This window comes from Taishania pollutisoli, from assembly GCF_014518315.1.
Classification (GTDB): domain Bacteria; phylum Bacteroidota; class Bacteroidia; order Flavobacteriales_D; family Crocinitomicaceae; genus Taishania; species Taishania pollutisoli.
In genome coordinates this window covers 1-85,924 of sequence record NZ_JACVEL010000012.1, presented here as the reverse complement: position 1 = coordinate 85,924, position 85,924 = coordinate 1, and the positions used below count along the sequence as shown (strand labels likewise).

Below are 85,924 nucleotides of genomic sequence, written 5' to 3'. Positions count from 1 at the left end.
GCCTGCCTGCGCTGATGGTACTGCCCTTTTGAGGGTGGGAGAGTAAGTCGATGCCACTTTTTAAAAGCCCATACATTTAGTTGTGTGGGCTTTTTTGTTTATACTGGTTTTATATACCCTCAAAAGGAGCCCTTTAGTACGCCAGAATTACGGCGCAAGATCGCCCATTCTTCCTCTTCACAAACTGAGTTATCCCTTGAACGAATGATGAAATAGTTGAAAGTACTGCTTATGTTTAAGCCGAATCACCAGTATTTTCAGCTGAACTTCTTGTTTGAAAATCACCGCATACGGAAATGTACTGCCGGATTTACAGTAATACCGAAATGAATGACAGTTCCCGAAAGAAAATGAATGGAGAAATGCTTTTAAAGTACAGAGAAAACTACTTTTTTTGAAAACATACAAGCGATTAAAGGCCGTGAAAGAATCTCAGTTATAACTTGCTGTTAATGTTGAGTTGTTCGTAGTTTTTTAGGTAATTTCTCTTTGAAACGATAACCTGTTTGAACCTTAAAGTAAAAAAACGTTTGGTTGTATTTGAAATTACTAAAATGAATGGATTTGTTATCTATTTCAAGGTGCATCATCGCAAAAAAGCGTGGAACATTGTATCCGATAATTGCTTTGAAATCATAACGGGCAACGATACCGGCTTTCCCCGTGTCATTTCCATCCAGTTTGTAAGATTTTGCCTGAATGCGGGGGCCAGCGGCTACCATTATTCCAAATTGTATTCTTTTAATGCGGTTGACGTATCCAAATCCCGGGATTACACCAAATTCAATCGCTGAAAGTGCTGTAGAAGCAGTCTTGGTACTTGTTGAATCGTATAATGCACCCGGGATCAATGATCGACTTTTGTTATTGATTCCATACGCATCCAATCTTCCTGCCAGATACCAGGTCATGACTTGTTTATTATACACCCCTCTGTTACCGGTGAAGGGATCCATCCGAAAGTGCCTGTTGTGCAGGTACCACATCTTAGCACTGATGTTATAGACATTGATGTCTTGATTTTTGTCATTAGGCTGTGACAATGAATAGGTAGAATCCCATAAAAAAGCATTGCGTAGAACATACCCGGTATAATTCCGAATATCAATTTCAGCATAGACACGTTTGATCGAAAATTGCGTACCAATATCAATGTAATTTGCTTTTCCGAATTTCGACACAGGTCGTGAGTTACCGATTAATGCCGCACCAACACGAAAGGCGATCCACCGGTATGAAAAGCCGATTCCCAACATCATTTTGTTGTTGTGTCGAAACTGAATTTTTGAAATCTGATCGTTAAACGGATATTTAATATTTGCCGGAGCCGTACTGAATCCAATATCAGTAAAAACAATCGGGTGAAACCGATAGGAAGTATACGGCAGTACAGTGGAGTCTTTTTGACTAAATCCCCAACTGAGACAAAAAAAACAGAGAATTACTATGTTAATGAATGTTCTCAAGAGATAAGATAAAAGCAAATGATTTTGCTATTTCATAACGCTCAGTACTCCTTCCTGAACCACCACCATGACCGGCATCCATATTGCAATCAAGCAACAATAAATTTTTATTCGTTCTGTATTCCCGGATTTTAGCAATCCATTTTAACGGCTCCCAATATTGCACCTGAGAATCGTGATAGCCGGTGGTAATAAATAAATTCGGATAATCCATTCGTTTGACATTATCATAAGGAGAATAACTCAACATATAGTAATAATATTCTTCGTCATTCGGATTTCCCCATTCTTCATACTCTCCTACAGTAAGTGGAATTGTTTCATCGAGCATTGTCGATACCACATCAACAAAAGGTACGTCGGCAATAACACCTTTAAATAAATAAGGCGCTGCATTAACAACGGCTCCCATTAACAATCCACCTGCACTTCCTCCGTTGATGTATAGTTTTTCAGGATTACAATAACCTTGCATTCCCAGGTACTCTGCAGCATTGATGAAATCGGTAAATGTATTTCGTTTTGCCAGAAATTTCCCTTCCTGGTACCACTGCTCACCCATGTATTTTTCTCCACGGATATGTGCTTGCGCATATACAAATCCCCTGTTGAGAAGGCTTAACCGTGTTGCACTGAATACATCAGGAAGCGTATAACCATACGAACCATAGCCATATAGTAAACAAGGTGCTTCTGACAGCTTGGTTCCTTTTTTATAAACCAGTGAGATCGGAATTTTTGTTCCGTCATTCGCCGTTGCCCAGATTCGCTTGGATTCATAGTCTGCAGAATGAAATGTCTTGTCCAGCAACTCATATTGAAAGATAAGCTCCTTTTTTCCTGTCGTTAAATCCTGCTTGAAAACAGAAGTCGGAGTTGTCATCGAATTGTAGCGGTACTCAATGGTGTTGGCCAGGTAGTTGTCTGTTTCCCATAAGCCAATGGTATATGTTTCTTCGTCTATTTTAATATATTCCGATTGACGCGTCTTCAAATTCAGCAACCTGATCTGCTCCAATCCATTGCTTCGTTCTTCTACAAATAAATGGGAATGAATCGCTTCAACGGATTCCAAAAGCCGGTCTTTACTGTGCGGAATAATCACTTCACATGCTTCAATCGAAGCGGGAATTGTTTGGGAGAAAACGACCTTCTTGTTTTCTGCATCTTTATTGGTCAAGATATAAAAACCGTCAGTGTGTGCATGAACACTGTATTCATGGCCTTGTTCCCGTTTCAGGAATACCTGGTAAGGAAGTGAAGTATTATCGGCATCTAATAATAATACTTCGGTGGTAGTTGATGAGCTGATAAAAATAAACAGGTATTTATTGTTGATGGATTTACCAACCGCTACTTCGAATCGTTCATCCGTTTCTTCATAAATTAATGCATCTTCTGATTGATTGGTTCCTAACACATGGCGATAAACCTGGAAAGAACGGAGCGTTTGCGGGTCTTTTTTCAGGTAGTATACCGTTTTATTATCATTTGCCCATTCAATTGTTCCATCCGTACCTTCCAGTTGATCTGCTAAAAAGGTGTTTTCTGAATAGTTGCGAAAACGGATGGTGTAATTCCTTCTTCCGATAAAGTCTTCACAAAATGCAACCAGTTGGTTATTGGGAGAAGGCATCCAATTTCCCAGCGCATAATACGAATGACCTTTCGCGCGTACATTTTCATCGATAAACAATTTCTTTTTCCCGTTTTCCAGGATGTATGTTTTCATGTAATCATCTCCTTCCGCATAGGTTTCCTGGTAACGAACACCGTTTGTTTCATAAGGAGGATAAATTTCATTCGGATTGATTCGCTTGTCAAACTCTTTGACAAGGCCATTGATCAATTTTTTATGTTGATCAAAAAAAGAAGCACTTACTTTATTTTCTTCCCCGATATAATCCAATACATCTTTTGAATCGCGTTCATTCATCCAAAAGTAATTGTCGATACGCGTGTGCTGGTGTGTGGTCAATTCTTTTTGAATCTTTTTCGCTTTCGGTTCAACCGATTGTTGCGCATTCGCCATAAACGGAAAAATTAGTATACTGAAATAAATGAAACGCATAAGTCATGTCTAAAAAACAGTCCCAAATGTACTATTTTTAGAAGTAATAATCGATACATTCTACCGGAATACACAGAAAGTCATTCACCCGGTTTATTTATTATTTCGTACCTTTGCACAGCTTCGGCAATTGACACATAGAATAAAATGGCATCAGATAACTTTGTAGATTACGTAAAAATTCATTGTACTTCCGGGAATGGAGGTGGTGGATCAACCCATTACAGAAGAGAAAAATACATTCCGAAAGGAGGACCGGATGGTGGTGACGGAGGTCGTGGGGGGCACGTAATTATCAGAGGAAACAAGCAATTGTGGACATTGCTGCATTTGAAGTACCAGAAACATATAAAAGCCGGACATGGTGCACATGGATCCGGGAATCTGAAAACCGGTGCGCAGGGGAAAGATATCTATATTGAAGTTCCGTTGGGAACACTGGCAAAAGATGAAGATACCGGAGAAGTATTGTTTGAAATAACCGAAGACGGTGAAGAACGTATTTTGCAACGCGGTGGCCGGGGCGGATTGGGTAACAATCATTTTAAATCCGCTACGAACCAAACACCCCGTTATGCACAGCCAGGAGAAGAAGGAGAAGAAGGTTGGAAAATACTGGAACTGAAGGTGCTGGCAGATGTCGGCTTGGTTGGATTTCCGAATGCAGGAAAGAGTACCTTACTTTCTGTTGTTTCAGCTGCTAAGCCGGAAATTGCCAATTACCCTTTTACAACCTTGCGTCCGAATCTGGGAATTGTTTCGTACAGAGACCACCGGTCATTCATCATGGCCGATATACCGGGGATTATCGAAGGAGCACACACAGGAAAAGGATTAGGCCTGCGTTTTCTCCGGCACATTGAGCGGAACTCATTGTTATTATTCATGGTTCCAATCGATAGTGAAGATATCAAAAAAGAATACGGTGTTCTGTTGAATGAATTGAAATTATACAACCCGGAATTATTGCACAAAGACCGTTTGCTGGCGATTACAAAATCGGATATGCTGGATGATGAATTGATCGAGCAGGTAAGAAAAGAGCTGCCAGAGGTTCCACACGTGTTCATTTCTTCCGTTTCAGGAAAAGGAATTGTAGACCTGAAAGACTTAATCTGGAAACATTTATCGAATGATTGATTGGCTGGAATCCATTGATCAACAACTTGTTTTAGCCATTAACGGGTGGAATTCTCCCTTTTTAGATGAATTCATGTGGATAATTTCAGGGAAAATCACCTGGATTCCGCTGTACCTGATTTTGATTTGCCTTGGATTTGTCAGATTAGGATGGAAGAAAGCTCTCCTTTATATTGGCTGCGTATTACTGGCAGTTGGCGTAACTGATTTTATTTGCTCCGGAATCATCAAAGAGTTGGTTCAACGATACCGTCCTTCTCACAATTTAGAACTGATTCACCAACTTCATTTTTATCGTACAGAAACGGGAACCTTATACCAGGGAGGTCAGTATGGTTTTGTGTCTTCTCATGCGGGAAATTTCTTTGCGCTTTCCTGGATGGTAGGATGGGTTCTCAAACCATATTTCAGATGGTTACTTCCCGTATTATTGATCCTGACGGTTATTATTTGTTATAGCAGAATGTACCTGGGAGTTCATTATTTGTCCGATATTCTCGGCGGAGCACTCATCGGGACGGGAGTTGCTCTATTGGTATACAGAATGGTTTACCTGAAAGTAAATCAATATATTTCCTGATAAAATCGGATGATCCCGGATAATACAGAAGTGCTGGATTAATCGAGTTTTCTTCTTTTCTTTTCCTTGATAATCAAACTTAATTCACGTCCGGTCTGTCCGGCTACAGAGGTGTTTTCATCCGCTCTTCGAAGCAGGTACGGCATGACTTCTTTAATGGGGCCGTACGGGACATACTTTGCGACATTGAATCCGTGTTTGGACAAGTTGTAGGAAATGTGGTCGCTCATTCCTAATAATTGTGCAAAATAAATGCGTGAATCGGAAGGGACGATACTGTGCTTTTCCATAAGTTCTGTCAATAACAACGAACTGTTTTCGTTGTGTGAACCGGCGCATAACGCTATTGTATCAATTTCTGAAACGAGGAACTCAAGCGCCCGGTTGTAATCAGCATCACATGTTGTTTTGTCCGGCTGAATGGGGGAAGGATACCCTTTTTGCTGTGCACGCGCGCGTTCCTTTTCCATGTAGGCACCGCGTACCAGTTTAACCCCGTATTTAATTCCGTCTTTTTTTGCTGCTTCAATTTCCTTTTTCAAATAAGCCAATCGGTCGTGACGATACATTTGAACGGTATTGTAGATGATTGCCGTTTCTTTGTTGTATTTCAACATCATTTCGTATGCAATACGGTCAATGGTATCCTGAATCCAAGTTTCTTCCGCATCAATGAAAACCGGAACTTGTTTTTCAAAACCTGCTTTACAAATCCGGTCTACCCGCTCCAGCAACTGTTCGTATTCGCTTTTTTCAGTATCTGTCAGACTATTGATGTGATTGTTCGCGTTTTCCAATAACTCAAAACGGGCAATTCCCGTAACCTTAAACACTGCAAACGGAATGTAATCATTTCCATCACCTTTCAGAATCGTTGCGATGATTTCATTGGTGGTATGTTCAAAATCTTCATCGGATGTTTTTCCTTCGACAGAATAGTCCAGAATAGTTCCGATTCCGAATTTCCCTAATTTATTAATGGTTGCATCACATTCATCAATTGTTTCCCCACCACAGAATTGTGCAAAAATGGTTTTCCGGATGATTCCTTTAATTGGTAAACCAATGCTCAATGCAAAGTTGGTGAATGGTTTTCCAATCTTTACCAGACTTCTGTTTCCAATTAATTTAAACAGGCGGTAAGCTCTGTTCAGATCTTTATCTGATTTGCTCTCAAAAGCAATCTGTGTATTGTCGAATGTAATCATGCCGCAAATGTAGAAAAAAATGGAAAACAGAAAGGGGAAGGAAAACGAAATATCATCAACGATGTACGGATGTGTGTGATAGCCATATTGCGATCAGGCAATTTGACCGGAGGTGAATAAAACCAGCTATTTTTGTGTACCATAATTATTGAATCATTACTTTCGTAAAAAAATTTCATATGTATATTCTAACGAGTTCTGGGTATCAGATCGAAATAGGATCATTGGAAACTTCTGGTTTTTCTGACTTTATTCAGCAGCGATACAGTGATTCAAAAATTGTCATTATGGTTGATGAGAACACCAATGACAATTGTTTGGAATACCTGATTACCACATTTGATTTCCTAGCGGAAGCAGAAGTGATGCTGTTGCCTTCCGGTGAAGAAAATAAAGTGATGGAGGTTTGTTTCCAGGTCTGGGAAGCACTTTCGGACTATGGAATCGGACGACGAGATCTGGTGATCAACCTGGGAGGAGGCGTTGTGACAGATATGGGAGGGTTTATTGCCTCCGTATATAAGCGTGGGGTTGATTTTATTCACATTCCTACAACGTTATTAGCGATGATTGATGCATCGATAGGAGGGAAGACGGGAATAGACCTGGGAGTGTATAAAAATCAATTGGGCGTTTTTATGAACCCCAAAGCAATTTTTACAGACAAAATTTTCCTGGAGACACTGGAGCCCAAAGAAATGGTCAATGGCTTCGCAGAAGCGTTGAAACATGCATTAATCAGAGATGCTGCACTTTGGAATGAATTATCTTCACTTGAAAATTTATCGGAATTGTCTTCCGATGAAATGCTGATGAGAATCAGCTCCATTAAAGTGGAAATTGTGAACAGCGATCCGTATGAAAAAGGAGTGCGGAAAATATTGAATTTCGGACATACGGTCGGCCATGCAATTGAAGGTTATTTCTTGTTCAGAGAACCTGTCGACCACGGACATGGCGTCGCACTGGGAATGATTGCGGAAAGTTACATTTCTTACCGGAAGGGAATTCTGGCGAAAACGACATTTGAAGAAATTGAAAAAGTACTGTTAGACTGGTTTCCGGTTCCCCAGATTTCTATGCCGGACATACAAGGCATTGTCGAATTGCTGTACAACGACAAGAAAAATCATTCCGGGAAAATACAGTGCTGCTTGTTGGAGAATATCGGCACATGTGTTTATGACCAACCGGTTGAAGAAGCTGTTTTTGCAGATGCATTGGTTTACCTGATGAGTAAATCCGTTTCATTGAATTAGATCATTCTATAACGAAAAAAGAGAACCCGGAATGGATTCTCTTTCGTGCCCACGACCAGATTCGAACTGGTACACCTACTGGCACCACCCCCTCAAGATGGCGTGTCTACCAATTTCACCACGTGGGCGGTTCTGTGCCGCAAATATACGATTTTCATCAATAAAACAGAGCTGTCGGTAAATAATTCCTGAAAAAATGAATGAGCTACTGAAAATCAGCCTTCAAACTCATGTCTAAACTTTTGAAGGAATGCGTCAATGCGCCTACGGAAATATAATCGACACCCGTTTCGGCATACTCACGGATATTGTCCAATGTAATTCCACCGGAGGCTTCTACTTCAAATTGCTTTGGAATCGATGGCAATACTTCTTTTATTTGAGACGGGGAGAAGTTGTCGAGCATAATCCGATCGACATTTCCCACGTTGAGTACCTGCTGTAATTCTTCCGGGTTTCGGACTTCCACTTCGATTTTAAGCGACTTATTGTTTTCCTTTAAATAGGCATTGGTACGGGTAATTGCCTGCTCGATTCCCCCGGCGTAGTCAATGTGGTTGTCTTTCAACATGATCATATCGTACAAAGCAAACCGGTGATTATGTCCTCCTCCGATTCGAACAGCCCATTTTTCGAGCAAACGAATTCCCGGGGTTGTTTTTCGTGTATCCAGTAATTTGGTCTGCAATCCCGCGATCTTTTGCGTGATCTGATGTGTTTGGGTTGCAATTCCGCTCATCCGTTGCATAAAATTCAATACCAATCGTTCTGTTGCCAGAATAGAGCGGGAACTTCCCGTTACTTCAAAGGCAACTTCTCCCGGATGAACAAGAGTTCCGTCAGGAATGAAGACTGTTATATGAAGTTGCGGATCGTACGTGTGAAAAATACGTTGTGCCAGTTCTACACCGGCTAAAATACCACTGTCTTTGATAATCAGTCGTGCTTTTCCGGTTCCTGTTTCTGGTACACAGGCCATGCTGGAATGGTCTCCTTCACCAATATCTTCTTTAAATGCGTTGTGTATAATCAGGTCTAATGTGTCAATTTGTTCTGGTGTAAAGTCCATATCAATCCTTTTCGATGGTGATGCTTTCTATTTTAAAGCCGTCACCGGCATTTTTAAAATGTAATGTAATTCTGTATTTTGCTCCTCCGCTGACGTAACTTCCGATTGCAAAAGTCCCGGTAGAAGATTCATTTCCTTTGAAGGTAAAATTAAAACTTCCACCTGACTTTCCGTTAAAAAAATCTTTTAATACGAGAACAGCCTGCGATTTGGAATAGGCACCTTCTTTTCCTAATACATTCAGTAATACTTTGTCTTTCGCACATGATACAATCGCATCTGCATTGTTCTGATCAAATGCAACGTCCAGTTTTGAATAAGGAACTCCCTGTTGCTGGGGAATCAGCAAAACAATGGATGTGATGAATGCATAAATCAAGTTCATAATTGTTTTTGTTTTCTAGTAGCAAGCAAAAAATGTGCCGTTAAATTTTTGTTAAAATAAAATTGAACAGAATCGTACTAAGTTCCAGGTTGTTTAGTTACCGTGGTAACAATAAACCGTTAAAATCTTCAGGACAAAAGTAATTTTATATAGCAAAAGAGAAACTATTTCGCGAATTTAATTTATATTTAGAGTCGAAAATTCTTTTTATTTCATGCTTATGAAAACTCTTTACTTGTCCCTGATAGGGATTGTTGCGCATGCTGCATTATTAGGTCAGCAGGATGTTGTTAAAGCTCCGGGAAACGGAGGAGAAAATCTACTGTATTGCGGGCAACCGGGGTTGCTGCAACAAATGCAGGCTGAAGACCCCCAACGATACAACAGTTACATTGCGGGAACCTCAATGGAGAATGAATCCGTTGCCGGAGAACGGTCCAATACCATCTACACCATACCGGTTGTATTTCATATTCTACACAACAACGGCGCTTCTAATATTTCGGATGCCCAGATTCAGAGTGCACTGGATATTTTAAACAGGGATTACAGAAAATTAAACAGCGATGTTAACAATGTGCATTCTTCTTTCCTTTCCATCACGGCAGATGCATACATTCAATTTGAATTCGCTAAAATAGCACCGAATGGCGCTTGTTTTGAGGGGATTACAAGAACCATTTCTTCCCAGACAAGTAGTTCAAACGGACAAGCACAGGTGAATGCGGTTATCAGTGGTAACAATGTATATCAGGGAATCTGGCCACACAATAAATACCTGAACATTTATGTCTGTAGTGGGTTAGGAGGTGCTGCAGGATATACATTTGCTCCGAATAATGAGGGGTTTGGATCCCCGGGAGCGACTATCAGTGCGACAAACATGTATTACAACGGGGTGTTTATTCTGCATGACTATACAGGAGCGATCGGGACAAGTAGTGTGACAACCAGCAGGGCGTTGACACATGAAGTTGGTCACTGGTTAAACCTGGAGCATACATGGGGAAATACGAATAATCCGGGAGTTGCCTGTGGAAATGACGGTGTAGCTGATACGCCTGTGACAAGAGGGTTTACATCATGCCCCAATCCATCCGCAGCACAAAATTGTACATCAGGCGTTGTAGAAAATTATGAAAACTACATGGATTATTCGTACTGTTCAAAAATGTTTACACAGGGGCAGGTAACGCGTATGCGTGCTGCGATTGTGAGCGCCATGGGAGGAAGAAGCAATATCTGGACAACTGCTAACCTGCAATCAGTAGGAGTAGGAACGTCTTCGTCGCTTTGTTCTGCTGATTTTGAAGCAACACAAACAGGCCTGTGTGCCGGAACCAGTACAACATTCTCCATCATTAATACATCCACAGCGATTACTTCTTATTCGTGGACGTTTACAGGAGGATCGCCTGCAACATCAACAGCAGCATCTCCTACAGTGACCTATAATACTCCGGGGACGTACCAGGCAGCTGTTACCATTACAACCGCATCCGGAAACCGTACCATTACCAAAGCTGCTTATATAACAGTTGCAGCAGCGCCTGTACAAGTCGCGTTACCAATTATCGAAGGATTTGTCAACACAACTTTCCCGCCAACAAACTGGTCGATCACAAACGGAGGAGGAACCAATACATGGGTGCGAAACGGATCGATTGGTACAGCCCCGACGGCCGGAAATTCGGTTCGGATTGATTATTACAATACCAACGCTGTAGGTGAGGTAGATGATCTGAATACACCGGGATTTAGTTTGTCAGGACTCTCTTCGGCTTCATTGACATTTGACGTAGCTCACCGCCCGTATACCGGTCAATCCGATAAATTGGAAGTACTGGTTTCTCCGGGATGCGGAATGCCTTACGAGGTGATTTATTCCAAATCAGGGACAACACTGCAAACAGAAACGGGGAATACAGCTGCGTACATAGCGCCTTCTACATGGAGGAATGAAACAGTGAATCTGACACCTTACATCGGGAACAGTCAGGTAAGTATTAAATTCAGAGGAACGAATGGATATAGTAATTATATCTACCTGGATAACATCAATATCTCAGGAGTAACAGGTAGCGGTGCAAATGCAAACTTTTCATCCTCAGCATCCACTTCATGTGTTGGGCAAACGGTAACATTTACAAATAGCTCATCCGGAGCAACTTCCTGGAACTGGAATTTTGGAGCAGGAGCATCTCCTGCAACAGCTACCGGAGCAGGCCCTCATACGGTTACTTATTCAACTTCCGGTTCGAAAAGTGTCGTATTAACAATCAACGGAGGTGCTTCTACTTCCAATCAGACCGTGACAGTGAATGCAGTTCCTGCAGCGCCGACTGTTTCTGTAACAGACAATTGCGGAAGTTCAACAATAACTGCTACCGGTTCCGGATTACAATGGTCTACCGGATCGACGGCACCTACAATTACTGTAACGAATTCAAATCAGGTAACTGTAACACAAAGTAGCCAGGGATGTGTGAGTCCCGCAGCTACCGCGACACCGAATCCTAAAACGATTCCTACCGTTACAATGGGAACATTGGCAGCCGTTTGTGTAAACGATTCGCCGGTGACATTGACACAAGGAAGCCCAGCGGGCGGAACTTATAGCGGTTCCGGTGTAAGCGGAAATCAATTTTCACCATCAACAGCAGGAACGGGAACAAAAACAATTACGTATTCTTACACTGCTGCAAACGGTTGTTCCAATACTGCAACAACACAGATTGTCGTAGATGCATGTTTAAGCCTGGAAACGGCAGGTGGTAATTTATTCGCAGTCTACCCGAATCCGACATCCGGAAATGTAACGATTGTAAGTTCTACAGCAATTGACCGGGTATTTGTCTTGGACAATGTCGGTAGAATTGCAGCCGTTATAGATGGCGGGCAGGCGACAGAAGTGAAAATGGATTTAAATCACTTGTCGGCTGGAAGCTACCACATTCAGACAACAATCGGTTCCGTTACAAAAATGGAAAAACTGATCATCCAATAAATTGAAATAATATATTTGAAAAATCCCCGGGTGATTTCATCCGGGGATTTTTTATTTGAAACTCCTTTAATAATGGATAAAAACAGCATGCATTCGATTGAAATGTCAGGTGTTTAAGACGAGGGTAATTCTCAAAAACTGATTGCAGAAAACAGCAATGAAAAGAAAAACCGGAAATATACAGTTATTGAATGGATCAGGGAAGAGGCAGGTTTAACAGACTACTTCTTTTGCATGTTTTCCCGGATCTCTTTCATAAAGTTAGAAGCGTAAACAAAATCAATGATTTCCTGGTTATCTGTTGTCAAAATAGACTTTCTGTCGCCTTCCCACCACTTTTTTCCCTGGTGAATGAACAAGACACGATCTCCGATCTCAATTACTGAATTCATATCGTGTGTAATGACAATGGTGGTCATGTTGTACTCGTAGGTAATTTCTTTGATCAGACCATCGATCACGATCGATGTTTTCGGATCTAACCCAGAATTGGGCTCGTCACAAAAAAGATATTTTGGCTGCATGGCAATTGCACGAGCGATTGCAATCCGCTTTTGCATCCCCCCGCTACATTCTGCCGGATACAATTTGTTTTTTCCTGTCAGATTGACCCGCTCCAGACAAAAATTTGCCCTGTCAAGCATTTCTTTCGATGTTTTGTTGGTAAACATCTTCAGTGGGAACATGACATTTTCTTCAACGGTCATCGAATCAAACAGGGCAGACCCCTGAAACAGCATCCCGATCTCTTTTCGCACTTCCGTTTTTTCGACACGCGTCATGTTGAGAAAATTTCTGCCGTCGAATAAGATTTCACCGGTCTCAGGTACGTGCAATCCTACGATAGATTTCGCGAGAACGGATTTACCACTACCGGACTGACCAATAATCAAGTTGACTTTTCCTTGTTCGAATGTCGCATTGATATCAAACAAAATCTGGTTTCCTCCAAAGGATTTATTTACGTTTCTTACTTCGATCATCAGAGTAACATCACTTGCGTTAGTATTAAGTTAACGATCAATACCGTAATACTGTTGACAACTACAGCTTGTGTGGATGCTTTACCAACTTCCAGTGCTCCGCCTTTTGTGTAATATCCGTAAAAAGCAGCGATCGAAACAATTATAAATGCAAAAAACAAGGTTTTAACCAGGGCGTAAACAACTTCGTATGAACGGAAAAAAGCGCGGATTCCATAAATGTAATCTTCTGTAGAGCCCATACCGGAAGATACCAGGGCAAACCATCCTCCGACAAGGCTTAATGCCATGGAGAAAATAACCAATACCGGGAAAAAAGAGACGGCAGCGATGATTTTAGGAAGCACCAGGTAATTCAATGAGTTAACCCCCATGATTTCCAATGCATCAATCTGTTCTGTAATTTTCATGGTCCCGATTTCAGATGAAATATTGGAACCGACCTTTCCTGCCAGAATTAAAGAAATGATTGTCGGAGAAAATTCAAGAATGGTGGTCGATCGTGTAATGTAGCCGACCGTATAGCTGGGCAACAGCGGATTGTCCATATTGGAAGCAATCTGCAGGGAAATTACAGCCCCGATAAATACCGACATGATTGCCACAATGGAAATGGAATTAATCCCGATGATTTCAATTTCATCAAACACGCGTTTGCGGAAGACACTCCACTTTTCAGGTTTGGAAAATACAATCCAAATCATCTGAAAATAACGCCCTATATTTTCTAACAGTTTTTTTAACACGGAACGCTAAATTAATGTTATATTTCCTTTCATTTGCATAAAAAACAGAAAAAATCTTACCTGTAGTTTGGAAAAAGCCACAAAGATAGCAAATGTATTGAGTAAATACCTCCCGGAAGGAACGGAAGATTATGTCACGTCACTGTTTTTGTCCTATCCCGTATCGTTTAAGATTGTCCGTCCCCGGAAAACCAAACAAGGTGATTTCAGAACCCCGCTTCCCGGTTCCAAGCCGCAAATAACCATTAACGGAAATCTGAATGTATTTGCGTTCCTGATTACAACCATTCATGAATTTGCTCACCTGAAAACATGGATGGAATACAATAACAGGGTTAAACCGCATGGAGCGGAATGGAAAAATAACTTCATTCGATTGATGCATCCCGTGATCCAACTGGCCATTTTACCCCGGGACATCGAACAGGCATTGCTCAACTCATTTATGAACATGAAAGCATCCTCCTGCACCGATATCCAACTCCAACGGGTTCTGAAAAAATACGATGTTTTTTCTTCCGGTGAAATTTTGCTGGAAAAACTTCCGAAATATGCTACATTTGCCCTGGATACAAAAGTATTTATGAAAGGTGAATTGCGCAGAACCCGCTTTTTATGCACCGAAGTAGGTACCGGAAAACAGTATCTGATTTATAAACTGGCAACCGTAGAACACATTACAGAATGACAAATAACAATTATGCAGTAATCATGGCAGGAGGAGTAGGAAGCCGCTTCTGGCCTTTATCTACCCCTGAACGTCCGAAACAATTCATTGATGTATTGGGAATCGGTAAAACATTGATTCAAATGACCTATGAACGATTGTTAAACATCGTACCTGCACAAAATATTTACATTCTGACCAATGAGAAATACGTTGAATTGGTGCGCACTCAACTACCGGACATAGACCGGGGTAGTATCCTTACGGAGCCGCAACGTAAAAATACAGCACCATGCATCGCGTATGCTGCAGCAAAAATCACAGCAATCGATAAAGACGCATGCATGATCGTATGTCCGTCCGATCACTTGATTTTGAAAGAAGAACTGTTCAAAAATATTGTTGAAACAGCGGTTAAAAACGCATCGGAAAACGATAAAATTGTAACGCTTGGAATTAAACCGACCAGACCTGATACAGGCTACGGATACATTGAGTTTTCAAAAGAACAACATGCACAGGCAGGTGATGTGACGAAGGTACTGCAATTCAGAGAAAAACCTAATCTGGAAACAGCTGAAGTATTTATCAAATCGGGGAATTTTTACTGGAATTCAGGAATTTTTGTGTGGAAATCGGCTGTTGTCATCGATGCGTTGGAAAAATACCAGAAAGATTTGTTTGATCTGTTTTGTGCAGACACATCCAACTACAATACCGATCGCGAACAGGAATTCGTGAACAAAGCATTTGAAGCATGTCAGGATATTTCCATTGATTATGCCGTAATGGAAAAAGCGGACAACGTAGATGTCGTACTTGCTACGTTTGACTGGAGTGATCTCGGAACCTGGAAGAGCTTGAACGAGCATTTAGAAAAGGATACGTTTAATAACTCTATCATCGGAGGGAAAGTGTATACATTCAACGTGAAAAACTGTCTGGTAAACGTTCCGGAAGATAAGGTCGTATTGATCGATGGTTTGTCCGATCACATCATTGTAGAATCGGATAATGTACTGATGATTCTGAAAACATCCCACGAGCAGGAGTTGAAAAATTACCTGAAAGCAATCGAAGAGAAATCCTGATAATGAATAAATTTTATTATTCCCTATTCACTATTGCAATATTACTTTCCCTTAATGGGTATGGACAAAATAGTGCTGATACATTATTTTTAAATGAATACAATAAACAAACTTCTGTAAAAGATTCAATTCATTATTATCAGATTATTGATGAAATCAAAAACGGAGTATATTTTGTGAAAAGATATACTACATCGGATGTGCTTATTATGACTGGAGGATATACTTCCTTTGACCCGGAAGTAATAAAAGAGGGTGAGTTTGTGTATTATTATGAAAGTGGATCCGTAAAAGCAAATGAGCATTACAAAAACAATCAGCAAGAAGGTAAGGAATATAATTATTATGAGTCAGGTAAGCTAAAATTAGAAGCAAATTATGTGGATGGGGAATACCATGGTTTGTTTAAAACATACTATGAAAACGGAAACGTAAAACGAGAAGATAAGTATACCAACGGGAAGCTAAAAAAGGGAAAATGTTATTCTGATGAGGGGAAAAAAATTAACTACTATAGTTATTATATTGAGGCAGAATACCCGGGAGGAATGGATGAGATGATGGATTACTTAGCACAAGAGACTAAATACCCGTTAAAAATGGTTGAAATAGGTTCACAGACAAGATTTTCAATCTCTTTTTGCGTAGATATAGATGGAAGTACAACTGGAATAAAATTGAAAAAAAATCAAGGCGAAATACATCCTTTGTTTGTCGAGGAAGCAGTAAGAGTAATTCAAAACATGCCTAAATGGAAACCCGGATTGATTGATGGAGAACCGGTGAAGTCCTATTTTAATCTTCCATTCACATTTAAACTAAAATAAAATCAACGCAACAAGTTGACGTGTCCGACGCGCTCGTACTTTTTGTCGCGCAAGTCTTTGTAGGATAATTTCCACGTATAGGTACCGTCCTGGCATAGATTCCCGTCATAAGTACCATCCCAGCCGATTGCCATGTCATTGGAAGTGAAGATCAGCTGCCCCCAGCGATTGAAAATGTTCAGTTCAAATTCGCGGATGTTTCCTCCCCGTACTTTAAATACATTATTGAACTCGTCTCCGTCGGGAGTAAAGGTGTTTGGAACAAAAATCAGGGGTTCAAAGAAAATCCATACATCATCGGAATCCTTGCAGCCGTTTTCATCCACAATGGTCACAACATATTGATAATTAGACGGAGGAGAGGCAACCGTTTGTGTACACATTACACACGATAAGTATTCTGAAGGAGTCCAGTAGATAGTACCCGTTGATGAAGTGGTACCGGAAATGGTCGCTACATCCCCTTCGAGCAGATACTGGTCTGCACTTGCGAGAATGTAAGGTTGCGGGTGCAATTCAACGAAAACACTGTCCGTCATGAAACAGCCGTATGCATCGGTCCCTGTTACATAATAAAGTGTCGAGATGGCCGGTGATGCCGTTACGGAAGACGCAGTGGTCGTATTGAGTCCTGCAGCTGGAAACCAGTTGTAGGACTCAGCTCCGGTAGCCATCAGCTGGGTTGATTCTCCCGGACACAGGATGGTATCATTGAATGCTTCTACATGTGGAATGATTGCCACAACAGGTACATCATCCAGAATGGAACCGCATACATTGGTGAATGTAACGGTATATGTGATCGTCTCATGCACCGTTGCGGTGACAGTTGATCCGGTTGTTGTGTTCAGATATGTTCCGGGTGACCAGCTGTATGTTTCCGCTCCTCCAACGGTGATTGTTTTTGGGGTGTCATAACAGGCAAATACCGTATCGGGAACAACAGGTACAGGTAAATAAAGCAGATCAACGATGACCTCTTCGTTCATCGTACAACCGGCACCATATGTTGCAGTCACCGTATATGTTGTCGGAACTGCAGGGGTCGCGACCGGGTTTGCGGTTGTCGCTCCTGTCAATGTAGCAGCAGGTGACCAGGAATAACTGGTTGCTCCGGATGCGCTCAGCGTAGCTGAGGTTCCGAGGCAAACACTTGTGTCGGGGCTGGTAACCAGGTTGGGAACGGTATAAAACGTCACCAGTACAGAATCTCGGTTTTCACATCCGTTGGTATCAATTCCATTGACATAATAATACTGTGGTTGAGCAGGAGTTACTGTTGCCGTACCGTTTGCATGTGCTTGTAAGGTAGGGTGTGTTTCCCAGGCCGGCTGCATGTTTCCGTCCGGAATCAGTAGGGCAGAAGTCCCCCTGCAAATCAGGGTGTCATCGGCGAGAATAATTTCAGGAAGTGGATGAACGGTTACATAAATACTGTCCGTTCGTTCAAAACATTGATTTCCGACCGTCACATAATAGTACATGCTTTCAGTAGGAGAAACAGTAACCGTTGCTGTATTGGTGGCAGAAATATTTACGTTCGGAGCCCAACTGTACGTCAATCCTCCTGATGCTGTTATGGTAACGGATTCGTTCAAACAAATAGTTTCAGTACTTGCCAGGTTGATAACCGGTTCGTTGATCACTTCAACAATAATGGAGTCAATGATAGCACACCCTTCATTGAAATCCATACTGACATAGTAGACAGTCGTTTCTGTCGGCGAGGCAATCGGATTCGGAATATTCGGGTTGTTTAATGAAGCTGCCGGCGACCAGGAATAATGAACTCCACCTGTCGCGTTGAGTTGAACATTTTGTCCGTTGCAAACAGTCGAGTTCGCACTTAATGAATAGGGCATTCCCAATTGAAATTTGAATGCTGCCAGGTTACAGTTGGGGCTGTTGTTTGTTGTAGACCATGCTCCGGGAGTTGATACAAATCCATTCAGATTCCCTGCACACGAAGCACAAACAGCGTGGTAAACAGCACCCGATTTATCAAAGCGGCTTGTTCCGCCGTCTACATGGTTGTAACTGCTTGAAAAACCTCCCATGAATGTTCCGTACACGAGGTTGGTAGCATCCTGGCTTAAGATTCCCAGGTAAAAATTAGATCCGCTGGTAGTACTTTGGTACGCATCTGATGTGACCGGAAAACCATTACTTGTACTTCCGGTTGCCTGACTGCCATTTACATTTACGTTTCCTCCCCATCCCGAAATAAAGATGTCATAACAATCCGAAATCAGGAATGCGGTGGGGGAAATCTCAGGAACTCCTGTGCCTGCACCGATCATTGTCGTCCATTCGATGGACTGTAAATCACTTGTATATTTTCGAATAAATTGACCCGAATTAGCATTTCCGTATTTTCCTGCTGAAATCGGCCAGGAAGAGTGGCTTTGACCAAATACATACACCTTGTTATCAATATCGGTGCGCACAAAATAGCACTGGTCGTATTCATTGTATCCCAGGTAAGTTCCGTTGATGATGGCCCCGGTGCCTGAATTTAACCGGACAATGTAGCCGTCCCGGTCTCCGTTAAAGCTAGGATCATCGCCTGTCAATGTGAAATTGGAAGAAGACGTTCCACCTGCAATGTATACATCACCCGTTGTGGAAAGTGCGAGTGAATTTCCTGTTTCGTCTCCTGTGCCTCCGTGATAGGAAGACCAGATCATCTGACTCAGGTTGTTATTCATCTTGAATGCAACCATATCCTGAAGTCCTTTGAGTGTAGATCCGTTCGTGACAGGGAAATTGGTAGAGCGCGAATGCGAGGCGATTACAACATCGTCTCCCTGCAGAATGAGTTCTCCGCGGTATTGATCTCCGTAATTGAAGCTCAGGTTCGAAATATTCAAACCATCCAGATCCGTCCCCCCGACATAAGTGGAAGCAAGGAGTTGAGTACCCTGTTCATTCAGTTTCAGAACAAAAATATCCGATCCGACAAAACGCAGTGAGTTGTGTGTAGCAGTTGGCCCGCCCCTGAATGTATTCTGAAAAGGTGTTCCGCTGAGCGGGAAATTGGACGAAGCCGTAATTCCCAACACATACAATTCTCCGTGAGCTGTTGTAATCATACTCTCCGGCAGCTCATTCGCAGCACCGCCGATGAAAGTTGAATACAATAACTGACTCCCGTTGTCACTGAATTTGGAAATGGAAACATCAAACCCGGAAATGTTATTATTGGGAGTCCCCCCGTTAAATGATGAGTCAAACGCACCGGAGGTAATCGGATACCCGGCACCAAATGAAATTCCTCCGGCCAGCATTTCACCATTTGGCCCCGGAGTAGCTGTCATTCCCCAATTATCAGAGGTGGCTCCTGTGTACGTAGAAAAAACCAGGTATGGATCGATCACCAGTGTGTCTCCTGTTGTATAACCGTTCGGAAAGTAAAAACTCAATTGCTGTTTGTTTTTCTTGAATCCGACTTCCACAGGTTTTTTTTGACCGTTTTTAATTGTCCATGCAATTGGTTTGGACTCTTTGATGGTACCCAATGTCGTTTCTACAATGAGGTTTCCGTCGTTGTCAATTTGAATGGATTCAGCTCCTTCGACATCCCATTTAATGAGTTGTGGAGAAGCGGTAGGTGCTACAATGAATGAATATTTTAACTGCCCGTCAGATCCGTTCATCTGCAAATCAATTCCCGGGTAGAAGTTATTCATCGTCACCAATCCGTAACTGTGGAGGCCCGAAACCCAGTTGTCAGCCGTCGGACTTAAAAAATAATTTCTGTAAAATCCGGAAGTGTTTGTTGTTGTTACTTCTTTCTGCCAGCTGCTCCCGATAAAACGACTTCTGACAACATGTTGTTTCCACTGTTCATCTGCGTCATGGTCATGTGAAGCACTTTTTTCGTGTGTGTGGTCGTGATCTTTTTTCGGATTTTCATAGAAATGATAGGTAAAACCTTCTTTTTCAATATACATTTTTCCGGCAGCAAGGTCAACCTGATACTCAATATTCGGATGCCATTGTCCTTTATTCGGATGAAGCCACACAATATCTCCCTGGGCAGAAGCCCCGAAAACGCAGAGGAAGGTGAATATTATGTGTGCGACAAATCTCATTCAGTCTTTGATGTGCTAAAATACTGATTTTTATCCGAATAAATTTAAAAAATGTTTATTTAACCATAAGACTTTAATTTGAGGTGTTTGGTTGCTTTTTTGTTTGTTAAAAACATGAATTAAAATAGGAACTATTTTTATTTCTTAGAAAAGAACAAAATCCATTAGAAATCAAGGGATGAGATCCATCGTTTTTTCTGTATTAAATTTACTTTTATTACTACCTTTTTCCGGTTTTCACAATCGTTGATCAACGCATTTTCATTTGACAATCGATTGTGGGGAAATACGGATCAATCAGGCAATGAAATCATTCCACCGAAATATACAAAGCCGACAGAGGTCAGTTTAAATGGAAACGCATATATGTATGAGCCTGCCCAACGGAAACTCAAATTAATCAATAGGAATGGTTCCGAAATTCAGACAGGATACCCGCATTTTGAAGCGGTTGATTTTATGGGATAGATACAAAGCAATTTCCACAAAGGGGCGCACAGGTGAAAAAGATACGTTCCGGGTGATTGTAGCTACAGCAGGAGATGAGTTGATCAAGCCGGAAAATTCCGTCGATTGAATGACTTTTCGGAAGTGAAATGACAGGTTATTCAGGAGAATCTGTCAATGCTTTCATAAAGCTGACAAGATCTTTCTTTTCCTGGTCTGTCAATTTTAATTTACTACCCGGTAAGGTTTGGGACTCAAGCGTGATTCCATGTCCGATTCCACCCCCTTTTTCATAAAATTCCACGACTTCCTCCAGGGTTTGAAAGACCCCGTTGTGCATATATGGTGCTGTTAATTCTACATTTCGAATCGAAACGGTTTTGAATGAATACTTATGTAGTTCAAGTTTTGTTGTCGCATATTTTCCCGGATCCTTATCAAGAACCGATGGTATTGACGCATGTGCCGGAACCCCCAGTATTTCCGATTCATTGTCTTTGTAATGAGGAGGGAGTAATCCGTTGAACATCGGAGCAAAATGACAGGTCGCGCATTTTCCTTTTCCTGCAAAAATATTGAATCCGTTTTTTTCGTTCGCGGTCAGTACTTCACGCTCCTCCCGGATATAACGATCAAAACGGGAATTGAAACTTGTTAAGGAGCGTAAATAACTTGCAATCGCATTTGCTGTTGTGGATTTATTGATCGTTCCGTTGTACGCTGCATTGAACAAGGCCGCGTATTCCGGGTTTTGGGCGAGTTGTCCGGCAATTACAGCTACATCACCTCCCATTTCCAGAGGATTGTGAATCACATCAAGTACCTGCATTTCCAATCGTTTAACTTTACTATCGTAGAAAAACGTTGTCTGGTACGCGACATTCCACAAGCTGGGTGTATTCCGTTCCAGAAGTTGTCTTCCATCCAGTGACTGATTTTTCACAAGACCGTCGGCAAGACCTTTGTCAGAGCGATGACATGTTGCGCAACTCCGGGTGCCGTCAGCTGAAAAAACAGGATCGTTGAACAACTTTTTTCCCAGTACGATTTTTTCCGGACTCAGGTCCGGTGCAAAAAACGCAGGGTTGAAAATCAATGAGTCAAACAGGTAAGTAGCTTCATTGTTCAGCGGACGAACATTCACAGGATAAGTATATCCCAGTTTATTGATGCATTCATTGACCCATTTAGAAAGCGGATGAAGGTAATTTGTTATAAAAGAAAGCCGGTCGAATGTATTGAAATCCTGTTGCAGATCCAGAAATGTGATCGCGGCATTAAACTGTGCAATTCCGGCATCATAACGGGATTTCAATTTTGCCTTTCGGAATACCGGCTCATAGCATCCAACGACGTGTTTCAATGCGTGTAGTGCTGCTTTTGTTTCCGGAATACTATTTTGTGATTCCGGCACATCAAACCCGGTAATTCCCATGGATTCAATTCGAAACAATTCCAGGCGAACGGCATCCCAGATTGTTGTATTATAATCGCTCGCATGGATGATGAATTCGGTTTTATTCCGTTCAATGGTAAGCGCAATGAGTTCCCTCAGCAGTTTAATTTCTTTTTGTAGTTCTTCCCGTGTCCCTTCCCCCGGATTAAAAATTAAATCTTCCATTACCTGTAGTCCATGAGGTGGCTTTTCTTCCATCGGGGTCATGTGATGGTAATGATTTGTGGTAATGTTAGCCCCGTTGATGCGCCTTGCTTCATCACTCTCCAGGTAAACGAGTAAAAATTCACATGACTTGAATGCTTCCCGTGCGCGTAGAAACGGTTGTTTCAAGGTTTCTTCATCTATATTGTGACGGATGCAGCTGTCAAGAAAAACAATGGAGGTATAAAATTGATTCAGTTGCTCCTGGTAAAACAGGTTCACTTTTAATGCAGTTCCTGTCTCATGGTCTGTTTTTTCTTTTTGAGTATAACTTCCGGTTAACACAAGCAGAAATGCTCCCGGCAGAAGTAGAAAATACTTGATCATATTCTTTTATTTCTATGAATACAAAGGAAAGAAGCAAATCCTGCAGGTAGATTAATTCTTTGTTATCTGTGCGCAACTCTTTTGTTAAATAACGACATGTAAATTTCATTTACTGATAAATTCCACTTAATCGGTTTTGTAGCTATAAGGTATAGTTTTGCCTCAAAATAAACCGTATGAAACACACATTACTCACATTACTATTCTTATCTGTATCAGGTCTGTATGTAACCAATAGTTTTTCACAAACAGTTGTTCGGGGACCTTATTTACAAAGCAACACACATGAAGGAATCATTGTGATGTGGCGAACAAATAACGCAACAAGCTCCAAAGTCTGGTACGGAACAGATCCGTCCAACCTGGCGCAGACAGTCGAAATCAACGACAATGTTACCAACCACATTGTGCCTGTTACCGGTTTACAACCGTATACAACCTATTATTATGCAATAGGCGATCTGAACAATCAGTTGGCATCAGATGTCACTGTTCAGTATTTTAAAACACATCCCCTTCCCGGCACTCCGGTTTCAACAAGAATTTGGGCAACAGGGGATTTTGGCCGTGGAAATGCAGGGCAAATTGAGACAAAGCAGGCGTTTATGGACTATACGGGAGAACGAGGAACAGATGTCTGGATTTGGTTAGGAGATAATGCTTACCAGGATGGAACCGACAATGAATACCAAACCAAAGTGTTTGCATTACAGGGATTCAGCGACATATTTACTTATACACCATTTTGGCCTTCCCCGGGAAATCACGATTACAATACCGTATGGTCGCAAAGTACCTTATTGGGAATTCCGTATACGAATATTCCGCTGGAAAATCACCAGGGGCCCTATTTTGACCTGGTTGAGGTTCCCCGTTTTGCAGAGGCCGGAGGTTTTCCCTCACAGTTAGAAGTGTTTTACTCGTTTGACTATGGAGATGTACATTTTCTGTCGCTCAATTCAGAAGTGTTTGATTACACGTTTTCTTATGACGGAATTAACCGGATGAAGCAATGGATCGAAAACGATTTGCAACAAAATACGCGCAAATTTACCATTGCCTATTTTCATCAACCTCCTTATTCCAAAGGATCACATGATTCAGACGATGTTTACGAAATTGTTATGAAAGCAATGCGGGAGAAAGTTATTCCGCTGTTGGAGCAATACGATGTGGATCTGGTCGTGTGCGGACATAGCCACGTTTTTGAGAGAAGCTACTTGCTGAAAGGACACTTCGGAAATACATCCAGTTTTAATCCATCCATGAAAATGCAGAACGGTGTCAACGGAAATTTTGATGAAGGAACGCCGTATGTGAAAGACAACTCCCAGTCAACATCTGAAGGTACTGTGTATGTCGTTTGTGGAAATTCGGGAAGTTCGGAGAGCAGCCCTTCATTGGATCATCCCGCGATGCTCTACAACGATGGTGCATCGGATGCAATGGGGTCATTCATCATTGATGTGAACAGAAACCGGTTGGATGGAAAATACCTGAAGAAATCAGGAGAAATAGCAGACCAGTTTACGATTTTAAAGAAGGATGTGGTGTTGGCAGATTTGCCCGATCTGACCATCTGTGAAGGAGAGACAATCAATGTAGCAGCATTGTTCTCAGGCGGATCACTGGATATGACGTATGCCTGGACAAATACAACAGCTACCGATTCTGTGGTTTCCCTTTCTCCCTTGACAACGACGCAGTATACCTTAACGGTAACAGATCATCTGACTGGACAAATCGAATCGACCAATTTCACAATCAACGTGCTTCCATTTCCTCAGCCTGTAATTACAGAGCCGCTTCAGGGGACACTCGCGGCACCTTCGGGGGTGGGCTACACGTACCAGTGGTACATCAATGGTAATGCTATTTCAGGTGCTGTAAATCAGTACTATCAACCACTGTTTGACGGTACATATACCGTGATGGTCACGAATACAACAACCGGTTGCAGTGCATTGTCTGTTCAATATGCGTATCCGGCTAACCTGGGAATAACAAGTATCACAGATGCGGGATTCTCATTGTATCCAAACCCGGCAGATGATTACCTTACAATTTCACTTCCGGAAGAGTTGAAAGACAATCATTACAAAATTATAGATGTAGCAGGGAGGGAAGTTGCAACCGGAGAGTTAAAAGGAGCAACAATGACCATTAATGTAAAAGAACTGAATCCGGGGGGCTATTACATCGTCGTGAAAGGAAAAACAGGAGAGCTAAAGCGCTCATTTTCCAAAAAATAATTCATCAATACAGTAACTTGATATGAAAACAAACAAATACAAAGCAACAATTATAATACTGATTGCTTCTTTCGCAAGCATGGCGCAAACACAGCAATTTACAACTGCTGGCGTCCACACATTTACAGCTCCTGAAGGAGTACTTTCCGTAAAAGCAGAAGCAATTGGTGCCGGCGGTGGCGGCGGACGTGTAAGAGGCTCTTCTGCCAGAGAATCCGGTGGCGGAGGTGGTGGTGCCTACGCCAAAGGAATTGTAAATGTTGTAGCAGGAAATACATACACAATTGGTGTCGGTGCAGCGGGAGTACAAAATGACAATACGGCACAACATGGTGGGAATTCTTATTTCGGAAGCGCATCATCTTCGGATGCCTCACTTGCTGTTCGCGCAGAAGGAGGAAAGACCCTGATTCTTTCAGACGGTAGCAATGGAACAGGTGCTCCGGGAGGAAAAGCGGCCAATTCCGTGGGAAACCGGGCAACGTATGACGGTGGAAACGGAGGAAACACCAGCAGCAATGATTACGGTGGCGGTGGCGGTGGAGCTGCAGGAAGCAATGGTGCCGGAGGGAATGGCGGACAGGGTACTGCAGGTATGGGAACTGCCAGCTTTGGTGGAAATGGCGGAGCCGGAGGTGTGTCAGGAGGAGATGATGACGGAGTTGAAGGATACAACTATGGTGGAGGCGGCGGTGGAGCCCGAAAAAGCTTCAGCGGAACCACAGTTAACCGATTCGGAGCGTCAGGAGCCATCGGAATGGTTATTGTTTCGTGGTCAACAATCAGCGGATTTACTCCGGCAGCGGTATGCGCCGGGTCAGGAGAAGTGATTACAGTTACCGGAACAAACTTCACATTGATTGATTCCGTAACGATTAACGGAACAAGCGTACCTTTTACTGCAATTGATGATACGCAGTTTTCTTTTGTGGTTCCTGCAGGAGTAACATCCGGAGCAATCATTGCATACACTGAGAATGGTAGTTCTGTCGCGTTAAATGCATTGGAAGTATACGATTACACTGTTGCTGTTACTTTGTCAGGAGCTACGTTAACGGCAAATTATACAGGAGGAAACGGAGCAACATACCAATGGAAAAATTGCGTTACCGGAACAACAATTAATGGTGCTGTCGGTGCAATTTACACACCTGTTCAGAATGGATTGTATGCAATTGAGGTGACGGAGAACGGATGCATCGCTGCATCAGAATGTATTACAGTAGCATCGTTGGACATTGCATCACTGACCGAAAATGCATTGACTGTTTATCCGAATCCTGCTTCAGCAACATGTACGATCCAAACACATGGTATTATTGCTCGTGAGGTACTATTGACAGATGTAAACGGAAAAGAAATGAACCGGGTGATTCCTGCCGGTGTGGTATCGGAAGTTAGCCTGGAGAACGTAAACGCGGGAATTTATTTTATTCAAATCAATACCGGAGATGGGACGTACATCAAACGCTTGTCTGTCATCAAGTAACTTTTATAGGAAAAGCAATGTATAGAAAACTACTTTTATTAATGAACGGTGCAGTACTGAGCTTCACTTCTCTTTTTTCTCAATGTGATACGACTTATCTGACAGGTAATCAGACCATCACTTTCAGCGATTTTATGTCCGGCGTGTACTACATCGACGGGAATTTTAAAATTGATCAGGGCGTAACGGTGTATGTGAAACCTTTTACTTCAGGAGGATGTGGTAAATTGGAAATTCATGCCGATAACATCACAATTAAAGGTGGAATAAACGGTGACTACGCGGGATTTCCCGGAGGAATCCCGGGAAACGGAGCTTCTCTTGCGAGTAGTTTGACAGGTCATGCAGCTGCACTGACCGGGTGTAACAGTAAAGATGATGCAGGTGTTGTATCCGTTGAAGGAGGAAAAGCCGGAGCAGCAGGAATGGGATCAGGTTCAGGTATGGCCGGGACGGATGGAAGTGCGGGTTCGGGACCGAAACAGCGCTGCGGAAATTCAAACGATACATACGGAATGATTCCCGGATCTGGTGGTGCCGGTGGAGGTGGTGGTGCCAGTTACGGAGGTACAGGAACACCCGGAATTGCCGGAGGAAACGGATCGGGAACACATGTAGGGAATAATTCAACGGTTTCACCTGAATATGCTGTACTTGTCGGAAACGGAGGGGCAGGAGGAACAACGGGAGCCGTATACGGAACGGAATCAGGTGATGATATTGAACCGGGGTCAGGCGGAGCCGGGGCTGGTGGTGGCGGACGTTCGTACGATGCCGGACTTGCGGGTGCAAGAGGTGGAAATGGCGGTGGATTGGTCATCCTGGAAGCAGTTCATGAACTGACCATTGAAGGGATGATTTCCGTGAATGGAGAAAACGGTTCCGTGGGAGGGCATGCAGGAAGCGGTGGAGCAACTGAAAAATGCTGTTCTGACGGTTGTGATGATTGCGGAGAAGCAAACATGTCCGCAGGAGCAGGAGGAGGTTCAGGAGCTGGTGCCGGTTCAGGAGGAGGGATTTTACTTCGCTCCGAAACAGCATCTATTTCAGGAACATTGAATGCAGCAGGCGGAACGGGAGGAAATGGCGGAAACGCAGGTGTTGGTATTACGTGTAACTATGGCGGAAATATATTTTGTTCTTCCGGAAGTATTACAACCGGTAACGGTCAGGCAGGAGGAAAAGGTGGCGATGGAGGAGGAGGCCGGATTAAAATTTTTACAGGACTTTGCTCCCCCGGACAGGTCAACCCGGTTACTTCTGTTCTTGGTGGCGGAAATGCAGCTCAAGGGACGTATGTACATGTGTGTGCAGCCTCTGTTGGACTTGAAACTGTAGAGGAACTGCGTTTTTCAATTTATCCGAATCCGGCAGGTTCATTTGTAACCGTTGATTTGCTGAATGTAACCGGGACTGAAAACAAACTGGTACTGACAGATATAAAAGGTGCCGTTCTGTTAACAGAAACGACAACAGATACAACTGTTGCATGGTCACTCGAAGGATTGAACAGCGGGATGTACTTTCTGACCATTCAGTCAAACGGACAGACCGTTGCAACTAAAATAATTAAACAATAAAACAGGATGAAAGCACTGATTTTAGCAGGGGGGGTGATACTGCTTTGCCTGCGTGTATTTTCCCAATCCGATTTATTAGAAACCAGAAGCGTTGTTCCGGAACCGTGCATGGATCCGTTTTATCATGGAGTTGCTTCCGGAGATCCGATGAAAGACAGGGTAATTATCTGGACGCGTGTTACACCGGCGGATGAAAACCAAAATCCGGTAGTGGTGGGATGGAAAGTAGCAACCGATACCGCCATGTCCGATATTGTTCAGTCAGGAAGTCTCATCACTACCTATGAACGTGATTATACGGTAAAAATCGATGTGACAGGATTACAGCCGGACCAATGGTATTATTATGAGTTTTACGCCTACGGGAAACGAAGTATTCAGGGAAGAACACGCACAACTCCGCTGGAGGACACCTACAAAGATAGCTTGCGGTTTGCTGTTGTTTCGTGTGCCAACTTTGAAGCTGGGTTTTTCAATGTGTATGCGTCGCTGGCGGATCGCAAAGATATAGACGCCGTACTTTGCCTGGGAGATTACTATTACGAATATGCAACAGGAGGATATTCTCCGAATCCCGCAGCAGGAAGAGTCGTGGAACCGTTGCATGAAATTGTTACACTGGACGACTACCGGATGCGCCATTCAATTTACCGGTTGGATAAAGACTTGCGACGCCTGCATCAGTTGTTTCCCTGGTTTTGTATCTGGGACGATCACGAATCTGCCAATGATGCATGGATGGGAGGAGCTGAAAATCACAACAGCGGAGAAGGTGACTGGATTGCCCGAAAAGAAGCTTCCAAAAAAGCTTACTTTGAGTGGCTTCCGATCCGGGACAATGACCAGGAAGGGCAATATGAAATTTACCGGACTGCTTCGTATGGTGTGCTAGTAGATATCATGTTACTGGACACCCGCCTCACAGGACGGAGTGAGCAGGTTTCCTGGGGAAGCTCTCAATTGAATAACGCCAACCGGTCCATGTTGGGAACAGCTCAGAAGAACTGGTTTCTCAATGAATTGTCGACAAGTACAGCCATTTACAAACTGGTAGCACAACAGGTAATGATGGCACCGTTGACAGCCTTCGGCATTCCTGTAAATATGGACCAATGGGACGGATACCCGACAGAGCGGTCACAGATTCTGAATCACGTCTTTTACAATGGAATCCAGAATTTTGTGGTACTGACAGGAGATATTCATACGGCATGGACGATGGAAATTCCCATCGGAGCGAGTAGGGCAGGTGTTGAATTTGTAACGCCGAGTGTTACATCCCCGGGAATGGATCTCGGCTCAGGTGTTGGTGAAAGCGTGATCATGGCAGCAAACAGTCACATCAAATGGTGTAATCTGAACAGAAAAGGGTACATGATTGTAGATGTCAATCAGAACAGAGTCCAGTCAGACTGGTATTTTGTCAACACGATTGATGCAGCGGATGCGGCTGCTGTGTGGGCGACTTCGTATTATGCCAATCAGGGATCAACACAATTGCATGCCACCAATTCAATTGCTTTTGCCCGCCCGGATATTTTTTCCGATGTCCCACAGCATTGTCCGAGAATAGTGGTGGAAGAAGAAGAGCCGGAACCGGAGGAGCCGGGACTGGCAGTACAAGAAGTACAAAAAGACATCATTGTGATTGGTATGTATCCCAACCCCGTGTCAACGATTCTGAACATTCACTTCTCCAACCTGGAAACCGACGAAATGACGATGGAAATCCTGGACGAAACAGGGCGAAATGTGTTCAAAGAAACATTTATCTGCCAACAAGGATCATGGATCAAGCAAATCAACACAACTGATTTTGCACCAGGAAAATATACATTATTCATTCACGATGAAGGCAATCCCGTATTGAAAAGAAATTTTGTGAAGTACTAACGACTACTTGTTAATGGGAGAAAGGCGGAGTTATTTCTCTGCCTTTTTAGTTTCTGTGAGTTAGGATGGGACGACGAGAGGGGAGAATGTTTAATAGTCATTGTTCGCCATAAAAACAATACTTCAAGCGTATGGTAGACGCAACTTCTCCGTTTTCATAGGCTGTCTTTTTTTCTATCAATAACTTTTTATTAAATTGATTATTGGAGAAGACTTTATATGTGTAATGAATGACATATTTCAATACATCATCGTGATAAATGAATTCTGTTTCCGATTGTTCATTTTCTATGATACGAACAGAAGTTGTTTGGTTCGGAATATGTTCTTTTGAATAGATCCCGTCAATGACTCGCGGCATAGGTTTGTGAACTTTTATTACAGACAAGCTATATTGATCATCATAAATGTATTCATTCATATAATAATCATAGCGACTACTTTTATCAATAGTCGTTATAAAAGTATAGGGTTCGTTTACAAATCCGTACAGATTTTCACTCCCTATAAAGTCATATTTCAATGCCGAAATAAAGCCAAAAGAATCCAATGTTAATACATATTCAGGAAATGAAAATGGTTCATTTCCCATAGATATTGTTTTCGATTGCTCAATTTCTTTTACATTCAATAACGAATAAGAATAAGTTTCCTTTTCAATTAAAAAATCTTCCGGTAAAGCAATGGATTGTCCACTTGCAAGTATAGCCGAAAACAAAAGAATGAATGAAGTCAGTACTGTTTTTTTTATAATCGGGGGATGGTTTATTTTATTAACCTTTCTTGTGAAGTTTCGTTACCTTCTGTTTTCTAAAAGTATTATTTTTGGACATATTTTGCACAACGCATGCTTTCAAAAGAAGAACAAAGAGAAAAAAACACCTTGTTTTGGGGAGAGTTTAAAAACCGGATGAAAAAGCACATGTCCGGTTCGGGTCGTCGAATCAACTGGTTAACGTATCCTACGGAAGCAAAAGAATTATACCTGCGGCTGCATGCAGATGGCAAATCCTGCTCACTGAACTTTGATATTCAATGCAAAGATGATGGGGTACGGGAAGTAATCTGGGAACAAATGGGAGAGTTGAAGGTGGTGCTTACTGCTGAAATGTCAGACGAGGGAGACTGGATTGAAAACTTTACGACACCAGAAGGAAAAACGATTTCCAGGATTCGGTGGGAACAGGCCAACCTGAATTACTTCAATGAAGAAGACACCCTGAAAATGTATGACTTTCTGAAAGAAAAAATCATTGCGTTCGACCGGTTTTATCAGGAATACAAAGACATCCTGATACATTTATTGGATTGATAGAACGAAATAGCAAAACAAAACGTATTTTTGACACATGAAACATTTTATTTATACAGCAGCAATTATTCTCAGTTCAGGATTCGGAAACCAGTGTTTAGCACAAACAACAATTCTGGAAGAAAATTTTGATGCCGGAATTCCCTCCGGCTATATGTTGTATAACCAGGATGGATACACTCCGAATGCCGCTGTTGCAGAATATACAGACGCATGGATTGCAAAACAGGATCCGGCAGATCCAGCCAATACGGTTGCTTCGTCCACCTCTTATTTTGATCAGCCGGGAATGGCCGACAGATGGATGATAACGCCTTCGATCACATTGGGGCCATTCGGAAATATTCTGACCTGGAAAGGGAAATCACACGATGCATCTTTTGCGGAAAGTTACTTGGTACTGCTTTCTACAACCGGTACTGCTGTTGCTGATTTCACGGATACATTAAAAGCAGTTGTTAACGAAGATGTCTACTGGACAAGTCATTCCGTTAATTTGTCAGAATTGGGATACAACGCACAAAACGTACACGTCGCGTTTGTCTTGCGAACACTGGACGGATTTAAATTTTACATGGATTCACTGAAAGTTGTGGAACAAGATCCCGTAGGAGTTGACAACAAAGAAACGATTGCATTTCAACTGTATCCGAATCCTGCAACAGAAACAATTACATTCCGAACAGAAGCAGCTGTGCAACGCGCAATTATTCGAGACATCAATGGTGCCATTGTTATACGTTCAACCGAACAGGAAATTGATGTGCGTAATCTGGCAAACGGGATGTATTTTCTTGAACTGGTCCATTCCAACGGAACGACATCGAGGCGTTTTATCAAACAATAATTTATTCTTCAATAAACGATCAGTGCAATTCCAACGGACGAAGTTCGCTGTTATGTGTTACTAGATCGCTTCCACACAGCACCGAATGGCTCTATATGAACAATGTGGTTCGATATACTGTTAGAACTTTCAACCATTTTCAAGGCGTATTTGCGTTGAAAAAATGAATTCAAAAATTATCCAGCAAATCTTCTGTTTCACTATTCTTGTCTCCTGTCACCGGAACCCGTATTTTGGCAATCATGGCAATTAAAATAAGTAAAGATGCGATGCAGTGCAGGTAAAAACCGATTCCTTGTTCGGGTTTACAGTAAAAGCATAACGAGGTGGTAAAGAAATAAAACGGAAGCGCAGGAAAGATCAGAGAAATTGCCAGCAGCAGACACGCCCAACGGGTAAAGTTCGAGTGGCGTATGACAGTAAAAATAATCAACAGGATAAGCGGAATCAAACTGAACAAAGGAGCGATGTGTTCAATTCCCGATTCATACTTTTTATCAATGGTAGCCATTGTAGCGGGATCATAAGACATTTCAATCCGGTATGGCAGAAATAACCCGATGAGATAAATCCCGAATCCGATCCAGAAAAGAAGAGTGACTTTTTTCATGTAGTTAAAGATTGTCGATGAGGTCAGTGGACTTGTCATTTTTATTTGTCGCTGGATTACCAACAGGTATCCGTCGCTTAACAATTGCTGCGAGAAGAAAGAGCGTGGAAGAAACTGAAAGTACTTTTTGTCCGATTTCCTCTTTTTCCGTACAGTCGGCCAGTAAACTGGTTGGGAACCAGGAAAGAAATAGAAATGGAAGCATGATCAGCAAGAATGATAAGCCGATGGAAAGCCAATTGGTAAGAAGGGTATGCTTTATAAATGCCAGTGCGATTAATGGCACAATCAACGCAAGACCAGATAATGCAAGCATGTTTTCCGCTCCGGTATATAACTGGTCGCTGACTCCGACACATTGGATTGTTGTATAGGGAAGAAACAATCCGATGATGTATAAAACAAGTGCGGATAAAAACAAAAAATAATAGAGTCTGTAGTAAGTTATCATCAAGTAAAGTATTCGTTGCTTACAAAGTTATCCGAAAATTGCTTTATTGCAAATCTATCTTTACCTTTGTGTGGCATTTCGAAAAACGGTGTTTTTTGAAGCATTGATATTGAAAAAAATAAATAAAGATATGAGCTTGGTAGAAGGGAAAGTAAGTTCTCAGGAACTGATCGGTCTGGAAGATAAATACGGTGCGCATAATTACCACCCGCTTCCGGTTGTTTTGTCAAAAGGAGAAGGTGTGTATGTGTGGGATGTGGAAGGAAAACGGTATTATGACTTTCTTTCCGCATACTCTGCTGTCAACCAGGGACACTGTCATCCGAAAATTGTAAAGGCATTGGTTGACCAGGCACAAACACTTGCATTGACATCGAGAGCATTTTACAACGATGTATTAGGACACTACGAAAAATACATTACTTCTTACTTCGGATTTGATAAAGTATTGCCGATGAATACAGGTGCTGAAGCTGTTGAAACGGCTTTGAAGTTATGTAGAAAGTGGGCGTATGAGAAAAAAGGAATTGCCGAGAATGAAGCAGTAATCGTTGTGTGTGACGGAAATTTCCATGGACGTACAACAACTGTCATCTCTTTTTCCAATGATCCGGATGCCCGCAAGAATTACGGACCCTATACACCGGGATTTGTATCCATTCCATACAGCGATTTGAACGCGTTGGAAGAAGTGTTGAAAAATAAAAATGTAGCCGGATTCCTCGTAGAACCGATTCAGGGAGAAGCAGGAGTTGATGTGCCGGAAGAAGGATACCTGGCAAAAGCAAAAGCACTGTGTGAAGCGAATAATGTATTGTTCATTGCCGATGAGGTACAGACGGGAATCGCTCGTACAGGGAAATTGCTGGCTGTACAACACGAAAATGTACAACCGGATATCCTGATTCTGGGCAAAGCAGTTTCCGGAGGAATGTACCCGGTATCTGCTGTGTTGGCCAACGATGAAATCATGTTGGTGATCAAACCCGGGCAACACGGTTCAACGTTTGGAGGAAATCCATTGGCTGCGAAAGTGGCAATGGCGGCACTGGAAGTTGTTCAGGAAGAAAAACTGGCAGAAAATGCACAGCGGTTGGGGGAGATTTTCCGCCGTGAAATGAACCGTATCATTGAAAAAACTGAACTGGTTGTGAACGTCCGCGGGAAAGGATTGTTGAATGCGATCATTGTCAACGATACACCGGAAAGTTCAACAGCATGGGATTTATGTATGAAGCTGGCAGATAACGGACTACTGGCAAAGCCGACACATGGAAACATTATTCGCTTCGCACCACCATTGGTGATGACAGAAGAGCAATTGATGGAATGTGTTGCCATTATTGAAGAAACCATAATGAATTTTAAGAAATAATCATTTTAAAAACGATTGATTTTGGCTACAAAAATTAAATTCGGAACAGACGGATGGCGCGCAATTATTGCCGATGAGTACACCGTTGAAAATGTTGCCCGCGTTTCGTATGCAACAGCTGAATGGGTAAAGAAAAACTTTGACAATCCCCGTATTGTAATCGGACACGACTGCCGGTTCCAGGGAGAATTGTTTGTAGAAACAGCAGTCAAAGTCTTTGTCTCTCAGGGCATCGAAGTGAAGATGGCAAAAGGATTCGTTTCCACACCGATGGTTTCACTGGCAGCAGTGAAAAAGAACTGTTCGGTAGGTGTTGTCATCACTGCGAGCCACAACCCGCCTTCCTATAACGGATTTAAGCTGAAATCTCACCTGGGAGGACCGCTTTCCCCTGAGAAAGTACAGGAGATCGAAGACATCATCAAGGAGGAAATTCCGAACGACTGGAAAAGTGTTTCATTAGCGAATACATTGGTTGAAATTGTAGACCTGGAGACGGAATATGTCAACCATGTAAAAGCGAATTTTGATATTGCCGCAATCGCCAATTCCGGATTGAATCTCGTATACGATGCAATGTTCGGTGCCGGACAAAATGTATTGAAACGCATTTTGCCTGATATCCAGTTTTTACACGCGGAACACAATCCGTCCTTCAAAGGAGTGGCGCCCGAACCGATCGCAAAGAATTTACAGGAACTGGAGCAGTACATCAAAGAAAAAGGAAACATCGACTGTGCCCTTGCAACAGATGGTGATGCCGATCGAATCGGGTTGTACAACGGAAAAGGAGAATTTGTTGATTCGCATCACATTATTCTGTTATTGATCCACTACCTGGCAAAATACAAAGGACTTTCCGGGAAAATTGCAACAGCATTCAGTACGACGCCACGGGTTGGAAAAATGGCCGCACATTATGGTTTTCCTTCGGAAGTTGTTAAAATCGGATTCAAGTACATTGCAGGAATCATGGTCAACGAGGATGTCCTGGTTGGTGGAGAAGAATCAGGGGGAATCGCTGTAAAAGGACACATTCCTGAGCGCGATGGAATCTGGATGGGATTGATCATCTGGGAATTTATGGCAAAATCAGGGAAAACATTGGATGAACTGATCGAAGAAGTCTATGAAATTGTCGGAAGCTTTAAGTTTGAACGAAGCGATTTGCACATCACAGAAGCACTCAAACAATCCATTATCAGCAACTGTCAATCAAACAACTACACAGCATTCGGTAAGTACGCGATCAAAGAAGTACAGACAATCGACGGGTACAAATACTTCTTCGATGATCAACGTTGGGTAATGATTCGTCCTTCCGGAACAGAGCCGGTACTGCGGGTTTACGCAGAAGCACCGACTTTGGAAGAGGCACGTGTCATCTTATCGGAAACAGAAAAAACGATTTGTAACTAAATGACTGTTGACTCCTGAAACCTTTCAGGAAATAGAACAAATTTTTTATTAATGTATAATCTCAAAAAAGCATCATAATATGAAGCCTGTAATTGTTTTTATCTCATCGGTACTTGGACTGGTGGTAATTTTGTTTTTATTGGTATTCCAAACATGGCCAATGCTGGTGGCAATCTGCCTCTTTCTGACAATTGTCGGAATTTACGACGTCACACAAAAAAAGCGGACCATTCTCCGCAATTTCCCGATCATCGGTCACCTGCGGTTTTTACTGGAAGGAATCGGACCGGAAATCCGTCAGTATTTCATTGAATCGGATACAGAAGGGAAACCATTAAACCGGACACAACGAACCTATATTTATTCACGTGCAAAGTTGCAGAATGACAAGCACCCGTTTGGAACGGAACTGGACTTATCAATCGAAGGAAACGAGTGGATTCAACACTCGATTTATCCTTCTCCGCACATCAAAACGGCTCCGAAAGTGCGTTTTGGAGGAGATAAATGTACACAACCATACGATGCGGCGTTGTTCAATATTTCAGCCATGTCCTACGGTTCGTTGAGTAAAAATGCGATCATGGCTCTGAACAAGGGGGCATTGGCAGGAGGTTTTTACCACAATACAGGAGAAGGAAGTATTTCTCCGTACCACCGCATGGGGGGCGACCTGGTGTACCAAATCGGTACGGGATATTTTGGGTGTCGTGCAGCAGACGGGAACTTTGACCCTGAAAAGTTTAAGGTGACGGCGAATTACCCGGAAGTAAAAATGATTGAGCTGAAATTGTCACAGGGAGCAAAACCCGGACATGGAGGAATTTTGCCTGCGGCTAAAAACAACCTTGAAATTGCTGCGATTCGTGGAGTGGAACCGTTTACGGAAGTGGATTCTCCTCCGGGACACCGAAAATTTTCGAACTCTGAAGGACTCCTGATGTTCATTGATGAGATGCGCGAACTGGCAAACGGAAAACCGGTTGGATTTAAAATTTGTATCGGTAACACCAAAGAATTTGAAGAAATCTGCCAGGTGATGGTGAGAACAGGTAGAAAACCGGATTTTATTACCGTTGACGGAGCAGAAGGAGGTACGGGAGCAGCACCGATCGTTTTCTCTGATCACGTGGGAATGCCGTTAGAAAATGCATTGACCTTTGTGGTGGATACGCTGATCAAATACGATCTGAAAAAAGACATTCGCATCATTGCATCTGCCAAAATAGTTGACGGATTTGATATTTTCAAAGCATTGTCAATGGGAGCGGATATCTGTAACTCTGCACGGGGAATGATGCTTTCTCTGGGATGTATTCAGGCATTGGCATGTCATAAAAACACATGTCCTGCGGGAGTAGCAACCAATAAGCCGTCCAAAGTGAAGGGATTGGTGGTCGAGGAAAAATGGAAACGTGTAAAAAATTACCAACACGAAACCGTCAAAGACTTCCTGGGACTTTTCTCGGCAGCAGGGTGTGAGTCATTGACTGATTTAAAACGTTCGTTGATCAACAAACAAATTGGGGGAAAACCGGTCAATTTTGCCGATATTTACCCGTATCCGGAAGTGAATTAACGATTATTAATAAACAGAAGAGGGCGTTGAGTGATCAATGCCCTTTTTTATTGCTCCCAATTATTATATTTACACCATGAACAGTAGAGACTTATTAGATAATTTTCAGCGGGAAACAAGCGACCTGAATGAATTGCAGTTCCCGTTGGATTTTGAATTCAAGATTACAACGATCTATAATGATTTTGTTGTGAAAGACGGACGAAATAACGTTCGTGCATACGTCCGTCAGAAACTATTTCGCTTCAAAGAGAGTGTAGTTGTGTTCAGTGATGAATCCAAAAAGAAAGAATTGTACCATTTAAAAGCGGATCGATGGATTGATTTCAATGCACATTATTCCTTTACCGAAGCCAATTCAGATACGTTGATCGGAAGTATGGGGCGCAAAGGAATGAAGTCGCTCTGGAAGGCAAGTTATACTATTTTTAATAGGGAAAAACAGGCGATGTATGAAATCAAGGAAGAAAACCCGTGGGCAAAAGTCGGCGATTCAATGGTGGGTGAAATTCCGATTGTTTCGTTTTTTACAGGGTATTTATTCCATCCGAAGTATGGTATCAAAGACCAGCAGGGGAGGTTGGTAGCCCGTTTGTCAAAAGTGCATTCGTTTTTCGGCCGAAAATTTAAGCTGGAGCAGCTGGATGACATTTCCCCGGAAGATAAAACAAACATCATGCTTTCTGTAATGATGATGGTATTGCTGGAGCGTCAGAGAGGGTAGTTTTTTAGAGAAAAGTAATTGGCACTTATTTTGTTGCTGATTATGAGTTATCTAAAAAACCGTACTATGAAAAAACTATACATCGTTGTTTTCAGCTTCCTTCCCTGTATGTTGTTGTCACAGGTTGATCGCAGAGTCCAGTTTGGAATTCACGGATTGGCCGACATACCGATTCATTCACAGATGCCCCGAATGAGCACAAATTACGGCGGAGGTATGTTCTTGTCGGTAAAGCCACACCGACGTGTACCATTGTTTCTCGAATTAAGAGGATCAATCGGGCAATATAGTTCTAAAACATCCACGGAAACATTTATTTTTGATGACGGCTCGACAACCGTAACCGATGTAACGTTCAGAAGTCTGATGAACAAGGTACAGTTCGGAACGAAAATCTACTTTACATCATCGTATCAACAGGTAAAACCCTATGTAATGCCGCTGATCGGGTACAATTTTATGCGGTCCCGAATCCGGATTGCCGATCCGATGGATGAAGACGATTGTAAACCGTTGGTTGATAGGATTTCTCACGGTACTTCGGGATTGACCTACGGACTGGAAACAGGAGTAGAGTTGGATCTTGTGGGCACCATCAAAGGAGATGAAAGTCAGGGGAGGTTGTATGTTTCTGTTTCCTACCTAAGCAGTGCGCGAAAAACGGATTACATCAATATTAAGTACATGAGCGATCACGAGCACGGTGTTCACGAAGGGGGACACGGAGAAACTTCTCAGGCAGACGGACGACCACTAACAACCGATTTTGTCAATGTTTCTTCCAATGACCTGCATTCCCATAAAATTGCGGAGATTTATAATACGTATCTGCGCTTCATCAATGTGAATATCGGGTATGTGTGGTACTTCTAAAATTCGTACGCACCAATGTCGGGAGGATTACTGCGTAGTTTTCCTCTGATATCTTTATCAACAAGAGGAGTTGTTGCGATACCTTTATCGATCAGTGAAGAAGTGGACCAGATGTCGTAGTCAAATTCCAGCGGGTTTTTAAATGCCGGATTCTGATTCCAGATAATGTTGGTGTAAAAACTTTCAGTGCCCGGCGTATTCATTTTGATGACACAATGATCAATTTCAAAGGTATTGGTACCGACATTGTCCAGGTTGAAGGCAATTTCTCCATCCATATTTCCATACACCACACAATTTTTAACGGTTCCGGTTACATTCGCTACCAGTATATTGTCGCCATCGTCGTAAAAATCGCTGATCCCCATGGCTGGTAATTGCCCGTCACCTGTCGCATAACCGGCAATGGTACAATGATTGAAATTAAACCCGCCTCCCGCAAGGTTGATGAAGGCATGAAATCCGTTGTTCGTGATAACGCAATTTTCTGCATCGACTTTTCCTCCTGCGAAATTCATGATCCCATACCGGGCGTGATTTTGAATAATGGTATTTTTCAATCTGACTGTCGGATTGGCTCCGTTTCCACCATCTTTTTCAATGTGTACACCGGTTGTTCCGTTTTTAATGATAGCGTACTCAATCGTCGATGTCTTTGCTTCATTGAAATATACCCCGTAATACTGACCTGTTACTTTCGCATAGTCACTTTCCAGGCGATCTCCCTGGATGATCACTTCATTTTCGTAAGTTCCCAGGATGTTTAAAGTTCCTTTATAGACGTATAAAAACGAATTTTTATGCAGATAGATTTTCGTCCCCGCAGGAATGGTCAGTTGCTTGTTTTCATCTACGAATGCAGCCCCGTAAATCAAGTGTGGTTTATCATTGGGCCAGATTCCTTCATTCAGATCCCATCCGCTTGACGGACCGCTGAGATTGGAGTAATGGTAGTAGATGTCCTGTCCCCAGGCAGCGAGAATAACGTATTGGTCTTTTCCGTTGGTTCGAAACCGGATCGAATCTTCAACAACCATTGGCAATGTTCCTCCGTTGGGATTTAATGTGACTTCCACAAATAAAAACAAACTGTCTTTTCCTTCCAGCTCGATTGCTGAGAATGCCGTACCTTGCAATCCGTCCAGGTTAATGCGGTAAGGAGAAGAACTTCCCCCCATCAACTCCACTTCTTCAATAACAACAGTATTTGATTCTTTGTTGTAGATTTTCAATTGCTGTGTCGTTGAGCCGATGGTTGTAAATACCGTATCAAAAACTACTGTATCTTTAGAGAACGCAAGATTTCCTTTTGAAAAAAGAAGTGCCTTTTTACAGGAAGTATTGAGCGATAAGACAGCCAGAGCTGATAGCGAAAACAACAGAAATGTATATTTCAGTCGCTTGATATAGGTGTTTTTTGTTCTATTCTCCATAAGATTCGATGTAAAAATAACGAAAACAACGGATAGTTATTTTATTTTTGCAGTAAATTGTATGTTATTTAAAAAAGTTTGTATAAATTTGCAGTCCGTTTTTGGGAGAAATAGATAATAATAATTCAAAATGAAAAAAGATATACATCCGGCAGATTACAGATTGGTAGTGTTTAAGGACATGTCGAACGACTATGCATTTTTGTGTCCTTCATGTGCAACTTCAACAGAAACAGTTACATGGGAAGATGGAAATGAGTATCCATTGGTAAAACTGGATATCTCTCATAAATCTCACCCGTTTTTTACAGGAATTGTTCAGTTTGTGGATACAGCAGGTCGTATCGATAAATTCCAAAGCCGTTACGGACGTCACACAAGAAAATAATTCATCGTTATTTTCTCCAGATATTGAAATCCTTTCGACTTGTTCGGAAGGATTTTTTAGTTTCATTCAAAGCGATTTTTATATTAACATAAACAGAGAAAATGAACTATACTGAATATACCTTGTTATTTGAGCAGATACTAACTGCTGAAGCTCCTGCGGCTCCTTACGATAATCCGGATTATTTCAACTATACCAAATTGAATGAATCCCGGATGAAACGATGGACGAAAACCATGGTGCTGGAAGATGAATTGATACAATTACTGGAAAAATTATCTGTCAGACAACATTGGATTATCATCACGGAACCGTGGTGCGGGGATGCTTCCCACATTGTTCCGTTCCTGGTCCGCATGGCTGAACTGTCCCCTGCGATTACGTATGAATTGCAGTTACGGGATACGGCTCCTTTTTTAATTGATTCGTACCTGACAAACGGAGGGAAAGCAATTCCGAAGTTAGTGAGCAGAGACGAAAACGGAACGGATTTGTTTACCTGGGGACCACGTCCTGCCGGCGCACAAAGTCTGATGAACCGCCTGAAAGAAGAAAATGCCGAATTTGAACGCATCAAAATTGAACTCCAAAATTGGTACAATGCCAATAAGGGAAAAGAGATTCAGGAAGAATTGAAAAAGATGTTACAATAAACAGAGTTGACAATAAAAGGCGGAGTACATACCATTCGGGAAGGCATTACAAATCAATATGTGATGCCTGCAACTATACTGGCATTTTTGGCTGCAATTGGATTTGTGTATATCGGACTTCTGTCAATTCTAATCGCCATGGTAGCACTTGCGCTATTTTTGTCTGTTTCAGGGATTGAAATCGATACACGATTACTTCGCTATAGAAAATACAAGGTGATCGCAGGGATAAAATTCGGAAAGTGGAGTCCGTTCACTACCAATGATTCGTTTCAACTGTGGCTGTCGTCGGAATCGGGGAGATACATGTATACGACATACGGCACAACACCTGCTTTTGTGGCTCCGACCAATTTTTACAACGGGAATAAATCAAAATCAATTACGTATGACCTCATATTGGTGCTTGCTACCGGTGAAAAGCACATTGTGAATGATTTTTTTAAATACAGCACTGCTAAAAAAGCATTGAGTGTATTGGAATCGGCAGGGTGTGCTACCCGCGATAAAATTATCGAAAAGCTCAATGAAAATAATAAGAGGAGCAGAAGGTTGTAACTGTTACAGAACCAGTTCCCGGTACAATTTTTCAAATGTGGCGTCCAAATCCACAGATAATCCTGGGTGAGGGCGGGAGGATTGAATACTCGAACTTTTAATTGCGGTAATCCAACGAAACCGTTCGTCTGCTTCCAGTTGTGCAATCGGACCTCCGTTTGATGCTCCTGAACATATTTTGGTAAATGATTCCAGGTTTTCTTGCAATTGTTGTATGTCAAATTCTGAGCAGAAAGCACGAATCTTGTGTTCCGGTACCTGGTACTGAAAGCGAATGTAGCGTTTCCGCTTGCTGAACAGAATCAATCCGACATTGATAAATTCTTCCCGCTCCACTCTCGGAACAACCCGAATGACGGCATACTCATATACGAACTTTTCCTGCATCTTCAGCGGCTTTAAAAAAGACATCGGCATGTGCCAATCGGTTCGACAAAAATCGGAAATATACTTCCCGGATCGCATCATTGTCCGGGCCTTCTTCCCAGTTTAAAAATTCATCCGGAATCAGATTGACAATTGTCCGGAGAACATCATCATTTAACCGGGCTGTGAATTCTTCATGAACCCGTTTCAGTTCTGTTGCTTTTGAAATCAATGCGTGGTCTTTGATCATCGTAAACGGGGTAACAGCTGTTTGTTCCCAATTGTCCCATGAGTGGTGAAAATAAAACGCTGCTCCATGGTCGATGAGCCACAATTCCTTGTTCCAGATTAACAGATTGGTATTGCGGTATGTGCGGTCTACATTGGTGATAAAACTGTCCAGCCATACAATCTTAGATGCCAGGTACGAATCGCAGTCATTCGATGCGACATCATACGTGATTGCCCCGGACAGAAAGTGCAGTCCCAGGTTCAGTCCTTTGCTGAACTTTAACAAATCCTGTATTTCTTCATCCGCCTCCGTTTGCCCGAACCGTTCGTCCAATTCAATGAAAACAATCTCAGGAACCTTTAATCCCAGGTATTTAGCGATTAATCCTCCCAGTAATTCGGAGATCAATGCTTTGACTCCATGCCCCGCTCCGCGGAATTTAATGACGTATTTAAAACCGTCACATCCTTCAGCAAGCGCGGGCAACGATCCTCCTTCCCGAAGTGGAGTGATGTACTGGGTAACGGTAACCGTTCTCAATTCAACATTCATACGTGTACTAATTCACCGTAAAATTAAATCAAACATTCTGAATTATTTCATCTTTCCCGGAGATTGTTCCGGATGGTACGACTGAAAAATGAACAAGTTAAGTGAACAGGAGAAAGTATTCTGACGTAAAGTATTCAACGACAGCGAAAAAAAAGTACATTTGTGCAGGTAACTTATCTGCATCGCTATGGCAATTAAAATGGTTCAGGATGATCCTGATGGCAACAACAAATCGAAACGTTCCTACCGGGGAGGAGGTTCTTCGTCTTCCGGAGGAGGATTGGGAGGAGGTCTGATCGGATTATTGATCAATTTTCTGCCATATTTACTAAAGCGTCCGAAATTACTTCTCATTGTTGCTGTGATCGGAGTGGGACTTTATTTTTTCGCCGGAAAAGGATGCTCAGCCGACGGATTACTGAACCAGGGAAACTTACCGTTTTCATTGGGAGGGGAGATGAACAAAGAAATCTACAATGAAACAGAAATCTTCGAACCACTCGCCGATAATAAAAAGAATCCGCTGCCGGAAAAGGTGAGTTTACAGAAATATTGCCCTACACCAATGAACCAGGGAGTGCAGGGATCTTGTGTTGCGTGGGCAAGTGCTTATGCCGCGCGCACGATCATTGAAGCTCAACGGACAGGGCAGCGTCCGGATGACATTAAATTTTCTCCTTCGTTTATGTACAACCAGATCAGCATTGATCATAAGACGTGTCAGGGATCGTACATCAAGTATGCAATGGACAATATGCTGGAAATCGGCGCAGTTCCTTTCAATTCGTTCCGCTACAATGAAAATAATTGTACGGAGAAACCCTCCGAAACGTTGAAACAGCAGGCGAGTGTCTACAAAATAAAAGGGTTTCAACGACTGACAGATGAAAAAAGAGGAAAGGTATACGAGGTTCTGGGGATGAAACAAAACCTGGCAAAAGGTTCTCCGATCATTATCGGTATGATGGTGGGCGGTTCGTTTATGCAGGGAATGATGGGAAAAGAATTTTGGAACCCTACGACACAGGATTATTACCAACAAGGATTCGGAGGACATGCCATGTGTGTGGTAGGGTATGATGATTACTACGAAGGAGGTTCATTTTTACTGATGAATTCCTGGGGAACGGATTGGGGGAAAAACGGATTTGCCTGGGTGCGGTATTCGGATTTCAAAGAATTCAATGTAGAAGCGTATGGATTATACCCGATGGGGGATGCCGGTAAAAAAACAGTAACTTCTTTTGATGGAAGTTTCGGACTGGAACTGAACACCGGAAAGAAAACAATCGCACTGAACGCAATTTCAGACCATTACTTTGAAACGACAGGCAAGGTAAAGAAAACCGACAAATTTAAAATTGAATTTACCAATAACCAGGAATGTTATACCTATGTATTCGGGCAAGAAAATGACGGGACGATTTCTGTTTTATTTCCATACACTCCCAAACACTCCCCGTATTGCGGAATTACGGGTACACGCTTGTTTCCTTCCGACTATTCCATGCAGCCGGATGAAATTGGTAATAAAGACAAATTCGCGGTGCTGGTGACGAAGCAACCGATTGACTACGATGCTGTGAAACAACAAATAGGGAAAGCCAACGGTGCAACACTGGAAGACAAAATGGAATCCGTTTTTCGCTCAAAAACGAGTAATCAGTTACAATTGAGCGGTAATGAAACAATTCGATTCAGTACAGAAGTCAATGAAAAACAGGTAGTGTACTTTGTGATTGGGGTGAATAAGTGATTTAACAACAAAAGCCCCATCGCTGAGGCTTTATTTGTTGTGATAGTGGTGTTGTATATTATTCTAAATTTAGTTTAACTGACTTCTCAATAGCAGATGCTCCCGAAAAGCTATTGTCTGTTTTTACGATACTTTCGGAGGTCAAAGATAAGTTCTTCTTAGATGAATTCTCAACAACATAAATCGTTGAAAAATCTCCCGGTTCATACGTTTTATTGGTTACGTCAGACGTCGGTACGATGTCCGGTTGCCCTTCCATCATGAATGTAAGAACGTTGGATGTCTTCTCCTGTAAGGTCTGGAATAAAATCCGCTCCCGTTTTCCATACCCGTCTTCTTTTCCTTTTTCCAGGAAATTCCACGATCCGGAAGCCGAATAATAACGCGTAAATCGTCTGAGTGTATCCTGAGATGTATGTTCTGTATAATATTCCCGGATCAGACTCCACGTTCCGTCTTTGCGAATGGTAAATGCATGTTGCAGGACCTTCCCCTGGTTGGTACTTGTTATCGTTGGTTGCCCTGATGCCGACTGGATATAAGTTATAGCAACGTCTGACTGATCTAATTTTATAACCTCCGTCTGTGTCATTGTTTTGTCAATCCAGACAGTTGTTTCTTCATAATTTGTGACCTTCCATTCGTTGTCAATTTTTCCCTTTGTCGTTTTTCCGCAGGAAGTAACCATCAGAGTCGCGGAAAGCAAAGCTGTTCCGAGTAAGTAAGTAATGTTGACATGTTTCATAATAAATACATTTAGATATACATCCAAAGTTAGGCGAATGGTCTTGTTGTTGTGTGACAGAAGACTCAATGAGGAAATCCATTCAGTAAGCAGCGGACTATTTATTTTGGAAATAACCGGTAAGCCAAACAAAAAACGGGAAACATACCTGCTTCCCGTTCTTACTATATCGTTGCGCTTTTTCTTAATCAATAATCAACATAGCGTCACCATACGAGTAGAATTTGTACTTCTCTTCGATTGCCGTGTGATATGCTTTCATCATTACCTCATGACCTGCAAATGCAGAGATCATCATCAACAACGTGGAAAGTGGCGTATGGAAATTCGTAATCATGCAATTTGCGATGCTGAAATCGTATGGAGGAAAGATGAATTTATTCGTCCATCCGTCATATGCTTTCAAAGTACCGTCTGTAGATACGGAAGATTCAATTGCGCGCATGGAAGTTGTACCGATCGCACATACGCGTTTTTTATTGTGAATGGCTTCGTTTACAATATCTGCGCTTTTTTGTGAGATGATGACTTGCTCTGAATCCATTTTGTGCTTGGTCAGGTCTTCCACTTCTACCGGACGAAACGTCCCCAGACCGATGTGTAATGTCACATCTGCAAAGTTGACACCTTTCAGTTCCAAACGTTTCAGCAATTCCCGTGAAAAATGCAATCCTGCAGTTGGTGCAGCAACAGCGCCTTCTTCAGTGGCGAAAATCGTTTGGTAACGGTCTTCATCTTCCGGCTCAACCGCACGTTTGATGTATTTAGGAAGAGGTGTTTCTCCCAGCTCTGTAATTTTTGCTTTAAATTCTTCGTACGGACCGTCAAACAGGAAACGCAATGTACGCCCTCTTGAAGTCGTATTGTCAATTACTTCCGCAACCAACGAATCGTCTTCTCCGAAATACAACTTATTTCCGATCCGAATCTTTCTTGCAGGATCCACCAATACGTCCCACAATAAACTTTCGCGGTTCAATTCACGCAACAGGAAAACTTCGATCTTCGCTCCTGTTTTTTCTTTGTTTCCGTACATTCTTGCAGGGAATACACGTGTATTATTACGGATCATCACATCTCCGTCAGAAAAATAATTTACTAAATCTTTGAATAATTTATGTTCAATTTTTCCTGATTTGCGGTGAACGACCATCAATCTGGCTTCGTCACGGTTTTCGGAAGGGTGTTCGGCAATTAATTCTTGTGGTAAATCGAAACTAAATTCGGAAAGCTTCATTTTGCTCATTGCGAAATACTATTAATTTTTATACAAAAAGAGCACAAAGTTAATTAAAATTACGAATAGTTCTACGCACCTTTCAATCATTTTTAATGGAATTTATTTTAGGTTGTTTGATCGGATAATGAATTTCATTTACTGCCTGCTCAATACTCAATATTCATCACCCAACATTCAATATTCATCATTCAATATTCAAAATTATCCCGGCATTTATATCTTTGCCATATGTTACATCGCTTTTTATTCATTCTGTTCGTATGTTTCTTTTTGCAATCCCATGCACAGGAACGCATTTCTGAAAATAACCTGAAAAAACACATCGCTTTTCTGGCATCGGACAAGATGAAAGGGCGTGAGACCGGGAGCCGGCAGGTAGAAAAAGCAGCGACATATATTGAAAAGCAGTTCCGGCAATTCGGACTGCAACCAAAAGGGGAGAAGGGATACCGGCAACCATTTACTGCCAAAATTAAGAAAGTACCTGTTGCTGATAGTCTGCGACCTGCAGATAATGTGATCGGATTTTTGGATAACGGAGCCGCTAAGACCATTGTAATCGGTGCACACTATGATCATTTAGGACACGGTACAATCGGAGGTTCACGGGATACACTGAATATCGGTCAGATTCACAACGGAGCGGATGACAATGCTTCCGGTGTTGCAGGGTTGTTGGAACTGGCGCGCGTATATGCTCAAAATGACCTGAAAGAGCCATTCAACTTGTTGTTTATTGCATTCGGAGCAGAGGAATTAGGATTACTGGGATCGTTGCACTATACCGAACATCCGGTCATTCCCCTGGAGCAGGTACACTGGATGCTGAACATGGATATGATCGGCCGATACAATCCTGAAAATGGTGTGGCGGTTATCGGTTATGGGACAAGTCCCGCATTCGCTGAAATTTTTGAAGACATCACAAGCGACATTAAATTTTATACCGGAAAAGACGGAAAAGGAGGTTCCGATCAGACTTCATTTTATCTGAAAAATATACCGGTCTTGTTTTTTCACACGGGAGGACATCCGGATTACCACAAATCGACAGATGATGCCGATAAAATTGATTACATGTCACTGAAAGCGATCCTGGAACTGGAGATCAACGTAATTGATCGTTCCATGCAGATCGAGCAGATGGAGTTCACCCCGACAAATTAAAATCCGTTTTTCAAACCGAATGGTGAGGTGTGTCATACATCATTTATGGTGCTTCTACTACATTGTCGATGTCTCTGTTGTATTTTTGTGAAGTGTTGAAATAGATTCCCTTAATACTTGCTTTTGTGAAAAAATAGTGTATTTTTACGCAAACTAACAGTATTCTATGAAAACTATTTCTACGTTGTTTTTCCTGGTGTTTTCAGGAATCGTAAGCGCACAAGTTTGCGCCATTAATTTCTCTGAAACAGCTCCTGGTATTTATCCGGACACCATGCCGACAGGAAGTGTTGGTCAACCATACGCTACGGATATTACATTTGTTATGCCGACAGATACGATGGGGTACGACTTTACCAACTTTAAAATTCTTTCTGTCTCTCTTCCGGTTGGGTTAACCTGGCAGTGCAATGAATATCAGAATGACTGTAATTACAATCCGCAGATCAATCAATACGGATGTGTACATGTAAGTGGGACACCATTACTGGCCGGTCAATACAATGTAGATGTTTCCGTAGTCGCGGATTTAACTATTGCACAGGGAATTCCTGTTACATTTCAGGTGTTCTTTGAGATTTTGCCGACAGTTGTGAATACGACAAATGATGGGTTTTCCATGTCCGGTGCATCCGGTTGTACACCATTGACGGTTACATTTACCAATAATAACCCCGGATTACTGGCATATACATGGGATTTCGGTAATGGGAATACCTCCTCACTGGAGAATCCAGCTCCCCAGGTATATACAACTCCGGGAGATTATATTGTACAGTACGAAGCATACGATAACCAGACGCCGTTGGATGTTTATACGTTAACACAGGTCGACGTCACGGCAATGAGTAATTACGGCGGTGGTTTCCCATCGTACGAAAATGCTGACGCTTATTTTATTTTAAAGGAAAACGGAACGGCAATCTACCAGTCAATGTACATCCTGGATCAGGATCCGCCTGTAAGCTGGCCTTCATTGTCCATCAATTTGAATCCTGCAAACACCTATGTCATTGAGATTTATGACGCCGATGAAAGTGCGGGAGAAGTCTATTTCGGTGCAGATGATTACATGGGAGCACACACGATGAATCTGAACGGTTGCAACGGATGTACTGCAGGAACGTCCACAATTAATTACATGATCAGTCACCAGGTGATCAATCCGACTCCGGTTGTGGTGTCGGTGGATACCATTCATGTATATCCGTTCCCGGATGCGCCCGTTATTGCTTATGATGCCTTGACATATACATTGTCTACTCCGGATCTCGGCGATGCCTACCAGTGGTATTTGAATGGTGAATTATTAGTCGGTGCCGTCGGACCGTCTATTGTTGTAGACCAATCGGGAATTTATTCGGTACTGGCCATCAATGGAGGAAACTGCACCAATACATCAAATGAAATCGACGTGCTCTATTGCGACCCGGCAATTGACCCGATTGTCGGATTGAGCGGGGCGGATGTTTTAACAGTTGGAAATTACCCGGAAGGATTGACTGTTTCCTGGTGGTTGAACGGGCAGGAGATTGTCGGAGAAACGGGACAAACCCTTCAGATTAACAGTGCCGGAAATTATACCGCAGTTGTTGCAGACAGTTTTGGGTGTACGTATACATCAGAAGTTTTTACCTCTACTTTGGGTGTTGACGAACTGATGATACTGGATTGGCGTGTTTATCCGAATCCAGGAAAAGATTTCGTGACGATAGAAGTATTCAATACACAACAAGTTACCCGCGTTGAATTAATGGATTTATCCGGAAGAATCATTGTAAAACAGGCATGGATAACAGGTGAATCAACAGCACTTCTCAATGTCTCAGATCTGCCTGCAGGTTATTTTCTGCTGAATGTCGTCGGGGAAGACCGGATGTGGACCAAGCGGGTGGTTATAGAGTAATCGGCTTCTTTCCGGTTAAAACAACTGTATGATTTGATGTGTTAATTGCTCATCGCTGACGTTTGATTTTTTCCAGGAATACCAGGTATTCCGGATGTTCTTTTGTTATTCCTTGAAAAACAAACTGTCGACGAAAAAAAAGTGGTTTTTTCAGGTGAATTACCAAGCAATTGGTACCTGCTTCATTTTTTAACTCATAGCTTTTTAGTTCATCGTACCGGTAAGCTGTTTTTGAAAGAATGGTTTTTAAAACAAATTGATGTTCTTCCAGCTCCATGTATTGTACCTGAATTATCAGAAATAAGCAAGAAGTAAATGGGGTTGAAATCAAAAGTGTTTTAGCTGAAATAGCTATGCCAGGAACAACAAGTACACAGACAATTGCAGAAATGCTGATGAGACTCATAATGGCTATTTGTATGTACACCATTCGTGGTGAGGTCGACCAGATTCTCGGATTCATACGTTCCATTTTTAATGAGCTTCGAGCCAGTTGTTGCCTAACTCCATTTCAGCCTTCATCGGGACAATCAGGTTGACGGCACTTTCCATTGCGTTTTTAATGAGGTTTTTCATCAGTTCCACTTCATCTTTGTGGATATCAAACACCAATTCATCATGTACCTGAAGGATGAGGCGGGATTTTACACCTGCTTTCTTCATTTCGCGGTACACAGCAATCATCGCCAGTTTGATGACATCGGCAGCAGACCCCTGAATCGGCGCATTGATGGCGTTTCGTTCCGCAAAACCACGTACAACGGCATTTGCAGAATTGATGTCCGGAAGGTACCTTCTTCGTTTGTAAATCGTTTCGACGTATCCCTTTTCCCTCGCTTGTGCAATCGCTCCGTCCATGTAGGTTTTTACCGTAGAATACTGTTCGAAATAACTGTCAATAATCTGCTTCGCTTCGGTACGTGAAATACCCAGGTTTTGAGACAATCCGAACGCGGATTGACCGTAAATAATTCCGAAATTGACCGCTTTTGCAGCACTTCGTTGCTCTCTCGATACATCCTTGAGTGCTACGCCATATACTTTTGAAGCGGTAGCGGCATGAATGTCTTCTCCGGATTGGAATGCTGCAACCATGTTTTTATCTTCGCTCAGAGCGGCTATAATCCGCAATTCGATTTGTGAGTAATCGGCGGCCAATAGTTGGTAATCTCCATTTTTAGCGACAAAGGATTTCCGGATTTCTCTTCCTGCTTCTGTCCGGATCGGAATGTTTTGCAGGTTGGGATTATTCGAACTCAAACGGCCTGTAGCTGTCACCGTTTGCATGAATTGCGTATGAATGCGTCCGTCAACCGCGTCTTTCATCGTTGGTAGCGGGTCCACATAGGTACTCTTTAATTTTTTGTATTCCCGGTACTCCAGTATTTTCGGAATGATCGGGTGAGCATTGACCAGAGACTGCAGAATATCTTCCGAGGTTGCGTATTGTCCCGTTTTCGTTTTTTTTGCTTTCGCCGAAATTTTCAGGTGATCAAATAAGACGTCTCCGAGTTGTTTCGGAGAATCGACATTGAAATCCATTCCTGCCATTTCTTTGATCCCCGTTTCCAGTTCCGCCAACTGATTCCCCAGTTGATTGGAATAGTCTTTGAGAAATTGACTGTCAATCGCAATTCCTTCCCGTTCCATGTCAGCCAGGATTTCGACCAACGGCATTTCCATGTCATAGAACAAGGATTTGAGGTGATCTTTTTCAATTTCAGGTGCAAAGATTTGTTTGAGCCGGAAGGTGATATCCGCATCTTCACAGGCATAGTCAGAGATCTCTTCCGGTGCAAGATCCCCCATATTTCCCTGGTTTTTCCCCTTTTTACCGATTAATGTCTCAATGGAAATCGGTTTGTACTGCAGGTAAAATTCGGCAAGGAAATCCATTCCCTGTTTTGATTCCGGGCTGATCAGGTAATGAGCAATCATCGTATCAAACATCGGGTAGGCGACGCGTACATTGTAACGGCGCAGGATTTTTAGATCATATTTGACATTGTGCGCGATCTTCAGAATGTCACCGGATTCAAAAAACGGTCTGAATTCTTCAACAATGGCTTTTGCTGCTTCATAATTAACCGGAGTCGGAACGTAAAAGGCTTCTCCGGCTTTAAAGGAGAACGACATGCCTACCATATCGGCGTGCAGGGAGTCCAGTCCTGTCGTTTCTGTATCGAAGCAGACTTCTTTTTGTTGCATTAATAAATCCAGGAGTTCTTTTCGTTCTTCCGGTGTCTGTACCAGTTGGTAATTGGTTGTTTCCGTTTCGAATGTTTTGAACCCGGAAACTTCAGCGGTTACTTTTTGCTCTACTTGTTCAACATCGTTAACACCAAATAAATCCAGTTGTCCGAGTTCATTGACTTTTCCCGCTGCGGTTACTACTAATTCTTCTCCCAGTATTTTTTGCGTAAATCCTTTGAATTCCAGATCGGCGAATACAGCTCTTATTTTATCGGGATCCGGATCATTTAATTCCAATTGTTCTTCATTAAATTCAACGGTGACATCCGTTATGATGCGCGCCAGTTCTTTGGATAGCAGCCCAAGTGACTGTTGCGTTTCAAAGACTTCTTTTTGCTTTCCTTTCAGTTGGTCGGTATGAGCAAAAATATTTTCCATCGTTCCGAATTCCTTCAATAATTTTGAAGCGGTTTTCGGTCCTATTCCCGGCATCCCCGGTATATTATCGGAGGCATCCCCCATTAGTCCGAGGTAATCAATGACCTGATCCACGGAATCCAGTTCGAATTTTTCGCAAATTTCTTTTGGTCCCCAGATTTGTGCAGGTTCGCCACCTCTTCCCGGTTTGTACATCAACGAACGTTCCGTTACCAACTGGCCGTAATCTTTATCCGGGGTAACCATGTATGTGAGGTATCCCGCTTTTTCTGCCATTTTAGACATGGTGCCGATTACATCATCTGCTTCGTATCCTTCCACTTCAATAATCGGGATGTTAAATGCATCAATGATACGCTTAATCGGTTCAATATTGGTAATGATCCCTTCCGGAGTTTCATTCCGGTGTGCTTTGTAGGCCTCATACGATTCTTTCCGGGTGACAGAACCGCCGGGAGGGTCAAATACAACTGCTATATGGGTCGGTTTTTCTTTTTTGAGAACATCTATCAGGGAATTGGTAAAGCCAAAAGCGGCAGAAGTATTCAACCCTTTAGAATTGATCCGCGGATTTTTTGCAAAAGCAAAATAAGCACGGAAGATGATGGCGTATGCATCAATCAAAAATAATTTTTTATCTGTTTCAGGTGTGAGCATTGCAGAATGATTTGTTCCAAAGATAAGGAAAGATGTGAATTGTCGGGCAATGTTGAAAAGAGAATCAGGGCAAACGCATTTTCCTTTAATAATTTGTATGAAAATAGCTCACCAAGTCGCAAAGGTATGGGGTGTTTTGATAGCATTTTTGCGTCTTTGCAGAAATAGGTTAAATGCATTAACATTTAATCAAAAACTACTAATTTTATGTCGAAGGTTAATGCTTCTCCTGACCTTGATAAACAAGACAACGAGTTATAAAAAAGGCTGTTTCGATGGATGGAAACAGCCTTTTTCGGTTAAAAAATAGTATGAATCCGGGAAAAAGGAGTGTTTTACTTTTTAACGAATTTCAGGCACTGACCGTTGACCGTTGATAGAAAATAAATTCCTGTTTTCAGGTCCGATATATTGATGAGGTGTGTTGCAGTAGTTAATTCTCCCGATAAGACAACCTTTCCCATCATAGTTGTCACAGTGTAATCTCCGGGTTGCTGTGACTGAACGGTAATCGTTGTTGTTGCCGGATTGGGGTATAGCGCAAAAATTGATGTTTCTTTCTGTTCAAGTGAAACAGTTCCCACATGGATCAGGCCTACGGCATCCAGGTCAAATCCGGAAGATTCAAACGGAGTGGGGTGCAGGTTGTTGACAATTGTTCCCTGGCTGTCATATGTTGCATAGGTTGGATCAATGCTTCCGATTGCATCGACAATGCGGACATGCGTTACTGCATTCAGGTCAATTCCTGCAGAATCTTTCAAATCTTCCAGGTCAAACGGGGTTCCGTATCCGACTCTGTATTTTCCTGCGAAATTGTGAATGTAGCGACAATCAACACTGCCGAATCCTCCGATTTGTGTGTCTGTCTGAACTTCTGAAACAGCCGGGAATCTTACAAAGTGCTGCCCGTCGCTGCTCACTTCCACAAAACCTATTTCTAAAAAAGTATCACTCAAACCGTTTTCGAAAACCGCAAAATCAGGCCCGTTACCATTGGTAATCGGTCCGTCAAATGTCAAGGTTGCCGTTCCTCCGTCGCCCAGAGAAACAACTGAGGTTGTTGTTCCGCCGGCAGGTCCCGTTGCATCTGTTTCATTTCCGAACGAAGCATATCCCAGGGATGGATCTTCAATGTTCATGTAGCCCCGTTGTACCTCACAGTGTGTTGCCCATGCTAAAAAAACAGAACTGTCCTTGTGGATGGCTGTACTTCCCGGCTGACCGGCAGGGGGAGCAAAACTTTGTGATAAGCTGATAAAGGGCAGTGCAGTAACTGCCAATGAAGTAAAAAAATTATTCATAGATTAATAGTTTAGAAGGATTTAAATCAACTTTTATGTTTTTTAAGTGTGTTCCGTTGGATGAAAACACACGGATGTAACCGGAATTGACGTATCCCATTGCGTCAAAACAGTAGATTTGATTTCTGCTGCTGTCATATTGCGCACCGTAAAATGTAGTAAACAGGCTGGCATCTATGAAATTTGGATTGATAACAAATCCTGTCACAGGATCAAACAACTGAAGCGAAGACGTGTTCCCGGAAGAGGTGTACAATAAAAAATTAGCGCCGACCCGTTCCATTCGATTCACAGGTAACGGATAGATTGTCTCGACAGTCAGTGCCTGATGATCAACTTTTACCAATTGGGTATTCAGCGTATTTAAACCGGTTTGTGTGATGACATACACATCTCCGTTCATATCAGATTGGATCCGGGTTGGATTTTTACCGACCACAATCCTTCCAACCTCGGTGAGTGCTACCGGATCAATTACCGAAAGAGTAGAGTCTACGTTCGGATAATTCAATCCTCCTGAATTGGCAACAAATAACCGGTCGTTTACTTTGTGAATACCATCCGGGTTTGAACCGACCGGTATGCGCTGGATAACTTCCAGGCTGAGGGTGTCAATTACATCGACATACCCGTCAAAGCAGGGAACGAATGCTTTTCCGTTGTAGAATTCGATAAAGCGTGGTTGTTTGGGGATTCCGTTGGACAGCATGCTGATCTGTTTGATTGGATTTCCGGTCTTCGCGTCCAGTACTTCGATCGTGCTGGATACATTCACAACGACGTAAATTTTCCCACCGTAGCGTGCGATATCGTTACCGGTATCACCGAGCTGTCGGTTTGTTTTCTGTTCGAAAATCGCTCCGTTGACAGTTTCTGTTGCAAAATTAACCCAACTTAACGTTGAATTGTTCTGTTGAAACAATCCTTCATTGACAACAAGTACCCCGTTGTTAAATTGGTCTACAGGTGTATTCCCGGGGTCTTCCGGTTGCTCCTTTTTACAGGAAAATAGGAATAATCCTGTACAAATAATAATGATTTTATATAAACGCATATACAAAAGTAAATAAGTAATGACGGCCGGGCATGATGTAATTGCGTACAAATGCATACGATTCGTCGGTAATATTTTTAACGGTAATCTGTAGACGAATGCTGTTGTGTTCATCCAGTTTGAACCGGTTGAATACAGACAGATCAAACGTGCTGAAACCGTCTATTTTATTGGCGGGAATGTTTTCATTCAATGTGTATCGTTCGGAACTATGGAAGGATGAAAGCCTGATGCCGAGGTTTCTGTAATGCACTGAAACATCCGCGTTGATGACGTGCAGAGGATTGTAAGCAACCTGATGTTTGTAGCTGGGGCTGTTTCTGTCACTTACATCCAGCGATTGCTGATAGGTGTAATTTGCAGTCAATTGCGTCGACCATTTTTTTGCAAATGCCCAACTGAACGAGGCAATCAGGTCACCGCCGCGAACCTCATTTTTCCCGACATTTTGAACAGACCAGACAAACAAATTTTTGGTGGGAATGGTAAGGATCATATTTTTGACTTGGTGGTAATACCCGCCCGCCTGCATGCCCAGGTAGATATTATTCCTGTCTACGATTGTCCAGGAGGCCGTGAGGGCAAACTGGTTGGCATCTTCCGGTTCCAGTTCCGTATTCCCGATGTTGTTGTAGTACAGTTCATTGAAATTCGGCATCCGGAAGGAGTTCCGGTAATACCCGATCAGTGCGATCTTTTCTGTGAAATGATGCCGCAATTCCATGTATGGATTGAAGCGGGATCGGTTTTCAGCCTTATCACCATTCTTGTTAAATTCCTGTACGTGGTGCAACCCAAGTTGTGCAATAGCTGTCCATCTGGTGGATGCGTAGGTTCCCTTCAGAAAGGAAAGAAAATGAAACCGTTCCGGACTTGCTGTCAGTGATTCAACAGAACGCAATTTGCTGTAAATTTCCTGCACTCCCACATTCAAATGGAAGTGATCACGTATGGATGTTCCCATCGTCAGCCCGAAGTCATGTACACGATTCCGGTAACTGGATTTCAATTCTCCGGCCGTATTGAGATAAGCCGGGTCGACGTATAGTAAACTGTCGTTCATCGTCGTGTAATGAAAACGGTAGTTGAGAAACTTCACCTTTCCTTTGTAATCGGCTTTGAACTGTGTATTGGTGGTGGTGAGTCGTTGTTTCGCGAAATCATTGTACAGGACGACTGCTCCTGGAACTCCCTGATCTGCCTCCAGGTGTTGAAAGTAAACATTGAGTTGGTGGTTCTTATATGGTTGATAACGAAAGTTCAATCCACCGCTAATATCTGTGTAATCGTTGTTTTGACGTATTCCTTTTATTTCAGTTTGGTAATTCATGTACCGGAAAGGATAGGAGCCATGCGCCTGCCGGTATTTCAGAAACAGGCTCCCAAAAAACTTTTCTCCTCCCGTTTTTCCAATGTAATGGTGGTCAACCTGACCAAATGAGCCAAATTTTGTGTACAGTTTTTGTTGTAAAGGTATTGTTGGAGGCAAGGATTGAAAGGATTCCAATACGATTGCATTTCCACTCAATTGTGCTGCGACCGGGATGTTCAGTTCGGAAGCTCCTCCGCGTTGTACAACAACCGATTCGATATTGTCCAGCTGAATTTGTCCGAGATTGACTTGCCCTGTCTGTGTTTGTGACTGACTAAACCCATCCATAACGAAGTTGGTGTGTTGTCCGCCTAATCCGCGTATTGATACTGTTTTTAATCCACCTAATCCGCCATAGGATTTCACATTTACACCCGGTAATTTTTTAAGCAATTCACCCAGATCATCCGGTTGAAGCGCTTCGATTTCTTTTCGGGAAATATAAACATTCAATGAATCCACATAATAACGATCTAATCTGGCTCCGGTAACTTCCAGCTCTTCCAGTTGCTTTATATCCGGCTCCACCTGAGAGAAGACAGGAATACAAAACAATCCGAAAATTACCGTTGACAGATAGTGATGCATTGTTTTTTTATTGAATAACTAATTTTTGAACAGATGATCCTGAAGCTGTTTTCAGTGCTATCTGATACATTCCTGCCGGAAGTCCGTTCACATTAATAACTGTTGTTCCATTAACAACTGCCGTTCTTACCACTTGCCCCATTGCATTTAATAACGCCATGTCAGCAGCTTCAGTTGTTGCGATTGTAAATTGCTCCTGTGCAGGGTTTGGGTATACAACCGCGTTTAATTGAGTTAACGTTTCAATTCCCAATGAATTGTTTGCAACCAGGTTGTCCACTGAAAAATATCCGGGAGTATTCATTCCCCATTCTCCATTATCAGAAGAAGAAAGGACAAATGCTAATTTATTGGCTGTTACATTCCCCAGATCAACTGTTTCCCAACTGTTAACGATGTAATCATCATTGTCATCCGCAAAACGGTAATCTGCCAGGTAGAAATCAATTGTATCACCGACCAGTTCATCGTTTTCGTTTAACGGAACGATTTGTAACAAAAACCAATCTGCACCGTTTGTACCGTCCGGTGTTCCCGCGGCACTGTTTACCGAGCCAAATTGCTTGGCAAACTGGTCTCCGTCACGCATTGATATTGCGGTGTATGTTGCGTTGGTGATTTGGATGCTTTTCAATACTTTGGCAGCGTTGAACTCAATTGTACCACCATTGTACCACATTCCGTATTGAGAAGAACCGTCAGCACCTCCGTTTGCAAAGGATGCATATTGATTTCCCCATCCGGCTGTTGTAACGTCCTGTACTTTTGAAACAGCGAATCCACTCCAGCTGCCCCATTCTGTGTTGTAACTGTTGCTCAATGTGAAGTTGCCGATCACAATATCGCCAGCCTCATCGGATCCGTTGTAATAGTCCTGAGTGCCCAAATTGTACGATTCAAATGTTAGTGTGTCAGCCCCGTCTTGAGAAAAAACGGTTGTTGTTGCTGCAAGTGCAACGGTGAAAAAATAAACTTTCTTCATGCTTTTAAATTTTAAAATGTTAATAATTAAAAGTGAAGAATCAGCTAAATAAGGTAATCAATCAATGACGGAAGAAGCCATTGGTTAACGCCCGACTTTAATCTGAAGCCTTCGTTATGTTATGCTTTGAGAGAAGTATTCTGACTTACACCAACTCAACTTCGCCTTCCCATCCGTTGGATGCCGGACAGTGGCTTTATGAAGCGATTTCACAGTGCTAACAGCTGCAGTTACAGTTTTGGATTTACACCAAATTCCTTCGCAGAAAGCAGTGCAAAGATACTAAAAATAGCAGATATCAAAGGAATGAAAAACGAGATAACAAGGAATTCGAATAACAACAACAAATAAATGAATATGATTGTCAGTTAATTGAGGGGGAGGAGATGAAAACTTCACAAAAAAATAGTGTGAGGTTGTTCGGAAATTCAAAACAATTCATTATATTTGCACTCGCATTTGAAAAAATGCAGTTTATGGTGGTTGTAGCTCAGTTGGTTAGAGCGTCGGATTGTGGTTCCGAAGGTCGTCGGTTCGAGACCGATCTTCCACCCTCAAAAGTAAAGGGAAGCTTCTGCTTCCCTTTTTGTTTTCATGATACGCTCTGTTTCATTCGCGTTGTTAAAACGTCATTCGTTGGATTCGTATAGCGTTCAATATTGCCAGTAATGCGACCCCGACATCTGCGAAGACTGCTTCCCACATCGTTGCCAGCCCTCCGGCTCCGAGAATGAGTACCACCGCTTTTACGGCAAATGCAAGGATGATATTTTGCCAGACGATCTTTTTGGTTTGCTTCCCGATATTGATTGCAACCGGAATTTTAGATGGTTTATCGTCCTGGATGACAACATCTGCTGTTTCAATGGTCGCGTCACTTCCCAGGCCACCCATCGCGATACCTACATCACTCAACGCAACAACCGGTGCATCATTGACACCATCACCTACAAATGCAACACTTTCATTCCGTGCTTTGATTGCTTTTACCTTATTCACTTTATCTTCCGGCAATAAATCTCCGTGCGCATTGTCGATTCCCAGTTCTTTTGCTACATAGTTGACAACCGTGCTTTTATCTCCGCTCAACATGGTTGTTTTTACGTTCAGTTGGTGAAGCAGGTGAATGGTTTTTTGTGCGTCTTCTTTGATGCTGTCGGCAATGGTGATGTACCCGACAAATTGCTTGTCGTAAGCAATGGCAATCGTTGTGTAGACAATTTCCGAAGGATTAACAGCGTAGGAAATGTTGAATTGGTCCATCAGTTTAAAATTTCCTGCCAATAATTCTTTCCCATGGATGATTGTTTTCAAACCGTGTCCCGGAATTTCTTCTGTATGCGAGAGTTGAATTGATGTATCCAACGTCCCGACGTATTCATGAATAGCCGTAGCAATAGGGTGGGTGCTCATACTTTCCAGCACATTGATCATTTTCAACAATTCATCTCTGTCGAAAGCAGTATTAAAAACGACTTCCCGGACCTTAAAAACTCCTTCGGTCATCGTCCCGGTTTTATCCATCACCACGTTTTGTATTTCAGCCAGTTTGTCGAGAAAATTACTTCCTTTAAACAAGATTCCATTCCTGCTGGCTGCCCCGATACCTCCGAAATATCCCAATGGAATGGAAATGACGAGTGCGCACGGGCACGAGATTACGAGAAATATTAACGATCGGTACAACCAGTCGTTGAACTGATAATGATTCACAAAAAGAGCAGGGAGCAGACAGATTCCGATTGCCAGGAAAACAACAATCGGTGTATATATTTTCGCAAATTTCCGGATAAATAATTCCGTTGGTGCTTTTTTGGCTGTAGCATTTTGAACCAATTCCAGAATTTTACTCAGTTTACTGTCGGTATATTCAGTAGTAACGCGTACCTGACTAACCGTGTTCAAATTAATCATCCCCGCCAGTACTGTTTCTCCTTTTTCTTTTGTATCTGGTTTACTTTCTCCGGTCAATGCAGCGGTATTGAATGCAGCTCTTTCGGAGATGAGTTCTCCATCCAATCCTAATTTTTCTCCGGGTTTCAGTTGAATGATATCTCCGATTTTTGCTGCCTCTGCTTTGATTATTTGAGGTTGCCCTTCCCGGAGGATGGTTACTTCATCCGGACGTTGATCCAGCAAGGATTTTATGTTACTTTTCGCACGTGATACCGCCAATGTCTGGAAAACTTCTCCGACAGCATAAAAGAGCATCACGGCAACTCCTTCCGGGTATTCTCCGATTGCAAATGCTCCGATCGTAGCGATTCCCATCAGCAGGAATTCGGAAAAAATGTCTCCTTTCCGAATACTTGTAACAGCATCTTTTAATACCGGAAATCCTACAGGAATGTATGCGACAACGTACCACAGAACCCGAATCCAACTGTTGAACCAACTTTGCGGGATCCAGTTGTCGAATGCAATTGCCAATAGTAATAGTACAAGCGAGCAACCGGCAGGCAGAAACATACTGAATGTATTTTTATCGCTATCGTGGCTGTGGTCGTGACCGTCATGTTGATGATGTTCTGTATGCGAATGGATTTTTTCTGTTTGTGTACAGCAGGAATGCTGTTCGTTTTCATCAGAATACTGTTGATGCTTCATGCCTTCAAAATTTGTACAACAAAGGTAGTGACGAAGAGCGTGCAATGCTATTGCAAAGTAAAAAAGTAAAGGAGAGTAAATCCAGATTTGGAAGAACTAAAATCCAATAAAAGACATTAATTTTTCTTAAATCCTATTCGCTTCCGATCTTCCTGATTGACGATGTGTTGATCCTTTTTTAAAAGGTAGTTAATTGCATCGTATACATCTTTGAACTGTTTGTTATAAGTCGTTTCTATTTCTTTTAATTTCGTAGAAAGTTCCACATAATTTAGTGCAAATTCCTTTAGTGCTATAAATGCTTCAACAATTAAAATATTTGTTTTAACAGCTTTCTTACTTCTTAAAATACTTGCGAGCATCGTAACGCCGTGTTCTGTAAATGCAAAAGGTGTTGTAGATGTATTTCGTTTGGATTGATCTGATGCGGTCGCAATTTGCGACCGCATCAGGTTCCATTCTTCCTGCGTGAGACGAAACATGAATCGTTCGGGGAAACGGTCCAGATTTCTTTTTACAGCCTCGTTCAAGCGTTTTGTTTCTACCTCGTATAATTCTGCAAGATCAAAATCCAATAAGACCTTCTGATCACGTATTTCATATATTTTGCGGTGAATATCCGGTAAGTACATAGTATGGCGGTTTACTGTTGTTTAAGTTGTTGATTAGTTGAATATAGTAATTTTTTTGCTCTTAATAAAACAAAAAAAATCCTGCTTCAATCAGAAACAGGATTTTTTCAGGTAGTATTGATTCAGTTAATTTCTGCGATACACTGTTCGCACACTCCTTTGGCAAAAAAACGAATTTCGTCGATCCGGAAATTCAGACCGGGGTGCATGGGAAAGACAATTTCCTCTTTACAGGTTGTCTGTTTACAGATTTTACAATAAAAATGCAGGTGTGTGTCTTTGTGTGTCGTTTCGTTACAGTCGTCGTGACACAATTTGTACTTGCTGGTATTGTTTTCCTGAATGCTGTGAACAATTCCTTTCTCTTCAAATGTTTTCAGGGTTCTGTACAAGGTTACTCTGTCTGCCTGATCGAAATAATGTTCAATCTCGGTGAGTGACAAGGCGACTTCCTGTGTGCTTAAAAAATCGTATACCAGGATTCGCATGCTGGTCGGCCGCGTGTTTTTATCGATGAGCTTACGTTCAATTTTCTTTTTCATGGCAATTAATGTTGATGGCCTCCCGTATTACTTAATTTGGCATTGATAAAAAATGCTCCTTTGGTTACAATTTTTACATTCGCCGGAACTTCTGTAATAAACGTCACGGCTGTATATCCTAAATCAGATACTCCTTTGATCACTTCTGTTTTTTCAAAATTCATCGTTTTTACCTGTTCGTTCGCATGTTTTCCAGCTTCGGTTTCATCGGTGTGATTGTGCGTAGCTTCTCCTTCATCGTGTGCGTGTCCGTGATCATCATGTCCGTTTTCTTCATGGTGTTCCTGTGCTTCTCTATCGGTTTGAATAAAGATATAATATTTACCGTCAGCTTCAACAATCGCTTCATTGGGAACGGCCGGACTTTTAACATGATCCAGGCTTACAATTCCCGTAATGTTCATCCCGTCAATGAGCCCTGTTGGCGTTCCTGAAACCTTTGCGTGTACAGCAATGCTCTTGCTTTCGTTTTCAAAAGAAGAACCGATGCTGAAAACAGTTGCATCGTACTCTTTTTCCGGATTGTTAGTCAGGGTAAAGTGAATGATTTGCCCGACTCTGATCTTCGGAAGATCTTTTTCAAATACTTGTAGATCCAGGTGCAGAGAACTGTTGTCGACAATTTCAATCACCGGAAATGCAACATCGACATAGCTTCCGATCTTGGCAAATACATTGCTGACAGTACCACTGATGGGGCTTGTAACCGTCAATGCGGAGCGTAAATTGGAATTACTGACAGTGTTCGGATTGATGCCCATTAACTGGATTTGTTGTTGAAGGGATGCCTTTCGTGTACGGAGTGTATTTAGCTCTGCTGTTGCCGACTGCAAGTTTTTTTTAGCCCCGGCATTTCCTTCGCTCAATTCTTTTTGACGTTGCATTTCCTGTTCGGCAAGTGTAATCCTGCTGTCGATGGTCAGGTATTCTTCCTGTAATTGAATAAACTGAGGATTGGCAATGGTTGCTATGACCTGACCTTTTTTCACGTGGTCGCCAATCTGGACTGTCAGTGTTTTTACGACACCTCCGTAGAGGGAGGTTGCATTTCCCTTGTTGTTGTTGGGTACGCGCAAGGCACCGTTTGCTTTTATGGATGCGGTCAGTTGTTTGTATTCAATTGTCCCCAGTGTGATGCCGACTGCTTTTATTTGCTCCTGTGTCAATGTTGTAACGGTGGCAGTTGCTTCTTCATGATCTGCTGATGAAGTTGTCCCGTGATTGTGACCGTCTCCTTCTTTATGTGCTTCTCCGCAACTGTTCAACAGCAGGAGAGAGGTGCACACGAATATGATGTTTATTAAGCTTTTCATACAACTTTATATTATTTATTATTGATGTAGTTTAATTGAATGGCTGATTGATTGTATTGATTGAGTACATCCAGGTAATTCTGACGAATGCCGATTGCCTGGGAGAGAAACTGGCTCAATTCCGCGAAGCTGATCTCACCGGTATTGTAACCGATTGTTGCCGCCTTGATGATCGCGTCCGCTTGTTTTAAACCGATTGTTTCATAGAATTGAAGCAATGAATGACTCTTCTCGATTTCGGAAAGAATCGTTGCCCGTTGGGTTTGAAACAATTGCGACTGATATAAAAAAGTTTCTTCCTGCACTTCTTTCTCAGCATTTGCAACCCGCACATTATTCCGATAAGCACCTATTCCGAGCAAGGGAAAAGAAGCTGTAACGGAAAACCCGGTAAACGGATCTTTTGCTCCCCACATACGTTGTGTAAAGAACCTACCGGACAGCTCCGGCATGGCATTGTTGCGCTGAATTGCAATCTTGAATGCGGCAATGGCTACATTTTGTTGTTGAAGATCGAGAACCGGATGACTTTCCTGGTCAATGGAGAGTGTGACATCTATTTTTGCCAGTGACTCCGCAACGGGTAATAACCATTCATTTTTGTTCAGTAACATCATCAGTTGTTGCTGTTGAATCACCACGTCTTTCTTGTTCTGCTCAATGAATGCCTGCAATTCACGAAGTTTGGCTTCTGCTGAGATTTGGTCGAGTGCTGCGACTTCTCCCGTTTTCACCCGAAGTTCAGAAGCACTTGCAAGTTCGGAATAGACGCTGTCGAGCTTTTGGTAGAGCGCTTGTTTTTCCAACAGGTACCACAGTTGATAATACGCTGTTCGGACATCTCTTTTGACAATGGTATTCAATACTTCCGTGTTGAGTTCCGCATATTTGAGTTGCTGCATGAAATATGCTTTTCGTGCGGTATACAGTCCCGGCCAGGCAAAACTTTGTGAGATACCGATTTTCAAAATTCCGATATTATCTGATGGACGAATATCCTCATTTTCATAAAAGACTCCTGTTTTTGGGAGTTCAATCGCTGTTTTCACACCGAATCCCGCACTTCGGATCTCTGCTTCATTGATCTTGAATTGCCGGTTGTGTTGTAAAGCGGTATCAATTGCTGCTTCAATTGTGATCTGCTGCTGACCGTGGACACTTCCCAATACAGAAGTACAAAACAAGAGAAGAATTGTTGTGCTTTTCATCTTAAAATGAGTTGGTAATTGAATGGTTGAATTGAAAATGATATAGAGTAGGGGCAATACAAATAAGGTAAGGAATGTTGCTGTCGTTAAACCTCCGATGACCACTGTTGCCAATGGTTTTTGTACCTCTGCTCCGGCACTTGTACTAATGGCCATCGGCAAAAATCCCAGAGAAGCAACGGTTGCAGTCATCAGAACAGGTCGCAAACGAATACGCGTTCCTTCTTTTACCCGTTGTATTACATTACTCATTCCTTCTTTTTCGAGTTGGTTGAATGTTCCGATCAGTACAATTCCGTTCAACACGGCAACCCCAAACAATGCGATGAATCCGATTCCGGCACTGATACTAAAGGGCATTCCCCTCATTAGCAACGCCAGTATTCCTCCGATGGCACTCATCGGAATGGCAGTGAAGATCAACCCTGCCTGTTTGAAGGAGTGAAAGGTAAAGTACAGAAGCATGAAGATGAGTAACAGGGAGACGGGCACAGCAATCATCAGACGGTCGCTTGCTTTCCGGAGGTTCTCAAATTGTCCGCCATAGGTGAAGTAATACCCGGAGGGCAACTGAACTTGCTCGTCCAATTGCTGCTGAATGTCTTCAACCACGCTCTGTACATCTCTTCCCGAGACATTGAACCCGATCACAATACGTCGTTTTCCGGCTTCCCGGCTGATTTGGGCAGGCCCCAGTTTGTAATGAATGGTTGCTACCTGTGACAAAGGAATCTGAAGGCCGGTATTGGTTGGAATCATCAGGTTGTTTACATCTTCGATACTACTTCTGTGGGTGCTGTCCAATCGTACAACGAGGTCGAATCGCCGTTCATTTTCGTAGACTTGTCCCGTACTTTTTCCTGCAAATGCGGTACTGACTACATCATTGACATCCTGAATGGTGAGTCCGTAATTGGCAATGCGCGTACGGTCGTATCCGATGTTGATTTGCGGTAATCCGCTGACCCGTTCAACCTGCGGAGCAGTTGTTCCCTGAACGGATTGAATAACGTTACTTACTTTGTTGGCGTAAGCAGCAAGGGTATCGATGTTTTCTCCGAATATTTTAACAGCTACATCTTGTCGGATTCCGGTCATCAGTTCATTGAAGCGCATTTGGATCGGTTGGTTTTTCTCAAAGAACACTCCCGGAATGACTTCCAGTTTTTCCATCATCGCATCTGCCAGTTCGTTGTAACTTTTTCCGGATTTCCATTCCCGTTCGGGTTTCAGTACTATCATTAAATCGGTTGCTTCAGGAGGCATCGGGTCTGTCGGAACTTCCGCAGCTCCCGTTTTACCAACCACCATCTTTACTTCGTCAAATTCCTTGATAATGCGGGAGGCCTGCATGGACGTTTCGATACTTTGATTCAGTGAACTTCCCTGGGGAAGAATGCAGTGAAACGCAAAATCACCTTCCTGCAACTGTGGAATAAATTCACCTCCCATGCGGGTAAAAAGAAAAATACAGAGTGCAAATACAGCCACCGTTGTTCCTACAATAAAACGCTTGAAGCGAATGGCTTTTTCTAACAACGGTTCGTAGATTTGCTGCAATTTTTCCATCAACTGATCACTGAACGTTTTCTTTCTGCTGAGTTGTTTCGGTAGAAACAGAGCGCACATCATCGGAATGTAAGTCAGCGAAAGGATCAATGCGCCAAGGATAGCAAATCCGACAGTTTTTGCCATTGGGGTAAACATTTTTCCCTCCACTCCGACCAATGTGAGGATCGGGATGTAGACAATTAGGATGATAATTTCTCCAAATGCGGCGCTGGTACGGATTTTAGAGGCTGATAAAAACACCTCCTGATCCATTTCCTGTTGCGTTAGCCTGTTCATTGACTTTCGGAGTCCGAGATGGTGCAACGTTGCTTCCACAACAATGACCGCTCCATCGACAATTAAGCCGAAGTCAATTGCCCCCAAACTCATCAGGTTGGCACTAACTCCGAATACATGCATCATTCCCAATGCAAAGAGCAATGAGAGTGGAATCGCTGATGCGACAATCAATCCGGCACGTAAGTTACCAAGGAAAATGACCAACACGAAAATAACGATCAAGGCTCCTTCGATGAGGTTTTTTTCGACTGTGCTGATTGCTCTTCCAACCAATTCGGTTCGATCCAGGTAAGGTTCAATGATCACATCATCCGGCAGGGAGTTCTGAATGGTCGGTAATTTTTCTTTGATTCGTTTAACAACCTCGTTGCTGTTTTCTCCCTTCAGCATCATCACAACTCCTCCAACAGCATCTACTTTCCCATTGTAGGTTAATGCGCCGTAACGCACTGCGTGCCCGAATCGTACTTCTGCTACATCTTTAATGTAGACGGGAACTGTACCTGTGGTTTTGACTGCAATGTTCTTTACATCTTCTAATGATGTCACTAATCCGATTCCACGGATGAAGTATGCATTGGGTTTTTTATCAATGTAGGCTCCTCCTGTGTTTTGGTTGTTTTTTTCCAATGCCGTAAACAGTTCCGGAATACTAACTCCCATTGCTCGTAAGCGATCTGGATTTACAGCTACTTCGTATTGCTTTAACTCCCCGCCAAAACTGTTTACTTCAGCTATTCCCGGAGTTCCGTATAGCTGGCGCGCCACAATCCAGTCCTGCATGGTTCGTAGGTCTTTGGCATTGTATTTCTGTTCACTGCCTTTTTTCGGGTGAATGATGTATTGGTACACTTCTCCCAATCCGGTGCTGACCGGAGCCATTTCAGGAGAACCGATTCCCGCGGGGATTTTGTCTACCGCTTCCTGCAACCGCTCATTGATCAGTTGCCGGGCAAAATAAATATCAACGTCTTCTTCAAATACAACGGTGATGACAGATAACCCAAAGCGGGAAATACTACGGATTTCTTCAATTTTTGGTACAGTTGCGATACTTTGTTCAATCGGAAAAGTAACCAACTGTTCCACTTCCTGTCCTGCAAGTGTGGGGCAGGTTGTAAAAATTTGTACCTGGTTGTTGGTGATATCAGGTACGGCATCGATGGGAAGTTTGGTAGCACTCCAGACACCCCAGATGATGAGTATCAAGGTCATAATCCCGATAAAGAGTTTATTCCTGATACTAAAATGAATGATTTTGTCTAACATTGATTTTAGAATTAATACGGTATACGAATGATTGATCTACCCCGGAATAACAAGGGCAGGAAATACACCTGACGTTTCAGCAAACATCAACAGGATGCCGCTATAAGCCGCGTATTTCTACGAAGGATATCACGCATTAATTTGAGGTGGTTGCCAGATTTCTCCGAAATAATTGGAGTGAAAGGAGACGGCGTTGATTTTAATTTTTTCTGAAGAGAATTCCTGAACTGCGGTAATTTCAACAGGTATTAACCGGTATTCTACAATGTTCATCTGAATGCCACAACACGTACAACAGCAAAAAGGGGTACAGGTGTCATCGGAGTCGTGGTCATGATTGTGTTCTGTATCTGTTCCCAGTTCTGTATCGTTTTCACACTGATTTTCGACGTCATTACACGGAATGACTGCCAGTACGGTGATGTAAAACGCAAATATTGTTAAGAACCATCTCATTAGGATACAAAAGTATGAAAAAAAAGATGCAATGGTATTGCAAAAATTGTATGAAATGGAAGGGATTGAAATCTGTTCGTTTGTTTATTTGAATGGAGTTGATCAGGTACGTCTTAATTTGATCCGGGTTGCGCATTCGGAGGCAGATATAAGTCCACCTGCCAACATGATGATGTCTTTCAGAACGAGCCTTCCGGCACCTGATAAATAAGGGAAACCATGCTGAGGGGTAGGGGAATCACCGCCTAAATCCGGAACATATACTTCTGGTGTTGTGATTAAAAAAGAAAGGGTAACTATTGCCATTCCGAATGTTAATACACCTCCCCAGAACCCGATTTTTGGGAACCATATCCCCAATAAAACCAACATTCCGATCGAAATGATTACGCCTCCCAATCCATACGAGAAACGGTATGTTCCGTTTGTTGTGTGCCAGTCGATATTTTTTTGAACGACTTTCCCTTCCGGGTTTTTATAACGTGTGTATTCTGCTACCAGCTTTCCTTCTTCATTCTTTGTGAGCGTGTTGGAATGGTTGTAGAAGAAACTCATAAAAGGGCTGTTTGCCACAAAGGGTACGATTCCGTCAGCTTCATACGGAGCTGCTTTTAAGCCTCCAATCCAAGTCATTACAATAAAAATAGCAATTCTCATTAAGTTAATGAAGGTTCCCTGTACGTCAGCAAACAAGTTAAAAATATGTTCCATTTCAGTTCTTATTTTAAGTAGCTGTAAAACTACAAGAGACAGATGAGTAATAAAATGGACAAATAAGTTGATTACATAGATTATTTCGCTGCGATTGATATTCCTACTTTTTCACGAAATACTTTTGGAGATACCCCGACTTCTTTTTTAAAGTAGCGACTAAAATAAAATTCATCATTAAATCCCAGTTCGTGGGCGATTTCTTTTATGCTTTTATAGGTGAGGTGGAGTAACCTTTTTGCTTCTAAGGTCAAACGTTCGCGGATTAATTTTGAAGGCGTTTTTCCATATTGTTTTTTTACTTTTTTACTGAAGGCATTTACGGATAAGTTCAATTTTTCAGCGTAAAAAGCAACGGATTTCATTTCAATAAAATGTTCATCCAACAATGCTTTAAAATGTAGAATGGTTGTTTTTTTTACGGGTATGATTTGATGCTGTTTATTTGCAATTTGTTTTTCTTTACTACACAGGGCTAAGATCAGCTGCAGGTAGGACCGGATAATGGAAACATCGTAATTCATTGCAGATGGCAGCCTGTTCATCTTTAGAAAAAGCTGAATCACTTCATTAAAAAAATCTTCAGAAACAGAAATAAAGGGGGACTCATAGACATTATTGAATAATATACCATTGCATGCAACTTCCTCTTTGTGGTATTCAATGCAGTAAAAGTCTCCGTGAAACTGTAAAACATATACCTCATTACATGCATCGGAATCCCATTTTAAAAGTTGATAAGGGGAGAGGAAGAGGATTGTTTTACCATCACATTTATAACTGTTAAAATCCAGTGAAAATGAGAAGTAACCATCTAATAAAATGATGAAGTAATATGGTGCATTAATCGGGGAATAAAGAGCAAGGTCATCCCGGCGTTCTATTTTTATGAAAGCGCTCATTGGGGAACGGGTATTACTGATTCTGATATAAAAATAACAAAAGTTTGCCGGAGTCAGATGGACATATCCGGAAAAATAATCAGAACATCACTGATTGCAATTAGTGATCCATTGTTGTATAAATTGCTGTACATACTCCTTGATGAGCTCCCGTACATGTTCAAATGTTGCCGTTATTTCCTCCGGAGAACCAACTGCCTGAGCGGGATCCGGGAAATTTTGATGAAATTTTAGGGCATTCCCCGGGAAGTAAGGACATTGCTCTTTTGCATTGTCACACACTGTAATAACAACGTCAAAAGGGATTCCGACGTATTCATCGATATGATTTGACGTGTGTCCGGAGATGTCTATGCCGTCAGCTTTCATGGTCGCAATGGCGAGAGGATTTACGCCGTGTACTTCGACTCCTGCACTATAGACATTGACATGATTGCCGGCAAAATGTTGCAGATAACCTTGAGCTATCTGACTTCGACAACTGTTTCCGGTACATAAGACCAATATATTTTTCATGATTTCCTTTTTAAACAAATAACCAGATGAGGTTAATGATACAAAACTTCGGATCGAATCCGAACAAGAGTTGGAGTACTACAACAGCGGTTGTTATAATCAATGGTTTTCTGTATTTAATAATGGATGTTTTCATCGTGACTAACAACATCCTCCACCTGGCGTGCACCCGGTCGTTTTTTCGGTTTGATTATCCGTTTTTAAAGGAATACCACACGCATCTTCCGCCAGACAAGCCGTTGTTTTTGGGGTCAATACAAAATGTTTTCCGTTGAATTCCAATCCATATTTACAGATGGTTTCTCCCTGGTACTCTACCTCAATTTCGTTATCCGTGATTCCTAATTTCTCTTCCGAGAGCTGTATGATTCGCAATAATTTTCGTGGTTTTAACCGGTGTTCAAAATCATTTGCATTCCATAGTTGAAAATTGACGACTGTTTCTTTTCGTATGACTCCGCCACAGTCAATAAAGTGTTTTTGGATGTTTCCGACTTCCGTTACATGGAAATGTTCGGGAACAAATGATCCATCCGGAGTTTGAAACGCTACACTTTCCAATGCAGGTAAGATGGTTTTGATTTCTGAAAGTTTCATATGACTTATCTTTTAAATTAACAACATTGATCTGTTTTATGATCCAGTTTGGATGAAATGTCTGAGACGTATGCCTGAATACGGGCAATTTTTGATTGATCAACACAATAACAAATAGCAGTTCCCTCCACGTTTCCTTTGATTAATCCTGCGTTTTTTAATTCTCTCAAATGTTGAGAAACGGTTGGTTGTGCGAGTGTTAATTCATTAACAATATCACCACAGATACAAGTATCTACTTTTACCAGGTATTCCAGGATGGCGATACGTGCAGGGTGTGCTATTGCTTTTAACAGAGCTGCTATTTCGTTTTGCTCTGTGCTGAATAAATCTGTTTTTGTGCTTCCCATTTCATCTATCGTTATATTGCAATATTACGATAAATAATGTTATTCTAAAATAAAATGCAAAAAATAATTGCTTGTTATTTATTGACAATGTTCTTCAATGTATTGTCGCGCCTGATCTTGTGTCAATGCAGAAAAGTTGCGGTAGCGATGGTGTACGTCTATGATTTCTTCTAAAGCATCAGTAACCAATGCTTTATTTTCCCAGGTATTCAGATGTGTAATAACTGTTTGAAGGCATCCCTTTTTATAAGCGATCTGCCCGATTACATGAACCAGTGTATTGCGCACCCGTGCGGTTGTGTCGTATTGTAATTCTTTCAGTAACGGTAAAATATCTTCCGGATGTGTTCTTCCGCGGAGTTCAATCCCATGGCAAATTTCCCGCCGGATTTCTTTGTTCTCGTGATGCAGGTACTTTTTTGCCCAGTTCAGTACAGGTTCCGGGTTCACTTCTCCCATTTTTTTGACGGAACCGATGACAGCATTCCTGGGAGAGTGATGGTGGTCGAACAATCCGTTGCTAAAAAAAGATTCAACAATTTCAAAATCCTGTTTCCCGATTTCACCGGCAGCATTGATTGCGGTTTGCCTGACTTTGAAATTATCATGCTCAGCCAGTTGCTTTAAACAGGCAATGATGGCAGGTCGTAACTCAACCTTTTCAATGTACAGTTTCCCGATTGACAGGTATGCAGATTTTCGGATATAGGTATCTTCATCGGAGCAATAATGAATGATTTCATCCATCCCGGAATGGATTAAATCCCGAAGAATTTCCTCTTTGATCCTGCAAACTAAGTTTGCCCGTTCCTGTTTGTTTAAATCGTAGAATCCCATTGTTTTTATCATTAGTTTCTCATTTCGCTCCATCATCAGGTTAACGGTTCCCTGATTTTGCCCGATTTGCAGTAGACCACGGCATGATTTTGTACAGCTGGTCCAGGTCTGTTTGTCGAATTGTAATTGATACTTCAGTGCTTACTTCCGGAGCTATGTATGCTTTTTGTTCGGCGGAAATATGGCTGAATAAAATCGCAACTTCTTGTTTTGAATAAAATTGATCAATCAGCATACCTTTGTAATTTACAAATAAAATTTCTTTTCCTTTGTGGATTTCATACACACCGGTAGAATTGTTGTACAGACCGCCCCGGTAATTTTTTAAGCGGTTGAGATCGGTTGATTCGCAACTATCACAGGAATAAAGAACTTCTCCGGAAGTATTTTTGAGTTCAAGTAGCGTTCCGTTCATTGAAATCGTGTTATTGGTCAATGGATCAAAATATGTGTGTATAGGGCGGTATGGATACAATTGATTTCCAGCAGGATTAATGTGTGTGTATTCGGACGTACCGGTCTGCTTGTCTTCTCTGACGATGCAGGTCCCCATATCATTCGAATAAGAAAAGTAAGCATACTGTTCGTCAGAACGGGGAATGAACAGAATTTTCTCCAGTTTTGAAGTGTAAAGGGTTTTTCCTTTGGGTTCAACTACCGGAAAATATCCGGAATGTTCGTAACGGGAAAAATCAACTTCAATTCCGTCATTCCCGATGTGACCGTCGTTTTTAATTTGAAGTATGGTAGCACCTGTTGTGTCAATAATTTCTGTATACCTCACACGGCGTTCATTCTCATTAAAGTAATACGTGATTTGTGTGAAGCCGTTGGCATTGAAATTATCACGTGCAACAATTTCTCCCGGACGATCTCTGAAATGGATGATTTCCTTTCCGGTTTTATCGATGTAGATAACAGTGTCTCCTTTTAGTACCAAAGCAAGACCTTTGTGAAATGCCGGCTTGTAATTCCACCATTCAGCAGAAACTTCCATATCTTTCAGATGCTTGGAAGCATAAACGGGAGGGATTGCAAGTTTACCGGTTGCATCCAAAAAACCAATGCCTCCCTGAGTTAAACCATAAACAAGCGGATACATCACAAAAGCTGTCATTCCTTCTGAATGCCCCAGCACAGAAAATGCATAATCGGCACTACTGAACCGAATTAATGTGTCTCCTTTTTTGTTGACGAACGCGTAGTTGTTAGCACTAGCTTGATACTTGTTCAGGTTCACTCTTTTCAGTCCATGTTGAAAAACAGATGGATAAGCAGTTGTAAATTTAGACACTATTTTTCCTGTACGATCTGCCAGGGCATATTTTCCGGTGTTGTCTTCCAGGTAAAACAATCCGTTTCTGAAGGTTGGCGCATGTATATAAATACACGGAATGACTTCTTCTCCAAAGCAGTTTATTGCGCCGTATTTCCCTGATTTAGAAACAATAACGACTCCGTTTTTCCAGTCTAACTGATACGGTTTCCGTGATTCATCTGTGAGATGCCCCAATTGTGTGTATTGAGGAGAGACCATCCATTCACCTGAGGCGTTGATTATACCAAACTTACCATCTTGCTTTTTGACGCTCAGAATAGAAGTGGCAACGGTATCAAATGAAAGAGAAGAATTACCGGAATGAACAAATTCACTAATGGATAGCTGTCCAAACATCCCGAAAGAGATTAGAAAGATACCCGTTAGGAGGTTGCATTTCAGAATGAATGGCTTCATAAATGGATAATTGATGTCAAAGATTCAAAGATAAAGATAAAGTGAATCGATCCTGTTTGCAGTGATTATTTTTCAATTAACCAATGTCGTTCTATACATGGATTTCAGAAATTTTGTCTCACAAAAATTTTGAAATCAATCCCTGTTTCCTGTTCCGGCTTATTTTGTGGACCGCTCCATCTGAAAGCTCTACATAGCCGTCATTTGCTTTTTTGTAGGCCTTGACGTGTCTCAGGCTGACGATGGTACTTTGATGAATCCGGTAAAAACCATATTCTTCCAGCAGATTTTCATATTCCCCCAGGTTTTTACTTGTTGTAACTTTTGTGCCGTCATCCATGGTAAAGTGGGTGTAATTCCGGTCTCCTTCCAGTTTGACGATTGATGGAATTTCCACGACATCAAACCCGTTCATATTGGGAATAACCAACTTCTGCACTTCTCCTCTTGTGCCGTAATTCTCAATCAGCACTTTGATGCGTTTTTCATTCCCGTGACGTCCTTTTTTCAGGCCTTCCAGTTTTTCAATGGATGCTTCCAGTTCTTTCAGTTTGATGGGTTTGAGTAGGTATCCGAACGCACTGAATTTGAAAGCGTCTACGGCATATTGGTCGTATGCGGTAATGAAAATAATGTCTGGTGTTTCCTTGCCCATTTTTGTCAACAAATCGAATCCTGTTCCTGTTTTCATACGGATATCGAGGAACACCAGTTCCGGTTTTTTAGTTGTGATTAGTTCAAAACCGGTATCAACATCATCTGCTTCACCCAGCAACTGGATTTTATGGCTTAGTTTTTTCTCAATCATGTTGCGGAGTAAAAACCGCGCATCTCTTTCATCGTCAATTATAACTGCTTTTATCATGTTGTATAGCAAATGGTTAATGTAATACAGGTTCCTCCTGTGGCACGTTCTTCTATTGATACGTTGTGGTTACCTCCAAGCCGTTCAGCAGTAATTTGCATGCCTTTTGATTCGTTTCCTGTTGACAACTTCAGCTGTTTTCCTGAATAAAATCCAACTCCGTTATCAATTACCTGGCAGATTAGTTTTCCCGGCTCCGGCTTTTGTATGTTCAATGTAATCAGACCTTTTTCTTTTTTTGAAATGATACCATGCCAGATGGCATTTTCCAGGTAAGGTTGAAAAATCAGCGGTGGTATTTTGATCTGTTGGAGATCGATATCATCAGCAACCTCGCAGACATATTCGAAGGAATGGTCCGTGCGTACCATTTCGAGATCCATGTACAATTGAATGACATTCAGTTCTTCTTTCAACCGGACATGATCTTTCCCGCTGTTTTCGAGAATTTTTCGTAATAAACGTGAGAAATCGGCCATGTAATCATTCGCTGTATCTTCATCACCTTCAATGTACATGCGTTGTATACTGTTCAGACTGTTGAACAGGAAGTGAGGATTCATTTGTGCACGAAGCGCCTTTTGTTCGAGCTCTGATTGTTTTCGTTCTTGTCGTTCCTTTACCTGCCTCATATAAAAGAATACAACCAGTAGAATGAGCAGGAGGGCAATAACAGATACGATTAATAAGCCATAGCGCAACCTTGATTTTTCTTTGAGTTGATCGTTTGTTTCCTTTAGTTTTAGAATTTCGTTCTTTCGTTCTTCGGCCTGGTATTTTTCCTGCAGTTCATTTACTGTCTTCAGTGCATATTCATTGACCACACTGTCTTTGTAGATGGAGTGATTTTCTTCTGCGATCAGTGCATTTTCCAAATCTCCTTTGTCTTTGTAGTAGGCTTTCAACCCGGCATATGCCTGCTTGATATCTTCATTGGACCGGATTTCTTTTGCCAGTTCAAGGCTGGCATTCAGAAGCTCAAAGGCTTTGTCCAATTCACCCAGCTTGCGATGGGCTGATGCAAGGTTGTGTAGAATTCCGGCAATTATTTTCCGATGATCTCCATCGAATGATTTGTACAACTCAAGTACATGGCTGTATCCTTTTACAGCATCGCTGTAATTTTCTTTTTTAAATTGAACCGCAGCTATTCCGTTCAGACAGGCAGCTTCAATGTATACCTCTTTCGTCGTCTGTGCCAGTTGTTCTCCCTTTTCAAAATAAATCAGTGCCTGCTTCAGATCTCCTTCCATGAATACGACGGATGCCAGGCTCAGGTAGCTGTTTGCCAACCCCTTTTTTGGGTCCATTTTTTCTTTCAGCTCAATGGCGAATTCCAGGTTCTTACGTGCCTCTTTCAGGTTTCCCTGTTTTACGTATAAAGTCCCGATGTTGCTATAAATAGCGGAAATTTGTCGTTTGTCATTCAATTCGGTGAAAATACGCAATGCTTTCAGATAGAGTTCCATTGATTCAATATACTCACTCTGGTGCAGGTGCAGACCGCCTAATAGATTGTAAGAAAAGCCTTCTCCGCTTTTATTGCCGGTTTTTAATGATAGATTCAGGCATTCGTTAGCATAGTGTTTCGCCAGATCGGCATTTGTTTTAGACAGTGATGCCGCTAATTCCCTTATCAGACGAATTTTTGTTGAATCGGCAGTAGCAGTTTGCAACTGATCGATCAGTAATTTCTCCTTTGCATTCTGAGAAAATCCGGAAGCAGCAATCAACAGTATAAAAAAGGTAAATAAACAGTGCTTCATAAATTGTTCAGGTGTTGAAACCAATATTAGCAGGGGAGAAAACGCGTGCAAAGATAACGAATTAAGGTGTTGCATACATAAAAATCCACCCGAAAACCGGGTGGATTCTGTCATGTAGTAGTTATTTGAAGTTTACTTTTTAATTACATTCACAATTGCTGATTGACCTTCTGTCTGAATGTGAACCAGGTACATTCCCGGTTCACCTTTTAACAGAACACTGATTTCGCGGATGGCATCAAAGGATTCCGTTCCCACTAATTGCCCAAGTGTATTGTATATAGTCACATTCGCATGATTGACAACTTCTCCTAAATCAATCGTTACGCTTCCCGAGGTCGGGTTGGGGTAAACGAATAATTCTGTTCCAACGTTGTTTTCGTCAATTCCCATCGTGCTGGAGATGCAATCAGTTGTAACCGTACAAATCCCGTTTGAAATTTCACAGGCATAACTTCCTGCTGTTGTGATGCTGAATGTACGTCCTGTTTCACCCGAAATAACCGTATTCCCGTTTGCACAATCAATCCACTTGTACGTGTATCCCGTACCTGTTGCATCGGCTTGTAAAGTTACGGCGTCTACTTGTGTAATGCCATTTTCGATTGCTGAATTGACAATAACTTGTTGCGTTTGTGTGGATGTATTTCCGTTTCCATCGTTATAAGTCCAGGTAACCACTGTTGTGCCGGAAGTTGTGATCGGAAGAACAGCGTCGTGTGTTCCTGTCACTGTTCCCGTACAATTGTCTGTGGCAGTCGGAGGAGTAAGCGAAGTCACTTCACAATTTGCAGTTACAGGTGAAAGAATAGCGTTATTCGCTACTGGTGCCGTTTGATCATCAATGGTGATGCTTTGTGTCTGTGTGGAAGTATTTCCGTTTCCGTCATTGTACGTCCATGTAATGACAAATGTTCCTTGCTGTGTGATCGGGAAGGTTACGTTTGGCGTTCCGTTGATCGTTCCTGCACAGTTGTCCGTTGCTGTAGGAGGGATCAATGAAGCGATTGAACATGTTGCTGTTACCGGATTCAATGTTGTCACATCAGCAACAGGCGCTGTATTGTCAGCAATGATAACTTGTTGTGTTTGTGTGGCAGTATTTCCGTTTCCATCGTTGTACGTCCATATTACAATCGTTGTTCCCGGTGTTGTGATCGGGAAGGTTACGTTTGGCGTTCCGTTGATCGTCCCCGCACAGTTGTCCGTTGCTGTCGGAGCAGTTAATGTCGCTACCGAACAAGTGGATGCCACATGTTGCAAGGTTGTTATCGCCGGAACCGGAGCCGTATTGTCTGTAATAATTACTTGTTGTGTTTGTGTGGCAGTATTTCCGTTTCCATCGTCGTATGTCCAGGTTACAACTGTTGTTCCTTGCGTTGCAATCGGTAATGTTACATCGTGTGTTGCAGTTACTGTTCCTGCACAGTTGTCTGTTGCAGTAGGAGCTGTAAGTGTTGTTACTTCGCATTGCGCAGTGACCGGGTTCAGTGCCGCCAAAGTCGGTACGGGCGCGGTGTTGTCTTCAATGGTCACTTGTTGTGTTTGTGTGACAGTATTTCCGTTTCCGTCGTCATACGTCCAGGTTACAACTGTTGTTCCTTGTGTTGTAATGGGGAGTGTTATATCGTGTGTTGCAGCTACTGTTCCTGCACAATTGTCTGTTGCAGTAGGTACTGTAAGTGTGGTTACAGAGCATGGATCAGTAATATCCGGCAACATTGTCACAGTTGGAACCGGTGCTGTGTTGTCTGCGATGATTACATTTTGCGTTTGCGTTGCTATATTTCCGTTTCCATCGTTGTATGTCCACGTTACGACTGTCGTTCCCTGTGTTACGATCGGCAATGTTACATTGTGTGTTGCGGTTACTGTTCCGGTGCAATTATCTGTTGCTGTTGGAGCGTTAAGCGACGTTACCGAACATTGTGTTGTTACATCCTGAAGCGTTGGTGTGTCTGCTACGGGAGCCAGGTTATCACCAACCGTTAAATTTAGAGTGACCGTACTGTCACAACCTGCTGCATTGACAAGTGTATGTGTTGCCGTGTTATTGCTCGTTTCGTACGTCAGTCCGTCAATCCAGGTGTATGGTCCGCACGATGTAACCGTATGTGTGCCGGATGTCGGGACACATGAATAGTCAACGGCTGCTCCTATTTGTATACATGGATCGTTAGAGTATGAGCATCCTGTTCCCGGGGAACATCGATCGCGAATATAAAATTCAAATTTGATGGAACCACCACCGTCTATTACCGCTTGATTGAACACATCTTTTGGAATGGTGTAAGTTGTTGTTAAATAGCTACAGTTTCCTACCGGAACATCCGGCTGAACGAAGGTTGTTCCGCTCAATCTGATCCCACCACTATTGGTTGTATAAGGATTACAACCCAGGTAGCTGACAGTTAGTAGTACGTCGTGTGTTGCCAGTTGTACGGAATTAAATACTTTGTTGTAATTGTAGTAGCTTGGTGATCCTGAATTGTAAAGTGAGCACCCGCTATAGGTCAGGTTCTGAATCTGTGCCTGTAGTTGGTTACTGTTCAGTGCAAGTGCGAATAACAGAAGGATAAGTAATTTCATCTTTTTCATACATCATTGTTGTTTTTTGAATATTTTTTAGTGAGCGCGCAAAATTAGGTGTTGCATTATTATTTTCTCACAGGATTGACAACAATTGTACGGATGGTAGCTTTTTACAAAAATGTAGTAGAAAATCGGGATATGTTGGTAGGGGAGCCAGGAATAAATTGTATGGGATTAAAGAATCGTAACTAAAAACGATTGATCAACTTTTTAGTTTTGTTTGTTGTTCAAGAGATATTCATCTATCAGTTTCCGGAATATAAATCCCAAGGGGCATCTTCCAGATTACCTTTTACTTTTCCATGGACGATATCCCAACCTCTTGAATTTACTTCAGAAGGTGCATGTTTCCAAAACATTTTTCTACCTTTTCCATCATCATTCTCTTTTACCATTGCGGTAATAATTTTACCATCTTCTGCAATAGGAATGACAATTCTGTTTCTACATGTGATAGGAAATGAAACAAGACAAGTATTTCCATCCATTTCACTATATGCAGAATACATACTATTTTCAATCACTTTTTGAAGGATATCCTCGACTTTACCTGTCCATCCTCTTCTATAAGCAACTGTACTTAATTCCTTGGAGTGTTTTTTTAAATGGTTTAATCCATATTTTTCATTTCCTTCCAGCAAGTAGATCTCTTTCGCTTCATTTTTAACTCCTGATGGTGCTGCTGTACGAAAAATCTCATCTGTTTCAGCTAATTGCATAATGGTTATAGGCGGATTATTCAGAGAACCATATTTCTGCTTGGAATTATTGTGAATGGTGTTTTGTATTTTTCGTTGAAGGACAGTTTGAGGTCGGTTATCTACAAAACTAAAAGCATATTTGTTGTTACTTTTCTTTGTATCCGTAGAAAAAGTACGATCATTTTTTTTCGTTGTCTCAGCTTGATTATACATATTTTCTTTTCAGTTAGATTACTCCGAACACATTACAATTATACAAAAAAAGCATAAAATTTCACTTTTTTAAACTGAATAAAAAAGAAAAGGAGAGCATGTTTAAATTGCTCTCCCTGGAATTTATAAAACTGTTTATTTATTTGTTAATCATTAGTTTTTTAGTGTTTGTTGTTCCATTTGTTTCTACACGAAGCAAATAAATTCCTGTTGGAAAATCACGTGTATCAATGGTATTGGATTGTTCGTTTGAAATAGCAGTGTAAACCGTTTTACCCATGATATCAGACAGATGTACGGAATCCCCGTTTTGCAAGCCAGAAATAGTTACAACATCAGTTGCAGGGTTGGGGTATAATTTGACGTCTGGTTCATTATCCGGTTGGTTTATACTTAATGAAGCCGGATAATTGAGTGTTCCGATGTAACGAAAGTTATTTGTTTCATTCGATTCTGTAATTTCTTCACCGGAATCAACCCATACTCCCCATTCATAGGTTCCTTGAGGAACTGCTGGCAGCGCATCTGCGATGTATCCGTTCAGATCATAGACAAACGTACAGTTTCCCTGTGGAATGTCCGGACTTTGCACTGTTTTGGTTGCAATGATGTAAATTGTTTCAGTCGTTACATCTTTCAAAATGAGACTCACATCAAAGTCTTGATTTGCATTGTCAGGTCCGTTATTACATGCTGCCATCTGACTGATTCTCAGGTAGCCTCCAGATGTTGGTGCATCCCATGTAATTGCCTGAAGTACAAATAAATCGTAATTTTGAGCCTGAACGGTTAAACCACCAATCAGTGATAGAAATAATAGTAATTGTTTTTTCATTATGTTCAATTGTTTAGTTATTAATGAAACAAAATTACTACCTGAGTTATACTTTTGAAATACGATTTATGCCGTATATTTCAGATTATCAGTGATATTTAGGATACTTCCGGGGGAGGGTGCGACTGCATTTTACGATCGGTTGTTCAGGATTTTTTTTATTAGCACAATCTGACCTAAATGATAATAACTGTGTTCAATCATCGCCTCAATGTTTCTCAGATACGTTCCGTATTTTTCGAGAACAAAATCTTCGTTGAGTTGTTTTTCCGGCATTTGTTCGATCAGTATAGCAAACTCTTCCGAATCAGACCAGAATCTCCCAAGAAAATGTTCCCATTGTTCAGATGAATGGATGTCCGGAAAATCAAAGCTATATGCATCCCTGATCTCTAAGTTCCCACCGAGAAAGACCTGTTTGATTCCATTTATGTAATAATGGATATGCTGAGCCAGAATTGATATGGTATTGAGATTATGCACTTTTTCAGTTGCAATTTCCCAGTCCAGTGTTTCCAACTCGTTTTTAAAGTTTGTATTTGCAATCCAGGTTCCGTTTAAAATGACTTCACGGAATCTGTTTGCAAGGATGATTTGATCGCTCATAACTGTTTGTTAACTGATTAGAAGGATAAAATTAAAAAAACGGGAGTAATGTTGAAAGTGCTGTTTTTTCAAAAGTATTGTTCTGTTTTAATCGTCTTATTTCCAAATCTCCCTGCCTTTTCCTGAAGAGTGTCGTATTACTGTTTTACTTGATCAGGTTGTTTTCATTCATCTTGTTGATCTTTGATCCGTTTAATTCCTACCCGGTAATTAAGAATAATGAGTACGATTGCCAGGATTGCAATACCGATACAAAATGTAAGAAAACCGGGATCAATGCCTGACCCTAATGTTCTGATTGAAATGAACGCGCACATCAGTACGATTGAAGCGGAAATAGTCAATGGTGTGCTGACCTTGTATTCTTTTCTCGAAAAGCGAAAAATTGCCGTGAGAAATAATACCAAACTACTGATTATACCAACAAATAGTACGTATACCAACGTGTCCAAAAACGCTAAACCGTCCAGTTGATCTGCTAATAAACGATTGCCAATGACCAGGGACGTTAATAATAAAGATAGTTTTTTCATCGTTATTCGTGTGAAAACATGTTAAACTTACAGTTTATGATTTGAAGTCGTTGTTTGTCAGCACCCCCCTTATGTAACTCCAAAGATTTGGTTCGTCATTGTCGTCAATGATTTTATTCTATATTTTCATTTTCACTTAATTCTGTATATTAGATGAAGAACATTTCAAGTAGTATATTGAATCACTAAACTAACCGATTTTTTGACATTGAAACCATTTTGCGCAATCTGATGAGTCAGTTCGTTAGAAAAATGAATCATTCATGCAGACCCTTCAATATTTTTTCAAATTCGTATAAAAATGGTTTTTGAAGGCCATGATTCAGATAGGCAAAATAGGAAGCTGTTTTCGGAGAAAAATGATCAGGTAGTTGTTCCCAGTGTGGGGGAGGGGACTTCTGAACTTCTAAAAACTCTCTTAATTCTATACAAGAATTGCGTTTGTCGTCATACAGGAAAATGGACAACTTTACTTGTTTCAACGATGATTTAATGTGGTGCCATTCCCAATAACATTCGTAACGAAGCGGAAATCGAATTTCGTGTTGGTCTTTTGGTCCGGCTATCACAAGTACACCGCTGTTTACCCGCTTAAAGATCGTCAGTTGAGCTTTGTTTTTGAAAAGCTTCCAAATTCCGAAAGGTAACAGGAGTGCAGCAACAACTGAAAATGTCAGAATGGTATTTGCAGTTGAATGAAATTCACCCGTTCCCAAAATGATTAGGGCCAGAACAGTACCAACGATCCCTAAAACGATAAAAATATGATTCACCCAATTATAGCCATGCAAGGGCGAAATGTAGCGTTGGAGGTAGATTGAATTGTTTAAACGTTCCTGCGCAAATGCTGCATCTGAAATCACTTTCCCAAATGTTGAGCGTTGAAACCGGGTGTACAATTCTTCCCTGGAAATGATTTCTTCTTCCTGTTGTGCCTCAACGATGCGATCTGCATGTTCCATCAGATTTCTTTCAGAAAGCACTTGCTCCATGGCTTCTACTGCTTCGGGTTTATACCCGGATCTGTTTTTATACACCTCCAGCAATTTTTCATCTGAATGCGCATTCATGACTTTATAGAATTGGTTTTCCATTGATTTTTGTTAGAAACGGGGTGAATATACAGAAAAAAGAAAGCAGGCGTTTCTCTTTTGTAATAAATGGAACTGGATCCGGTGTGGGATCGGGCGAATATTTTTCATAATTGTTCGGGAAAAACGTTCACATACAGGAACGTTTTTTTTCAGTTTATTCCTGAAACGACCAATGTCATCGGATCAAATTTACATGTCCTGTTTGTTGGAAACGTTTCGAATCTTCTACATTTCGTACTTCAATATTCCATGTATATGTTCCGTCCTGTGCCATTTTTCCATTATATGTCCCGTCCCATCCTATTTCTACATTATGCGACTCAAAAATACATTCTCCCCATCTGTTAAAGATTAACAGGGTGTAATCATAAGGGTCAAATCCTGAATAGAATACAGGCAAAAAGGTGTTGTTAAAATTATCTCCGTCCGGGGTAAAAGTATTTGGAACATAGAAAATCAATGCATCCTTCACCCTGATCGGTTTAGAAATAGAATCGATACAACCAAATTCGGATGTTGCAATTAAAGTGATTGTATATTGTCCTGGTCCGGCATCCGGGAAAGTATGTTGAACATTCTCCTGGAACGAGTTGGGAGAGTTATCGCCAAAGTTCCATTCGTACGAAACAGCCCCGGTAGATAGATTTTCAAAGTAAGCTGTTGATGAGATGAAAGTCACATCTGATGGCGTTGTCGTAAAATCCGCATCAGGTAGCGGATTTGAACAAATGTAGTCACTTAACAGCCAGGTGTTGGTGCAACCGAATGGACTTGTGACTTTAACACTGGCATCAATACAACCAACAAAATCAACTGTAAACGGAGATGGGGAACAAGAATTGTCGGTATATCCATTTGAAAATGTCCAGATTACATTATTACCTGGTTCAGTAATACAATCCAGGATAAGTTCATCTCCAATGCAAACTTCCACGGGAGGAGCAGGACTAAACTCAGGAATTGGATGACCTTCTAAAACAATATTGTCACTGATTTGACATCCGTTCGCATCGTAAATTGTAACAGTATACTCTCCGGGTCCTATGTTTGAAAGAATGGCGCTATTACTTGCAGGATTTTCCCAAGCGATTGTGTAAGTTGGTGTTCCTCCTTCGAAAACTACTTCGATAACTCCATCTTCTTTGTTTTCACAGCTTACAGGTAATCCATAATAATCTGTTAATGTGTTAATATCCGTGAATAAGAATTCAGGGTCACTTAATGTAACAGAAGCTGAAGATTGACAGCCATTCGCATCGATTGTCAGTACGTTATATACTCCGGACGGGATGCCTGAGATTGTAGGTGAATTCCCAATCACCTCATTATCAGAATTCATCCATATATAAGTATAACCAGGAGTTCCACCATTAACACTCAAAGATGCGGAACCATCAGAAGCACCAAAACAACTAATATCTGAACCATTGTAATCTGAAGTTATTTCAGGTTCAGAAGTTAGCTCTTCCGGTTGATTGATAAAAATCTGATTCGAGTGTTGACATCCGTTTGCATCGGTAATTGTCACAGAATAAGTTCCTGCGGTAAGTCCGCTGAGATCTTCTGTTGTCGCCCCATTATTCCATACATAGCTATATCCCGGGGTTCCTCCACCAACAGTCAGATCAATTGCTCCGTCATTGGCTCCGTTACAGCTTACGTTCCATCCTCCCGCGTAGGTAACAGCAGTTGTTGAAGCTGTCAAAACAGGCGGTTCTGTGAGAGTAATGGTTTGTGTGTTTGTACATCCGTTCGCATCGGTTATGTGTACCGAGTATGTTCCTGCTGGAAGACTGTTTATGTCTTCTGTAACTGCTCCGTTGCTCCAGATGTAGCTGTATCCCGGAGTTCCCCCGCTAACAGTCAGATCAATTGCTCCGTCATTGGCTCCGTTACAGCTTACGTTCCATCCTCCCGCGTAGGTATCGGCAGTCGTTGAAGCTGTCAAAACAGGCGGTTCTGTGAGAGTAATGGTTTGTGTGTTTGTACATCCGTTCGCATCGGTAATGTTTACCGAGTATGTTCCTGCTGGAAGACTGTTTATGTCTTCTGTAACTGCTCCGTTGCTCCAGGTGTAGCTGTATCCCGGAGTTGCCCCACCAACAGTCAGATCAATTGCTCCGTCGCTTGCTCCGTTACAGCTTACGTTCCATCCTCCCGCGTAGGTAACAGCAGTTG

General features: G+C 41.9%; 70 protein-coding genes, 2 tRNA genes and 1 riboswitch. Of the genes, 26 read left to right on the top strand and 46 right to left on the bottom strand.

Annotated features, from left to right (window positions below; translation table 11 throughout):
* Positions 1-449 precede the first annotated feature (449 nt).
* Positions 450-1,466 (bottom strand): DUF4421 family protein, encoded by a 1,017-nt coding sequence (locus H9Y05_RS14330; RefSeq protein WP_216714680.1) that lies wholly within the window; start codon positions 1,464-1,466, stop codon positions 450-452.
* On the bottom strand, positions 1,450-3,498 hold the full coding sequence (locus tag H9Y05_RS14325) for a S9 family peptidase (RefSeq protein ID WP_216714679.1): 2,049 nt from the start codon (positions 3,496-3,498) through the stop codon (positions 1,450-1,452). The genes H9Y05_RS14330 and H9Y05_RS14325 overlap by 17 nt, the downstream gene beginning before the upstream one ends.
* Positions 3,499-3,684: 186 nt before the next feature.
* On the opposite strand from H9Y05_RS14325, the gene obgE reads away from it, so the two are divergent.
* Positions 3,685-4,677, top strand: a complete 993-nt coding sequence (obgE, locus tag H9Y05_RS14320; protein WP_163490983.1) for a GTPase ObgE — start codon at positions 3,685-3,687, stop codon at positions 4,675-4,677.
* Complete coding sequence (locus H9Y05_RS14315; RefSeq protein WP_163490984.1) at positions 4,670-5,257, top strand: phosphatase PAP2 family protein; 588 nt, start codon at positions 4,670-4,672, stop codon at positions 5,255-5,257. Before obgE ends, H9Y05_RS14315 begins: the two co-directional genes overlap by 8 nt.
* A gap of 38 nt (positions 5,258-5,295) precedes the next feature.
* Here H9Y05_RS14315 and H9Y05_RS14310 read toward each other — a convergent pair whose 3' ends face one another.
* A complete protein-coding gene (locus H9Y05_RS14310; RefSeq protein ID WP_216714678.1) occupies positions 5,296-6,465 on the bottom strand; it encodes a proline dehydrogenase family protein in 1,170 nt (389 codons plus the stop codon).
* A 179-nt stretch (positions 6,466-6,644) separates the two neighbouring features.
* Here H9Y05_RS14310 and aroB point away from each other — a divergent pair, with 179 nt between their 5' ends.
* Positions 6,645-7,724, top strand: a complete 1,080-nt coding sequence (gene aroB / locus H9Y05_RS14305) for a 3-dehydroquinate synthase (protein ID WP_163490986.1) — start codon at positions 6,645-6,647, stop codon at positions 7,722-7,724.
* A gap of 46 nt (positions 7,725-7,770) precedes the next feature.
* Here aroB and H9Y05_RS14300 read toward each other — a convergent pair.
* The 3 genes from H9Y05_RS14300 to H9Y05_RS14290 all read right to left on the bottom strand — a co-directional run bounded on the left by H9Y05_RS14300 (position 7,771) and on the right by H9Y05_RS14290 (position 9,178).
* Positions 7,771-7,852 (bottom strand) — tRNA-Leu (locus tag H9Y05_RS14300).
* A 77-nt stretch (positions 7,853-7,929) separates the two neighbouring features.
* Complete coding sequence (gene nadC, locus H9Y05_RS14295) at positions 7,930-8,793, bottom strand: carboxylating nicotinate-nucleotide diphosphorylase (protein WP_163490987.1); 864 nt, start codon at positions 8,791-8,793, stop codon at positions 7,930-7,932.
* 1 nt (position 8,794) lies between these two features.
* A complete protein-coding gene (locus H9Y05_RS14290; protein ID WP_163490988.1) occupies positions 8,795-9,178 on the bottom strand; it encodes a DUF4783 domain-containing protein in 384 nt (127 codons plus the stop codon).
* A gap of 220 nt (positions 9,179-9,398) precedes the next feature.
* Here H9Y05_RS14290 and H9Y05_RS14285 point away from each other — a divergent pair, with 220 nt between their 5' ends.
* Positions 9,399-12,185: a M43 family zinc metalloprotease gene (locus H9Y05_RS14285; RefSeq protein WP_216714677.1), complete on the top strand. Its 2,787-nt coding sequence runs from the start codon at positions 9,399-9,401 to the stop codon at positions 12,183-12,185.
* 221 nt (positions 12,186-12,406) lie between these two features.
* Here the strand turns inward: H9Y05_RS14285 and H9Y05_RS14280 are convergent, their stop codons facing one another.
* Positions 12,407-13,168 (bottom strand): ABC transporter ATP-binding protein, encoded by a 762-nt coding sequence (locus tag H9Y05_RS14280; RefSeq protein WP_163490990.1) that lies wholly within the window; start codon positions 13,166-13,168, stop codon positions 12,407-12,409.
* Positions 13,168-13,872, bottom strand: coding sequence for an MlaE family ABC transporter permease (locus H9Y05_RS14275; RefSeq protein ID WP_163490991.1), 705 nt, complete (start codon positions 13,870-13,872; stop codon positions 13,168-13,170). The genes H9Y05_RS14280 and H9Y05_RS14275 overlap by 1 nt, the downstream gene beginning before the upstream one ends.
* A 109-nt stretch (positions 13,873-13,981) precedes the next feature.
* Between H9Y05_RS14275 and H9Y05_RS14270 the strand changes: the two genes are divergently transcribed.
* The 3 genes from H9Y05_RS14270 to H9Y05_RS14260 are packed head-to-tail and all read left to right on the top strand — an operon-like array spanning position 13,982 to position 16,499.
* Positions 13,982-14,602 (top strand): SprT family zinc-dependent metalloprotease, encoded by a 621-nt coding sequence (locus H9Y05_RS14270; RefSeq protein WP_216714676.1) that lies wholly within the window; start codon positions 13,982-13,984, stop codon positions 14,600-14,602.
* A complete protein-coding gene (locus H9Y05_RS14265; RefSeq protein WP_216714675.1) occupies positions 14,599-15,672 on the top strand; it encodes a mannose-1-phosphate guanylyltransferase in 1,074 nt (357 codons plus the stop codon). Before H9Y05_RS14270 ends, H9Y05_RS14265 begins: the two co-directional genes overlap by 4 nt.
* A 2-nt stretch (positions 15,673-15,674) precedes the next feature.
* A complete protein-coding gene (locus H9Y05_RS14260) occupies positions 15,675-16,499 on the top strand; it encodes an energy transducer TonB (RefSeq protein WP_216714674.1) in 825 nt (274 codons plus the stop codon).
* Positions 16,500-16,501: 2 nt separating this feature from the next.
* Here the strand turns inward: H9Y05_RS14260 and H9Y05_RS14255 are convergent, their stop codons facing one another.
* Positions 16,502-20,593: a gliding motility-associated C-terminal domain-containing protein gene (locus H9Y05_RS14255; RefSeq protein WP_216714673.1), complete on the bottom strand. Its 4,092-nt coding sequence runs from the start codon at positions 20,591-20,593 to the stop codon at positions 16,502-16,504.
* 409 nt (positions 20,594-21,002) lie between these two features.
* Between H9Y05_RS14255 and H9Y05_RS14250 the strand changes: the two genes are divergently transcribed.
* Complete coding sequence (locus tag H9Y05_RS14250) at positions 21,003-21,170, top strand: hypothetical protein (protein WP_216714672.1); 168 nt, start codon at positions 21,003-21,005, stop codon at positions 21,168-21,170.
* 27 nt (positions 21,171-21,197) lie between these two features.
* Here the strand turns inward: H9Y05_RS14250 and H9Y05_RS14245 are convergent, their stop codons facing one another.
* Positions 21,198-23,027, bottom strand: a complete 1,830-nt coding sequence (locus H9Y05_RS14245) for a cytochrome-c peroxidase (RefSeq protein WP_216714671.1) — start codon at positions 23,025-23,027, stop codon at positions 21,198-21,200.
* 176 nt (positions 23,028-23,203) lie between these two features.
* Between H9Y05_RS14245 and H9Y05_RS14240 the strand changes: the two genes are divergently transcribed.
* From H9Y05_RS14240 to H9Y05_RS14225, 4 genes are read left to right on the top strand one after another with little or no spacing between them, the layout of a single operon-like run.
* On the top strand, positions 23,204-25,279 hold the full coding sequence (locus H9Y05_RS14240) for a metallophosphoesterase (RefSeq protein WP_216714670.1): 2,076 nt from the start codon (positions 23,204-23,206) through the stop codon (positions 25,277-25,279).
* 22 nt (positions 25,280-25,301) lie between these two features.
* Complete coding sequence (locus H9Y05_RS14235; RefSeq protein WP_216714669.1) at positions 25,302-26,768, top strand: glycine-rich domain-containing protein; 1,467 nt, start codon at positions 25,302-25,304, stop codon at positions 26,766-26,768.
* Between the two features lie 41 nt (positions 26,769-26,809).
* The gene (locus tag H9Y05_RS14230) at positions 26,810-28,348 is read left to right on the top strand and encodes a T9SS type A sorting domain-containing protein (protein WP_216714668.1); all 1,539 of its coding nucleotides are present in this window, start codon (positions 26,810-26,812) and stop codon (positions 28,346-28,348) included.
* Between the two features lie 6 nt (positions 28,349-28,354).
* Positions 28,355-30,241: an alkaline phosphatase D family protein gene (locus H9Y05_RS14225; protein WP_216714667.1), complete on the top strand. Its 1,887-nt coding sequence runs from the start codon at positions 28,355-28,357 to the stop codon at positions 30,239-30,241.
* Between the two features lie 97 nt (positions 30,242-30,338).
* Here the strand turns inward: H9Y05_RS14225 and H9Y05_RS14220 are convergent, their stop codons facing one another.
* A complete protein-coding gene (locus H9Y05_RS14220; RefSeq protein WP_216714666.1) occupies positions 30,339-30,833 on the bottom strand; it encodes a hypothetical protein in 495 nt (164 codons plus the stop codon).
* Positions 30,834-31,088: 255 nt separating this feature from the next.
* Between H9Y05_RS14220 and H9Y05_RS14215 the strand changes: the two genes are divergently transcribed.
* Both H9Y05_RS14215 and H9Y05_RS14210 read left to right on the top strand, forming a co-directional pair.
* A complete protein-coding gene (locus tag H9Y05_RS14215) occupies positions 31,089-31,553 on the top strand; it encodes a DUF4268 domain-containing protein (RefSeq protein ID WP_216714665.1) in 465 nt (154 codons plus the stop codon).
* A gap of 37 nt (positions 31,554-31,590) precedes the next feature.
* A complete protein-coding gene (locus H9Y05_RS14210) occupies positions 31,591-32,400 on the top strand; it encodes a T9SS-dependent choice-of-anchor J family protein (RefSeq protein ID WP_163491004.1) in 810 nt (269 codons plus the stop codon).
* A gap of 169 nt (positions 32,401-32,569) precedes the next feature.
* Here the strand turns inward: H9Y05_RS14210 and H9Y05_RS14205 are convergent, their stop codons facing one another.
* The gene (locus tag H9Y05_RS14205; RefSeq protein ID WP_163491005.1) at positions 32,570-33,010 is read right to left on the bottom strand and encodes a hypothetical protein; all 441 of its coding nucleotides are present in this window, start codon (positions 33,008-33,010) and stop codon (positions 32,570-32,572) included.
* A gap of 4 nt (positions 33,011-33,014) precedes the next feature.
* Complete coding sequence (locus H9Y05_RS14200) at positions 33,015-33,461, bottom strand: hypothetical protein (RefSeq protein WP_216714664.1); 447 nt, start codon at positions 33,459-33,461, stop codon at positions 33,015-33,017.
* Positions 33,462-33,591: 130 nt separating this feature from the next.
* On the opposite strand from H9Y05_RS14200, the gene rocD reads away from it, so the two are divergent.
* From rocD to H9Y05_RS14175, 5 genes are all read left to right on the top strand, one after another.
* Positions 33,592-34,836 carry an ornithine--oxo-acid transaminase gene (rocD, locus tag H9Y05_RS14195; protein ID WP_163491007.1) on the top strand — a complete coding sequence of 415 codons (1,245 nt, stop codon included), beginning with the start codon at positions 33,592-33,594 and terminating at the stop codon, positions 34,834-34,836.
* Positions 34,837-34,857: 21 nt separating this feature from the next.
* Complete coding sequence (locus H9Y05_RS14190) at positions 34,858-36,255, top strand: phosphohexomutase domain-containing protein (protein ID WP_235992219.1); 1,398 nt, start codon at positions 34,858-34,860, stop codon at positions 36,253-36,255.
* A gap of 79 nt (positions 36,256-36,334) precedes the next feature.
* Positions 36,335-37,834, top strand: coding sequence for an FMN-binding glutamate synthase family protein (locus H9Y05_RS14185; RefSeq protein WP_163491009.1), 1,500 nt, complete (start codon positions 36,335-36,337; stop codon positions 37,832-37,834).
* Positions 37,835-37,910: 76 nt separating this feature from the next.
* Complete coding sequence (locus H9Y05_RS14180) at positions 37,911-38,558, top strand: hypothetical protein (protein ID WP_163491010.1); 648 nt, start codon at positions 37,911-37,913, stop codon at positions 38,556-38,558.
* 66 nt (positions 38,559-38,624) lie between these two features.
* Positions 38,625-39,431 carry a hypothetical protein gene (locus H9Y05_RS14175; protein ID WP_216714662.1) on the top strand — a complete coding sequence of 269 codons (807 nt, stop codon included), beginning with the start codon at positions 38,625-38,627 and terminating at the stop codon, positions 39,429-39,431.
* On the opposite strand, the gene H9Y05_RS14170 is transcribed toward H9Y05_RS14175, so the two are convergent.
* Positions 39,428-40,864, bottom strand: a complete 1,437-nt coding sequence (locus H9Y05_RS14170) for a right-handed parallel beta-helix repeat-containing protein (RefSeq protein WP_216714661.1) — start codon at positions 40,862-40,864, stop codon at positions 39,428-39,430. The two genes, H9Y05_RS14175 and H9Y05_RS14170, sit on opposite strands and share 4 nt — an antisense overlap.
* A 130-nt stretch (positions 40,865-40,994) precedes the next feature.
* Between H9Y05_RS14170 and H9Y05_RS14165 the strand changes: the two genes are divergently transcribed.
* From H9Y05_RS14165 to H9Y05_RS14155, 3 genes are all read left to right on the top strand, one after another.
* Positions 40,995-41,252: a type B 50S ribosomal protein L31 gene (locus tag H9Y05_RS14165; RefSeq protein ID WP_163491013.1), complete on the top strand. Its 258-nt coding sequence runs from the start codon at positions 40,995-40,997 to the stop codon at positions 41,250-41,252.
* A gap of 101 nt (positions 41,253-41,353) precedes the next feature.
* Positions 41,354-41,905 carry a thioredoxin family protein gene (locus H9Y05_RS14160; protein ID WP_163491014.1) on the top strand — a complete coding sequence of 184 codons (552 nt, stop codon included), beginning with the start codon at positions 41,354-41,356 and terminating at the stop codon, positions 41,903-41,905.
* Between the two features lie 6 nt (positions 41,906-41,911).
* On the top strand, positions 41,912-42,463 hold the full coding sequence (locus H9Y05_RS14155; protein WP_216714660.1) for a hypothetical protein: 552 nt from the start codon (positions 41,912-41,914) through the stop codon (positions 42,461-42,463).
* A 3-nt stretch (positions 42,464-42,466) separates the two neighbouring features.
* Here the strand turns inward: H9Y05_RS14155 and H9Y05_RS14150 are convergent, their stop codons facing one another.
* Together H9Y05_RS14150 and H9Y05_RS14145 are read right to left on the bottom strand one after the other, a co-directional pair.
* Positions 42,467-42,850 (bottom strand): DUF3037 domain-containing protein, encoded by a 384-nt coding sequence (locus H9Y05_RS14150; protein WP_163491015.1) that lies wholly within the window; start codon positions 42,848-42,850, stop codon positions 42,467-42,469.
* Positions 42,828-43,613 (bottom strand): HipA family kinase, encoded by a 786-nt coding sequence (locus tag H9Y05_RS14145; RefSeq protein ID WP_216714659.1) that lies wholly within the window; start codon positions 43,611-43,613, stop codon positions 42,828-42,830. Before H9Y05_RS14145 ends, H9Y05_RS14150 begins: the two co-directional genes overlap by 23 nt.
* Before the next feature lie 187 nt (positions 43,614-43,800).
* Here H9Y05_RS14145 and H9Y05_RS14140 point away from each other — a divergent pair, with 187 nt between their 5' ends.
* A complete protein-coding gene (locus tag H9Y05_RS14140) occupies positions 43,801-45,369 on the top strand; it encodes a C1 family peptidase (protein ID WP_216714658.1) in 1,569 nt (522 codons plus the stop codon).
* Positions 45,370-45,427: 58 nt separating this feature from the next.
* On the opposite strand, the gene H9Y05_RS14135 is transcribed toward H9Y05_RS14140, so the two are convergent.
* Both H9Y05_RS14135 and queA read right to left on the bottom strand, forming a co-directional pair.
* Complete coding sequence (locus H9Y05_RS14135; RefSeq protein ID WP_163491018.1) at positions 45,428-46,114, bottom strand: hypothetical protein; 687 nt, start codon at positions 46,112-46,114, stop codon at positions 45,428-45,430.
* Positions 46,115-46,298: 184 nt separating this feature from the next.
* The gene (gene queA / locus H9Y05_RS14130) at positions 46,299-47,351 is read right to left on the bottom strand and encodes a tRNA preQ1(34) S-adenosylmethionine ribosyltransferase-isomerase QueA (RefSeq protein ID WP_163491365.1); all 1,053 of its coding nucleotides are present in this window, start codon (positions 47,349-47,351) and stop codon (positions 46,299-46,301) included.
* A gap of 231 nt (positions 47,352-47,582) precedes the next feature.
* On the opposite strand from queA, the gene H9Y05_RS14125 reads away from it, so the two are divergent.
* Together H9Y05_RS14125 and H9Y05_RS14120 are read left to right on the top strand one after the other, a co-directional pair.
* Complete coding sequence (locus H9Y05_RS14125) at positions 47,583-48,521, top strand: M20/M25/M40 family metallo-hydrolase (RefSeq protein WP_216714657.1); 939 nt, start codon at positions 47,583-47,585, stop codon at positions 48,519-48,521.
* A gap of 166 nt (positions 48,522-48,687) precedes the next feature.
* Positions 48,688-50,427 carry a T9SS type A sorting domain-containing protein gene (locus H9Y05_RS14120; protein WP_216714656.1) on the top strand — a complete coding sequence of 580 codons (1,740 nt, stop codon included), beginning with the start codon at positions 48,688-48,690 and terminating at the stop codon, positions 50,425-50,427.
* Positions 50,428-50,476: 49 nt separating this feature from the next.
* On the opposite strand, the gene H9Y05_RS14115 is transcribed toward H9Y05_RS14120, so the two are convergent.
* From H9Y05_RS14115 to H9Y05_RS14090, 6 genes are all read right to left on the bottom strand, one after another.
* Entirely contained in the window at positions 50,477-50,890 is a 414-nt protein-coding gene (locus H9Y05_RS14115) for a hypothetical protein (protein ID WP_216714655.1), read from the bottom strand.
* Positions 50,891-50,901: 11 nt separating this feature from the next.
* Positions 50,902-53,715 (bottom strand): DNA polymerase I, encoded by a 2,814-nt coding sequence (gene polA / locus H9Y05_RS14110; RefSeq protein ID WP_216714654.1) that lies wholly within the window; start codon positions 53,713-53,715, stop codon positions 50,902-50,904.
* 335 nt (positions 53,716-54,050) lie between these two features.
* The gene (locus H9Y05_RS14105) at positions 54,051-55,019 is read right to left on the bottom strand and encodes a T9SS type A sorting domain-containing protein (protein WP_216714653.1); all 969 of its coding nucleotides are present in this window, start codon (positions 55,017-55,019) and stop codon (positions 54,051-54,053) included.
* Positions 55,012-56,073, bottom strand: a complete 1,062-nt coding sequence (locus H9Y05_RS14100; protein ID WP_216714652.1) for a YncE family protein — start codon at positions 56,071-56,073, stop codon at positions 55,012-55,014. Before H9Y05_RS14100 ends, H9Y05_RS14105 begins: the two co-directional genes overlap by 8 nt.
* Positions 56,060-58,033, bottom strand: coding sequence for a TonB-dependent receptor plug domain-containing protein (locus H9Y05_RS14095; protein ID WP_216714651.1), 1,974 nt, complete (start codon positions 58,031-58,033; stop codon positions 56,060-56,062). Before H9Y05_RS14095 ends, H9Y05_RS14100 begins: the two co-directional genes overlap by 14 nt.
* 7 nt (positions 58,034-58,040) lie before the next feature.
* Positions 58,041-59,015: a DUF4465 domain-containing protein gene (locus H9Y05_RS14090; protein WP_163491028.1), complete on the bottom strand. Its 975-nt coding sequence runs from the start codon at positions 59,013-59,015 to the stop codon at positions 58,041-58,043.
* A 113-nt stretch (positions 59,016-59,128) separates the two neighbouring features.
* Positions 59,129-59,316, bottom strand: a riboswitch (cobalamin riboswitch).
* A 177-nt stretch (positions 59,317-59,493) separates the two neighbouring features.
* On the opposite strand from H9Y05_RS14090, the gene H9Y05_RS14085 reads away from it, so the two are divergent.
* Positions 59,494-59,569, top strand: a tRNA-His gene (locus H9Y05_RS14085).
* A gap of 67 nt (positions 59,570-59,636) precedes the next feature.
* Here the strand turns inward: H9Y05_RS14085 and H9Y05_RS14080 are convergent.
* The 22 genes from H9Y05_RS14080 to H9Y05_RS13975 all read right to left on the bottom strand — a co-directional run.
* Positions 59,637-61,622 (bottom strand): heavy metal translocating P-type ATPase, encoded by a 1,986-nt coding sequence (locus H9Y05_RS14080; protein WP_216714650.1) that lies wholly within the window; start codon positions 61,620-61,622, stop codon positions 59,637-59,639.
* Positions 61,623-61,738: 116 nt separating this feature from the next.
* Positions 61,739-62,254, bottom strand: a complete 516-nt coding sequence (locus tag H9Y05_RS14075) for an ORF6N domain-containing protein (protein ID WP_216714649.1) — start codon at positions 62,252-62,254, stop codon at positions 61,739-61,741.
* Between the two features lie 122 nt (positions 62,255-62,376).
* On the bottom strand, positions 62,377-62,796 hold the full coding sequence (locus tag H9Y05_RS14070; protein WP_216714648.1) for a Fur family transcriptional regulator: 420 nt from the start codon (positions 62,794-62,796) through the stop codon (positions 62,377-62,379).
* A 5-nt stretch (positions 62,797-62,801) separates the two neighbouring features.
* The gene (locus H9Y05_RS14065) at positions 62,802-64,109 is read right to left on the bottom strand and encodes an efflux RND transporter periplasmic adaptor subunit (RefSeq protein WP_163491031.1); all 1,308 of its coding nucleotides are present in this window, start codon (positions 64,107-64,109) and stop codon (positions 62,802-62,804) included.
* Between the two features lie 11 nt (positions 64,110-64,120).
* Positions 64,121-68,437 carry a CusA/CzcA family heavy metal efflux RND transporter gene (locus tag H9Y05_RS14060; RefSeq protein ID WP_216714647.1) on the bottom strand — a complete coding sequence of 1,439 codons (4,317 nt, stop codon included), beginning with the start codon at positions 68,435-68,437 and terminating at the stop codon, positions 64,121-64,123.
* Positions 68,438-68,566: 129 nt separating this feature from the next.
* Positions 68,567-68,893, bottom strand: a complete 327-nt coding sequence (locus H9Y05_RS14055; protein ID WP_163491033.1) for a DUF6660 family protein — start codon at positions 68,891-68,893, stop codon at positions 68,567-68,569.
* 102 nt (positions 68,894-68,995) lie between these two features.
* On the bottom strand, positions 68,996-69,604 hold the full coding sequence (locus H9Y05_RS14050; protein WP_216714646.1) for a DUF417 family protein: 609 nt from the start codon (positions 69,602-69,604) through the stop codon (positions 68,996-68,998).
* A gap of 80 nt (positions 69,605-69,684) precedes the next feature.
* The gene (locus H9Y05_RS14045; protein WP_163491035.1) at positions 69,685-70,506 is read right to left on the bottom strand and encodes a helix-turn-helix domain-containing protein; all 822 of its coding nucleotides are present in this window, start codon (positions 70,504-70,506) and stop codon (positions 69,685-69,687) included.
* Positions 70,507-70,593: 87 nt separating this feature from the next.
* Complete coding sequence (locus tag H9Y05_RS14040; protein WP_216714645.1) at positions 70,594-71,022, bottom strand: arsenate reductase ArsC; 429 nt, start codon at positions 71,020-71,022, stop codon at positions 70,594-70,596.
* A 141-nt stretch (positions 71,023-71,163) separates the two neighbouring features.
* The gene (locus H9Y05_RS14035; RefSeq protein WP_163491037.1) at positions 71,164-71,619 is read right to left on the bottom strand and encodes a DUF6428 family protein; all 456 of its coding nucleotides are present in this window, start codon (positions 71,617-71,619) and stop codon (positions 71,164-71,166) included.
* Positions 71,620-71,636: 17 nt separating this feature from the next.
* Entirely contained in the window at positions 71,637-71,969 is a 333-nt protein-coding gene (locus H9Y05_RS14030; protein ID WP_216714644.1) for an ArsR/SmtB family transcription factor, read from the bottom strand.
* Positions 71,970-72,047: 78 nt separating this feature from the next.
* The gene (locus tag H9Y05_RS14025; protein WP_163491369.1) at positions 72,048-72,806 is read right to left on the bottom strand and encodes a HEAT repeat domain-containing protein; all 759 of its coding nucleotides are present in this window, start codon (positions 72,804-72,806) and stop codon (positions 72,048-72,050) included.
* A 40-nt stretch (positions 72,807-72,846) separates the two neighbouring features.
* A complete protein-coding gene (locus tag H9Y05_RS14020) occupies positions 72,847-74,481 on the bottom strand; it encodes a WG repeat-containing protein (RefSeq protein ID WP_216714643.1) in 1,635 nt (544 codons plus the stop codon).
* A 178-nt stretch (positions 74,482-74,659) separates the two neighbouring features.
* Positions 74,660-75,406: a LytR/AlgR family response regulator transcription factor gene (locus H9Y05_RS14015; protein ID WP_216714642.1), complete on the bottom strand. Its 747-nt coding sequence runs from the start codon at positions 75,404-75,406 to the stop codon at positions 74,660-74,662.
* Positions 75,403-77,172: a tetratricopeptide repeat-containing sensor histidine kinase gene (locus H9Y05_RS14010; RefSeq protein ID WP_216714641.1), complete on the bottom strand. Its 1,770-nt coding sequence runs from the start codon at positions 77,170-77,172 to the stop codon at positions 75,403-75,405. The genes H9Y05_RS14015 and H9Y05_RS14010 overlap by 4 nt, the downstream gene beginning before the upstream one ends.
* 132 nt (positions 77,173-77,304) lie before the next feature.
* Positions 77,305-79,761, bottom strand: coding sequence for a T9SS type A sorting domain-containing protein (locus H9Y05_RS14005; RefSeq protein WP_216714640.1), 2,457 nt, complete (start codon positions 79,759-79,761; stop codon positions 77,305-77,307).
* A gap of 248 nt (positions 79,762-80,009) precedes the next feature.
* Complete coding sequence (locus H9Y05_RS14000; RefSeq protein ID WP_216714639.1) at positions 80,010-80,678, bottom strand: hypothetical protein; 669 nt, start codon at positions 80,676-80,678, stop codon at positions 80,010-80,012.
* Between the two features lie 139 nt (positions 80,679-80,817).
* On the bottom strand, positions 80,818-81,513 hold the full coding sequence (locus H9Y05_RS13995; RefSeq protein WP_163491044.1) for a T9SS type A sorting domain-containing protein: 696 nt from the start codon (positions 81,511-81,513) through the stop codon (positions 80,818-80,820).
* Positions 81,514-81,645: 132 nt separating this feature from the next.
* Positions 81,646-82,119: a DUF1572 domain-containing protein gene (locus tag H9Y05_RS13990; RefSeq protein ID WP_163491045.1), complete on the bottom strand. Its 474-nt coding sequence runs from the start codon at positions 82,117-82,119 to the stop codon at positions 81,646-81,648.
* A gap of 164 nt (positions 82,120-82,283) precedes the next feature.
* The gene (locus H9Y05_RS13985; RefSeq protein WP_216714638.1) at positions 82,284-82,652 is read right to left on the bottom strand and encodes a hypothetical protein; all 369 of its coding nucleotides are present in this window, start codon (positions 82,650-82,652) and stop codon (positions 82,284-82,286) included.
* A 257-nt stretch (positions 82,653-82,909) separates the two neighbouring features.
* Positions 82,910-83,746 (bottom strand): hypothetical protein, encoded by an 837-nt coding sequence (locus H9Y05_RS13980; protein ID WP_216714637.1) that lies wholly within the window; start codon positions 83,744-83,746, stop codon positions 82,910-82,912.
* 175 nt (positions 83,747-83,921) lie between these two features.
* The coding region (locus H9Y05_RS13975) for a T9SS type B sorting domain-containing protein (protein ID WP_216714636.1) at positions 83,922-85,924 on the bottom strand (2,003 nt) is incomplete at its 5' end.

What these genes read in the sequence shown, in the direction of transcription:
- H9Y05_RS14325 (WP_216714679.1), bottom strand. Translation starts at nt 3,498, where the DNA reads ATGGCGAATGCGCAACAATCGGTTGAACCGAAAGCGAAAAAGATTCAA.
- obgE (WP_163490983.1), top strand. Translation starts at nt 3,685, where the DNA reads ATGGCATCAGATAACTTTGTAGATTACGTAAAAATTCATTGTACTTCC.
- H9Y05_RS14315 (WP_163490984.1), top strand. Translation starts at nt 4,670, where the DNA reads ATGATTGATTGGCTGGAATCCATTGATCAACAACTTGTTTTAGCCATT.
- H9Y05_RS14310 (WP_216714678.1), bottom strand. Translation starts at nt 6,465, where the DNA reads ATGATTACATTCGACAATACACAGATTGCTTTTGAGAGCAAATCAGAT.
- aroB (WP_163490986.1), top strand. Translation starts at nt 6,645, where the DNA reads ATGTATATTCTAACGAGTTCTGGGTATCAGATCGAAATAGGATCATTG.
- nadC (WP_163490987.1), bottom strand. Translation starts at nt 8,793, where the DNA reads ATGGACTTTACACCAGAACAAATTGACACATTAGACCTGATTATACAC.
- H9Y05_RS14290 (WP_163490988.1), bottom strand. Translation starts at nt 9,178, where the DNA reads ATGAACTTGATTTATGCATTCATCACATCCATTGTTTTGCTGATTCCC.
- H9Y05_RS14285 (WP_216714677.1), top strand. Translation starts at nt 9,399, where the DNA reads ATGAAAACTCTTTACTTGTCCCTGATAGGGATTGTTGCGCATGCTGCA.
- H9Y05_RS14280 (WP_163490990.1), bottom strand. Translation starts at nt 13,168, where the DNA reads ATGATCGAAGTAAGAAACGTAAATAAATCCTTTGGAGGAAACCAGATT.
- H9Y05_RS14275 (WP_163490991.1), bottom strand. Translation starts at nt 13,872, where the DNA reads ATGATTTGGATTGTATTTTCCAAACCTGAAAAGTGGAGTGTCTTCCGC.
- H9Y05_RS14265 (WP_216714675.1), top strand. Translation starts at nt 14,599, where the DNA reads ATGACAAATAACAATTATGCAGTAATCATGGCAGGAGGAGTAGGAAGC.
- H9Y05_RS14260 (WP_216714674.1), top strand. Translation starts at nt 15,675, where the DNA reads ATGAATAAATTTTATTATTCCCTATTCACTATTGCAATATTACTTTCC.
- H9Y05_RS14255 (WP_216714673.1), bottom strand. Translation starts at nt 20,593, where the DNA reads ATGAGATTTGTCGCACACATAATATTCACCTTCCTCTGCGTTTTCGGG.
- H9Y05_RS14250 (WP_216714672.1), top strand. Translation starts at nt 21,003, where the DNA reads ATGGTTCCGAAATTCAGACAGGATACCCGCATTTTGAAGCGGTTGATT.
- H9Y05_RS14245 (WP_216714671.1), bottom strand. Translation starts at nt 23,027, where the DNA reads ATGATCAAGTATTTTCTACTTCTGCCGGGAGCATTTCTGCTTGTGTTA.
- H9Y05_RS14240 (WP_216714670.1), top strand. Translation starts at nt 23,204, where the DNA reads ATGAAACACACATTACTCACATTACTATTCTTATCTGTATCAGGTCTG.
- H9Y05_RS14235 (WP_216714669.1), top strand. Translation starts at nt 25,302, where the DNA reads ATGAAAACAAACAAATACAAAGCAACAATTATAATACTGATTGCTTCT.
- H9Y05_RS14230 (WP_216714668.1), top strand. Translation starts at nt 26,810, where the DNA reads ATGAACGGTGCAGTACTGAGCTTCACTTCTCTTTTTTCTCAATGTGAT.
- H9Y05_RS14225 (WP_216714667.1), top strand. Translation starts at nt 28,355, where the DNA reads ATGAAAGCACTGATTTTAGCAGGGGGGGTGATACTGCTTTGCCTGCGT.
- H9Y05_RS14220 (WP_216714666.1), bottom strand. Translation starts at nt 30,833, where the DNA reads ATGGGAAATGAACCATTTTCATTTCCTGAATATGTATTAACATTGGAT.
- H9Y05_RS14215 (WP_216714665.1), top strand. Translation starts at nt 31,089, where the DNA reads ATGCTTTCAAAAGAAGAACAAAGAGAAAAAAACACCTTGTTTTGGGGA.
- H9Y05_RS14210 (WP_163491004.1), top strand. Translation starts at nt 31,591, where the DNA reads ATGAAACATTTTATTTATACAGCAGCAATTATTCTCAGTTCAGGATTC.
- H9Y05_RS14205 (WP_163491005.1), bottom strand. Translation starts at nt 33,010, where the DNA reads ATGAAAAAAGTCACTCTTCTTTTCTGGATCGGATTCGGGATTTATCTC.
- H9Y05_RS14200 (WP_216714664.1), bottom strand. Translation starts at nt 33,461, where the DNA reads ATGATAACTTACTACAGACTCTATTATTTTTTGTTTTTATCCGCACTT.
- rocD (WP_163491007.1), top strand. Translation starts at nt 33,592, where the DNA reads ATGAGCTTGGTAGAAGGGAAAGTAAGTTCTCAGGAACTGATCGGTCTG.
- H9Y05_RS14185 (WP_163491009.1), top strand. Translation starts at nt 36,335, where the DNA reads ATGAAGCCTGTAATTGTTTTTATCTCATCGGTACTTGGACTGGTGGTA.
- H9Y05_RS14180 (WP_163491010.1), top strand. Translation starts at nt 37,911, where the DNA reads ATGAACAGTAGAGACTTATTAGATAATTTTCAGCGGGAAACAAGCGAC.
- H9Y05_RS14175 (WP_216714662.1), top strand. Translation starts at nt 38,625, where the DNA reads ATGAAAAAACTATACATCGTTGTTTTCAGCTTCCTTCCCTGTATGTTG.
- H9Y05_RS14170 (WP_216714661.1), bottom strand. Translation starts at nt 40,864, where the DNA reads ATGGAGAATAGAACAAAAAACACCTATATCAAGCGACTGAAATATACA.
- H9Y05_RS14165 (WP_163491013.1), top strand. Translation starts at nt 40,995, where the DNA reads ATGAAAAAAGATATACATCCGGCAGATTACAGATTGGTAGTGTTTAAG.
- H9Y05_RS14160 (WP_163491014.1), top strand. Translation starts at nt 41,354, where the DNA reads ATGAACTATACTGAATATACCTTGTTATTTGAGCAGATACTAACTGCT.
- H9Y05_RS14150 (WP_163491015.1), bottom strand. Translation starts at nt 42,850, where the DNA reads ATGCAGGAAAAGTTCGTATATGAGTATGCCGTCATTCGGGTTGTTCCG.
- H9Y05_RS14145 (WP_216714659.1), bottom strand. Translation starts at nt 43,613, where the DNA reads ATGAATGTTGAATTGAGAACGGTTACCGTTACCCAGTACATCACTCCA.
- H9Y05_RS14140 (WP_216714658.1), top strand. Translation starts at nt 43,801, where the DNA reads ATGGCAATTAAAATGGTTCAGGATGATCCTGATGGCAACAACAAATCG.
- H9Y05_RS14135 (WP_163491018.1), bottom strand. Translation starts at nt 46,114, where the DNA reads ATGAAACATGTCAACATTACTTACTTACTCGGAACAGCTTTGCTTTCC.
- queA (WP_163491365.1), bottom strand. Translation starts at nt 47,351, where the DNA reads ATGAAGCTTTCCGAATTTAGTTTCGATTTACCACAAGAATTAATTGCC.
- H9Y05_RS14125 (WP_216714657.1), top strand. Translation starts at nt 47,583, where the DNA reads ATGTTACATCGCTTTTTATTCATTCTGTTCGTATGTTTCTTTTTGCAA.
- H9Y05_RS14120 (WP_216714656.1), top strand. Translation starts at nt 48,688, where the DNA reads ATGAAAACTATTTCTACGTTGTTTTTCCTGGTGTTTTCAGGAATCGTA.
- H9Y05_RS14115 (WP_216714655.1), bottom strand. Translation starts at nt 50,890, where the DNA reads ATGAATCCGAGAATCTGGTCGACCTCACCACGAATGGTGTACATACAA.
- polA (WP_216714654.1), bottom strand. Translation starts at nt 53,715, where the DNA reads ATGCTCACACCTGAAACAGATAAAAAATTATTTTTGATTGATGCATAC.
- H9Y05_RS14105 (WP_216714653.1), bottom strand. Translation starts at nt 55,019, where the DNA reads ATGAATAATTTTTTTACTTCATTGGCAGTTACTGCACTGCCCTTTATC.
- H9Y05_RS14100 (WP_216714652.1), bottom strand. Translation starts at nt 56,073, where the DNA reads ATGCGTTTATATAAAATCATTATTATTTGTACAGGATTATTCCTATTT.
- H9Y05_RS14095 (WP_216714651.1), bottom strand. Translation starts at nt 58,033, where the DNA reads ATGCATCACTATCTGTCAACGGTAATTTTCGGATTGTTTTGTATTCCT.
- H9Y05_RS14090 (WP_163491028.1), bottom strand. Translation starts at nt 59,015, where the DNA reads ATGAAGAAAGTTTATTTTTTCACCGTTGCACTTGCAGCAACAACAACC.
- H9Y05_RS14080 (WP_216714650.1), bottom strand. Translation starts at nt 61,622, where the DNA reads ATGAAGCATCAACAGTATTCTGATGAAAACGAACAGCATTCCTGCTGT.
- H9Y05_RS14075 (WP_216714649.1), bottom strand. Translation starts at nt 62,254, where the DNA reads ATGTACTTACCGGATATTCACCGCAAAATATATGAAATACGTGATCAG.
- H9Y05_RS14070 (WP_216714648.1), bottom strand. Translation starts at nt 62,796, where the DNA reads ATGAAAAAGAAAATTGAACGTAAGCTCATCGATAAAAACACGCGGCCG.
- H9Y05_RS14065 (WP_163491031.1), bottom strand. Translation starts at nt 64,109, where the DNA reads ATGAAAAGCTTAATAAACATCATATTCGTGTGCACCTCTCTCCTGCTG.
- H9Y05_RS14060 (WP_216714647.1), bottom strand. Translation starts at nt 68,437, where the DNA reads ATGTTAGACAAAATCATTCATTTTAGTATCAGGAATAAACTCTTTATC.
- H9Y05_RS14055 (WP_163491033.1), bottom strand. Translation starts at nt 68,893, where the DNA reads ATGAGATGGTTCTTAACAATATTTGCGTTTTACATCACCGTACTGGCA.
- H9Y05_RS14050 (WP_216714646.1), bottom strand. Translation starts at nt 69,604, where the DNA reads ATGGAACATATTTTTAACTTGTTTGCTGACGTACAGGGAACCTTCATT.
- H9Y05_RS14045 (WP_163491035.1), bottom strand. Translation starts at nt 70,506, where the DNA reads ATGAGCGCTTTCATAAAAATAGAACGCCGGGATGACCTTGCTCTTTAT.
- H9Y05_RS14040 (WP_216714645.1), bottom strand. Translation starts at nt 71,022, where the DNA reads ATGAAAAATATATTGGTCTTATGTACCGGAAACAGTTGTCGAAGTCAG.
- H9Y05_RS14035 (WP_163491037.1), bottom strand. Translation starts at nt 71,619, where the DNA reads ATGAAACTTTCAGAAATCAAAACCATCTTACCTGCATTGGAAAGTGTA.
- H9Y05_RS14030 (WP_216714644.1), bottom strand. Translation starts at nt 71,969, where the DNA reads ATGGGAAGCACAAAAACAGATTTATTCAGCACAGAGCAAAACGAAATA.
- H9Y05_RS14025 (WP_163491369.1), bottom strand. Translation starts at nt 72,806, where the DNA reads ATGGGATTCTACGATTTAAACAAACAGGAACGGGCAAACTTAGTTTGC.
- H9Y05_RS14020 (WP_216714643.1), bottom strand. Translation starts at nt 74,481, where the DNA reads ATGTTTGGACAGCTATCCATTAGTGAATTTGTTCATTCCGGTAATTCT.
- H9Y05_RS14015 (WP_216714642.1), bottom strand. Translation starts at nt 75,406, where the DNA reads ATGATAAAAGCAGTTATAATTGACGATGAAAGAGATGCGCGGTTTTTA.
- H9Y05_RS14010 (WP_216714641.1), bottom strand. Translation starts at nt 77,172, where the DNA reads ATGAAGCACTGTTTATTTACCTTTTTTATACTGTTGATTGCTGCTTCC.
- H9Y05_RS14005 (WP_216714640.1), bottom strand. Translation starts at nt 79,761, where the DNA reads ATGAAATTACTTATCCTTCTGTTATTCGCACTTGCACTGAACAGTAAC.
- H9Y05_RS14000 (WP_216714639.1), bottom strand. Translation starts at nt 80,678, where the DNA reads ATGTATAATCAAGCTGAGACAACGAAAAAAAATGATCGTACTTTTTCT.
- H9Y05_RS13995 (WP_163491044.1), bottom strand. Translation starts at nt 81,513, where the DNA reads ATGAAAAAACAATTACTATTATTTCTATCACTGATTGGTGGTTTAACC.
- H9Y05_RS13990 (WP_163491045.1), bottom strand. Translation starts at nt 82,119, where the DNA reads ATGAGCGATCAAATCATCCTTGCAAACAGATTCCGTGAAGTCATTTTA.
- H9Y05_RS13985 (WP_216714638.1), bottom strand. Translation starts at nt 82,652, where the DNA reads ATGAAAAAACTATCTTTATTATTAACGTCCCTGGTCATTGGCAATCGT.
- H9Y05_RS13980 (WP_216714637.1), bottom strand. Translation starts at nt 83,746, where the DNA reads ATGGAAAACCAATTCTATAAAGTCATGAATGCGCATTCAGATGAAAAA.